This is a genomic window from Pseudomonas sp. Pseusp10, assembly GCF_059492225.1.
The window spans coordinates 2,076,110-2,189,773 of the sequence record NZ_CP168528.1 but is presented as its reverse complement, the minus strand read 5'-3'; the positions used below and the strand labels follow the sequence as shown (position 1 = coordinate 2,189,773).

The window sequence follows — 113,664 nt, the reverse complement described above, 5'->3', positions numbered from 1 at the left end:
TCGCCGTAGGAATGCCACTTGCGATAACTGGGTAGCGCGGCGATCAGGCGGTCACCTTCAACGTGCAGCAAATGCTCGGGCTGCCAGCCGGAATGAGGTCCGACGCTGCCGCTGTCTTCCAGTGCGCTCAAAAAAGCGTGACGCAGAAAAGGCTGAGTCTCGGGCACCAGGGCGTCCCAGGTCTGCGGGGCGATTTCTGACAGTCTTTGCAGGCGTTGCAACGGCATCACCATCCTCACTTTTCATGGTGTGAAAGCCTCGCGAGTATCGCCGATCGCTCTCCTTTGCACACGGTCAATTCGACGACAGTGCTCTAACTCAATAGTTCAAGACGACTCTGTATCGTCATCGACATGACATCACATCGCCACCGCTCTGTCATAAACCATCGCGATACTGGCGCCTGTTTTTAGAGCGCCGGGTTATACCCGGTCACTGTTTTCCGCCCCCTAAGTGGTCGGTTGTGCCCCGGATGGCTCTGTCATCCCCTCTCATCTTCGGAGATTGATATGCGTCTTGCTTCCACGAAAACTGCGGCGGCCTTGTGCGGTGGCCTGCTGTTGGCCATGAGTGTTCCGGCCAGTGCCGCAGTCGACGCCAAACTGCTCGACATGCTCAAGGCTAACGGCTCGATCACCAACGCGCAGTACAGCGAACTGCAAGCCGAGCTGGCCAGGGATCAGAAAGACCAGCAGATCGCCCGTCAGGCTCAGCAAGAGACTAACGAGCAAATCGCGGCCACTGCGAAGAAAACCGACGCACTGAGCACCTTCGACCAGAAACTGGCCTGGGCCGCCAAGACCCAGTTCAAGGGTGACGTACGTTTCCGTGAAGAAACCGTGCACAACGATGGCGTACCAAACAACAAGGACCAGGATCGTCAGCGTATTCGTGCCCGCCTGGGTGCCTACAGCGAAATCAACCCGCAGGTCGACACTGGTATCCGTATCGCTACCGGCAGCAACGACGACGCTCGCTCGACCAACCAGGACCTGAACAACTACTTCGACAAGAAGCAGATCTGGCTGGACCAGGGCTACATCGACTACCACCCTGACGCCATCAAGAACCTGCACCTGGTTGGCGGCAAGATGCCGCAACAATGGGTGAGCATGGGCGACATCATCTGGGATAGCGACATCAACCCGGAAGGTCTGGCCGTCACCTACAAATACCCGTTGAGCGGCAGCACCGAGCTGTTCGGTAGCGCCGGTCACTACACCCTCAAGGACAACGTCGACGGTGAAGGCGTGCAGTTCAAACACGACCTGCGCCTGTACGCTGGTCAGTTGGGTGGTCGCTTCGCCATTACCGACAGCATGAAAATGACGTTGGGCGGCAGTATCTACTCCTACGACAACGACAGCAGCAGTGCCTGCCCTACCTCCGGCACCGTTACCACGCCATGCGCCCTGGCCGTCAACGGCAACAGCCCGAACGAAACTTTCAAACTGTACGAAGGCTTTGGTCAGCTGGACTTCAGCAACCTGCCAGTTCCGCTGTCGATCTACGGTCAGTACGTCAACAACACCGATGCCAGCAACGACCAGGACACTGGCTGGTTGGCCGGTGTGAAGTCCAAGGTCTACGGCTTCAACCTGGACTACAACTACCGCGACGTGCAGCGTAACGCTGTGGTGGGTGCCTTCACCGACTCCGACTTCGCCAACGGCTTCACCGGTTCGCGCGGCAGCAAGCTGAAAGTGAGCTACGACCTGGACAAGAACTTCGCCCTGGGCGCGACCTACTTCATGGCGACCTCGGACCAGACCAACGCCAACATCAACAAGAAAGATTCGGACATCAACACCCTGCAACTGGATGCCGAAGCCAAGTTCTGATTCACCCCGCTACACGACCCGGGCAAGGAAGTCCGGGCCGCTTTTACAGCCTGGCGTTGATGTATCGGTCCCCATCATCCTCCGATACATTAACGCGAGACTGTTTTCACATCCCCGCCTGCACATACTCATTTGTGGCGAGGGGGCTTGCCCCCGTTCGACTACGAAGCGGTCCCGGAACCAGCCACCGAGCTCTGCAAGTAAAACTTCCCCGTAAAAAACGTGCGCATTGCACTTGATGGGCAATTTCCATCCGTTCATTGAAATCGAAGCCGAGGCTGACAAACAGCGGCCCCGCCGTGTCACGTTTAGCCGCTTTATCGTCGGAGTCCCCCCCTCGGAAAACCACTGGCGGTCATAGTCGTATTGCGCCCGGGTGGAGTTCTGCATTGCCCGATCCTGGATGCGGAGCAAGCCTTTGCCGGGCAAGTTGGCTTCACCCGCCATGCCTGCGGCATTGAACGGCATTTCCCAGCCCAGCAAACGCACTTGTGTACCAAAGCTGCGCGCAGCAGAGACCTCGCAACGGCGTAGCCCCCCCAATAGCGACACGGCGCGATATCGACGCGTCACCCGAGCAGGTACCATTCAACCGCTTGTTCGTGTCGTGTGATCCTGTCGGAAAAGGGCCAAGTTCGCATCTGGTAGCGCTCAACCAGCTGCGTCGGCAAGATCTCGCCCTGTTCGAAATACCGAGCGACGCTCCTGTCCACTGAGTGATGGCGGGGAAGCCAGCCAACCTTCCAGTATCCACTTACCGGACAGACTTGGCCGCTGTGGCAGTTCGGTGCCGATAAATGAGATTGGCTGAACGCAGGCGATCCCGGTAGCCCCTAACCCGTGGCCGGGTCGAGAAGCTTGGCTTTGGCCAGTTGGTTGATCAGCGCTTCGCTGGTTTTTTCAGGCGGGACATTGGCCAGGCGCTCTTCGAGCCATTGGAGCTTGCCGTCCCAGGCGGGCAACGTGGCGGGTGGCAGAGGAACAATCTCGTTGATCTCGGGGACTTTGGGATTGGCGTAGGAGTAGCCCGAGAGGATTTTCCAGATTTTATCGTAGCGATCGGCGCGTTCGAGGTCTTCCTGTTGGCCAAGGTAATCCAGCTCATTGGTTGGTTCCGGGCCACGAAATCCATCATCCAAAAAGCCTGCTGCTGTTTCATCACCGGCTGCTACGCCCAATTGGAAAGCTTCTAACGCTTCCTGATACTGGCCAACTTCAGACAAATACACCCCCAGACTTGTCGCTGCCTCTCCATTTCCTTGCTCGGCGGCGCAGCGGTACATTTGAAGTGCAACTTTTGGGGCAATATCGATAGGTTCGACTTTGTCCCCTACATAGAATTGGGCCAGCGCACTTCCCTGATCGGCGGCTTTACGGTAGTAGCGCAACGCCATTTCGTGATCTTTCTGCAGCCCGGCCGCGCCGTTCTGCAGGAAAATGCCGACAAAGTAATATCCCGTCGCGACTCCTGCGTTGATCAGTTGCTCACTCATGCGCAAATGCTCTTCACCACGGAGTTTGAAAGTACCGCGCATCGCACCGTTCTGCAGATTGATATTGGCCTTGTAGTGGCCGTTTTCACTGGCGATGCGATATAGACGTTCGATCTCGCCATCGACAGTCTTGTCCTGCTTGAGTTGGTTGTTCTTTTGCAACCAGCGCGCGTAATGGAACAGCACATCGGCCTCTGCGGGCGGCGCCGGAATTGCTTCCTGTTGGCAGGTGAACGCGAGATTAACGTTGATATTGGTGAGCGGGTTTACAACGTCCGCAGACAAAGGCTCGGCACTGTTGGCACCACAACCGGTCAAGGCGATGAGCATCCAACAGCCCCATAAATACTCAGGCCTCACCGAACAGCCTCCATTCGATATTTTCCTCCTCGACCGTCACTCGGTCGGCGAGCAGGAATCGGCTGTGACGATGTTTGACGTTCAGGGTCGGCATGATCTCGCCCTTCTCGAAGCGCCGGGGTTCGCCTTTTTCCAGGCGCGCCCCGGATTGACCGGCGATACTTTCCGCCAGCCAATAACCGGTATGCGTGCAGGCTTGGCCGCTGTTGCAGGTCGGTCTTTTGATGTAGTCGATCTGTATAAAGGCCGGGGAGCCCGGCATGGGCCGGCCGGTGGCGGGTTCGAGGACTTTGGCCTTGGCCAGTTGGTGAATCAGTGCTTCGCTGGGTTTTTCGGGCGGGACATTGGCCAAGCGTTCTTCGAGCCATTGGAGCTTGCCGTCCCAGGCGGGCAACGTGGCGGGTGGTAGAGGAACAATCTCGTTGATCTCGGGGACTTTGGGATTCGCGTAGGAGTAGCCCGAGAGGATTTTCCAGATTTTTTCGTAGCGATCGGCGCGCTCAAGGTCTTTCTGCTGGCCCAGGTAGTACAGCCGATCATCCGGTTCCGGACCATGGAAGCCTTTGCTCAAAAAAGAAGCCGAAGTACTGTCACCGGCAGTTACCCCAAGTTGGAATGCTTCGAGCGCTTCCTGATAACGCCCTTTCGTCGATAAATTAACCCCTAGCGCTCTTGCAGCTTTGCCGTTTCCCTGTTCAGCGGCGCAACGGCGCATTTGCCGAGCAACGTCCGGTGCAATGTCGATCGGCGCCAACTTGTCGGCGATATATGCCTGGCCTTGTGCATTACCCTGGTCGGCGGACTTGCGGTAGTAACGCAACGCCATTTCGTGATCCTGCTGCAATCCGGCCGAACCATGCTGCAGGAAAATGCCGACAAAGTAATATCCCGCCGCCACGCCCGCGTCGATCAATTGCTCGCTCATGCGCAAATGCTCTTCACCACGGAGTTTGAAGAAACCACGCATGGCACCGTTCTGCAGATTGATATTGGCCTTGTAGTGGCCGTTTTCACTGGCGATGCGATATAGACGTTCGATCTCTGCATCAACAGTCTTGTCCTGTTTGAGTTGGTTGTTCTTTTGCAACCAGCGCGCGTAGCGGAATAGCACATCGGCCTCGGCGGAGGCTGTGGGGATCTGCTCGTGTACGCAGTTGAAAGCCATATTGGCCTTGGCTTCAGTCAAAGGGTTCAAGGGCATTTTCTCGGTCGAAGTAGAAGTAGGATTACTGGTATCGCAGGCGACCAGCAGCATGCATGACAGCAGCAAGAGCCGGCGCATCAGTCGAGGTCCGACAGGTCGGATTCGCCGAAATAGAACTCGACGAGGGGGGCGTAGGGAGTCAATTGTTCCGATTGAAAATCTTTATTCCGATTGATGATTTCTTCCCACGCTTCGAACGCCTTTCCCGGGTCATCCTGCGCGCCCAATCCATTCGTATGCATCTCCCACAACCGCCGCCGCAACGCCTGCGTCACACTCGCCCACTCATGCGCAATATTCAGTTCGCTATCCACCTGCATACTGCGCGTGTTGATGTTGGCCGAGCCGTGGGTAGTGAAGACGTCATCAACAATCATCAGCTTGGAGTGGATGTACACCGGCATCCAGGGCTTACCGGCGGGCGAGTCGGGGGCGACCAGTGAGCACACATGGACTTTCAGGCCGGTTAATTCCGGGAGTTGGGTAAAAGTCTCCTTCTCGATTGCCTCGATTTGGCTCTGGAGTGAGGCTTTGCGCCAATCGTTGTCCAGAGTCTTGCGCCGCTGCGCTTCCTTGGCCTCGTCGCTGAGATCGGTTCCGCCCAATGCGTCGGTGAGTTTCGTTAGCGTGACCAAGGCATGCTGCTCCAGGCGTTCGCCCAGGCCGGACTCCAGCGCGGCGGCCTCAGCTTTTGCCTTTTCAATACGCCGTAACTTGGTGATTGCAGGCATGGTATGGCCGCGCCCGAGGCTTTCGAGCATGCGCTGGGTGTTCACGGTGCCGGAGCCTATGCCGGCTTTGCTTGCATTGGTGATCACAAACAGGTGCAACGGGCCGTGTATGGCGGGGTCGCGCCCGGCCTTGGTCTGGCCGGCGGCAACGGCCTTGATCAATTCGGCCAGGGGCGGCCAGCGGAAATACTGGTTTTCGATATAGATGAACTGGGTCGCGTTGTTCACCGCTTGCAGGTAGAGCGTCTCGATGTCGCGTTTGCCCTCCTGGGCCTGGGTGCGCAGGATCTGCGCGATCTGTCGGTTGGCGTCCGGGGAGCATTGCAGTTGCGGCCCTACCTCTTTGGCTCGGCGCAGGTCGAGCAAGTCCTCACCGGTTTCCTTGCGCCAGGCGCTGGCGAAGTTGTGATGCAGGTGTTCCAGGATCGGTCCGCTGACCTGGCTTGAAATGTCCTGACGAGGGGTATCGCCACGCGGGCCCTTGTTGGGGGCGGGTTTGGTGTCCTTGTCACGGTTCACCGCCAAATGGTCATTGGTGTCCCAGTACTCGTCGAGCATGTTGTGACCCATCACGAAACCGACGGCGCGGTCCGGCAGTTCATAATCGACGAGGACCGTTTTTTGATGATGGGTCGCTGTCGCCGTCAGGATGAATTGCGTAGTGGCGCTGACCTGCGGGTCGAGACTTCTGTATTTCGCCTGATGGGCTATTTCGGCCCGTTCAAACACGCTGAAACCACGACTGACGAATACCGGCACGTTGCGCGCCACCCGCATCGCAGGCGCCAGATGGTCACTGAACGCGCATCGGGCAAACCACTGGCGGTCGTAGGCATATTGATCATCCGTGGAGGGTTGCAGCTCCCGATCGTAGTATCGGAATGGGCCTTTACCGGGCAGGTTGGCTTCTCCGGCTTTGCCGGCGGTATTGAATGGCATTTCCCACCCCAGGATCCGCACCTTGACGCCTTCGCGTGCCATGGCCATCAGTAATTCACCGATACACGGCTCCTGGCCATTGCGGATGAAGTACATCGACGGCTGGAAACCCCAGCAGATGATGTCGACAGTTGCCTTAGCCTTTGAAATGGCCAGGTGCACGGCCCGGAACGTTTCTTCCCCATTGATCAATGGTTGATAAGTCGCCATGGCGGGAGGGTATTCGGTATTGCGCACATACCATGGCGGGGTACAGGTCACCTCTTGGGTGTGCTGGAGTGCGACCGGCGTGACGATCTCGTATTGGCTCATGGTGTTTTCCCTTCCTGATCACTGGCTCCTTCCATCACCGTGGCATACAGGCCTCGGTGATCCGTGTGCGATGTGGGTTGACTCACCTCGGCGTGGGCTTGCGAGGGATGGTTATGCAAGCCGCGATTGGCCAGTTGCGCCTGTTCGGCATTGCGGTAATCGGTAGGCACCGGGATCTGGTAGGCCGCACCGTTGGCCATGACCAACCGGTAGCCCCGTGTCACGACCTGATGATCGATTAGCAGTTGCCCGGAAGCGTCCAGCACACCTTGCTTGAGCTCGGCACCGTCGGCGTAAAGCGTGTAGGGCATGCCTGCCCAGACTTGGTGGTTGGCGTTGGGGGCTTGCGATACGTTGAATCGCAGCATTTGTTTGGACAGGCTTTGCGGGTAATCCGGATGTGTGGCCGTCATGCTCGCCGCACCGCTGTATTCGAAATGCGCTGCCTTGACCTTGTGGTCGCCCGCGGTGCCCGATTCGATGCCGCTCTGTTCCAGGCTGAGGTAACTGCCGCCGCCGTTGAGGACGATTTTCTTCTTTGCGGTGATGTGGATTTCGTCTTCGGTGCTGGTGATGTCCAGGCCATGGCGGGCGATCAGTTCCAGCTTGTCGTTTTGCGCTTGGACGCTTATTGGCCCCTGATTGGCGATCAGCTTGATCCCCAGCTTGCGCACGAACAGGCTCAGCCCCTGGCCGACGCCGATGAACAGGCGCCTGACCACGCTCAGGTGCGCTGCGCCGCCGGCGTTGAGCATCAGGTTGTCGTGCGCCGCCAGTTGCAGGTGCTGGCCGCTGGTCAGGGCGATGCCTTGCGGGGCGCTGAGCAGCAGGACCTGGGACTTGAGCTGCTCCAGGTCTTGCTTGAGCAAGTTCAGTTGCGCCGTTACGTCCGCCGGTTCGGCGTGGGCGGCCTGGGCGTCGACCGAGAGTTGTTGCAGCTGTTCGCCGGCCTGTTGCAGGCGGCCGACGGCGGCGTCCATGTCCAGCACCGGGCCCTGCGCCCTGGCCTGTGCATCCGCGCTGATGAACAGGCCTTTGCCGCCACGAATGGCACCATGACTATCGCTACGCAGCTCAAACCCTTCCCCACGCTTCTGCTTCCTGGCATCCACCAGATGCCCCAGACTCAGCTGGCTCTTGCCCCCATACTCGGTACTGAGCTTGACGTGCTCCTCCCCGCGCCGGTCCTCCATGCGCAATTTGTTGTTGGCCGGGGTGCGCAGGACGTTGCGGGTGTAGTCGCGCTTGCCCAGGGTCACGTGGTCGGGGTGCTGGTCGTCGTGCAGGGCGTGGGCGATGTAGGGTTTGTCCGGGTCGCCCTGTTCGAAGGCGATCGCCACTTCGGTGCCGGCGAGCAGCGGCAGGTGCAGGCCGTGGGTGTCGCCGGCGTAGGCGCGGGCCTGGCGCAGCCATTTGCTGGCCTGGCCGGGCGGCCAGGTGTCGCGGTCGAAGAGGAATTGGACCCGGTAGCGGCCTTCCAGGTCGATGTCGGCGTAGGGGTCGTTGGCCTTGGGGCTGGTGACCCGCGCCGGCAGGGTGCCGGCGATTTGCGGTTTGGGCGGCAGCGGCGGACGGAAGCACAGGCGTTCGGCGTAGGGCATGGCCTGGAAGTGGCATTCGAAGCTGCGGTCGCGGGCGGCGTGGGTGGTGACGCCGGTGAGCACCGCGCCGCGGGCGAAGGCCTGGGGCGCGCCGCCGCTGATGTTCAGCACCTGGCCGGGGGCCAGGGTGGCGCTGCTGCTGATGCCGCTGAGGTGGGTCTGCTGGTTGAGGTAGCGTTCGTGGCGCAGGCGCGCGTAGAAGTAGCCGCTTTCGCTGAGCAGGTCTTCGTCCTGGTGGTAGGCGTTGCCGAGCACGCTGTAGGGCTCGGCGTAGTGGTAGGCCTCGCCGTAGGTGTGGGGCGCGCCGTGGGTGGCCGGCTCGCCGCGGGTCTGGTCGACCTCGCCGTCGAGGTGGGCGCGGGCGTCGCGGGGGTGGTAGGCGCGGATGCTGACTTGCTGTTCCACCACCTGGTGGCGGGTTTGCAGGGCCCAGACGGCGTCCTCGCCGCTGCTGCTCAGGCCGGAGGGCGAGCGCATCGGCAAGGCGACGTCGAACTGGTAGCCGCGCTGGTCGTCGCAGAACTCGACGACGTCGATGTTCAGGCGCTCGTCGCTGGTGCAGCGGTACCAGATGCCGACCTCGGCCAGCAGCCGGGTGATGAAGGCCAGGTCGCTTTCGTTGTACTGCATCACCTGTTCGCGGCGCGGGTACTCGCGGTACAGGCGGAAGAAGAAGTCCTGGCCGAGAAAGCCGTGGCGGCTGCGCAGGATGCTTTCGACGATTTCCGGTACCGATTGCTGCAGGTAGAGGCGCGTTTGCTGGCCACGGGCGAGCCGTCCCAGGCGCGGTTGCAGGGTGATTTCGTAGCGCGCTTCGTCGACCGAGCCGGACAGGCGTTGGCAGCCGCTGATCACGCCGAAAAACGTGCGCAGCGGTTTGGCCGGCTTGGGCACTTCCCACGCCATCACGGGCACGGTGGACGGCGCGGCGTGCAGGCTGAACTGGGCGTATTGGCCGAGCAGTTGCGCGGCACCGAGGTCGAGGTGGCTGGCGGTGAATTCGATGCGGTAGGTGAATGGCTGGCTGAGGTGTTCTTCGCCTTCGAAGGCGAGGACGTCGAGGGCGGTGTCGAGGCCGTCGACTTGCAGTTTGTGGCGGCTGTGGTCGAAGAAGGGGCGCAGTGCGTTGGACAAGATTCAGACCTCCCTGGCCTATCGAAGCGGATGGGGAGGCTTTTCGTTAACCCCCCTCGTTCAAGCGCTCGACAGCTTTCAGGAAGGGAAAAAAGGTTGATATAGGATGTTTCCGGCGTGCGCGTAGGATGCGTCCGAGTGTCGACGCACCTAGGCTGTAGGACGGTTCGCTATCTTGTCGGCGCCCAGTGCCGCGGCTGCTTTTTGACAGGGCTAAATCGTTCGGATCGAAGGCTGCTCCAGAGCGCAAACCCTGCTTGTTTAAAAGCCCTCAAGGTTACTTCGTGAAAGCCACAGCGCCTTGCGTCGTTGCCTACAGGTACGCCAGAATCCGCCGGCTTGTGCGCCTTGGGGCCGCTCGGTAACTTGATTCGTGTCACTGATTGTCAGTGATCGGGTTTAGTAGCCCGTGGTTGTTAGTAAGGTGCATAGCGTTCCCTTCAGTCAGGTATTCATATGCCTGCATTTGATGGTGGCTGTGCGCAGGGCGCTTCGGCGCGCCGGTAAATGCTGACTCCCCGGTCTACTAACCTGCGTACAGCCGCCACCCCTCGTTTAGTAGCAAGGTGGTAGCGGCTCCATCTAGGAGTTTGCAAATATGTTCAAAGTGACACCGAATCCGCCGGACACTGATCCGACATCCCCATCCGACCGCATTCCCTCAGCCGCCAACATCATGGCCACCCCGCGCAAACTCAGCACGATGTTCATCGTCAACCCGGAACTCGACACCGAAACCCTGCTAGCCCATGCCTGCGAGTCACTGGCATCGGCCAACGTCATGACCTTGGATCTGGCGGATCGAACGGAAGGGACAAGTCGCAATACCCTGCTGGGCATCGCGCAAGTCATCCTGTTGGGGGAACTGGCGGTGAGCCAGGCGCTGGATCGGATTGATCCGCCTGAGTAGAAAAGCAAAAGGTCAATAGAGAGCAGCCTGCGGTTCCTACAGATTTCAAACCCTCTGTAGGAGCCGCAGGCTGCGATCTTTTCAGCTACTGCAAAAAATATCAGCGCTTGCGCAGCAACACGCTACCAATCGAATAACCGGCGCCGAACGAGCTGAGCACAGCCAGCGAACCGGCGGCCAGGTCGTCCTGGTTCTTGTGGAAGGCAATCACCGAACCGGCGGAACTGGTGTTGGCGTAGGTGTCGAGAATTACTGGCGCTTCCTGTTCGGTGGCGTCTCGCCCCAGCAGCTTCTTGACGATCAGGTGGTTCATGCTGAGGTTGGCCTGGTGCAGCCAGAAGCGCTTCACGTCGCTGACGTTGAGCTGGTTCTCTTGCAGATGCTGACTGATCAGCTCGGCCACCAACGGGCAGACTTCCTTGAACACCTTGCGGCCTTCCTGCACGAACAGTTTGTCCTTGGCGCCGATGCCCTCTTCCGCCGCGCGGTTGAGGAAGCCGAAGTTGTTGCGGATGTTGTTGGAGAACTTGGTCAGCAGCTTGGTGCTGACGATGTCGAACTGGTACTTGGATGTCGCCAGGTCGGCGCGCTCGATAATCACCGCGGTGGCGGCATCGCCGAAGATGAAGTGGCTGTCGCGGTCACGGAAGTTCAGGTGGCCGGTGCAGACTTCCGGGTTGACCATCAGGATTGCCCGGGCCTGGCCCAGTTGCACGCTGTTGGCGGCGGTCTGGATACCGAAGGTCGCCGAGGAGCAGGCCACGTTCATGTCGAAACCGAAACCCTGGATGCCCAGCGCTTCCTGGACTTCGATGGCAATGGCCGGGTAAGCACGTTGCAGGTTGGAGCAGGCGACGATCACGCCGTCGATGTCGGCGGCAGTCTTGCCGGCGCGCTGCAAGGCTTGTTCGGCAGCGCCAATGGCCATCTGGCACAGCACCGACCACTCGTCGTTGGAACGCTCCGGCAGGCGTGGGGCCATGCGTTGCGGGTCGAGGATGCCTTCCTTGTCCATGACAAAGCGGCTCTTGATGCCGGAGGCTTTCTCAATGAACGCGGCGCTGGACTCGGTCAACGCTTCCACTTCACCGCGCGCGATGGCGTCGGCGTTGTCGGCGTTGAATTGCGCCACGTAGGTATTGAAAGACTGCACCAGCTCTTCGTTGGAAATGCTGTTGGCCGGGGTGTACAGGCCGGTGCCGCTGATGACGACGTTATGCATGGTCGTGTCTCTAATCTGTTCAGGCAGAAAGCATTGGCACCGTCGTACCAACACGCAAAGGGTCTATTCCCATCAGGGGACGCAAACCTGGCATCGCTTTATTCCGGACCTGCTCGTAACCGTGAAGGCTCAAAACCGCGGGGCCGGCGTTTATAGGCGCGAAGTTTGCCATAAACATTGGGTTTTGGCGCCTTTTTGCTGGATGAACCCTACCTGCGGGCCATGCAAAACTGTGGGAGCGAGCTTGCTCGCGATTGCGGCCCGACAGACAACATAGATGTTGAATGTGATGCCCCCATCGCGAGCAAGCTCGCTCCCACAGGTATTGCACTGGCCTCGGGCCTACGGCTCGACTTGCGACCACTGCTTGTTCAGGCGCTTGTCGGAGATAGGCACCTTGGTTCCCAACTGTTGCGCAAACAGCGACACCCGGTATTCCTCCAGCCACCAGCGATACAACTCCAGCTGCGGATCGCGCTTGCCTTCCTGGGCGTGTTTACCGGCGCGGGTCTGGTATTGCGTCCACAGCCCGCTCAATTCGCCGCTCCAGACCCGGTCGCGCTGCACCTGGGCGCCGATTTTTTCGAAGCGCTGTTCAATCGCCTTGAGGTAACGCGGCAACTCCTTGAGCCATTGCATCGGCGTTTCCCGGACAAACCCCGGATACACCAGCTGGCTGAGCTGCTGCTTGATATCGTTCAGGGCCACGGCTTGCGCCAGATCAATCTTGCCCTTGAAGCGCTTTTGCAAGCCATGCCAAAGCTTGAGGATTTCCAGGGTCAGCTTCGCCACGCGTTCGGCGTGCTCGGTCCAGGCGCCACGCTTGCGCTCGGCCAGGGACGCCAGACCGGCGCCGTCACGGGGCAACGGGTCTTCGCCTTCGAGAATGCAGCTGTCGAGGCTGGCCAGCAGAATGTCTTCCACCAGCGCATCGACGCGTCCCATGTCGCGGTAAAGCAGGCCCAGTTCGGTCAGGCCCGGCAACTTGCCGCGCAGGAACTTTGCCGACTCGGCCAGTTGCTGCATCAGCAAGCGTTGCAGGGCACGGCGATGCTGGAACTCGGCCTCGGCCGGGGTCGAGAAACGCCCTTCCTTGACCGTACCGGCTTCTTCCACCAGCGCCGGATAGACCGTCATCGACAACCCGGCGATCTTCTGTTGGGTTTTCTCGGCCACTGCGGCAAACACTTTCGGCTCCACCGGTTGCTGGCTCTTCGCGGTTTGCGGCACCGCCAACGCCGCCTGGCTGGCCTCGGCGAAACGTGCAGTCAGTTCGGCCAGATCGCGACCTTCACCGAGGAACTTGCCTTGGGCATCGACGATTTCCAGGTTCATCCGCAGATGACTTTCGACCTGCTGCGCCGCCTCGGCCCAGGCTTCATCGCTGACCCGCGCTCCAGTCATGCGTAGCAACTCACGACCCAACGCCTGGGGCAGCGAACCCTCGGCAAAGATCATGCGCTGCAAGGCCGCCTTGACGAAGTCCGGCACTGGCACGAAGTTCTTGCGCAAGGCCTTTGGCAGGTTGCGCACCAGGGCAATGCACTTGGCTTCGATGACACCCGGCACCAGCCATTCCAGGCGTTCCGGTGGCAGCATCGGCAACAGCGGTGCCGGCACGCGCAGGGTCACGCCGTCCCTTGGATGGTTGGGTTCGAAGTGGTAGCTGAGGGCTAATTCCAGATCGCCGATGTGCAGCGTATCCGGGTAATGCTGGGCGGTGACTTCACTGGCTTCGCGGGCCAGCACGTCCTCTTCGCGCATGATCAGCAACTGCGGGTCTTTCTGGCTGTTGATCCGGTACCAGCTGTCAAAGGTCGCGGTCTGATGGATCTCCGCCGGCAGACGTGCGTCGTAGAAGGCGTACAGGGTTTCTTCATCGGCGAGAATGTCGCGACGGCGGGCCTTGGCTTCCAGTTCGTCAAGTTGTTCCAGCAACTGTTTGTTGGCCGTCAGGCATTTGGCCTTGGACTGAATTTCGCCGCGCACCAGCGCTTCGCGGATGAACAGTTCGCGGGACACCACCGGGTCGACCGGGCCGTAATGCACCGGCCGGCGCCCGACCACGATCAACCCGAACAGGGTGATCTGCTCGAACGCCACAACCTGGCCGCGCTTCTTTTCCCAATGGGGCTCGAAGTGGTTTTTCTTGATCAGGTGCCCGGCCAACGGCTCGATCCAGTCGGCGTCAATCTTGGCGACCATACGTGCATAGAGCTTGGTGGTTTCCACCAGCTCGGCGGTCATCAGCCATTGCGGGCGTTTCTTGCCGATGCCCGAAGACGGATGAATCCAGAAGCGCCGCTGACGGGCGCCGAGGTAATCACCCTCTTCGGTTTTCTGGCCGATCTGGCTCAGCAACCCCACCAGCACCGCTTTGTGCAGTTTCGGATAGTCCGCCGGCTCTTTATTGAGGCTCAACTGCATGTCGCGGCAGATCAGGCTCAACTGACGATGGGAGTCGCGCCATTCGCGCAGGCGCAGGTAATTCAGGAAATTCTTGCGGCACCAGTTGCGCAGCGGGTTGGCACCCAGCGCCTGACGCTGTTCTTCGAAACCGCGCCACAGGTTGACCAGTCCGGCGAAGTCCGAGTCGGCGTCCTTCCACTGGGCGTGGGCCTGATCCGCCGCTTGCTGACGTTCCGGCGGTCGCTCGCGCGGGTCCTGGATCGACATGGCGCTGGCGACGATCAGCACTTCCTGCAAGCTGCCGAGCTTCGCCGCTTCCAGCAGCATGCGGCCCATGCGCGGGTCCACCGGCAGCCGCGCCAATTGACGACCGAGCGGCGTCAACTGGCTGTTGCGATCCACCGCCGAGAGTTCCTGCAGCAGGTTGTAACCGTCGCTGATGGCCTTGCCATCCGGCGGCTCGATGAACGGGAACGCGCTGACCTCGCCAAGGCGCAGGTGCAGCATCTGCAAAATGACCGCCGCGAGGTTGGTACGCAGGATTTCCGGATCGGTAAATTCCGGGCGACCGAGGAAATCTTCTTCGCTGTACAGGCGCACACAAATGCCCGGTTCGACCCGTCCGCAACGGCCCTTGCGCTGGTTGGCGCTGGCCTGGGAAATCGCTTCGATGGGCAGGCGCTGGACCTTGGCGCGGTAGCTGTAGCGGCTGATGCGTGCCGTGCCGCTGTCGATCACGTAGCGGATGCCCGGCACGGTCAGCGAGGTTTCCGCGACGTTGGTCGCCAGTACCACGCGACGGCCCGGGTGCGACTGGAAAATCCGCTGTTGCTCGGCCGGCGACAACCGCGCGTACAACGGCAGGATTTCGGTGTGCTTGAGCTGAGCCTTGCGCAGCATATCGGCGGCATCGCGAATCTCGCGCTCGCCGGGCAGGAACACCAACACGTCACCGGGACTGCGGCGCTCGCTGCGCTCATACGCGGCGATTTCGTCGAGAGTGGCGAGGATCGCCTGATCCACGGTCAAGTCGTCCTCGACACGATTACCCTCTTCGTCCTGCTCAAGCGTCAGCGGGCGATACCAGGTGTCCACCGGGAAAGTACGGCCGGACACCTCGACAATCGGCGCATTGTCGAAGTGCTTGGAAAAGCGCTCCAGATCGATGGTTGCCGAAGTGATGATGACCTTCAGGTCCGGGCGGCGCGGCAACAGGGTTTTCAGGTAGCCGAGCAGGAAGTCGATGTTGAGGCTGCGTTCGTGGGCTTCGTCGACGATGATCGTGTCGTAGCGTTCCAGATAGCGGTCGTTCTGGGTTTCCGCCAGCAGGATGCCGTCGGTCATCAGCTTGATCAGGGTGTTGGAATCGCTTTGATCCTCGAAGCGCACCTGATAGCCGACCAATGCGCCCAGCGGCGTGCCGAGTTCTTCGGCAACCCGGCTGGCCACGCTGCGCGCAGCGATCCGGCGTGGCTGGGTGTGACCGATCAGGCCATGTTGGCCGCGACCGATTTCCAGGCAGATCTTTGGCAACTGGGTGGTTTTACCCGAACCGGTTTCGCCGGCAATGATCAGCACCTGGTGCTTTTCCAGCGCTTTCTTGATTTCGTCGCGCTTGGCGGCAATCGGCAAACTGTCGTCGTAACGAATCACCGGCAGGCTGGCCTTGCGCGCCAGCACCTGCTCACAGGACGCCTGCATCCGCGCCACCCACTGGGCCAGCCTGGCCTCGTCGGGTTTCTTGCGCAGCTCAAGCAACTGCCGCCGCAACCGGTGGCGGTCGGCGAGCATGGCGTGATCGAGGTTTTTCAGCAGTTTGTCGATGGAGGGCGATTCGTCGGTCATCGGGTACGCAATTCAGTCGTCTAGTGGCGCAAGGGGACGATTGTCGCAGATTTTACGACCGCTGCGCGGCCGATCGCGAGCAAGCTCGCTCCCACATGGGATCTATAGCGACCACAAAATCGGGGCACGCCACGGTCAAATGTGGGAGCGAGCTTGCTCGCGATCGATTGCGAAGCAATCGCAGAGAACTACTCGTTATCGAGGCCCTTGCGGCGGTATGGGAATACATCGATGACTTTGCCGGCCCGAATCGCCTCCTGCAGGCTTTTCCAGTAGTCAGCGTTGTACAGCTCACCATGCAGTTGATCGAACAACTTGCGCTGCCCCGAGTCGGCAAACAGGAACGGCGGAAACTCTTCCGGGAACACATCCAGCGGCCCAATCGAGTACCAGGGTTCGGAGGCCATTTCGTCTTCCGGCGTGCGCGGTTGCGGGATGTGGCGGAAGTTGGCTTCGGTGAGAAAGCAGATTTCGTCGTAGTCGTAGAACACCACCCGGCCGTGACGGGTGACGCCGAAGTTCTTCAGCAGCATGTCGCCGGGAAAGATGTTGGCCGCCGCCAGTTGCTTGATCGCCAGCCCGTAGTCTTCCAGGGCTTCGCGTACCTGCGCTTCGTTAGCATTTTCCAGGTACAGGTTAAGCGGGGTCATGCGCCGTTCAGTCCAACAGTGGCGGATCAGCACCGTGTCATCTTCCACCGACACCGTCGATGGTGCGACTTCCAGCAGTTCCTCCAGGCACGCCGGGTCGAACTTGCTCAGCGGGAAACGGAAGTCGGCGAATTCCTGGGTATCGGCCATGCGCCCGACCCGGTCGACGCTTTTCACCAAGCGGTACTTTTCGATCACCGTGGCGCGATCGACGTTTTTCGATGGCGAGAAACGGTCCTTGATGATTTTGAACACAGTGTTGAACCCCGGCAGGGTGAACACGCTCATGACCATGCCGCGTACGCCGGGGGCCATGATGAACTGGTCGTCGGTGTTGGCCAGGTGATTGATCAGCGCCCGGTAGAACTCCGACTTGCCGTGTTTGTAGAAGCCGATCGAGGTGTACAGCTCGGCAATGTGCTTGCCCGGCAGGATACGCCGCAGGAAGCCAATGAACTCCGCCGGCACCGGCACATCCACCATGAAATACGAGCGGGTGAAGGAGAAAATGATCGACACGTCCGCTTCATCGGTGATCAGCGCATCGATCTGGATACCACGCCCTTCAAGGTGCAACAACGGAATTGCCAGCGGCCATTGCTCATCGGCGGTGTAGATGCGACCCACCAGGTACGCGCCTTTATTGCGGTACAGCACCGAGGAAAACAGCTCGACGCTCAGCTCCGGGTCCTTGCACACCCAGTCCGGCAGGTTTTCGCGCAGTTGCGCTTCGAGGCGCTTCAGGTCACCGGACAGGTCGGCGTAATCCTCGCTGAAGCGGTAGTCGGCGAAGATGCTGGCAAGCATCGCCGACAATTGACCTTGCGGCTTGTAGGTGCGGGTTTGCGCGGCCCTTGCCCGGCGCAGGCTCGGCCGGGTGGTGTGGATGAACATGCAGCCGTCGCTGATCAGGTCATGGCTGAACAGCCCGCAGAAGATCGAGTTGTACCAGGTCTCGGACAATTCATCGTCGAAGCGCAGGTCGATCAGGCTGATGTAGGCACTTTTCACCAGTGGCCAGCAACTGACGTCCAGGGTGTCGGCGTCGAACGCGGTGCGCAGTCGCTCCACCGTTTCACCGACTTTTTCTTCGTACAGATTGATCCGCGCCGCCGACGCCGATTGCGTCTCTTGCCACCTGGCCTGTTCGAAGCGGGCCCGGGCGCCGTCGGTGATCTGGCGAAAATGCTCGCGGTAATCGTCAAAGCCATCGAGGATCAAGCGGGCGATGTCGGCGGCTGGCCATTGCTGCGGCATGGTGAGACCTCTGCGGGAATTCGGGAGCCCTGAGCTTAGCCAGTGAACCGGGGGCAGGAGAAGCGTAATTTTCCGGGCGAATTGGATGCCCGGTTTTCGGTTGCCATCAATCACACACTCAGCAACACTTTCGCCCCTCCATCAAGGAAGGACCGCGCTGTGAACCCCGTCGATATTTTCCGTTTACTGTCCCTGGCGGCCATTTGGGGAGCGAGTTTCCTGTTCATGCGCATCATCGCCCCGGTGATTGGCAGCATTCCTACCGCTTTTTTCCGTGTATCAATAGCCGCTGCCGGACTGCTGGTGATTCTTGGGCTGATGCGCATGAGTTGGGACTTCAAGGGCAAACTCAAAACCGTGATGCTGCTCGGAGTGATCAACTCCGGGATTCCGGCGACGCTCTATTCGGTGGCCGCGCAGGTGCTACCTGCCGGTTATTCGTCGATTTTCAATGCCACGACCCCCTTGATGGGCGTGCTGATCGGCGGCCTGTTTTTCCATGAAAGGCTCACTGGTGCCAAGCTCGGCGGCGTGTTCCTGGGGCTGTTTGGCGTGGGCGTGCTGACCCGTGCCGGTCCGGTGGCGTTCGATATCGAACTGCTGATGGGTGCCGTTGCCTGCCTGCTCGCAACCACTTGCTACGGCTTTGCCGGCTTTCTCGCCCGGCGCTGGCTCGACCAGGCCGGTGGCCTCGACAGCCGTTTGTCGGCACTGGGCAGCATGCTCGGCGCGACGTTGTTCCTGCTGCCGCTGTTCGGCTACAGCGTGATCAGCCAACCACCCGCGAACTGGGGCGGCTGGAGCGTGTGGCTGTCGTTGCTGGGCCTGGGGCTGGGATGCACGGCGTTTGCGTACATTATTTACTTCCGGCTCCTGAGCTCCATTGGCCCGGTGAAATCGATGACCACGACCTTCTTGATCCCGCTGTTCGGTGTGTTGTGGGGGGCGCTGTTTCTCGATGAGCCACTGTCGATGGCGCATGTCTATGGCGGGATGTTGATTGCGCTGGCGCTGTGGCTGGTGTTGAAGCCGGCTGCTGTGAAACCGGGTTTGGTGGCTGACCGGTAGGATTGTTGCGAGGCAGATGACGCCTTCGTCGGAACGCCGCCCGGACCAAGCCCGCTCCCACAGGGTTCGATGTCGCATACAAATTTTGTGTACAACATCAAATACTGTGGGAACGGGCTTACCTGCGAAGGCGGCTGATCAGACGCCAAAAATCACAAAGGCCCGGAGCAATGCTCCAGGCCTTCTCGGGTTTACGCAGACTTACGGAACACAAACACCAGTCCGACGATGATCAACAGCATGCCGAGCAGGCTCAACAGCGCCAGGCGGTTGCCAAAAATCAGGTAGTCCATCACCGCCGTTACCGCCGGCACCAGATAAAACAGGCTGGTGACGTTCACCAGATTGCCCCGGGCGATCAAGCGGTACAGCAACAGCGTCGCCAGCACCGACACTACCAGTCCCATCCATAGCACCGGCAGGAAGAAACCGCTGCTGTGTTCGAAGTGAAACGGCTGGAAGGGTACGAAAGCTCCGCACAACAACAGTCCTGCGAGGTACTGCACCGGCAGCGTGCCGAGGGGATTGTCGGTGATGCGTTTTTGCATGATCGAACCAAACGTCATGCTCGCCAACGCCAGTAAACCGAAAAGCATCCCGGCCAGCGACATCCCGGCCAGTCCGATGCCCTGATAGACCACCATGATCAACCCCGTCAGCCCTAGGGCCAGGCCGAACATCCGGCTCCAGGAGCGCTGACGCTCCATCAGCACCACGGTGAGGATCGGCTGCACGCCCATGATGGTCGCCATCACCCCGGGCGTGACTTTCAGGTCGAGGGCCAGCAGATAGAAAATCTGATAAGCCCCCAACAACACCACACCGGTGGCCATCGCATACAGCATCGGTTTGCCGCCCTTGGGCAACTTCAGCTTGAGCAACGGCACCAGCAACACCAGACCGCAAAGCGCGATGACGAAACGAAACATCAGGAAGGCAAAGGGCGACGCGTGGGCCAGCCCCCACTTGGAGAAAATCGCCCCGCTGCTCCACAGCAGAACGAACAGGCTCGTGGACGCCGCCGCGAACGCGGACTTTTTCGAAAGAACAAACATGAATACCACCTGTAGTCAGGCAAAAAGCCAACTCAGCAAGAGCTGAAGTTCAGTAGTTTTTTCAGGCGGGCATGGGACAGCAGATGAAAGCTGATCAGCCCGAAATGCCAACGCCTGGCGGTGATACGACTGCGCACACCGGCGTGCTACTGACAGGTGGGGGGTAATGACTGATCTGCCCGGGCTGCTGATTCCCGCACGGCACGACACCAGCGTTGACCGCTGAATCGACTACCGCGTTGATGTGGAATGCAGGCATTGGGCTGATCTTTGCTCGGGGGATAAAAAGTGAGTCCGAAACTCACTGTGCGCCGACTATAACCAGCGTACGACAGGGATTGCAACGATTTGGCAACGACAGTTGGCACAGAGTCCGCATTGTGCGGTAGTAGGAGCATTCAGGGATTGCGTGAAGAGCCATAAAAAAAACCGCTCACAATGAGTAATGCCAGTCAGTTAAGCAACTTCAGCCGCGACACCCTTTGTAGCAGCTGCCGAGCCCGCGAGGCTGCGTTCGGCTGCGAAGCAGTCGTAAAATCAGTCATTGCGGTACGTCAGGCAGGCTGCGTCAGCAGGACTCACGACTGCCATGCAGCCGAACGCAGCCTCGCGGGCTCGGCAGCTGCTACAGATCGCATTACCGCTTAACTGACTGGCATTACTCATTGTGAGCGGTTTTTTATTCTGTATCCGGTTTCAACCAAACAACCAATACCCCAACAACGTCAGCACCACCACCGCCAGTACCGGGCGTAGTACCCGATAGGCCTTGGGGTTGCGCCGCTTCCATTGCTTGACCAAGCCACTGAATTTATCGCTGGAGTTCTTGCTCCAGGCGTAGGCCCGGTTGATCCCGCCCACACGCTCGTCGTCCAGATTCTGAGGTGCCGTGGCGCGACCCAGCCAGGCGCTGATACTGCGATTGATGCGGGCCATGAAGCGATTGTTCAGTGGACGCTCGATATCGCAGAACAGGATGACGCGGGTCTTTTCCGTTTCGTTCTTGACCCAGTGCACGTAGGTTTCGTCGAACATCACGTCTTCACCATCGCGCCAGGCGTAAACCTGACCGTCGACAAAGATGCGGCAATCGTCGGAGTTCGGTGTCGACAGCCCCAGGTGATAACGCAGGGAACCGGCAAACGGATCGCGATGCGGGTTGAGGTGACTGCCGCCCGGCAGCAGCGCGAACATGGCGCCTTTGACGTTGGGAATGCGGCTGACTAGCTCCACGGTTCTCGGGCACAGGGCTTCGGCAGAAGGCAGCGGTTTGTCATACCACTTGAGATAGAAACGCTTCCAGCCCTTCTTGAAGAACGAGCCAAAACCGGCGTCGTTGTTCTTTGCCGCCGCACGGATATACCCCTCGTCGAACAAGTGCATCGCTTCGTCGCGAATCACTTCCCAGTTGTCCCTGAGCACATCCAGTTCCGGGAACTTGCTGCGATCCAGATACGGTTTCGAAGGCACACCGGAAAACAGGTACATCAAGGCGTTATAGGGGGCGAACAGTGCCGAATGGTTAACGAACTGACGCAAAACCGGCAGACGCGCCTTGCCGCGTAAATGCACATAGAGGGTGCTGCCGAGAAACAGCAGCAACAACGAGGCCTTCGCAGCAAACGATAAGGTCATCAACAACTCCTTTGAAGATAAGCGACACTGCGCCACGTCCATTGCCCGACATGGCTGCCAGCATGATAAACACTACCGACCCGGTTCAAAACCTGCACTTTTCAACATTCAATATTAACAAGCATGTAACAAAGAGTTTCCTAACATAGGGCGCCTGAACGCTGGCTGATGAAAATCCATCACCACCAGCCAGGATCCGCCAATGTTTAGCGTTTACTGCTGATTATCCTGTTCGGTAAACAGATCACTGAACAGCATGCTCGACAGGTAACGCTCACCGGAATCCGGCAGGATCACGACGATGGTCTTGCCCTGCATTTCCGGGGTCTCCGCCAGCCGAACGGCCACTGCCATGGCGGCGCCGCAGGAAATCCCGCACAAAATCCCTTCTTCCTGCATCAAGCGCAAGGCCATGACCTTGGACTCTTCGTCACTGACCAGTTCCACCCGATCGACGATCGACAAATCGAGGTTCTTCGGGACAAAACCGGCACCGATGCCCTGGATCTTGTGCGGGCTCGGCTTGATTTCTTCACCGGCCAGGGCCTGGGTGATCACCGGCGACACCGCCGGTTCCACCGCCACCGAGAGTATCGGCTTGCCCTGGGTATTCTTGATATACCGTGAAACTCCGGTGATGGTTCCACCGGTTCCGACGCCTGCCACCAGCACGTCGACTGCGCCGTCGGTATCGTTCCAGATTTCCGGGCCGGTGGTTTTTTCGTGGATGGCCGGGTTGGCCGGATTGTCGAATTGCGCCGGCATGAAGTACTTCGACGGGTCGCCGGCAACAATTTCACCGGCTTTCTCGATGGCGCCCTTCATGCCTTTGGCCGGCTCGGTCAACACCAGTTCGGCACCCAGTGCCTTGAGCACCTTGCGGCGTTCGATACTCATGGACGCCGGCATGGTCAGCATCAACTTGTAGCCACGGGCGGCGGCCACGAAGGCCAGGCCGATGCCGGTATTGCCGGAGGTGGGTTCGACGATGGTCATGCCCGGCTTGAGTTTGCCGCTGCTCTCGGCATCCCAGATCATGTTCGCGCCGATCCGGCACTTGACCGAGTAACCGGGGTTGCGCCCTTCGATCTTGGCCAGAATGGTCACTCCGCGCGGCGCAATGCGATTGATCTGCACCAGCGGCGTGTTGCCGATGGAGTGGGCGTTGTCAATGAAAATGCGGCTCATGGCTGGGTCCTTAACGACAGCATGGAAATAGGGCATCAAGGTAAGCCTCTTGCCCGCAGGCGTCCAGTCGGGTCGAACGTCCGCTTATCAGTGCAGTCAATGGCTTTGGATCGCCAGAGACTTGCCACCATGAAACGTCGATACAACTGGCCTCTGCTGCCCCTCATCGGCCTGGTTGTGCTGCTGATATCGCTACACATCGCCTTGCTCTATCTGGTGCGCAACTACCTCAATTTTTTGCGCGTGACGATGTACCGGCCAGTGTCTTCTGCCGCACGGGGCGAATTCGATTGCTGTTGCAGGAAATCCCAACCCAGGCAGGCCAAGGCCAACGATCGCGGCACCGCTTCGCGACCACTGCTGTATCGGGTGATGCTGCGGGTACTGACCCCCAGCGCTTCAGCCGCCTGATTAAGCGGTAACCCGGTGCGAGCACGCCAGTCGATAAAGATTCGGGTGTTCTCATCGGCTGCATTTTGCGCCAAGGCATCCAGGTAGAGTGTGTCTGCACCAATCTGGATATCCAGTTCAGGCCATTCGACACTCCAGCCATCGTCGCCCAATGCAGCATGAGCAAAAGCGTCTCCCTGCAAAGGTTGCAGGCCTGGATAGGCCAGCAGGTCGCGGCTCAAATCGAGCAGCAGTTGCTGGCCATCGATAAACGTCAGCGCCAATCGGTAATCCGGCAATGCTTGCACTGCCGATAGCCGTGGGCGTTTCATGGGTAGCATCGTTTCCACTCCTCCAGTAATTGAGTCTGGTGGGCCCTGACCCACTCCAGAGCTTCCTTGACGATCAGCGGCGGCGCCTTGCCCACCATCACTTCGACAGTTTCCAGGCTCAACATGACGTCCAGCCCGCCACCCGTCAGATGAACATGGGGTGGTGGATAATCCTTTTCGCGCAACTGAATGCGATACGTATCGCGAAATCGGTATTTAGTAGACATGCCCGGCAAGCTATCGCCAAAATGGCGATAGCTCAATACTGGCCAGCAGCCGAGACTGAGTCAAGATGTGACGCCCCATTCAGAGACTGAATAAGCCGTCTGCGTTCACAGTCGAGCGGGCACCGCGTTATAGTCGGGGCTGACTCTTTTATTACGCCCCCGCCCTGCCTCGCTCAGGTCGGCGTTACCGTTCGAGGATTAGCAGATGAAGTTCGAAGGCACCCAGGCCTATGTAGCCACCGATGACCTGAAGCTTGCGGTCAACGCCGCCATCACCCTGGAGCGGCCGTTGCTGGTCAAGGGCGAACCGGGCACCGGCAAGACCATGCTCGCCGAGCAACTGGCCGAATCCTTTGGCGCCAAGCTGATCACCTGGCACATCAAATCCACCACCAAGGCTCACCAGGGCCTCTATGAGTACGACGCGGTCAGCCGCCTGCGCGATTCGCAGCTCGGTACGGAAAAGGTCCACGACGTTCGCAACTACCTGAAAAAGGGCAAGCTCTGGGAAGCCTTCGAATCCGAAGAACGGGTCATCCTGCTGATCGACGAAATCGACAAGGCCGACATCGAATTCCCCAACGACCTGCTGCAAGAACTCGACAAGATGGAGTTCTACGTTTACGAGATCGACGAGACCATCAAGGCGAAAAAGCGCCCGATCATCATCATTACCTCCAACAACGAGAAAGAGCTGCCGGACGCGTTCCTGCGCCGCTGCTTCTTCCACTACATCGCTTTCCCGGATCGCGTGACGATGCAGCGGATCGTCGACGTGCACTACCCGGACATCAAGAAAGACCTGGTCAGCGAAGCGCTGGACGTGTTCTTCGACGTGCGCAAAGTGCCGGGTCTGAAGAAGAAGCCTTCGACCTCCGAGCTGGTGGACTGGCTGAAGCTGCTGATGGCCGACAACATCGGCGAAGCGGTGCTGCGCGAGCGCGATCCGACCAAGGCCATCCCGCCGCTGGCCGGCGCTTTGGTGAAAAACGAACAGGACGTGCAATTGCTTGAGCGTCTGGCGTTCATGAGTCGTCGCGGCACTCGATAAGGGTCAACGCCATGTTGCTCAACCTGTTCAATGAAATGCGCGCAGCCAAGGTGCCGGTCTCGGTGCGTGAGCTGCTGGACCTGATCAACGCGCTCAAACAGCGCGTGACCTTCGCCGACATGGACGAATTCTATTACCTGTCCCGGGCGATCCTGGTGAAGGACGAACGGCATTTCGACAAGTTCGACCGCGCGTTCGGTGCCTACTTCAATGGCCTGGAAAAACTCGACGATCACCTGCAGGCGTTGATTCCCGAAGACTGGTTGCGCAAGGAGTTCGAACGCTCGCTGACCGATGAAGAGCGGGCGGCGATCCAGTCCCTCGGCGGCCTGGACAAGCTGATCGAAGAGTTCAAGAAACGCCTCGAGGAACAGAAGGAACGCCACGCCGGTGGCAACAAGTGGATCGGCACCGGTGGCACCAGCCCGTTCGGCTCCGGCGGCTTCAACCCGGAAGGCATTCGGGTCGGCGACGCCGGCAAGCGCCAGGGCAAGGCAGCCAAGGTCTGGGACCAGCGCGAATACAAGAACCTCGACGATTCGGTCGAGCTGGGCACCCGCAATATCAAGGTCGCCCTGCGCCGCCTGCGCAAGTTCGCCCGTCAGGGCGCGGCGGAAGAGCTGGATATTGATGGCACCATCGATCACACCGCCAAGGATGCCGGCTTGCTGAACATCCAGATGCGGCCGGAGCGGCGCAACACCGTCAAGCTGTTGCTGCTGTTCGACATCGGCGGCTCGATGGACGCTCACGTGAAGATTTGCGAAGAGTTGTTCTCGGCCTGCAAGACCGAATTCAAGCATCTGGAGTACTTCTACTTCCACAACTTCATTTATGAATCGGTGTGGAAGAACAACATGCGCCGCACCTCCGAGCGCACCTCGACCATGGACCTGCTGCACAAGTACGGCGCCGACTACAAGGTGATCTTCATCGGCGACGCCGCCATGGCACCCTACGAAATCACTCAGCCGGGCGGCAGCGTCGAGCACTGGAACGAAGAAGCCGGCTACGTGTGGATGCAGCGGTTCAAGGAAAAGTACAAGAAGCTCATCTGGATCAATCCGTATCCGAAAGATACCTGGGGCTATACCTCATCGACCAACATTGTGCGGGATTTGATTGAGGACCAGATGTATCCGTTGACACTTCGCGGGTTGGAAGAAGGGATGCGGTTTTTGTCCAAGTAGAAGTTCGTCGGCTGTGAAGGCCTCTTCGCGAGCAAGCCCGCTCCCACATTTGATCTGTGTCTTGCACAAAACCAATGTGGGAGCGGGCTTGCTCGCGAAGCTTTTAGCGGTTGCTGAAACGCTGCAAATACTCGACTTGCTCGCGATGAGCAACATCCTGCACCACCGGCCGTAACCTCACCGATGCACCCGGCAAACACTGCGCCAACCGCGCCAGCGCCAACGGCGTCAACGCCCCCAGACGCGGATACCCACCAATGGTCTGCCGATCATTGAGCAGCACAATCGGCTGCCCGTCAGGCGGCACCTGCACCGCGCCCAACGGAATGCCTTCGGAAATCATCGGTTTGCCCTGGTACTGCAACGCCGTGCCCAACAGACGAATCCCCATCCGGTCGGCACGGCTGTCGAGGTTCCACGTGCTATTGAACGCGTCGAACAGGCTTTGCCCGCTGAACTCGCCGATCTGCGCACCGAGCACCAGATCCAGCACCGGGTCACCGGTGAAATCCGGTACCCATTCGCTCGGCAACTCCCGCAGCATTACCAGCGAGTTCCCTGAGTAGCTCAATAAGGCGCCCTTACCCAGCGCATGGCCCATTCCATCCAGGCCGCCGAGTTCCTCACGGACCACCGTCGCGCTACTGCCCAATACTTTCGGTGCATCAAACCCACCCGGCGCCGCCAGATAGGCCCGGGCGCCGAGCAACGGCCGGGTGAATTGCAAACGCTGACCTTTGTGCAGCCTGAAACTGCGCCACGGCGCCAGCGCCTCACCGTCCACCTGCGCGCCAAGATCCGCTCCGGCCAAGGCCAGCACGCACTCTTCCTCGGCAACGACGGTGAACCCGCCGAGAGTGATTTCGATAACCGGCTTATCCAGTTCGTTGCCCAACAGCCAGTTGGCCCAGGACATCGAACGCCAATCGGCCGCTCCGCCCTGGGTCACGCCCAGATGGCGCACGCCGAATCGACCGGCATCCTGCAACAGGCACAGAGCCGTACTCGCTTCAATCGTCAGACGGCTCATGCCTGGACCTCCAGTGGCGTATCGTCACCGCCCAGGTTAATGAACTCGGCATAACCGACCGCTTCGAACCGTACGGTGTCACCTGGCTGCATCAGGCTGTAACCGTCACGGTTGCGATCGAACAATTTGGCCGGCGTACGGCCGATCAGGTTCCAGCCGCCTGGCGACACCACCGGATAAGCCGCCGTCTGCCGCTCGGCGATGCCGACACTGCCGGCGGCGACTTTCTTGCGTGGCGTGTTCAGACGCGGTGCGGCAAGCACCTCGTCCACCAGCCCCATGAAGGCGAAGCCCGGCGCAAAGCCCAGGGCAAACACCTGATATTCACGCTCGCTGTGACGACGGATCACCTCCTCGACCGCCAATCCGCTGCGCTGCGACAACAGGCTCAGCTCTGGACCGACACTCAAGTCGTACCACACCGGCAGCACATGACAGGTGCCGCGAGTACGCGCATTGGGCGACAGATCGATCAGCGCCTGGGCAATCAATTCCCGCGCCTGGGCGGGACTCAATGCGTTCAAGTCGTAATGCACCATCAAAGTGGTGTAGGACGGCACCAGATCGATCAAATGCTCAGCGAACGCCGTGCGCAGACTCTCACTGGCCGCCAGCATCCACGGCATGTTGGTTTCGGCAATTTCATCGAACAGGCGCACCATCAGGCAATCGAGCGCCACCACTTCCACCCGCAGCTTCATGACCCACTCTGCCGGTTCAAGGCTTCACGGATGCGTTGCACGGCAGCGACCGAACTGGCGTTGTCGCCGTGCACGCAGAGGGTGTTGGCCTGCAAATGCAGTGCGCTACCGTCGCTGGCGGTGAGCTGATCGCCACGGGCAATGGTCAGTGCCTGCTCGATGATTTTTTCCGGGTCGTGATGCACCGCTCCCGGCAGTTGTCGCGATACCAGCCTGCCGGCGCTGTCGTAAGCACGATCGGCAAAGGCCTCGAACCACAGCGTCACGCCGTACTCATCGCCCATTTGTTGGGCAGCGCTGTTGTCGCGGGTTGCCATCAACATCAACGGCAGGCTGCGGTCATAGGACGCCACCGCTTGCAAAACGGCGCGCAACTGCGCCGGGTTGGCCATCATGTCGTTGTACATCGCGCCATGGGGTTTGACGTAGCTGACCCGGCCGCCCTGGGCCCGGCAGATGCCGTCGAGGGCGCCGATCTGGTAATGCAGGATGTCTTGCAGTTCCTGGGTGGCATACGCCATGGAGCGGCGGCCGAAGCCCACCAGATCCTGATAGGCCGGATGCGCGCCAATTTGCACACCGTGGCTGAGGGCCAGGTTGACGGTCTTGCGCATGATGCTCGGGTCGCCGGCGTGAAAACCGCAGGCGACGTTGGCGCAATCGATGAAGGGCATGATTTCTGCGTCCAGACCCATGGTCCAGCTGCCGAAACTCTCGCCGATGTCGCAGTTCAATAGCAGGCGGCTCACGCTGAACACTCCTGTAGGCTTTGTTCTTTTTAGCTGCGGGACATATCTGTAAGACATGCCCGCAGGTTATCAGTTACTGGGCGTCGAGTTGCTTGCCACGGGTTTCCGGCAAACTCAGGGCCGCGAGTATCACCACACCGTAGGAAACTGCCGCAAAGGCACCAATGCCCACACTCAGCGGTACGGTCTGGCTGAGCAGACCGATCAGCAGCGGGAACAACGCCGCCAGCGCCCGGCCGATGTTGTAGCAGAAACCCTGGCCCGAACCGCGAATGCGCGTGGGGAACAACTCGGTCAGAAACGCGCCCATGCCACTGAAAATCCCCGAGGCGAAGAAGCCCAACGGAAAGCCCAGCCACAGCATCACGCCGTTGCTGACCGGCATTTGCGTGTACAGCAACACAATGGTGAATGAGCCCACGGCGAACAGGATGAAGTTCTTTTTACGTCCGAGGATGTCAGTCAAATAGGCACTGATGACGTAACCGACGTAGGAACCGATGATCACCATCGCCAGATATCCGCCGGTGCCGAGTACGCTCAAACCACGTTCGTTTTTCAGGAACGTCGGTAGCCAGGACGTGATCGCGTAGTAGCCGCCCAGCGCACCGGTGGTCAGCAACGAAGCGCGAATCGTGGTGAAGAGCATGCCGGGGGCGAAGATCTCGTAGAACTTCGAAGGATTGCTCGGCGCCTCCTTGGCTTTGGCTTCACGATAGATTTCCGGGTCCTTGACCAGGCGGCGGACAAAAATCACGAAAATTGCCGGCACGATGCCGAGGATGAACAACGCACGCCAGGCGTCTTCCGGTGGCATGACCGAGAACAGCAGCGCGTACAGAATCGCGGTCAGCCCCCAACCCAACGCCCAACCCGATTGCACCATGCCCACAGCCTTGCCACGGTCCTGGGCACGAATGACTTCACCGATCAGCACGGCGCCGGCCGTCCACTCGCCGCCAAAACCGAAGCCCATCAGGGTCCGCGCAATCAGCAGTTGCTCGTAGCTCTGGGCAAAGCCGCAGAGGAAGGTGAAGAAGGCAAACCACAGCACCGTCAGTTGCAAGGTGCGCACACGGCCGATGCGATCGGAAAGAATTCCCGCCACCCAGCCACCGATGGCCGAAGCGATCAACGTGCTGGTGTGAATCAGCCCGGCCTGGCCGGTGGTGATACCCCACATGGCAATCAGGGTCGGCACCACGAAGCTGAGCATCTGGGTGTCCATGCCATCCAGGCCATAGCCGATCTTGCAGCTCCAGAAGGTGCGGCGCTCCTGCTGATTGATGTTGCGATACCAGTCGAAAGGTCCCGGGCGAGCCGTGACCTTCGCAATGACGGGGGTGTCGGGCGCACTCATGGCAATTCTCCGCGCTGATTTTATTGGTATTGTTCTGAGCCCCGACGACGCCTATCGTGGGAACCGGATGCGTCGATTCTTGGACCCGCACCCCTGCTGAGTCCAACTAATAAAACCCCGCCTTAGGCATAAGAAATCTTTATCCCATGAACCTGAAGTTTCTCGAGACCTTTGTCTGGGTCGCCCGACTCAAGAGTTTCCGCCTGACCGCAGACAAGCTCTTCACCACTCAGGCCTCGATTTCCAGCCGTATTGCAGTGCTTGAAGGCGAGCTCGGAGTGAAGCTGTTCCTGCGTGATTCACGCGGTGTGAGCCTGACGCCCGAAGGCTTGAAAGTGCTCGATTACGCCGAGCAGATGATGGACACCATGCAGGCGCTCAAGCAGTCGATCGAGACCCGTTCGAGCAAGGCCGGACGGGTGCGCATCGGCGTGATGGACACGGTGATCCATACCTGGCTCAGCCCGTTGGTGGCGCAGATGACCGATCACTACCCGCTGGTGGAAATCGAGCTGGTGGCCGATACCTCGCTCAACCTCTGCGATCAGCTGCAAAAAGGCTTCCTCGATGTGATCCTGCAAACCGACCTGCTGCGGCAGGAAAGCGTGCGCAGCCTGGAACTGGCCAGCCACCCAATTGGCTGGATCGTCGCCAGCAACTCGATCTACAACCGCAATTACACGAACGTCGCCGAACTGGCGCGTGAGCGAATCATTACCTACTCGAAAAACTCCCATCCTCATCAGGACGTGCTCAGCCTGATGCAGGCCAATGGCGTGCTCGCGCCACGGCTCAACTGCGTGAACTCGGTGTCGGCGATTACCCGATTGCTGCGTGACGGCTTCGGTATTGGTGCATTACCGCCAGTGCTGGTCAGCGAAGAATTGGCCCGCGGCGAATTGACCTTGCTGGCAATCGACCAACGCCCGCCCAACCTGCAAGTAGTGGTGTCATGGCGGGTCGGCGCAGAGTGGGTCGAAGAGATCGTGACCTTGTGTCAGAACGTGGTGGAGCACTATGCGCAGAAGGTGGGCGAGCACTACATGGTCTTGAGCAAACCCCAGGCCAGACTCTGAAGAGGAGTTCTCTACATCACAAGTAGGAAACAGTATCATTTGCATTATTATTTGGAAAATGTATTCTCTGCGCGCTTTCAGCTAAACCATTGTCCAGAAGGAGTCGGACTTGATGCGCGCTTACACGCAAAAACAGCAGCAATTGCTCTCGCACTGGAGCGAAGCCCTCGGCACTCAGGCCTTCCAGTCCCACCGCATCACCCTCGATCATTTGAGCAATGCCCTGGAGCCCGCCGCCCAGCGCTGCTTCCAACGCCTGATCCAGGCGCTGTTTCGCGAAGGTCTGATCAACCCCGACGCCTGCGAATACGACGACAACAGCCGTTGCTGGCTGCCGCTTGGCGACGGTGCGCACCTTTGCTTCGATCACCTGTCGGGCGGAAGGATGAACAGCTGGGATGTGCGCGGCAGCATCGTCCTGCACACCCCCGACAACCTGCCCCACAAGATCCAGTTGCCCAGCGAACTGCTCGCTCACCTCGGCACTCAGCTCAACCCGCCCGCCTCCCCGCAAGTCCTGGAACGCCTGGCCTGCGAGCTGGACGATAGCTACAGCAACGACACCCTGTGCCTGGCGTTCCACCATGGATGGACCGAGCGCCTGAGAGAGCAGATCGACACCAGACACGACAACAATCTGCTCGCCTGGCTCAAAGCCAGCCCCGACCACCAGAACCCGACGTCACTGCTCGAACAGTGGGGCACGCTCGGCCATCCCTGGCATCCGAACTACAAGACCAAACTGGGCCTGAGCGCCGCGCAGGTCATCGCTTTCTCGCCGGAATTCGAAGCGAGCTTTCCGATTGTGCTGTGCGCCCTGCACCGTCAGTACACTCACGTCGAGTCACTGTCCGGTACCGCCGATTACTGGGACTGGTGGCAGGGCCACTTCCCGCAGGCCGCTGAACAATTGCAGCGCCATTTGCAGCAACGGGGCCTGGAGGCAGCGGACTACCTCCCGCTGCCGTCGCACCCATGGCAAGCCAATGAAGAACTGCCCAATTCGTTCGCCGGCGAGATCGCCGACAACCTGCTGATCATCACCGACATCGTTGCCTTCACCGGCCACCCGACCATGTCCTTCCGCACGGTCGTACCCGAGGCCAGCCGCGTTGCGCCGATGGTCAAACTGCCGGTGGCCCTGCGACTGACCAGCGTGCAGCGCACCGTGTCGCCGCGCTCGGCCCGAATGGGACCGCGCATCAGCCAACTGATACTGCAGATTCTCGATCATGAACCGCAGATTCAGCGCCTGCTGAACATCGTGCCGGAGCGCATCGGCGTGCATTACGCGCCACAACCGGCCAATGACGAACGGTCCCGGCATGCCGCTGTGCTGTACCGCGACAACCCGCTGACCCTGCTGCAGGAAGGCGAACTGGCCGTGCCGGTCGGCAGCCTGTTCGCCGTCAACGAATTCGAACAACCGTTGCTGCGTGACTGGGTGCAACTGGCTCAGGGCCGTGACGACAGCGAGGCCATGCTGGCGTTCTTCGATGATTACCTGTCGATTGCCGTCCCGAGCCTGCTGGGCATCTACCTGATGTATGGCGTGGCGTTCGAAGCGCACCAGCAAAACAGCTTCATGGTGATGGGCGCTGACGGGCAGTTGAATCGGTTGTTGCTGCGTGACTTTGGCGACATTCGCATTGATCGCAAAACCCTGCACGCCAAGGGTCTGGATATCCAGTTGCACGACCCGAAAATGACCCTGTACGACGACGCCGGATTTGTCCGCGACAAACTCCTGCACACCACGTTCATGTGCCACCTCGGCGAGTTGACGTTGCTCTGCGCCCGCCACTGGAATGTGCCGGAAAATATCCTTTGGGAGCGCTTGGCTACGCACGTTGAGCAGTGCTTCGAAAGCGTACGCGAGCACGTCGAACCGGCGCGCTGGGAAAGCGAGCGTCAGGCGCTGCTGGAACAGGATTGGCCGGCCAAATCGTTCATGCGCATGCGCTTGCACGACAGCCACGCCGACATCGTCGGACGCTTGAGCAATCCGCTGCGAACCAACGCCGATGCTCGCTGATGGTCGTGCGTTGCGACTGCTGATCGTCATCCAGTTTGTCTCCATGGGTGCGATGGAAATGAGCGGTCCGTTCTGGCCCTTGCAGATCCAGCATCTGCTTGGGCCAGAGGGCGCCGGCTACACCGCGCTGCTGTCGGCGCTGGTCTATGCCGGCCCGATGCTGGCGGCCATGCTGCTGACGCCCGCATGGGGGCGGCTGGGTGATCGCACCGGGCACAAGCCGATGATCGTTCGGGCGTTGCTGGCTCTTGCGCTGTGCCAGGGGCTGGCGGCCATTACCCTCGACCCGTGGCTGCTGGTGGGCATTCGCGTGATGCAAGGCGCATTGGCCGGGTTTCTCGCCGCCGCGCAAGCCTATGCCCTGGCCTGCTGCGACAGCTCCCGGCGCGGTCACACCCTGGCCCGTCTGCAATCGGCAACCGCCGTCGGCTCGTTGATCGGCCCGGTACTGGGCGGCTGGCTGATGGACATCTCGGGGTTTGCCCTGCTCTGTTATGGCGCGACGGCGATTTGCCTGCTGTGCGCACTGGGGAGCTTTTTCCTGCCGGCCGACAAGGCGCGAGCCTCGACGAAGAAACCGGTTGCGCCGGTGGCCCTGCCTAAAGGCTGGCTCGGTGGAATCCTGTTGGTGATCGTGTTGATTCAAGCCGCGAAGATGATGCCGCAACCCTTCTACGCGCTGTATGTCGCCGACATTCTGCACGCGCCGGGCTGGCTGATCGGCGCTACTTACGCCGCGAGCGCCGCGACACTGGCCATTTGCGCACCGCTGTGGGGGCGTCTGTTCGACCGCTGGCAGCCGGCTTACACCTTGCGCGTCATTGAAGGCGTTGCCTGGCTCTGCGCCCTGACGCTAGCGGCCACGGCACTGGCCAACGAATGGCTGGGCTTTCTCGTCAGCCGTCTGGTCTGGGGCATCTGGCAAGGCGCGTTGCTCCCCGTCGCCTATGCACTGATCGCCAACACCGTGTCTTCGAGCCAACAGGGTTTTGCCCTCGGCCTGGGCAACAGCGCGGCCAAGGCTGGCGCCCTGCTCGGTGCCGTCCTCGGCGGGATCGGCATGGGGCTGGTCGGGCTGGCCCACAGTTTTTGGCTGGTGGCGTTGACCTACGCACTGGCCGCCATCGGGATCCGCTGGGTGCGTTCATTCACCTCCACACCTGCCCCCGCAGTTTTATCTACCCACACTTATCACGACTAAAAAAAAGACCCTCTCATGACCCGAACCAAACTTTCTTTGCTGATTCCGCTGCTCGGCTCCGTCAGCGCCCAGACCTGGGCCGAGGACACCGAACAGCAACCCGGCACGTTGACCATGCAAGCCACCGTCGTTTCCGCGACTCGCAGCGAAGCGACCATTGCCTCGATTCCAGGCTCGGTCCAGGTGATCGACGAACAACAGATCCGCCAACAGAGTGGCGCCGGGCGTCGGGTCTCCGACATTCTGGGGCAACTGGTTCCCGGCCTGGCGCCATCCAGCGGCGGGATGAGTAACTTCGGCCAGACCCTGCGCGGGCGCAACATGCTGGTGTTGATCGACGGCGTGTCGCAGAACGCCACCCGTGACAACTTCCGCCAGCTCAACAGCATCGCACCGGCCAGCATCGAACGCATCGAGGTGGTTTCCGGCGCCAGCAGCATTTATGGTGCCGGTGCTTCGGGCGGCATCATCAACATCATCACCAAGCGCAACCAGGGTCAGGACCTTGCCTACAGCAGCAAACTGGGCCTGACCAGCGGCAACAACCTCAACAGCAAGGGTTTCGCCTACGAGGCCTTTCAGAGTGCGACCGGGCGCAAGGATGCCCTGGACTGGTACGTGTCCGCCGACCTGACCCAGCGCAACGATCAGTTCGACGGCAACGGCAATCGCATCCCTCAGGACACCTCCCAGGGCAGCAACATGGACACCGAAACCTATGACTTGCAAGGTCGTTTCGGTTACGAACTGGATGCCGATAAGAAACTCAGCCTGTCGTTGCAGGACTACAAGGACCAGCAGGACACTGGCTACACAAAAGACCCGAAAAACCTGCAACAGGCCGTGGCGGTCAAAGGACTGAAACTCGACGACCAGCCCTACACGCATAATCAGGCGGCCAACCTCAACTACACCGACAACGACTTCTACGGCCAGGGCCTGCAGCTGGAAAGTTACTGGCGCCGGGCCGACGCCCTGTTCTTCCCGGACCTGTCACGGGGCAAGGCCGGGATCTCTGACAACAACAGCGTGCAGGATGTTTACGGCCTGCGTGCAGCCATCGACACGCCGTTGCCGGCCATCGGCAGCGCCACAGGCAACTTGGTCTGGGGCGCCGACTATGATCACGAACGCTCCCGCCAGCGCGGAGACCAATACACCCTCAAAGGGCTGACCTACACCAAGACTGGCACCACTTACGAGATGGGCCCGGATATCGAAACCACCACCAAGGCGCTGTTCGGGCAGATGTCCTGGGACATCGGTGACTGGACCTTGCGTGGCGGTGTGCGCCGCGAATGGATCGAAAGCGAGGTCTCCGACAGCATCGCTTACGGTCAGATCGTCCAGACCGGCGTACGCGCCATCCTGCCCGGTGACACCCTCAAATACGACGCCACGCTCTATAACCTGGGCGCGGTCTATCACCTGAGTGAAAACCAGGACGTCTTCGCCAATTACAGCCAGGGGTTTTCGCTGCCGGACATCCAGCGCTTCCTGCGTGACGTGAACAGCACCTTCGACATCCAGAGCCTCAACGCCCAGGCCATCAAGGTCGACAGCTACGAGCTGGGCTGGCGCGGTAACTGGGACCAGTGGCAGGCCGACGTCACCGTCTATGAAAATACCTCGGACGTGACCCAGTTCTACGATGCCAATGACCGTGTCTTGCGTCTGATCAACCAGAAGGAACGGGTTCGCGGCATCGAAAACAGCCTGACCTACCTCGCGACCGATCACTGGTCGGTGGGTGGCACCTATGCCTGGGCCAAAGGCGAGACCCGGCAGAACGGCAAATGGATCGATCTGCCGGCGACACGTATTTCACCGGCCAAAACCACGCTGTTCGTCGGCTACACCGAAGAAGACTACAACCTGCGCCTGCAAGGCATGCACCTGTCCAGCTACGACGCTGCCGCCAAGGACAACAACGGACGCGACATCGAAGGCTATACGCTGGTGGACCTGCTCGGCTCCGTGTACCTGCCAGTCGGTCGCCTGGAAGGCGGGGTGTACAACCTGACCAACCGCACGTACGTCAACCTGTTCGCCCAGGCCAACGCCAGAGTGCCATTCCCCAATGCCGAAGGCCGTACCTTGAGCATGACCTATTCGATTGATTGGTAACCAGGCAAGGAGCCGGCTTGCCGGCTCCTTGACGTTCGACGGTGTTACAAACCGCGTAAATCCCGCTCTTCGATCGGCCGGCTCTGGCGCAGACGCTTGCCACCCAGCACCACCCAGTCGATCAGACGGAACAGGCACTCGATCCCCAACGACAGCAGCAACGCGCCACTCATGCCCCAGACCATCGCTTCGGGTGTCAACAGGATCTGGTAGCTGTAGCCATTCCAGGTTTCCTTGCGGATGTCCGGATCGGCAGCCAGCACCACTTGCAGGAAGCGGATGTACCACGGCCCCTGCATCGCCTGGAATTGCTTGTCCAGCGCCAGTTGACGGGTCAGCAGGTTGCTCAGGCTGTCGGCGTCGCTGCGGAAGATCGGGTCCTCGCTGGCGCGGTAATGGGCCACCAGGGCCTGCACGTCACCCTTGAAGAACTGATTGGCGGTGTTCTGAAAGCCGCTCAACCCGGCTTGCGCCTCGATCAGATGGGCTTCGACACGCTTGGCGTAATCGTTGATGAAGCCCGGCACCTGGACACCGATCAACAGGCCCGCCGCAAACAACACCAGCCGTAGATAACTGAGCAACATGGAAAGCGGATCCTTATTCGGTCTTGCCCTGACTGACGCATTCGCCGCGTCGCCACAGGCTCCATTGACCCGGTTCGTAGCGGGTCCAGGTTTCGTTTTCGGTCAGGGGTTCGGTGGCGATGACGGTGACCACATCGTTGGGTGTGGTTTCGGCCTGAAAGTCGACGATCACGTCGACATCTTTCAAGCGCGCCGGGCCAAATGGTGCGCGACGGGTGATTTGCGCCAGTTTGGTCGAGCAATAGCAGAACAGCCAGTCGCCATCGCTGAGCAGGCAGTTGAATACACCTTTGCTGCGGTACTCAGCACAAGCGGCCACCAGATCCGGCAGCAACGCTTCGATCTCGACCGGCTCGGGGAACGCCGCACGCACACGGTTGAGCAAATCGCAGAACGCCGCCTCGCTGTCGGTATCACCCACAGGGCGATAGAAACTGGCCGCTGGCTGAAAATCCGCCAACTGCCCGTTGTGGGCGAAACACCAGTTACGCCCCCACAGCTCTCGGACGAACGGATGCGTGTTGGACAGGCAGACCTTGCCAACGTTGGCCTGGCGGATGTGCCCGATCACCACTTCGCTCTTGATCGGATAGCGCTGCACCAGGTTCGCGACTTCCGACTCGCAGCTTGCCGCCGGATCCTGGAACAGCCGCAATCCACGGCCTTCGTAGAAGGCAATGCCCCAGCCATCGCGGTGTGGGCCGGTGCGTCCGCCGCGCTGCATCAGCCCGGTGAAGCTGAACACGATATCGGTCGGGACATTGGCGCTCATGCCCAATAACTCACACATGCTCGGACTCTCGCTCAATCGCAGGGGCAAGGTTACAGACGGGGTTCGACTCGCATCCGCTGAGGATTGCTCGGCACGGGGGGACGGCCATAACGATCATCGCCGGCACCGCCGAACGGTTGATCATCCTCAGGCTCCTCGGCGCGGACGGCGGCTTTGGCGACGGCCTCACGCTCCTTGCGGGCGTTGGAGGCGCGCTCGATGGGGAAACGTATCGCCACCAGCACCAGATAGAGGCCGAACGCGATCATGCTGTACATGAGCAGATCGGAAATCGCCCGCCAGGCGTTGTTGCCGACCTTGAACAGCAGGTCGAGCGCGGTAATGGCGACGGCCGGTGCGACTTTATCCTTGACCGGGTCGATGATGGTCGGGCTGAACAGCAGCACGGCCATCGCCAGCCGCAGTGGCTCACGTAGCCAACGCCACATCCAGCGGGTCAAGCGCATCCACACCAACAGGCAGCCCAAAGCGGCGAAGGCGTAGAGGCCCCAAGCGATCAGATAGTCGTTCTCGGTCATGGTGTCCATGGCAAGGCAGGCAAAGAGGCGCTTATGATAACGGCTTTTCGCCCATCAGGCTGCATCAATGCCTGACTGTTGAGCGCTATCCATGTGGGAGCGGGCTTGCTCGCGAATGCGGCTTATCATTCAACAATGATATTGACTGACCCAACGCCTTCGCGAGCAAGCCCGCTCCCACAGGTTGCCAGGCCCCTATTCCGTACACTGCTCGAGAACCCTTCATGCCCCTATCCGCCAACACTTGCGACGCTCCGATTGCCCACAAGGCTGAAGGCTCCGACCCGTATGCCTGGCTGCAAGAGCGCGACACCGATGCAGTGCTCGACTACCTGAAAGCCGAAAACAACTATCAGCAAGCGCAAACAGCCGACCAGGCCGGATTGCGCGAAACCCTGTTCGAAGAGATCAAGGGGCGGATTCTCGAGACCGATTTGTCCCTGCCCTCGCCGTGGGGACCGTATCTGTATTACACCCGCACCCTGGCGGGTGACGAATACGCCCGGCACTACCGCTGCCCGCGTCCGGCCGATGACAGCCTGACCCTCGACGAAAGCCGCGAACAACTGCTGCTGGACCCGAACGAACTGGCCAACGGCGGTTTCTTTTCGCTCGGAGCATTCAGCATCAGCCCGGATCACCAGCGCCTGGCCTACAGCATCGACTCCAGCGGCGACGAGATTTACACGCTGTTCGTGAAGGAGTTGTCCGACGGCCGCGTCAGCGAGCTGGAATTCCAGGACTGTGACGGCAGCATGACCTGGGCCAACGACAGCCTGACGCTGTTCTTTGGCGAACTGGACGATACCCATCGTCCGCACAAGCTGTACCGCTATCGCCTGGACGGCACGGCAGCCGAAGAAGTGTTCCATGAGCCGGACGGTCGCTTCTTCATGCATTGCTATCGTTCAAGTTCCGAACAGCAACTGCTGCTGTCCGTGGGCAGCAAGACCACCAGCGAAGTCTGGGTCCTCGATGCTTCCCAGCCCCAGCAGGCGTTCACCTGCCTGGCGCCACGGGTTGAGGATCATGAGTACGACGTCGACCACGGCGTACTCGACGGTCAACCGACATGGTTCATTCGCAGCAACCGTGACGGCATCAATTTCGCCTTGTACACAGCCGTCGATACCGGCGCCGTGCCGACCGAAGCCGACTGGCAGAACCTGATCCCCCACAGCGACACGGTGATGATCGACGGCATCAGCCTGAACACCGGGGCCATGACCCTCAGCCTGCGGGTCGGCGGCTTGCCGGTCATTGAAGTTCACCCGCAAGGCCTGGCGCCCTATCGTGTGCAACTGCCGGATGCAGCCTACAGCCTGCACGTGCAAAACAGCCTGGAATTCGATAGCGCGAAGATCCGCCTGCGTTACGAGGCATTGAACCGTCCTGCGCAAATCCGTCAGCTTGAACTGGCGACCGGCGAGCAGAAAGTGCTCAAGCAAACCCCGGTGCTCGGTCCGTTCGACGCCGATGCCTACGTCAGCCAGCGCCTGTGGGCGACCGCACCGGACGGTACGCAAGTGCCTGTCAGCCTGGTGATCAAACGCGATGACCTCGGCAAACCCGTGCCGTTGTACCTCTACGGCTATGGCGCCTATGGCGAAAGCCTCGACCCGTGGTTTTCCCATGCGCGCCTGAGCTTGCTGGACCGCGGCATGGCGTTTGCCATTGCCCACGTGCGTGGCGGCGGCGAACTGGGGGAAGCCTGGTATCGCGCCGGCAAGCAGGAGCACAAGCACAACACCTTCAGCGACTTCATCGCCTGCGCCGAACACTTGATTACCCAGGGTTATACCAGCCCTTCGCAACTGGCGATCAGCGGTGGCAGTGCCGGTGGCTTGCTGATCGGCGCGGTGCTCAATCAACGGCCGGAACTGTTTGGCGCCGCCATCGCCGAAGTGCCGTTCGTCGACGTACTCAACACCATGCTCGACCCTGACCTGCCGTTGACCGTGACGGAATACGACGAGTGGGGCAACCCTGAGGAGCCGGATGTCTATGATCGGATCAAGGCCTACGCCCCCTACGAAAACGTCACCGCGCAAGCTTATCCGGCGACCCTGGTGATCGCCGGTTACAACGACAGCCGCGTGCAGTATTGGGAAGCAGCCAAGTGGGTGGCGAAATTGCGCGCGACCAAGACCGACAGCAACCCCCTGCTACTCAAGACTGAACTGGGAGCCGGGCATGGCGGGATGAGCGGTCGATATCAGGGATTGCGTGACGTAGCTCTCGAATATGCATTTTTGTTCAAGGTTTTGGGTATTGCCTGAGGAACCTGGCGCGGTGTGCCAGTCTTAATTGCGCACACCGACAGGCGATACAACCTGTACCCCTTGCGGGAGCGAGCTTGCTCGCGATGGCGTCAGCACAATCAACATTAGCGTTGCCTGTGAAGCCGCAATCGCGAACAAGCTCGCTCCCACAGGGGATTTGCGGTGAATTCAAATTCGAGTCAGCAACATTCACAAAAAAGACCGTGACGACATGTCTGAATCAACCTTTCTGAACAACGAAATTCGCGACTGGCTGATGGATTGCGGCCTATTCAATCAACTGCTGCCGGCAGACTTCGCCGCGGCTTCGGGCTACTTCAGTATCAGCACTATTGCCCAGGGCGAGGAGATCTTCCAGGAGGGCGATGCTGGCAGTTTCATGTGCATCATCCATGCCGGTCAGGTGGCCGTGCAGAAAACCACCGCTGACGGGCAACGAGTCACCATCGCCACCTTGCGCAGTGGCCGCTCGTTCGGCGAAATGGCCGTGCTCGATGGTGAACGGCGCTCGGCCAGTTGCGTGGCCGCAAGCAACTGCCAGTTGCTCAACCTGGGCAAGGACTCGCTGGAAAAGATGCTCAACGACGCACCGAAAATCGCCGCCAAGATCATCCGCGCCCTCGCCGTTTCCCTCTCCAAACGCCTGCGCATGGCCGACGGCCAACTGCTTTCGCAGCAGGTCTAGCCGCCCGGTGACTTGGGTTTCGGCGGATTGAACTCCAGCCCCGGCACGGGCTGGTCCTTGATCGGCGGGCTCGGCCTTTCAATCGGCACCAACGGCGGACCGCTACTGCCGGGGCCGACTTTAGGCAAAGGCACCGGGCTGATTTGCGGGTACGGCGTGGGCGTCGCGGTGCCGGGCGAACCGGGCATCGGTGCGGGGCTGACGGGAATCGATTGCAGCTGTTGGGCCTGCACTGCAGTTATCGAGAGCGCGGCCAGGGCAATGACCGTTAGAATGGTGCGCTTCATCAATGGCTCCGTTGGCCTTGTCGTCATAAACAGGCTACTCCCAACTGCGTCTGTTTGCCCTCCCGTGTTCTGCCAATTTTCCTCAAGTGAGCCCCATGAAACGTTTCGTTCTGCTGGACACCACCCCCATTCCTGAAAACGGCGGTGCCCTGTGCCTGTTCGAATACGGCGAGGATTTCGTCATCAAGATCCAGGGTGGCGATGGCGGACAATTGATGAACACGCGCATGCACGGCTCCGAAGATGCCCTGGCCGAAATTCCGTGTCGCAAAGTCGCCGGTCGGCCGAATTCGCGGGTACTCATCGGCGGCCTGGGCATGGGGTTCACCCTCGCTTCGGCACTCAAGCACCTGGGCAAGACCGCCGAAGTGGTGGTCGCCGAACTGGTCCCCGGTGTCGTTGAGTGGAACCGTGGACCGCTGGGCGAGAAGGCTGGCAATCCGCTGCTCGACCCGCGGACCGTGATTCGCATGGAAGACGTGGCCAAAGTCCTGCAGGCCGAACCCCAGGGCTTCGATGCCATCATGCTCGACGTCGACAACGGTCCCGAAGGCCTGACCCAGAAAGCCAACAGCTGGCTGTACTCCGCCGCCGGACTGAACGCCTGCGCCAGGGCCATGCGCCCCAAAGGTATACTGGCCGTCTGGTCGGCCAGCGCTGACCGGCAATTTTCCGACAAACTGAAGAAAGCCGGCTTCAAGGCCGAGGAAGTGCAGGTCTTCGCCCATGGCAACAAGGGCACCCGCCACACCATCTGGATTGCCGAGAAGCTCAAGGGCTGAGCTAAACTTTGCTTGATACCGTCATTAGTCATTCTACAAAGGTGAACCCATGAGTTCGTCCACCCCGACCAACACTTCGAAGCTGGATCGCATCCTCGCCGACAACCAGCGCGACAAGGAAATGGGCTACCGCGACAAGGCCCTGAAGATGTATCCGCACGTCTGTGGCCGCTGCGCCCGTGAATTCTCCGGCAAACGCCTGAGCGAACTGACCGTGCACCACCGCGACCACAACCACGACAACAACCCACAGGACGGCTCGAACTGGGAGCTGTTGTGCCTGTACTGCCACGATAACGAACACTCGCGTTATACCGACCAGCAGTATTTCGACGAAGGCTCGCTGAGCACGCCGAAAATCGCCAAGGCCACGCACAATCCGTTTGCGGCGTTGGCGGGGTTGATGAAGAAGGAAGACTGAAGATTTTCAGCGCCTGAACTGGCCCCATCGCGAGCAGGCTCGCTCCTACATTGATCCGCGTCCACCCCGGTCAACTGTGGGAGCGAGCCTGCTCGCGATAGCAATCGTTCAAACACCACCAATCTCAAACCAAACACCCCTGCCCCAATCCCCGTATAATCGCGCTTTTTTCCCGAAAGGCACCCCGCTCGTGGCAGACAAACGGTACAGCTGCATTGGTTTGTATAACCCCAAATCACCGGAGAACGTCGGTTCGGTGATGCGCGCCGCTGGCTGTTATGGCGTGGCGTCGGTGTTCTACACCGGCAAGCGCTATGAGCGCGCCGCCGATTTCGTCACCGATACCAAGCGCGTGCACTACGACATCCCGCTGATCGGCATCGACGACCTGAAGAAAATCCTGCCGCTCAATTGTGTGCCCGTCGCCGTGGAACTGGTTGAAGGTGCCCGACCGCTGCCGGAATACACCCACCCGGATCGCGCGCTCTACATCTTCGGCCCGGAAGACGGATCCCTGGATAAGGAGATTCGCGACTGGTGCGAAGACGTGGTCTACATTCCGACCACCGGTTGCATGAACCTGGCCGCCACGGTCAACGTCGTGCTCTACGACCGCATGTCCAAGGGGCTCAATACCCGCTCCGGGCCAAAATTTCGCTGAATCGCCGCACATCCGATTGAACGAGCTGCCCGCCCCGGCGGTCAGCTTGGCTATCGATCACTGAAGCCAGGAGACAGACCATGAGCGAACTCAAACGCGTCAAGCGTATCGATTCCACCCCGTTCCAGAGCCCTTCCGAGCAGAACGTGCAGGGTTGGGAACGCATCGGCTCCGTGGCCGGCGGCGTGGTGATGGTGGGCAAGGGCCTGCGTCGGGGCGGGATCTTTGGCCTGATCCAGGTGGCCATCGGCGGCGTGGCCCTGGCGCGCGGTATTACCGGCCACAGCTCGGCGAAAAGCCTGCTGGAGAAAAGCCGTCAGGACATGAACAGCGTGCGGGCGAAAATCCAGCGGGCGGGGGAAGAACTGAAAACGCTGAAGGCCAATGCCGAGGCGGCAACCAAAACCGCGACGGTTACGGGCAATGATTCGTTGAAGTCGCCGAAAGCCGGGGTTTGAATCGGGATTTGCGCTGAAGCCACCGGCCTCTTCGCGAGCAAGCCCGCTCCCACATTTGATTTGTGCCGTACACAAAACCAATGTGGGAGCGGGCTTGCTCGCGAATGGCGGTGTTACTGAAGCAACTCGGTACTGAGCACTTTTGAAGAACCACCGATCACGCTTTCACTGAGCTGAACAAACGCCTGGGTGTCGATATCCCCCAGCCGCATCGCCCCGCGCAACACGTCGTCCAGCGAACGCTTGTTATGGGTTTTCAGGCGAATCTCGCGGTCCAGCTCCTGCAGCAACACCACCGCCCTGGCCACCTGCGCCGGGCCGATCTGCTCACCGCGCAACGTGGTGACTTTCTGGCTGTTCCTGACCAGTTTGCCGTGCAGGTTCTCGTAACGTTCATCGCTCATGCCGCCGGCCCGGCGCACCAGTTCGATGGCGTAATACTCGGCAAAGCCTTCGCCGATCCAGTCACTGCGCTGCGTACCGTTGATCCGCCCGAACACCTGGGCCAACTCACGGACCAGGGCACTAGAGCCGCTTTCGCTGACCAACGGCAGGTGACTGTTGAGGTAGATCGACTCGTGCGCCGACCGACTGCCGCGCCACATTGGATCATTGGCCCCGACGATCAGCAGTTTGCCAGGGTGTCGCGGATACAGCGCCTGCACTTGCGGCCAGACGAAGGTCAGCAGCGTCAGCACATCCATCCGGCGCATACCCTGCCCTAGTGGCGAGGCGACGGTGACTTCGGTCTCGCCCAGACGAGTGCGGCGGCTGCCGAGCTGGCCGGCGAGCATCCAGCCTGTGGGCCGGTCGAACAGTCGGGAAGGGTTATCGATACGGAATTTGTTCTGGCCAATCCGTGGCCAGGCGGTTTCAACGCTTTTCCAGCCACCGGGCAGCTCGAATACAAGACGAGAAACCAGTTCGATGCCGTCCTGTTGATCGAGCTTGGCGGCGGGCACCAGATCGTCACCGCGCATCAACGCCCAGTTTGGCGTCATGCGCGTGTCGAAACTGCCGTTCTTGCGCCCATGGCTGATATTCACGCGGTAGGTCAGGCTGGCCTTGTCAGCAGCCGGACGCCAGACACCGCGCACCGCGTTGCCGGGGGTCAGTTGCCATTGGCCGTCGGCCTTGAAATCGCTGTAGTGGCTGCCGTCGCCGAGGTCGAAATCCAGGCTGCGTACCGCTGAACCCTGAGCCAGCGTCAGGCGCACTTCAGCCTGATCGCTCTGCGGCAACAGGCGCACGTGATAGTCCAGATCGACCTTGTTCGCGGCCCACACGGGCGAGTTCACGGCCAGTAATCCAACGACCCACGCCTGCCGCCATCCCACAGCCATACACACTCCTTCGTGAAACGTTTAACCGTTGGCAATCAGCCTGCGCGGAAAATCAGGTGATCTTCCCAATCCTCTTCCGGCACGCTGCCTTCGGCGAGCATGCGCCCGGACTGTGAGATCCTCTCGTGATGCACGGCATCGCGATCGCCGCACACCAGGTGATGCCACAACGGCAGATCCTTGCCTTCGCTGACCAGGCGATAGCCGCAGGTCGGCGGGAGCCATTTGAATTCGTCGGCCTTGCCCGGCGTAAGCTGGATGCAGTCCGGCACTGTGTCACGACGGTTAGGATAGTCCGTGCACTGGCAGGTTTTCAGGTCCAGCAATTTGCAGGCGATGCGCGTGTAATAGACGCTGTTGTCGTCTTCGTCCTCAAGCTTTTGCAGGCAGCACAATCCACAGCCGTCGCACAGCGACTCCCATTCCTCCTGATCGAGTTGATCGAGGGTTTTGCGTATCCAGAACGGTTCTACTTTGGCGGCCATGGTTCGAGCATCGACATCAGGTGATGAAAAGGCCGCCAGTCTAGTGCCCGAAGCCCTGCGGGCCAAGCATTGGCGACTGTCGGTAGAACGGGCTTGTCAGTTTTTGCGCTGCCAAGTAGCTTTGCCAATCGCAAGGAGCCCTACCCGCGTGCCATTAACGCTCAACCGCGTTGCACTACGGTGAACTGCCACGGCTCTAGAGAAGCCTCACGGCCCGGCTCAACTGCGCCCACAGGTTTCGGACGACCCTCACTTTCAAACGTAGCAAGGAATCTCTTGATGAGTGCCAACCCACGCGTTGCCGATTACGCCATTCACCCTCAATTCACCGATCGCTGGTCGCCCCGCGCCTTCACTGGCGAAACGATTCCAGAGGAAACCCTGCTGAGCTTCTTCGAAGCCGCACGCTGGGCACCCTCGGCCTACAACTCGCAGCCTTGGCGCTTTCTCTACGCACGTCGCGATACGCCGAATTGGGAGCGTTACCTGGGCCTGCTGAACGAATTCAACCGCAGTTGGGCGCAACACGCTTCGGCCCTGGTGATCGTGATTTCCAAAACCACCTTCGCCGTGCCTGGCGCCACCGAAGAAACCCCGGCCCTGTGGCACACCTTCGACACCGGCTCCGCCTGGGGCCACCTGGCCTTGCAAGCGAGCCTGAGCGGCTGGCACACCCACGGCATGGCCGGCTTCGACCAGGAACTGACCCGCAAGGAGCTGAACATTCCTGAAGGCTACGCCCTGCACGCCGCGGTAGCGGTGGGCAAGCTGGGAGACAAGGCGAGCCTGGCGGATTACCTGCAAGCCCGTGAAGAACCAAGCCCGCGTCGTCCGTTGAGCGAGTTGGCGGCTGAAGGCGACTTCACCCTCTAAGCCATACTGAAAATCCCTGTGGGAGCGAGCTTGCTCGCGATAGCGGCCAGTCAGTCAACATTGATGTTGAAACTAATGGCCTCATCGCGAGCAAGCTCGCTCCCACAGTTTTTGCTCCAGACAGAATCAGCGGTGAATCAATACCCGCGATCGAAATCCACTTCTCCGCGCAACGCCTCTCCCGCCTGATACGCCCGCAGGTTCTCGACAAACAGCTTCACCATCATCGACGGCGAAGTCGGTGCCGAGCTGTGGCCGGTCAGCAGCAGGCCCCAGGCCGTCCAGAATGGATGACGCTGGGGCAATGGCTCCTGACGGCACACGTCGATCACTGCGCCCGCCAGATGCCCTTCCTTCAAGGCGTCTACCAGATCCGCATCGACCACTGCCACACCGCGCCCGGCGTTGATGAACAACCCGGTCGGCTTGAATTGCTTGAACAGCGCCGCGTCGTAGATATCGTGGGTGTCCGGCGTGTTCGGCAGCAGATTGACCACGTAATCGACTTCACCGACCAGCCGCGGCAAATCCGCCAGTGAACCGACTTCGATAAACGGCGCCTGCTCCCGCGCGTTGCTGGCAATGCCATACAACTCGACGCCGAACGGTACGAGGAACTGCGCGACACTTTGACCGATATCGCCTGTACCGACGATCAACACCTTGCGCCCCGCCAGGCTCTGGCCATGGCGACTGTCCCACTTGCGCTCGACCTGGCTGACCAGTCGCGCCAGCACTTCACGTTCGTGACCGAGCATATACGTGAGCACGTACTCAGCCATGACCTGTCCGAAGATGCCGACGGCACGCGTCAGCCGATAGTGCCGCGGCAAGCCGTCGGCCAGCAGCGGCGTAATGCCGGCCCAGGTCGATTGCAGCCATTGCGGTTGATGCCCCTGGCGTAACAGGGTCGCCAGCAAATCAGGCTGGCCGAGCCACACCGGACAATCGGCGGCCTGGCTGGCCAGTTCGGCGGAATCACCGCTGGTCAGCACCTCCAGATCCGGTGCCGCCTCGCGCAACAGTTGGGCGTACACGGGGTGGTCGTGTTCAGCAATCAGAACGCGCATGCTTCAAACCTTTCAAAAACGGTGCAGACGGCCACCGACAGAGCGGTGCTCCGTCGATGCTGCCATCGCTAAAATCAATCAGTGTTTCATAACCACTCTGAACAGAGCCTGTCTGTCGCTCACACCGGATCGTTGCGACGCAACAATTCTTCCGGCAAGTGCTCGATGTACTCGTCTTCGGCAGGCGGCATTTGCAGGTGATAACCCTGTTTTTCGAGGTTTTCCAGTACGACCGTGATGTCCTCGCGCGACAGTTTGCGCTCAGGGCTCAGCACCAGGTCGAACGCGTGGATGGCCTTGCCGAAGGCTGCCATCAGGGGCTCCGGCACGCGCTCCAGAGCATCGCTCTTGAGCACATACAGGTACATTTCGTTTTTCTTCGAGCTGCGGTAGATGGAACAAATACGTTTCAAGGCTGTTCTCCGGCGGTGGCCAGGCTGTCGAGCAGCGCCTGGCCCATCAATTCGCGGCGCCAGCCACGCAATGAATCAGGCAATTGGTAGGGACCATTGGGGAAGCCGCTCTTGAGCAGCGCTTCCAGGGTTTTCTTGCGCAGCATCAGTTCCGGCGCAATGTTCAGGCGTTCGGCCTCGGTCTGACCGATGGCCCGCAGTTGCTTGAGCAATACGGCGGCATCCACCGGTAGCGGCTCCGGCACGGCGGGCGGCCATTGATCAGGCGACACACTGCCAGAGCGCTTGATCAGATCAAGCAGAAACTCGCCATCCTGACGCACGGTACGCGGGTGCATGTCTTCGATTTTCGCCAGGGCACCGAGGTTGTCCGGTTGCGTACGCGCCAGCGGCCACAGCGAATGTTCGCGGATGATCCGGTTGCGCGGCAGGTCACGGGCCCGGGCTTCCTGTTCGCGCCAGGCGCAGAGCTCACGCAAAACGGCGAGTTGGGCGCGAGACAGCTTCCAGGCCAGCTTGGCATCGCGATAGACCTCGTACGGATCGATCTCGCGGCGCAGGTTGGCCACCAGTTCGGCGCCGTCTTCCAGGACCCAGGCGTACTTCTCGTCAGACAGCTTTGGACGCAGCTTTACGAACACTTCAGCCAGGTGCACGGCATCTTCGGCGGCATAGCTGATCTGGGTTTCGGAAAGCGGACGTTGCAACCAGTCGGAACGGGTTTCACCCTTGGGCAGGTCAATCCCGAGTACTTCCTGCACCAGCCGCGAATAGCCCATGGAAAAACCGAGGTTCAGGTAAGCGGCAGCCAATTGCGTATCGAACAGTGGCGACGGCAGGCTGCCGGTCAGGCGTAGCAGGACTTCGAGGTCTTCGCTGCACGCGTGGACAACTTTGACCACCGCCGGGTTTTCCAGCAACGCGGCCAATGGTTGCCAGTTGTCGATGGTCAGCGGGTCGATCAGATAGGCGCGAACGCCATCACCGATCTGTAGCAGGCCGGCGATGGGGTAGAAGGTATCGACCCGCATGAATTCGGTGTCGAGGGCAACGAATGGCAATTGCTGCCACTCGGCACACAAGCGTCCGAGGCTATCGTTGTCGCGAATCCAGTGAATATCGATGGCCACACGGCTCTCCCTTGAAGAATGGCGCGCAGTATATATCGCCCCCGGCGATTTCCGCGCATCCACTGAACAAGAGCGTTAGCGAAAATTACTGCGTGACATACAGAATAGTCCGACAACGTCGGGCTAGCTGGTCTTACCCAGCACGTAGATGCGCATCCGCGCGCAACCCGGCAAAAAGTCCTGATGGCTGAGCAAACGGAAACCCGCCTGCCTGAACTCGCTCTCCACCTCGGTCTTGCTCGGTAACGGCCGGGCCGGAACGCCCTCGACGCCTGAATGCGCGCCCTTGAAAAGACCGTCGAGGCGCACCGCGACAATCACCGTATCGCGACTGACCCGGTAAAACTCGCTCAGCATCGCCAGACGATGTTCCGGGTTATGGAGGTGCTGAAACAGCTGCATGCAAAAAATGCAGTCAACCGCGTTCTCCGACAAGCCAATCGAGAACGCGGAGCTTTGAAAGGTCTTGACCCGTTTCAACAGGCTCTGCGGGTGATGTGTACGGGCATGATCGAGGATGTCTTGAGACGGATCCGTCGCGAGGATCACCCGATTTGCGTGCTCGGCCAGTACCGGCCAAAAACGCCCCACACCACAAGCCACATCAAGGATCAGGCCCGGCTCGCCGGCGACCTTGAGTGCCTTGCGCACCAAACGCTCCTCACGCCAGAGCGCCAGACGCCCGGCCAGACCCGGCGCTTGCGGCTGAAGGCAGACGCGCGCGTGCTCCTGGTCGTAGCGCCGGGCGATCTCAAGCTCGATGGCGGATGGAGGCTGAGCGGACATGTGCAATGGCTCTTGATAAAAGTTCTACAGGCCGCAAGTCGGCGGCCGCCGTGTGAAACAAAATCGGAGCACTCAATCTTTGGCCAACGCGCCGTCGACCACTGGACCACGACATCCGGCAAACATGTCCAGATCCTGGTTGTAGACCTTGCTGTTGACCTCCAGCAGCCCAAGCATCGAATGGAACAGGTTGTCCTGGCTCAGGGGCTTTTCACGACTCAGTTGCAGGCAGTGGGTATCTACTGCAAACGACTTCTTATAGCTGTCGGAGAACCAGGCAAACATGGCTACATGCTTTTGCTGCTCCGGTGCCAGCATGTAAGGCGTGCCGTGGAGGAACAAGTTGTATTCACCCAGGGACTCGCCGTGGTCCGACAGATACAGCATCGCGGTATCCACTTTGCCCTGGTTGCTGCGCAGCAGATCGATCAAGGTTGACAGCACATGGTCGGTATATACCAAGGTGTTGTCGTAGCCGTTGACGATACTTTCGCGGCTGCAATTGTTCAGGGCGTTACTCTCGCAAACCGGGGTGAAGCGTTCGAACTCTTTCGGATAACGCTTGAAGTACTCCGGACCGTGGCTGCCCATCTGGTGCAGTACCAACACCGTGTCCTTGTCCAGGGTATCGATGAAATGTTGCAGTCCTTGCAGCAGGATTTCGTCGCGGCATTCACTGTTGGCGCACAGCGCCGGATCTTTCAGATTGCTGACGTCCTGAATAGTGACGCGATCGCACGTACCTTTGCAGCCTGACTGGTTGTCACGCCAGATCACGTCGATACCCGCATGCTTGAGCACATCCAGCAGGCCTTCTTCGTTCTTTGCCTTGCTGGCGTTGTAGTCCTTGCGTCCCATATTGGAGAACATGCAAGGCACCGATACGGCTGTCTCAGTGCCGCAGGAGTGCACATCGGTGAAAGCGATCAGACCATCTTCCTTACTCAGTTTCGGAGTGGTGTCGCGGCTATAGCCAAGGATGCCGAAGTTCTCCGCCCGGGCACTTTCACCCACGACAAGAACCGTCAGGGATTTGCGCCCGTGAGTTTGCCAGGCCGGATTGCGCACGGCATCTTCACCGATTTTGACAAAGGGTTGCTGTGCCGTTGCTACTTTCTCGCGCAAGAAACCAACCGAGGCACCAATGTAGTTGCTTGGCACCACCATCAGGCGCAACTCGTGGTGATTGCGAAACAGCGAAGACAGGCCTTGATAGTTAACCAGTGCAACACCACCGATGACCGCTGCCGAGGCAAAAGTCACCAGAACTTTACTGAGTAGTTCACGGTGCCAACGGCGATAATCAATCGGTGTCTTCCACAACAGCCAAGACGGTAAAACGCCGAGCAGCACGATATAAACAAACAACTTGGGCGACAGTAAGTCGCGCACTTCCGTAGCATTGGTCTCAGCGAAGTTACGCAACATGCCGGTGTCGATCAGAACACCATACTGGCTCATGAAATACGCCACGCCCGCGCTGATCATGAACAGCAGGGTCAGGAGCGGCTTGAGCACCGGCCGGAATGCCAGCAGGGTCAGCACAATGTTGAACGCCGCGAAGATCATCGCCCCGAAGGCCACGCGCATGACGATGCCTTTGCCATCGGACGCGGTGATTTCGAACAGGTGCTGCCAGAGTACAAAATTGAAGCCAACTAACAAAAATGCGCTGGCAATCAGTGTCACCCATTCGGGGCGCACAGCTTTAATCTTAAGCATGAGATTCGGCGGGTCCTGAAAAAGTGTCTTCGGCAAATGTGAAAATTTCATTTACCGAGACAGCTCTGATTTTAGGTAGCCAACCATCAATTTTTTGTGAAAAAGAAGCCAACAATTAGTTGGCTTATAAAACCTGCCTGAAAGCCTGAAACCTCCAGACTATTTGAGAATGGTTCAGCCCGGGGCCGGCTTCGACTCAAGCCTGGTGCAAGTACCAACGCCAGTCCTGCTCTCCGACCTCACCCATGAACTGACGATATTCGGCGCGCTTCACCGCCAGGTAGACACCGAGGAACTCCCTGCCGAAGGCTTCCCTGGCCCAACTCGAACCTTCCAGCGATCGCAAGGTGGTCAGCCAGTCTGTCGGCAGCAATTTCGTGGCCTGGGCGTAGCCATTGCCTTCCACAGGCGCACCAGGGTCGAGTCGTTCGCGTATACCGCGATGAATACCGGCCAGAATCGCCGCAGCCGCCAGATAGGGGTTGGCATCTGCGCCACAAATCCGATGCTCGATGTGCCGGGAATACGCCGGCCCACCCGGTACGCGCAAACTCACGGTGCGGTTGTCCACGCCCCAGGTGGCCGCCAGTGGCGCATAACTGTTGGCCTGGAATCGACGGTAGGAGTTGGCGTTAGGGCAGAACAGCAACAGCGAATCGAGCAGGGTGCCAAGCATGCCTGCGACGGACTGTTTGAGCAGTGGCGTCCCATCCGGGGCTTCGCTGGCGAAGAGGTTGTTGCCGTCCTTGTCCGCCAGGCTGACGTGCATGTGCATTCCGGTGCCGGCCAGGTCATCGAAAGGTTTGGCCATGAAGCAGGCTGTCATGCCGTGCTTGTGTGCCACACCCTTGACCAAGCGCTTGTAGCGCACCGCTTCGTCCATCGCCTGTAATGCGTCGGTGCGGTGTTCGAGGGTGATTTCCACTTGCCCCGGCGCGTATTCGGAAATGGCCGTGCGCGCCGGAATCCCCTGGAGCTTGCAGGTGCTGTAGAGATCGGCCAGGAACGGCTCGATCTGTTCAAGCTCGCGCAAACCATAGACCTGCGTTGCGCGCGGACGCCCGCCATCGACATCCCGTGCCGGTTGAGGCCGGCCATTGCTGTCGCGTTGCTGATCCAGCAGGTAGAACTCCAGTTCCGCCGCCATGACCGGGTAATAGCCGTCAGCCTGTAAACCTTCGATGACTTTCGCCAGCAAATGGCGGGGATCGGCAATGGTGGCGGGCATTCCCTCTGTCGGGTGCATGCTGACCTGCACGGCCGCGGTCGGTATCAGACGCCACGGCATGCGCGTGAGGCTGCCGCTGATCGGGTAGGCCCGGCAGTCGATATCGCCGACATCCCAGACCAGCCCGGAGTTTTCCACATCATCGCCGTTGATGGTCAGCCCGAGGATGGTGCTCGGCAATGGTCGCCCGCTTTCATAAACCGCCAGCAACTCGTCACGATGCAGCAGCTTGCCGCGCGGCACACCGTTGTTGTCGAGGATGAACAGCTCGAACATTTCAATATCCGGGTTCTGCTCCAGAAAGGTCAGGGCTTCTTGCCTGGTGGCAAACGAGGTCGTGGCACAACTCATGGGAACTCTCTTTTTCCGTGTCAGGCGGGTACGCAAAAGCACCCGCACTTTAATCCCGGCATCAACCGGAACAGGTAGGGACTATCAGCGCAAAGAGCACGAATCCGGCGGGCGCGCATGGCGGCAATGCCACAGCGCCCAGAAGGCCAGTTCAGAAGGAAGTGCAGAGAGGTTTGGCGCGGTGGCGGGGGTGAATCGACGACCAAGGCTCGACGCTCGAGCGTCAGTGGATGCCTTGAAGTGGATTGCGACTGGCCAACCGTCCATAGAGAGAACCGCAGAAAACAGATGACCCGCAGCGTCACACGATGGGTTGAGTCGTTAAATCGGGATTTGAAGAACTTTGGATGTCGCCTGGCTAAACATTTGGCCGTTCAGTGGTGCCCCCCCTGTGGGAGCGAGCTTGCTCGCGATAGCGGAGTGTCGGTCAACAGACCCAGTGAAATTCATAGCCTCATCGCGAGCAAGCTCGCTCCCACAGGGGGTCTGCGTCGCAGTGACTTGTATTTAATTTCCAAATACTACGCCGGACTTTCTGATTTGCCGCCTCCATGCCTCACGCGTCTAATCGGAACCCTACTGTTCAAGGCCCGATCATGGAAAACACCCGAGCCACTTCCCGCCCTGCCCTCTGGTTCATGTTCAGCATTGTCCTGGTTGCCCTGAACCTGCGCCCATCCATGGCCGCTGTCGGACCTTTGCTCCCGGTGATTCGCGTCGACATCCCGCTAAGCTTCAGCCTGGCTTCACTGCTGACCATGTTGCCGGTCATGGCCATGGGACTGGCGATGTTTGTCGGCCTGCGCGTGAGCCAGCAACTCGGCGATCAGCGCACGGTGGTGTTCTCGTTGCTGATCATCGGCGTGTCCACGGTTTCGCGGTTGTTCCTTGATTCAGCAGCGGAGTTGATCCTCAGCGCGGTGCTGGCAGGTATCGGGATCGCCCTGATCCAGGCCCTGATGCCAGCGTTGATCAAATCCCGATTCAGCGACCACGTTGCCCTGAGCATGGGGCTCTACGTCACGTCGATCATGGGTGGTGCCGCCATTGCTGCGTCCTTTTCACCGCTGGTGATGCAGGGCACCGGCAGCTGGCGCATGGGTCTGGCGATCTGGGCCGTTCTCGCCGTGCTGGCATTGCTGTTCTGGGGCACCCAACGAGCGGGGATGCCGACACTGGATTCAAAGACATCCAGCAACGTTTCATTCTTCGCCAATTCCCGCGCATGGTTACTCGCGATCTTCTTTGGCCTGGGCACTGCGTCCTACACCTGTGTTCTGGCCTGGTTGGCGCCGTACTACGTGGAAAAGGGCTGGAGCGAACAGCACGCCGGGTTGCTGCTCGGATTTCTGACCGCCATGGAAGTGCTGTCAGGTCTGCTGACCCCCGTCATCGCCAATCGCAACCGCGATCGCCGCATCGTGCTGATGGTATTGCTGACGCTCATCATCGCCGGCTTCAGCGGACTGATTCTGAGCCCGCAGCATTTGAGCCTGATTTGGCCATGCCTGCTGGGGCTGGGCATTGGCGGCCTGTTCCCTATGAGCCTGATTGTATCGCTGGATCACCTGGACAATCCCTTGCGCGCCGGTGGCCTGACCGCGTTCGTTCAAGGCATCGGCTACCTGATTGCCGGCCTGTCGCCGCTGCTGGCCGGGATAATCCGCGACCAGCTCGGCAGCTTCGAATGGGCCTGGTGGTCGCTGACGGCAGTCATGGTGCTGATGATGTTGATGGTCTTGCGCTTCAACCCAAGGCATTACACCCGCCACATCCATTGATCCGGAGCCAGCCATGAAAACCACCGGTTTTGCCGCCGCTCACGCCAGCATGCTGCTTTGGGCCTTGTTGATCGCCGCGTCGTTTTCCGCAGCGGCGCAAGTCAGCCAGGCCATCGACCCGATCCTGCTGACCGGTTTGCGCCTGCTGTTTTGCGCCGTGGTGTTTCTGCCGCTGTTGCTGCTCAAAGGCGATGCCGTCATGACCGCCCGTGGGCTGCTCGGTCACGCGGTGCTCGGCCTGCTGCTCGCGCTGTACTTCGGTTCGCTGTTCGAAGCATTGCGCTACACCACGGCCGTCAACACCGGGACGATGTTCACACTGGTGCCGCTGATGACCCTGGGTTTCGAAGCCGTGCTGACACCTGACAGCCGCCTGAGACAACGGATTGTGCCGATGCTGCTCGCCGCAGCCGGGGCAGTGTTACTGATCATGAAAGGCACCGGCCCCGGCGAGTTGCCATCGCCGTATGCTTTGACGGTGTACGGCATCGGTTGCCTGGCGATGGCGCTCTACGCCCCCCTCAGCCAACGCCTGAAAACCAATAGCCTGAAGGGGCGCGGGCCGGTGCCCATGACGTTCTGGAACATGCTGTTCGGTGCATTGTTTCTACTGGTGCTCTGTGGATTCAGTGGCGGTTGGCGCTCGGCATCATTACTGACGCTCAACGATATATATTGGCTGATGTACCTGGCAGTATTCGCCACCCTGGCGACGTTTTGGCTGCTGCATCGGGCCATCGGCGTGATCGCGCCGTCGTCGGTGATTTCCTACATCTACCTGAGCACGCTGTTCATCACCCTGTTTCACTGGCTATGGGGGCATCAGGTGCCGTTGCCGCTGGAAATGACCGGCGCGGTGCTGGTGGGCCTCGGCATGTTCGCGCTGTTGATGTCCAGCCGCCGCGCCGTGTCGGCGATGGTCCAGGGCTGAAAGGCCCTTGGGTGAAAATTCCTGCGAGGCATTCTCCCTGCTCGATCATTCCGCTAGGATCATTCGCCCACACTTGCACACGGTCAGTGCAAGGGGCGCAGCGAGACGCAAAGGATGCTGAACAGTAATTCGCTTAGAAAACTCGACATGCAGGACCTGATGGTGTTCGTCGCCGTGTACGAGCAAAACAGCGTCACCGGCGTATCCGAGACGCTTTGCGTCAGCCAGTCCACGGTGAGTTACTGCCTGAAAAAACTGCGCACCTGTTTCGAGGACGAACTGTTCATCAATACCCGCACCGGTGGCATGCAGCCCACCTGCAAGGCCGGCACGATGTACCCTCACGTGCTGAAAATCCTGGAAAGCATCAACCTGTGTCACGCCGGCTCACCGACGTTCGACCCGGGCCTGCAACCCGTGACTTTCAACATCTGCGCACCGGAATACTTCGAACTGTTGATTCTGCCGCGCCTGTTGAAAACCTTTGACCTCGCCGATCTTCCGGTGATGGTCAATGTGTTCAAACTCGAAGCCGATATCCCTGCCCAAGCGCTGCGCGACGGCAGCCTCGACCTGGTGATGTGCTTCGGCCCGAACTTTCATCGCAGCCACGTCGATTTCAAATCGATGACGTTGCTCGAAGACGATCTGGTCTGCGTTTTCGACAAGCGCGCCACGCCGGCGGAACCACGCTTGAGTCTGCAAACCTACGTCGAACGTCGACACGTGTTCCCGACACCCTGGACGTCCGCCACCAACATGGTCGACGGCTGGCTCGCGCAACAGGCAAGACAGCGCCAGATTATCGCGCGCGCCAACAGCTACAGCGCAGCGCTGAAGCTGATTACCGGCACCGACTATGCCCTGACCCTGCCCCGCCGTATCCAGCAACTACTGGCCAGCACAGATACCTTCAATCACTGCGAAGCACCCGAAGGCTTGCCGGGGTTCACTCTCGATATGCAGTGGAGCCAAGGCGTTGATCAGGACAGCGCCAACACCTGGCTACGAGAACAAGTGATCCAGGCCTGCGCCGAGCAGGAAACGGCCTGATATTCAGTTGCCGATGGCGGTCTTGCTGTAGGAATCGCGATCGATATCGAGAATTTCCACGCACAGCTGAACCTCAATACCGCTCGGCCATTCGCACAACTCCCGAACCACCTCCAGCAGGCTTTCAGACAGCTGCTGCTTGATCTGTGCGGAACGACCACTCAACAGTGCCAGCTTCACATGCACGAACGCCCGCTCAGCCAGTGCCGTGCCAATCTTGAACGTCTCGACCTTGACCGCGCGGCTCTTGATGTCGAATTCGGCAGCAAACTGACCGGAAGCCACCAGCGTATTGTTCAACCGCATCAATGCCACATCGGCATTCAGATCAGTCAGGTTGGCGGTGTATTCCATGTGCAGGTGAGGCATGAGTCGGTTCCTGTCAGTGGGTGGAAAGATCGTACATATAACACAGCGCCGCCCTGTTCATTCGGGCAGCGGCAAAACGGCACGCTCACTCATGAACGCCTCCAGGCGCGAACGTAACCAGCGCTCGGCGGGGTCGGTATCGACATGACTGAGCCAGACCATGGACAAATCCAGGGTGGGCGTCTTGATCGGAAAGGGTTCCTTGAACAGCATTCCCGATGCAGCCATCGCCTCGGCGGTGTAGTCCGGCAGGCTGGCAATCAGGTCCGTACCGGCGAGCAGGGCCGGCAATGCACTGTATTGCGGTACCGAGAGCACCACCTGGCGCGTGCGGCCGATTTCCGCCAGCCACTCGTCGGCGTAGCCGCTGACGTTGGCGGTATGGGACACCAGCACGTGCGGTCGCGCGCAATATTCATCGAGGGTCAGCAGTGTGTCTGAGGCATCGGCGCGCAAAATGCTGGGCTGGATGTGTCGCAGCAACTTGCGCTTGGCATTGGCCGGCAAGCCACGAGTCTGGCTGATACCCACCGTGATATCGCCGGACGCCAGCAAGTCGGGAATCCGCCAGTAATCGACATGCTGCACCACAAACACCACGTTGGGCGCTTCCTGGCGCAAGGCTCGCAGCAATGGCGGCAACAGCCCGAACTCGACATCGTCGGACAACCCGATGCGGAACGTCATCGTGCTGCTGGCCGGGTCAAAATCATGGGTCAGGCTCAAGGCCACGGACAGGGAGTCCAGCGCCGGCGACAGGTGCTTGATGATTTCCTCTGCCCGCGCTGTCGGCTCCATGCGATGACCAACGCGTATGAACAGCGGATCATTGAACATTGCACGCAAGCGGTTGAGGGCAGAGCTGATGGTCGGCTGACCGAGAAACAGCTTCTCCGCCACCCGAGTGACATTACGCTCAAGCATCAGCGTTTCGAATACCACCATCAGGTTGATATCCGCTTTGCGAAGTTCGTTGCGATTCATCCACTGCCCCCGATCCCCAAATCTGCTGACAGTTTAGGTAGCTGGTGCGACTGCCGTCTATCCAACTCAGGTTCAATAGCCTGACGCGGTTCACGTTTAAGCAACCGGATTTCTTTGATCGAGGTCTGTTCGCGGGCCCCTTGATCAGATGTCGGCAGCGATAGGCCACTGAAAAAGCTTCAGAAACAAAAAAGCCCCGTAACTTTTCAGCTACGGGGCTTTTTCTATGTAATGGCGGAGAGATAGGGATTCGAACCCTAGGTACCGGTGAAGGTACAACGGATTTCGAATCCGTCCCATTCGGCCACTCTGGCATCTCTCCAACGGCGCGCATCATAACAACACTTTCGCTGGAAGCGAACCCCCCAGGCGAAATATTTCTGTGCTTTCAGATGCTTGCGTCGATTAAAGCGGTACGCCCAGACGATTGGCAACTTCTTCATAGGCTTCGATGACATCACCGAGGCCCTGACGGAAGCGGTCCTTGTCCATTTTCTTGCCGGTGGCCTTGTCCCACAGACGGCAGCCGTCCGGGCTGAATTCGTCGCCCAGCACGATGGAGCCATCGTGGAACACGCCGAATTCCAGCTTGAAGTCGACCAGCAGCAGGCCGGCGTCGTCGAACAGTTTGCTCAGCACTTCGTTGACCTTGAGCGACAGTTCTTTCATGCGAACCAGTTGCTCGGCGGTGCCCCAGCCAAATGCCACGACGTGGGATTCGTTGATGAACGGGTCGCCCTTGGCGTCGTCCTTCAGGAACAGCTCGAAGGTGTAAGGGTTGAGCTTCATGCCCTCTTCGACACCCAGGCGCTTGACCAGGCTGCCAGCGGCATAGTTACGCACGACGCACTCGACCGGAATCATGTCGAGCTTTTTCACCAGGCATTCGTTGTCGCCCAGCAGCTTGTCGAATTGGGTCGGCACGCCAGCAGCTTCGAGCTTCTGCATGATGAAGGCGTTGAACTTGTTGTTCACCATGCCTTTGCGGTCGAGCTGTTCGATACGCTTGCCATCGAACGCCGAGGTGTCGTTGCGAAACAGCAGGATCAAACGGTTAGCGTCGTCGGTCTTGTAAACCGATTTGGCTTTGCCGCGGTAGAGTTCTTCACGTTTTTCCATGATGGGCTCCGCTTGCTAAGTAGATGGGCTAGGCGATGTGACGCCAGTCGAGCCCTGAATCTTGATCGGCCAGTTGCAGCCAGTCCGGGTCGCACCCTAGGGTGTCGACAAAACATTGCCGGGCTAGCTGCGGCAGGTTGTTCTTGCTGCTCAGATGGGCCAGGACCAGGTGTTGCAGGTCTTTCCAGCCCAGCTCGGCCACCAGGAATGCCGCCTGATGGTTATTCAGATGTCCCAGCTCACCGCCCACCCGCTGCTTGAGAAAGTACGGGTAATGACCGCGAGCCAGCATGTCACGACAGTGATTGGACTCGATCATCAACGCATCGAGGTCCCGATAGCCGTCCAGCACCTTGTCACAATACGAACCCAGGTCGGTCAACAGGCCGAAGCGCCGCTCACCGTCACTGAAAACATATTGCGTCGGTTCTTGTGCGTCGTGGGCCACGGCAATGACACCGATGCTCAAGTCGCCGATTTGCAACTGCTCGCCGCCGGCCAGAAAGCCTGCGGGTTCAATCGGTTTGCGCATCCCGCGCAAGGTCCCGCGACTGAGGTAGACAGGCAGATTGTAGCGCCGAGACAGCAAACCCACGCCATGCACGTGGTCGGCATGTTCGTGGGTCACGAGTATCGCGCTCAGCTGCGCAGGGTTCACACCCAGGCGCAGCAGGCGTTTTTCGGTTTCCCGCAGGGAGAAACCACAATCCACCAATACGTACGTATCAGCGCTGGCTATCAGCGTGCCGTTCCCTTGACTGCCGCTGCCGAGAACGGCAAAACGCATAGGATCAGCCCAGGTTGTCCTGAATCTTGCTCAACACTTTACGCGCCACGTCTGCCGGCGCCACGGTGTTGATGTTTTTCTCGACGGTGACCTGGACGTTCTCGCCAACCTTGCTCAGGCGAACCTGATAACGCTCGGCGCGGGCGTCAAGCTCTTCCTTGCTCGGCGCACTGCCGAACAGGCTGCTGAAAAAGCCTGGCTTGTCGTCTTTCTTCTCGGCTTTTTCGGCCAGGTTGATGTAGTACAGGCCCAGGCTGCGGTTGATGTCTTCAACACGCCATTCGCCTTGTTCCAGCGCACGACCGACGCTCGTCCAGGCACGATCCAGGTCGGTACCGACGTTCAGCACAGGGTTGCCGCTACCGTCTTCGCTCAGGCTGACACGACTTGGCGCGTCGAAATCACGCGATGCCAGCATGGAGACCGAACCGCCCTTCTCCGAGATACGGCTCATGCTCGCGAGCATGTCGTCGACCAGCGCCGCGTCCAGGCCAGTGTTGACCGAACGGTTGGTGAAGGCCACGTCAGCGGTGCTGCCGGCAGGACGCTCGGCGCTGACCACATAGACTTCACTGGTGTTGCGCTGCACGCCCGGCTCAATGCGCACCCGCACGCGGGTTTCGCTGTCTGTGCTGACACCGGCCGCGCTCAGGCGCTTGGCCATGGCCGCGGACAGTTCGTCGGAATGCTGCCAGGTCGTGGTGAATTCGCCGGTTTGTGGACGCTGTTCATCCAGACGGAAACCGTTGTCCTGGAAGAACTGAACAGCCACAGGCCAGACTTCAGCCGGCGGGTTCTGCGCCAGAATGGAGCTGGAGCCGCCGCTCTTCTGCAGAGAGTAGGCACTGGCGTCGGCACCCGCGGTCAGCGGCTGCGGGCGAGGTACGACGTATTCGCCCTTGACGGTGTCATCGGCCACGTTGCGCGGGATCGGCAACAGCGGATCCAGACGCTTGGCGGTACGGACATCCTGCGGTATTTGCATCGGTGCAGTCTGTTGCGCTTCCAGGTAGTCGCTACCACGGTCACGGAAATAACCTTCCGGGCCCCAGATCCATCCGCAGCCACTGGTGCTGGAGATAATCAAGGCAAGTGCGGAAAGTCCGGCCATTCGCTTCATGCGTTGTACTTCCTCAATTAAACCAGGACGCCGCACTGGCGCAGGGCCGTGCGCAGCGTTTCGTGACAGGGTGCGCTCAGCCAGGTCAACGGCAGGCGAATGCCTTCGTGCATCAGGCCCATTTCAACCAAAGCCCACTTCACCGGAATCGGGTTGGCTTCGATGAACAGGTCCTTGTGCAGCGGCATCAGTTTTTCGTTGATTGCCCGTGCAGTCTCGGCATCCCCCTTGAGGGCGGCCTCACACAGATCGGCCATTTCACGCGGAGCGACGTTGGCGGTAACGGAGATGTTGCCCTTGCCGCCCATCAGGATCAGCTCGACAGCGGTCGGATCATCGCCGGAAAGGACGATGAAATCCTTGCTTACGCCATCGAGGATGGCTTTGGCGCGCTTGAGGTCGCCGGTCGCTTCCTTGATACCGATGATGTTCGGCACGGTGGACAGGCGGATCACGGTTTCGGCCTGCATGTCGCAGGAGGTGCGGCCGGGAACGTTATAGAGAATCTGCGGGATGTCGACCGCTTCGGCGATGTGCTTGAAGTGCAGGTACAGGCCTTCCTGGGTCGGCTTGTTGTAGTACGGCACGACCAGCAGGCAGGCATCGGCGCCGGCTTCCTTGGCATTGCGGGTCAATTCGACGGCTTCGCGGGTCGAATTGGCGCCGGTACCGGCGATCACCGGAATGCGACCATTGACCTGCTTGACTACCGCCTTGATGACGGCGATGTGTTCATCGACATCAAGGGTTGCCGACTCGCCGGTGGTACCGACGGCGACAATGGCATGGGTGCCGTTTTCAAGGTGGAAGTCCACGAGTTTGCTGAGGCTGTCCCAGTCAAGACGCCCCTGTGCATCCATGGGTGTGACCAGTGCCACCATACTGCCCGCAATCATGAAACCGCTCCTGCCGGAAAAAGAGAGCCGTAATGGTACTGGCGCCAAGATGCTTGCACAAGCGAAGTACTGTGCTGCCGCCATTCCCCTTGGCGCCGGTTTTCGCTACCCTTCAGACTTTGATCGGTACGGACAAGCTCGTCCGTCGGGTTTCAGCCTCCATTTTCGGCATCACAAGCCCTGATCCAGCGTTGCCGCCTCTCGCTCCCGCCCTGCCGGAGCACGTTGCAACCTGCCGCTTGGGGTTTTCTGAATTCGCATCCGCAGGCTGGCTCCCGGCAAAACGCCCTTTGGACGTATCGACCGCTCATCGCTTTAGGAATGCTGCATGTCCACCCCCACAGTTCGCGAACAATTCCTTGTTATCAGTGCCCTCGGCGCCAACCCCATGGAGCTGACCAACGTCCTGTGCCGCGCCAGCCATGAAAACCGCTGCGCCGTTGTCACCTCTCGCCTGACCCGGCATGGCGAATGCAGTGCGCTGGTGCTGGAAATTTCCGGTAGCTGGGATGCCCTGGCGCGCCTGGAAGGCAGCCTGCCAGTGCTGGCCAAGCGGCATGCGTTCACGGTGAACGTGGTGCGCAGCGCCGCCCTGGAAAACCGCCCCCAGGCCCTGCCGTACGTCGCTTATGTCAGCTCGGCCTACCGCTCGGACATCATCAACGAGCTGTGTCAGTTCTTCATGGACCACAATGTCGAACTGGAAAACCTGACCTGCGACACCTACCAGGCTCCGCAGACCGGCGGCACCATGCTCAATGCCACCTTTACCGTGACCTTGCCGCCCGGTGTGCAGATCAGCTGGCTGCGCGATCAGTTCCTGGATTTTGCCGACGCGCTGAACCTCGATGCCCTGATCGAACCCTGGCGCCCACAGAACCCAATGTAAGGAAGCTTTCATGGCCGTTGCCATCGACCAACCGGTTGCCGATTTCGAAGCCCCCGCCACCAGCGGGCAGACCGTCAGCCTCGCCGGCCTGAAAGGCAAGCAGGTGGTGATCTACTTCTACCCCAAGGACAGCACGCCGGGCTGCACGACCGAGGGGCAAGGCTTTCGTGATCAGTATGCTGCGTTCAAGGCCGCCAATACCGAAGTGTTCGGCGTGTCCCGCGACAGTCTGAAATCCCACGAGAACTTCAAGTGCAAGCAAGAATTCCCCTTTGAACTGATCAGCGACAAGGACGAAGCCATCTGCCAGCTGTTCGACGTGATCAAGCTGAAAAAGCTCTACGGCAAAGAATACATGGGCGTGGATCGCAGCACGTTCCTGATCGACGCCAATGGCGTGCTGCGTCAGGAATGGCGTGGTGTGAAGGTGCCGGGGCATGTTGATGCGGTTCTGGCGGCGGCTCAGGCCTTGAACAAAGTCTGAGTCATATAGCGCCTATCCGGACGCCTTCGCGAGCAAGCCCGCTCCCACATTTTTGACCGTGTTCGTCTGAACAACTCGGTCAACTGTGGGAGCGGGCTTGGTCCGGGCGGCGTTCCGACGAAGAGGCCCCTGATTTCAGCGAAAATTTGGCGCTGACAATCAAAGCAACGGCGCCACCACCGGCTCCTTGCGCGGCCAGGCGTCAAGCACAGCCTTGAACAGCGTCGCCAGGGGAATCGCAAAGAACACGCCCCAGAAGCCCCACAACCCGCCAAACAGCAGCACCGCACAGATGATCGCCACCGGGTGCAGGTTGACCGCCTCCGAGAACAGCAATGGCACCAGCACATTGCCATCCAGCGTCTGGATGATCCCGTAGACCGCCATCAAGTAAATGAACTGATCGCTCCAGCCCCACTGGAACAGTGCAATCAGAAACACGGGAACGGTCACCACCACGGCGCCGACATAAGGCACCACCACCGAAATCCCCACCAGCAATGCCAGCAGCGCCGCGTAGTTGAGTTCAAGAACAACAAAGGCGATGTAGGTCACGCCACCGCAAAGGAAGATTTCGATGACCTTGCCGCGAATGTAGTTGGCGATCTGCCGGTTCATTTCATGGGCGACCCGGGTGATCAACGCCCGTTCACGGGGCAGGTAACCGCGCACCCACTGGCCGATCATGGCCCGATCCTTGAGGAAGAAAAACACCAGGATCGGCACCAGCACCAGGTAGATCATGATGTTCACCAGCAATGGCAGGCTCGACAGCGAGAACGTCAGTGCCCACTGACCAAACTTGCCGATTTCGCCCCGCGCCACTTCGATGGCCTGAAGCACTTGCTCATCAGACACCAGATGCGGATAGCGCTCGGGCAGCAGCAGCAACAATGACTGCCACTTGGCGAGCATGCCAGGCAACTCGTTGAACAGCGTGATCAGTTGATGCCAGAGCAATGGCACGACTACCACGATGAACACCAGCAACAGCCCCATGAACAACGCAAAGACCAACCCCACCGCGACCCAGCCCGGCACCCGCAGGCGCTCGAGGGTCACCACCAGCCCCTGCATCAGGTACGCCAGCACCATCCCGGCGAGCACCGGCGCCAGCATACCGCCCAGAGTCAACACGGCGGTGAACGCCAGAAACAGCAGAACAGCCAGCACCACCGCTTCTTCATCGGAGAAATAGCGCTGAATCCAGTCGCGTAACACTTTGAACATCAATAATCCTTAGGAACAAACGCAGCCGATTTCAGGCTTTTTTCAACCAGTAGCGGTAAACACCCGCGTCATCTTCTTCACGAAGCAGGGTATGACCGGCCAATCGGGCAAAGGTGCGAAAGTCGCGCTGCGAACCCGCATCTGTGGCGATGACCTTGAGTACCGCACCACTGGCCAGCCGGTTGAGCTCCATCTTGGCCTTGAGCAACGGCAACGGACAATTCAGGCCACTGGCGTCCAGTTCAACGTCATGCTCTACAGCGTCGGTCATTGCATCACTCCGGGTCAGGTGGTTGAGTTGCCTAGAATATCTGGTCGCAACGCCGGTGTCCGGCTACAGTAAGGTCTTTGTCGACTAAGGCTTTGTGCATGACATTTTTGCGCCCTACCCTGCTGACGCTCGCTTGCCTGCTCGCCTCACCGGGCTTCGCCGACGACCTGCCGTCACTCGGCGACGCCAGTTCTGCCATTGTCTCGCCGCAACAGGAGTACCAGCTCGGCCGCGCCTGGCTGGCAATGTTGCGCAGTCAGGTTTCGCAGCTCAACGATCCACAACTCAAGGATTACGTGGAATCCAGCGTTTACCGACTGGTGGAGACCAGCCAGGTCACTGACCGGCGCCTGGAATTCATCCTGATCAACAGCCCGCAACTCAACGCCTTTGCGGCGCCGGGCGGGATTGTCGGGGTTAACGGTGGTTTATTCCTGAATGCCCAGACCGAAGGCGAATACGCCTCGGTACTGGCACACGAATTGGCTCACTTGTCGCAGCGCCACTTTGCCCGGGGCGTCGAAGCGCAAAAACGCATGCAAGTGCCGATGATGGCGGCATTGCTGGCCGGGATCGTGGTTGCAGCCGCCGGTGCCGGTGACGCCGGGATCGCGGCCATTGCCGGCACACAGGCAGCGGCCATTCAGGAACAGCGGCGTTTCTCCCGTCAGAACGAACAGGAAGCCGACCGTATCGGCATTCTCAATCTGGAAAAGGCCGGTTACGACCCCCGGTCGATGCCCACCATGTTCGAGCGACTGATGCGTCAGTACCGCTACGATGCCAAGCCACCGGAATTCCTGCTGACTCACCCGGTCACCGAATCGCGTATCGCCGACACCCGCAACCGCGCCGAACTGGCGCCACATGGCGGTATCGAAGACAGCATGCGTTATCAACTGATCCGCGCGCGCGTCCAACTGATCTATGAAGAAACCCCGGGGCTCGGTGCCAAGCGCTTCCGCGCCCTGCTCGACGAGAACCCGAAAAACGACGTAGCGCGCTATGGCCTGGCGATTGCCCAGATCAAGGGCGGCCAACTGAACGAAGCCCGGGAAAACCTCAAGCCGCTACTGGCCAAGTCACCCAACGAAATCATTTACAACCTGGCTCAGGTCGATCTGGACATCACCAACAATCGCCTGCCGGATGCACAGTCCCGGGTTGACCGGTTGATGACCCAGTACCCTGGCAACTATCCGCTGAATCAGGTGCGCGTCGACCTGCTACTCAAGCAGAACCGCGCTGGCGATGCGGAGAAAGCCCTGGAAGGCCTGCTCAAGTCGCGCCCGGATGATCCGGACGTGTGGTATCAGGTTGCCGAGACGCGCGGCCTGTCGGGCAATATCATCGGCCTGCATCAGGCTCGCGCCGAATATTTTGCGCTGGTCGGGGACTACAAACAGGCCATCCAGCAACTGGACTTCGCCAAACGCAAGGCAGGCAGCAACTTCCCGCTGTCTTCGCGGATCGACGCACGACAACGCGAGCTGATGGAACAGGAACGCATGATCAAGGACATGATGGGTTGACCCCCCCCCACCCCGGAGACAAAAATCCGGACAAAAAAAAACCGCCTCTTTCGAGGCGGTTTTTTTATTCAACCAACAACCGGGTTATTCAGCCAGTTTGAAGGTGATGAAGCTCGCTCGACCCTGACGCAGTACCCGCATCGATACCGAGCGGTTCTTTGGCAGCGCCTTGGCGATGTCCGCGAACTCCTTGGTGGAACCGATGGCCTGGTTGTTCAGGTGGGTGATCACATCACCCGGCTGCAAGCCAATCATGGCGGCAGGACCGTCCTGGACTTCCTTGATCACCACACCACCTTTGAGGTCGTAGGTTTTCTTCTGTTCGTCCGTCAGCTCGACCACGGAGACACCGAGGCGATTGCTACTGCGCTCGATGCTGGATTTCGGCTCGGCGCCCAGCTCTTTACCTTCTTCCGGAATGGCACCAACGGTCAGCTCGACATTCTTGCGCTTGCCGTCACGAATCACTTCCAGATTGGCTTTTGAACCAGCCTTCAAAGCGCCAACGAGGTGCGGCAGGTCGGCCGACATAACGATTGGCTGACCGTTCATGCTCAGGATCACGTCGCCCACTTGCAGGCCACCCTTGGCAGCCGGGCCATCATCCTGGATCTGGGCAACCAGCGCACCCGCCGGTTTTTCCAGACCGAACGACTCGGCCAGGTCCTTGCTCACTTCCTGAATCACGACACCCAGCCAGCCACGGCTGACCTTGCCACCGGATTTCAGCTGATTGGAAACATCCATGGCCACGTCGATCGGGATAGCAAACGACACACCCATGAAGCCACCGGAGCGGGTATAGATCTGCGAGTTGATCCCGACCACCTCACCGTTCAGGTTGAACAGCGGGCCGCCCGAGTTACCCGGGTTGATCGGCACGTCGGTCTGGATGAACGGCACATAGTTCTCGTTCGGCAGGCTGCGACCGACGGCACTGACGATGCCTTGGGTCACCGTATGGTCAAAGCCGAATGGCGAACCAATCGCGACAACCCATTGGCCGGCTTTCAGGTCCTGGGACTTACCAAGCTTCAGCACTGGCAGCCCCTTGGCTTCGATTTTCAGCAGCGCCACGTCGGAGCGTGGATCGGTACCGATCAGCTTGGCTTTCATTTCGCTGCGATCAGCCAGACGGACGAGGATTTCGTCAGCGTCGGCTATCACGTGGTTGTTGGTCAGGATATAGCCATCGGAAGAGATGATGAAACCCGAACCCAGGGAGGTTGCCTCACGCTGACGGTCGCGAGGCGAACGGGATTGTGGCGGCATGCCCCGTTCGAAGAATTCGCGCAGCATCGGCGGCAAACCTTCAAGGTCAGGCATTTGCTGGCTGACCTTGCGATCCGGCAGCTTTTGCGTGGTACTGATGTTCACGACCGCAGGCGAAGCCTGTTCGACCAGTTGCGTAAAGTCAGGCAGTTCGACCGCTTGGGCGGTGACCGCCTGACCGAGCACCAGCACGGTGGCAATAATGGAAAGGTAGGACTTCAAGCGTGGTATCGACATACGGCTCCCGTTACGACGAGCAGGGTTAAGCGATATGGAGCAAGGAACACCGGGAACAATACGCCGGTATTTTTGTTCCGGGAACAACAAACAAGGCCAGAGCCGAGGGGCTCTGACCTATAAGAAATTTACGGGCTTTTTGCAAATTGAAATGCTCACGAAACATTTCGAACTCAGCTCACTGCTTGGTTGCAGCGGCGTCGGTACGCATCGAAAGCGCTATCCGTTCAGCAGTACCGACCGGTATCTCGCCGACGACGGTCACCATCATGTCGCCCTGTGCCGTGGTCAAGCGCCGGGAAACCGCAACGGTCGGCCCCAACTGAGTACGGGTGTCGGTGACTGTTGCGCCGTTCAAAGGCTCCAGGAACACCGAAAACCGCGCCAGACCATCATCATACAGCAGGCTGTTGACCTGGGTTTTGGTTTCCGGATCCTTGCGTGCTGTACTGCTGGTCAGCTCGAAACCGGGTGGTAGCCAGTCCGAATGCCAGACTTGTGCAGCTTTGACTGCGGAAGCCTTGTCGCTTTCGAGGTTGACTGCCTTGCAATCATTACTGGCCTGCAAGTCGTTTTCGGAAGGAACGTCAGCGGTATCCAGTTGCGTAAATTGGAAGCGCTCCAACAATCGTCCCTTGTCGTCCAATAGCAAAGACTTCAGGGGCAGGCCGGTCTCTTTATCCAGATGCAGTTCAAAACCGTAGCGGTGTTGGTCGCGGGGGGTCAGCGACACGATTACCGCCGAACGCCCGGCGACACGCGACTTACCGACGACAGCAAGGTCATACCAATTCTTCAGCTTTTGTGGGTCGAGGGCACGAGCTGCGGAGTTTGGCGAATCCCCCAGCCCTGCAATCAGGGTGCCGCTGACGCATTGAGTATGTCCATCAATGCGTACGACTTCCTGCGCTGAGCCGTCGAGCTGGATCAAACGCTCGCGGACCTTTCCATCCTGGACGCGGTGCCAGATGTTATGGGTAGAAAAACTACCGTTACGCTCGTAGACGAAAGTACCCTGAAAGCTTTGCTGTTGCTCTGCCTGGCCCAGGCGGGTCAACCAGTCCTGGGCATCATCGGCTTGGGCTGGAACGATGAACCAGCCGCTGAGCAGAAGCGAAAGTAGAGGTATGGCGCGCATGATCCTCCTTAACGGTTTTCCAGACTTGCGGCACGAGCGTACGGCAGAGCGCTCTCAGTACCTTTCAGTGCAGCCTGTTGTGCATGTTGGCGCAAGTAACCTGGCAGACGCTGATCGTGCCAGCCTGGCTGACCTTGCAAAACGCCGTTGGCCATTGGGCCAGTCGCTTGCGAACTCTCATTGTAGCCTGCCAGGACAGCAGGGCCTTTTACTTGAGGAACGGCCAGCGCGGGTTGACTGGATTGCTGGGCCAGTTCGACACCGGCGATCTCATCCTGGTTGTACAGACGCACACCGGCCAGCACCGCCAGGGTCACGGAAGCTGCGACCGCCAGACGACCCAGGCTGCGCCATGGACCACGGGAAGGTTTTGCCGGTACGGCTTCGTCAGCCAGGGCAGCAGAAACAGCCGCAGCGATGTCCAGACGCGGAAGCAGCAGATCCTTGTGCATCACTGCCCGGGCGATCTGATAACGAGCCCATGTTTCACGGGTTTCAACATCGTCACAGGCATTCAATACCCGACGCAATTCCAATTCGTCCGCTTCGTTATCCATCACTGCGGACAGCGATTCCTGCAGGGCTTCACGACTCATGGCGTTCCTCTCTTGGCTGTCGCCGCTGTCTTTAGTTTTCCTGCAACAACGGCTGCAGGGCTTTGTCGATGGCCTCCCGGGCGCGGAAAATCCGGGAGCGCACGGTGCCTACCGGACATTGCATGACACTCGCAATGTCCTCGTAACTCAGACCATCAAACTCACGTAAAGTTAAAGCCGTACGCAAATCTTCCGGCAGTTGCTGAATGGTTCGATGGACGGTGCCTTCGATCTCATCCCGCAGCAAAGCCCGTTCTGGCGACTCGAGATCCTTGAGGCCATGATCGCCATCGTAGAACTCTGCATCCTCGGAACTGACATCGCTATCCGGCGGCCGACGGCCGCGTGAAACCAGATAGTTTTTCGCCGTGTTGATGGCGATGCGGTAAAGCCACGTATAAAACGCGCTGTCTCCGCGAAAATTTCCAAGTGCACGGTACGCCTTGATAAAGGCTTCTTGTGCCACATCCTGGGCTTCATGGGTGTCGTGCACGAAACGCACGATCAACCCGAGAATTTTGTGCTGGTATTTCAGCACTAGCAGATCGAAAGCACGCTTGTCGCCGCGTTGAACGCGCTCGACCAGTTGCTGATCCTCTTCCTGGGTTAGCATGAACACTCCTCGATGAGCTCGGAGGAGGCTTGCAGAACTAAACGACTAGACTTGCAGACATAGACTCGGGCTTTTCGCAAAAGTTCTCCCCCTCCAGGCAAGTTTCCTGCGGGCTCTGATTTGGCACGCACGAAAAGCGCAGCGCGAGTTGACCCGGCTGCGCGAATAATCTTGTCATCGGTTTCCTGGGCAAGGATCGAACTGCAATCCCGCACTGAAGCCGACACTGTCCCTTGTTTCAGACAACCGTCTATTGATCTTGGCACTTTGGCAAAAGTTCCAAATATTTATAGCTGTGCCGACCCGACATTGTGCAACCGTGTAGGGAAAAAGACTGTTAAATCGGCGATACAGTCATTCTCGCGCGCAACGGGCAGAAAAACATCCGACGAAGCGTCCGATATTTTGCGTCACAGTAGTTTCACAATGCCATGCTGGCTCGGGTATTGTGCCGCTCCCCCCCTCTATATACTAGTGGGCTGTGCGGCTGCCTTGACTCGCCTGTCCAGCTGCACCACCCCCGACCCGGGTCGCTTTGAGCGGAATCCTGAAATGAGCCAACAGTTTCAACACGATGTTCTGGTAATTGGCAGCGGTGCTGCCGGCTTGAGCCTTGCGCTGACCTTGCCCGGTCATTTGCGCATTGCCGTTCTGAGCAAGGGCAACCTCGCCAATGGCTCGACTTTCTGGGCCCAGGGCGGCGTTGCGGCCGTGCTGGATGACACCGACACCGTTGAATCCCATGTCGATGACACGCTCAATGCCGGCGGCGGCCTGTGTCATGAGGACGCCGTGCGCTTTACCGTCGAGCACAGCAAGGAAGCGATTCAATGGCTGATCGACCAGGGCGTGCCCTTTACCCGCGATGAACAGTCGAATAACGAAGATGGCGGGTTCGAGTTCCACCTGACCCGCGAAGGCGGTCACAGCCATCGACGCATCATCCACGCCGCCGATGCCACCGGCGCCGCCATTTTCACAACCCTGCTCGACCAGGCCAGGAAACGACCAAACATCGAACTGCTGGAACAGCGGGTCGCCGTTGACCTGATCACGGAGAAACGCCTGGGACTCGAAGGTGATCGCTGCCTTGGCGCCTATGTACTCAATCGCGGCACCGGCGAAGTCGACACCTATGGCGCGCGCTTTGTGATCCTCGCCTCAGGTGGCGCGGCCAAGGTTTACCTGTACACCAGCAACCCTGACGGCGCCTGCGGCGACGGTATCGCCATGGCCTGGCGCTCGGGCTGCCGGGTGGCGAACCTGGAATTCAACCAGTTCCACCCCACTTGCCTGTATCACCCGCAAGCCAAGAGTTTCCTTGTCACCGAAGCCCTGCGGGGCGAGGGTGCACACCTGAAGCTACCCAACGGCGAGCGCTTCATGCAGCGCTTCGATCCACGGGCCGAGTTGGCGCCACGGGACATCGTCGCCCGGGCCATCGACCATGAAATGAAGCGCTTGGGCATCGATTGCGTCTATCTGGACATCAGCCACAAGCCCGAAGCCTTCATCAAGACGCACTTCCCGACGGTGTACGAACGCTGCCTGGAATTTTCCATCGATATCACCAAACAACCGATTCCGGTGGTACCGGCGGCGCACTACACCTGCGGCGGCGTGATGGTCGACCAGCAGGGCCGTACCGATGTGCCGGGGCTGTACGCCATTGGCGAAACCAGTTTTACCGGCCTGCACGGCGCCAACCGCATGGCCAGCAACTCACTGCTGGAATGTTTCGTTTATGCCCGCTCAGCGGCCGCGGACATACTCGAACAACTGCCCCGGGTGCCGATGCCAGCCCCCCTTCCCGCCTGGGATGCGAGCCAGGTCACCGATTCCGATGAAGACGTGATCATTGCGCACAACTGGGATGAGCTGCGGCGATTCATGTGGGACTACGTCGGCATCGTGCGCACCAACAAGCGCCTGCAACGGGCACAACACCGCGTGCAACTGTTGCTGGATGAAATCGACGAGTTCTACAGCAACTACAAAGTCAGCAGGGATTTGATCGAGCTGCGCAACCTGGCCCAAGTGGCCGAGCTGATGATTCTGTCAGCCATGGAGCGCAAGGAAAGCCGTGGCCTGCATTACACCCTCGACTATCCGGACATGTTGCCGGTCGCGCTGGACACTATTCTGGTGCCGCCCACCTACGCCGGCTGAATTTGAGCCGGACCCGCAGGCGTCGGTGCACATCCGCCGCCTGCGCATCCCGGGGCACGCAAATGGCCCTGACCCGGCGTTCGCCACGCAGACGAAAACGCAATACCACAATCAACGGCAGCGCCAGGCTGTCCGGTCTTAATTGCACGGGCTGCCAACCCTTGGCCCGACTCCACAACTGCCAGCCATCGGCATCGCGCCGCAAGCCGCAAAATGCCTGCGGGTGCGTCAGCAGGATTTGCCGGGGCAACAGCCAGACTCCGTGAGCCACGCACAGCACGATGCCGAGCGAGCTGGCCCAGAGCGGAATTGACAGTAAAAACAACGAACCCAACGCGAACAGCTGGGCCAAAAGATACGCCGCCAGCAACTGCCGTGAGGCATGCCAGCGGCATTCGAACCCGTTACTTGGGCTGGACACGATCCAGGATCATGCGAACCATGCGTTGCAGTTCAGGATCTTCGGATTCACTGCGTTCCATGAACCAGCCGAACATGTCCTGATCTTCGCATTCGAGCAACCTGACGTAGCAGGCGCGATCAACCTCGTTGAGGTGCGGGTAAACCTCTTTCACAAACGGCACCAGCAACACGTCAAGCTCGAGCATGCCGCGGCGGCTGTGCCAGTAGAGGCGGTTCAGTTCAACATCTTCGACCATGGAGCGCTCCTCAAATAGGCCGCAAGTATACAGGCCCGCGCCCGGTCGAACAGTCGGCTTTGGTCGGGCACCGGTGATCCTTTGTGAACTACCCATTTCCAAGGCGTCCCCTTATGATGTCCGCCAGACTCTTTACCCTGCGATGACCCATGGCCGATTCTGCTTTTTTCTGCACCCTTTCTCATGAAGGTGTTCTCGCGGTCCGCGGCGCGGACGCCAGCAAATTCCTGCAAGGCCAACTGACCTGCAATCTCGACTACCTGAGCGATTCCCGGGCCAGCCTCGGTGCGCGCTGCACCCAAAAAGGCCGGATGCAATCGAGTTTCCGCATCCTGCTCGAAGGGGACGGCGTAGTCCTGGCCATGGCCACCGAATTACTCGAACCACAACTGGCGGACCTGAAAAAGTACGCGGTGTTTTCCAAGTCGAAACTGACCGACGAAAGTGCCGCCTGGGTCCGCTTCGGCGTTGACCATGGCGACACCGTACTGGCCAGCCTCGGCCTGGACCTGCCGGCAGAAACCGACAGCGTCGTGCGCAACGATGGGTTGATTGCCATCCGTGTCTCGCCTGAGCGCGCCGAGTTGTGGGTCGCCGCAGGTCTTGCCGATGCGGTCAAGAGCAAGCTATCGGCGGTGCTGAGCGAAGGTGATCTGAATCAATGGCTGCTGGGTCAGGTCCGCGCCGGGATCGGCCAGGTCATGCCGGGCACCCGCGAGTTGTTCATCCCACAGATGCTCAACCTGCAAGCGATCGGTGGCGTGAGTTTCAAGAAAGGTTGCTACACCGGGCAGGAAATCGTCGCGCGGATGCAGTACCTGGGCAAACTCAAGCGCCGCTTGTATCGCCTGCAACTGGCTGCCAGCGAACTGCCTGAACCGGGTATACCGCTGTTTTCCCCAACCCACGGCAGCTCCATCGGCGAAGTGGTGCTGGCTGCCAGCGCCGGACAGAACATTGAACTCCTGGCTGTGTTGCAAGCCGAAGCAGCAGACAGTGGAGACATCCACCTGGGCGCGCTCGAAGGGCCGTCCTTGCAGCTGCTCGACCTGCCTTATGAACTGGACCGCGATCGCGAAATCCAGCAGTAACGGCAGCACTTCTAGAGAGACTAAATGAGCGAGCTGGCGGAAAAGGTCCAACAGGATTTGGTTGAGGCCATCAATAACGATGACCTGGTTCTGCCAACGTTACCGGAAGTGGCCCTGCAAATTCGCAAGGCCGCAGAAAACCCGGAAGTCAGCGTCAGTACCCTGAGCAAAGTGATCGGTCGTGATACCGCGCTGTCGGCACGCCTGATCAAAGTGGTCAATAGCCCACTGTTGCGCGCGACCCAGGAAGTGACCGATCTGCATACCGCGATCACCCGCCTGGGCATCAACTACAGCTGTAATCTGGCGATCGGCCTGGTCATGGAGCAGATTTTCCATGCCCGCTCCGACGTGGTGGAACAGAAGATGCGCGATGTCTGGCGTAAAAGCCTGGAAATCGCCGGCGTCAGCTACGCCTTGTGCCGCCGCTACACCCGACTCAAGCCCGACCAGGCGGCCCTTGGCGGGCTGGTGCATCAGATCGGCGTGCTGCCGATCCTGACCTACGCCGAAGATCACTATGAGCTGCTGTCCGACCCGGTCAGCCTCAACCATGTGATCGACCGGATTCATCCGCTGATCGGCGAAAAACTGCTCAGGGTCTGGGAGTTTCCCGACATGCTGGTGCAAGTGCCGCAGCTATACCTGAACTTTCAACGCCAGTCTGCGCAGGTCGATTATGTGGATCTGGTGCAGGTGGCCAGTCTGTATTGCCACAAAGACACTGACCATCTGATCTCGAGCATCGATCCCTTCAGCGTACCTGCTTTCGTCAAGCTCGGGATCGATCCGGACAACACGGCGATGTGTGCCGATCTGGAAGAAACACGCTCGATGTTTTACTGATCAAAGACCGCGTTGCCCCCATCGTCGGAACGCCGCCCGGAGCAAGCTCGCTCCCACAGGGATTTGTGGTGTTGCATAGATCCAATGTGGGAGCGAGCTCGCTCGCGATGGGGCCAGAACAAGCCCCATCACTCTCCGGCAACAAAGCTCACCCGCACCTTCAACCCCGCCTGCTCGCCATCGTGCAGGCTGATCTGGGCCAGATGCGCGCGGCAGATCTCACCGACAATCGCCAAACCCAACCCCGAACCGGCCACTTGCTGATTGCGTCGGTAAAAACGCTCGAATACCCGGCCGCGCTCCTCCAGAGGAATGCCGGGACCATCATCTTCGACTTCCAGCACCGCTGGCGCCGAGACGCGCAAAATCACGTTGCCACCCGGTGGCGTGTGGGCCAGTGCGTTATCCACCAGATTGCTCAGCAGCTCGTTCAATAGCGTCGGCTCGCCCCGCAGCCAGACGGGTTCATCCGCCTCCAGCGCCAGCGCGATACCGCGCTTGTGCGCCAACGGCGCCATGGCCATGCCCAGCTCCCGGGCCAATTGACTCAGGTCCAGCAACTGCGCGCCGCCCTCGGCAATCGCCCTGGCACCATTTTCGACCCGCGCCAGGGAAAGCAACTGATTGGCCAGGTGGGTCAAGCGATCAGTACCCTGGGCCGCGGTCTCCAAAGTGCTGCGCCAGGTATCGGGCTCGGCTGAGCGCATGCCCAGTTCCAGTCGCGCCTTGAGCGCCGCCAGAGGCGTACGCAGTTCATGGGCCGCATCGGCGATGAATTGCGCCTGTTTCTCGAACTGCCCGCGCAGGCGCTCGGTAAAGTGATTGAGTGCACGCACCAACGGCCATAATTCGCGTTGTACTTCCACCAGAGGCAAGGGGCGCAGATCGTCCGGCTGGCGCTCTTCCACCGCCGTGCGCAAGCGCTCCAGCGGGCGCAATGCGGCACTCACCGCAAACCACACCAGCATCAATGCCCCGACTGCCAGCATACCCAGGCGTAACAAAGTATCCGCCGCCAGACTGCGGGCCATGCTCACTCGCGCTTCATCGGTTTCTGCTACGCGGATTTCCGCCATGCCGTTCATGTTCGGCTCGCTCACGGGTTTGAGCAGGCTCACCACGCGCACGTTCTGCCCGCGATACTGGGCGTTGTAGAAACGTGCCAGCGCCGGATAGTCATCGGTGCGCGGCGTTCCCGGCGGTGGCGCCGGCAGGTTTTCGTAACCGGAAATCAGCTTCTGATTGATGTCGTTGACCAGATAGAAAATCCGCCCGGCGCTGTCGTAGGCAAACGTATCGAGGGCCACGTAGGGCACGTCGGCACTCAGGGTGCCGTCGCGCTGGGAGATGCCGGCAGCGATGGTCCGCGCCGAGGCCAGCAAGGTGCGGTCATAGGCCGTGTCGGCGGCTTCGCGACCGTTCCAGTAGGCGCTCAAGCCGCTGGCCAGCATCAACACCACCAGCAATAAAGCCAGGTTCCACAGCAACCGCCAACGCAGGCTGCTGGGCTTATGCATCGCGGCTTTCCAGCAAGTAACCGAGGCCGCGGAAGGTCACGATGGCGACCGGCTGGCCGTCGAGTTTCTTGCGCAGGCGGTGCACGTAGATTTCGATCGCATCGGGACTGGCCTCTTCATCGAGACCGAACACTTGGGAGGCCAGTTGCTCCTTGCTCATCACCCGGCCGGGACGCGCAATCAGGGCTTCGAGTACAGCCTGTTCGCGGGAGGTCAGGGTCAGCAGCTCTTCGCCGAGGGTGAAACGCCGGGTTTCCAGGTCATAGGCCAGCACACCGCAGCGCTGAATACGCTCACCGCCCAGCACACTGCGGCGCAGCAAGGCTTTGACCCGGGCTTCCAGCTCGGTCAGTTCGAATGGCTTGGCCAGGTAATCGTCGGCGCCAAGGTTCAGGCCGTGGACGCGATCTTTGACATCGCTGCGCGCGGTCAGCATCAAAACCGGCAGGTTCTTGCCCCGCGCCCGCAAACGCGCCAGCACTTCGAAACCATCCATGCGCGGCAAGCCGACGTCGAGGATCGCCATGGCGTATTCCTCGCTGCCCAGCGCCAGGTCGGCCGCCACGCCATCGTGCAGCACGTCCACGGTCAGCCCGGTGCTCTTGAGCGCCTGGGCGACACTTTCGGCGAGCTGCAGATGGTCTTCGACGAGCAGGACACGCATGGATCTTTACCTCATTCCGGGATGGTCGACGCCATTCTCTGGCGCGAAGTTTACAGCCGCAACCGCCGCTGTGAAGCCCGAAAACCGTGAAAGTCAGCTGAAAGGTTAGCGAAAGGTTAGCCCGTTACAGTCCGGCCACGGACAGTTTCGACTGCCGTCGCTGCCGCCACACAGCGATACGAAAAACGCCTCGAAGCGTTTTCGACAAATAAGAACAATAAACGGAGTAAGTCATCCATGCAGTCCCTGCAGACCCAGGCTATCGCGCCTGCCCGCCTCTCCCGTTTCAGCCACACTGCGCTTGCCAGCGCTGCCGCCCTTGCCGGCTTTTCACCATTGAGCCAGGCCGCATTCTTCGAAGACAGCTCGGCCACTTTCGAAACCCGCAACATGTACTTCAATCGCGATTTTCGCGACGGCACCAGCGCCCAACAGTCCAAGCGTGACGAGTGGGCCCAGGGCTTCATGCTCAATCTGAAATCAGGCTACACCGACGGCACCGTGGGGTTCGGTGTCGATGCCCTGGGCATGATGGGGGTCAAGCTCGATTCGAGCCCGGATCGTACCGGTACCGGCCTGCTGCCGACCGACGATGGACGGGCCGTCGACGAATACTCCAAGCTCGGCCTGACCGGCAAAGTGAAGATCTCCGCCAGCGAGCTGAAAATCGGCACCCTGTTCCCGGAACTGCCGATTCTCAAGGCCAACGACGGGCGCATCCTGCCACAGACCTTCGAAGGCGGCATGCTGACCTCCAAAGAGATCAAGAACCTGACCTTCACCGGCGGGCGCCTCGACAAGGCCAAGGATCGCGACAGCACCGACTTCGAGGACATTGCCCTCAACAACAAGAACAGCCGTTTCGCTGGCACTGTGGCCGGCAAGCACTTTGACTTTGGTGGCCTGGACTACAAGTTCACCGACAAGATCACCGGCAGCTACCACTTCGCGCAACTCGATGAAGTCTACAACCAGCACTTTCTCGGGTTGATCGCCTCGCAGCCATTCGGTCCCGGTACCTTTGGCACTGACCTGCGGCTTGCCATCAGTGATGACCAGGGCGAGGCCCGTGGCGGCAAGATCGATAACAAATCCCTCAACGGTCTGGTGAGTTACGCCTTGAGCGGGCACAAGTTCAGCGCGGGCTACCAGCACATGTCCGGCGACAGCGCATTCCCGTATGTGGATGGCAGCGACCCGTACCTGGTGAACTTCGTCCAGATCAACGACTTTGCCGGCGCCGAGGAGCGCTCCTGGCAAGCGCGTTATGACTTCGACTTCGTCACCCTCGGCGTCCCCGGCCTGAGCTTCATGAGCCGTTACGTGAGCGGTGACAACATCAAGCTCAAGAACGGTGACGAAGGCAAAGAGTGGGAACGCAACTCCGAGATTAAATATGTTGTACAAAGCGGCGCACTCAAGGATGTCGCCGTGCGCTTGCGCAACGCCACCTACCGCTCCAACTACTCTGCTCGCGATGCCGATGAAGTGCGTCTGCTGGTGAGCTATAGCGTTGCCCTTTGGTAATTCAGTACGTCGATAACAACAACTCCCAAGGAGACTTGAATGAACCTGTCAATGCGTAAACTAGCCCTCGCCGCCAGCGTCCTGCTGTTCACCGGCCAAGTGCTTGCCGAACCCAAACGCCCGGAATGCATCGCCCCAGCCTCACCCGGCGGTGGTTTCGACCTGACCTGCAAACTGGCGCAAAGCGCGCTGGTCAACGAAAAACTGCTGACCAAACCGATGCGCGTGACCTACATGCCCGGCGGTGTCGGCGCGGTGGCGTACAACGCGGTGGTTGCCCAGCGTCCGGCGGATGCAGGCACCCTGGTGGCATGGTCAAGCGGTTCGCTGCTGAACCTGGCCCAAGGCAAATTCGGTCGCTTCGATGAAAGCAACGTGCGCTGGCTGGCCGCCGTCGGCACCAGCTATGGCGCCATCGCGGTAAAAAGCGATTCGCCTTACAAGACTCTGGACGATCTGGTCCAGGCACTGAAGAAAGATCCGAGCAAAGTGGTGATCGGTTCCGGCGGCACCGTCGGCAGCCAAGACTGGATGCAAACCGCGCTGATCGCCAAGGCCGCCGGGATCAACCCGCGCGACCTGCGTTACGTTGCCCTTGAAGGTGGCGGTGAGATTGCCACCGCCCTGCTCGGCGGACACATCCAGGTCGGCAGCACCGACATCTCCGACTCCATGCCACACATCCAGAGCGGCGACATGCGGTTGCTGGCCGTGTTTGCCGAGAAGCGTCTGGACGAGCCGGAAATGAAAGACATCCCGACCGCCAAAGAGCAAGGCTACGACATTGTCTGGCCGGTGGTGCGCGGCTTCTACCTCGGGCCAAAGGTCAGTGACGAAGACTACGCCTGGTGGAAAGACGCCTTCGACAAACTGCTGGCCTCGCCTGAATTCGCCAAGCTGCGCGATCAGCGTGAACTGTTCCCGTTCGCCATGACCGGCCCGGAACTGGACACCTACGTGAAGAAGCAAGTCGCGGACTACAAAGTGCTGGCCAAAGAGTTCGGCCTGATCCAGTGATCGCCTCTGTCTAGCGGCTGCGGCTCCGTTTTGCGGGGCCGCGGCACAGGAGTTTTCCATGCTCTTACAACGCATTTTTGCTTCGGTGCTGTTACTGGTCTGTCTCGGCCTGGCACTGATGGCGTGGCCGTACCAAGCGGCTTTTTCCTACGAACCGGTGGGGCCTCGGGCCTTTCCACTGCTGATGCTTGGCCTGATGGGCTCAGCGCTGTTGTACATGGCGTTCCGTCCGGCACCGATCAAGCACAGTGCTGACGAGCCGCCGCTGGATCGCGAAACCCTGACCAAGATCGGCATCTGCGTGGTGCTGTTGCTGGTGTTCGCCGGCACCTTCGAACCGCTGGGTTTCATCGTCGCCAGCATCCTGATCGGCGTGCCCATGGCCCGTCTGTATGGCGGTCGCTGGGTGCCAAGCATCGTGATCATCAGCCTGATGGCCGTCGGCCTCTACCTGCTGTTCGACAAGTTGATGGACGTGCCGCTGCCTTTGGGTGTGCTCGACGTTCTGGAGAACTGATATGGATACTCTTGGCTATTTGGGTCAGGGCTTCGGCGTCGCGCTGAGCCCGTACAACCTGGTGACCGCACTGTGCGGCACCCTGATCGGTACCGTGGTCGGCCTGTTGCCGGGCCTGGGGCCGATCAACGGCGTGGCACTGTTGATCCCGATCGCATTCGCCCTCGGCCTGCCACCGGAGTCGGCACTGATCCTGCTGGCGGCGGTGTATCTGGGTTGCGAATACGGCGGCCGGATCAGCTCGATCCTGCTGAACATCCCGGGCGAAGCGTCCACCGTGATGACCACCCTCGATGGTTACCCGATGGCACGCAAAGGCCTGGCCGGTGTAGCGCTGTCGCTGTCGGCATGGAGCTCGTTCATCGGTGCCTTTATCGCGACCTGCGGCATGGTGCTGTTCGCCCCGTTGCTGGCGAAATGGGCGATTGCCTTCGGCCCGGCGGAATATTTCGTGTTGATGGTGTTTGCGATTGTCTGCCTCGGCGGCATGGCCGGTGACCGTCCGCTGAAGACGTTCATCGCGGCGCTGATCGGTCTGTTCCTGTCGACCGTCGGCATCGACGCCAACAGCGGTGTGTATCGCTTCACCGGGGACAACATCCACCTGACCGACGGCATCCAGTTCGTCGTACTGGTGCTGGGCCTGTTCTCCATCAGCGAAATCCTGCTGCTGCTGGAAAAAACCCACCACGGCCAGGAAGCGGTGAAAGCCACCGGGCGCATGATGTTCAACTTCAAGGAAGCGGCGTCGGTGTTCGTGGTGAACATCCGTTGCGGCGTACTGGGTTTCATCATGGGCGTGTTGCCGGGTGCCGGTGCGACCCTGGCCAGTGCCGTGGCCTACATGACCGAAAAACGCATGGCTGGCGCCAAGGGTACTTTTGGCCAGGGCGACATGCGCGGCCTCGCCGCCCCGGAAACCGCCATCGGTGGCGCAGCTTGCGGTGCGCTGGTGCCGATGCTGACCCTCGGCGTTCCAGGTTCCGGCACCACGGCGGTGATGATCGGCGCGCTGTCGTTGTACAACATCACTCCGGGCCCGCTGCTGTTCCAACAGCAACCGGACATCGTCTGGGGCCTGATCGCTTCGTTGTTCATCGCCAACGTGATGCTGGTGATCCTCAACATCCCGATGATCCGCATCTTTACCCGCATCCTCGCCGTGCCGAACTGGGCACTGGTGCCGGTGATCGCGATCATTACCGGGATTGGTGTCTACGCGGTGCACGCTACAACGTTCGACCTGTTCCTGATGATCGGCATCGGCATCTTCGGTTATATCCTGCGCAAGCTGGACTTCCCGCTGTCGCCGGTATTGCTGGGCTTCATCCTCGGCGGCCTGATGGAACAGAACCTGCGTCGCGCCCTGTCGATCTCCAACGGTGCACTGGAAATCCTCTGGTCGAGCCCGATCACCTTCGGTTGCTGGATCCTGACGGCGATCATGCTGCTGATGCCGCTTATCCGCATCTGGCGCAAACGTTCGGCCGCGCAACGCGCTATCGCCGATGTCTGACAGGTCCCCCTTCAAACTCTGGTGGGGAACCCCGCTGGTCGGCCTGCTTGGCGGTTACCTCGCCAGCCAGGTCGGCTGGCCTTTGCCGTGGATGGTCGGCTCGTTGCTGGCGATCATCCTCGTGCGCTGCCTGACACCCTGGCAATTGGCCGAAATCCCTGGCGGCCGCAAGTGCGGCCAGTGGATCGTCGGCATCGGTATCGGCCTGCACTTCACCCCGCTGGTGATGGAGCAGGTGCTGAGTCATTTCGGTCTGATCTTCTTCGGTGCGTTGGTCACCAGCCTGTCTGCCGTGGTCGGCGTGTGGCTGATGCGCCGTACCGGTGAAGATCGCGCCACGGCGTTCTTTTCCAGCATGCCCGGCGGTTCCGGGGAGATGGTCAACCTCGGCGCCCGCAATGGTGCGGTGCTCAGCCGTGTGGCGGCGGGGCAGAGTTTGCGGGTGTTGGTCGTGGTGCTCTGCGTACCGGCGGCGTTCAAGTATTTGTTGGGCGATGGTGCCCCGGTTTTACATGCCAACGCTGTGGACTGGCGCTGGCTGGCCCTGCTGTTCCCCGCTGGCGCTTTGGCGGCCTGGATCTGGGAACGCCTGCGGCAACCCAACCCCTGGCTGTTCGGGCCATTGCTGGTCAGTGCGACCGTCAGCATCGGCTGGGATCTGCACATCGGCTTGCCCAATGGCGGTAGCCAGATTGGCCAATGGTTGATCGGCAGCGGTCTGGGCTGTCACTTCAACCGACAGTTTTTCCGGCGTGCGCCATCGTTCATGGGCCGCACCCTGATCGGCACGGTGCTGACCATGCTGATTGCGACCGTAGCAGCCCTGGGTTTGAGTGCGCTGACCCACCTGGATCTGCGCTCACTGACATTGGGCATGATGCCCGGCGGCATTGCCGAGATGAGCCTGACGGCGGAAACCCTGCAACTGTCGGTGCCGCTGGTGACGGCAATGCAGGTGATGCGGTTGTTGTTTGTGCTGTTTCTGGCGGAGCCGTTGTTCAAGTACTGGGACCGTAATCCCGAGCCAGACTAATAGACCGAGTGCCCCCCATCGCGAGCAAGCTCGCTCCCACAAGGATCACGCGAACCTTGTGAGAGCGAGCTTGCTCGCGATGGGGCCAGTCAGGTCAACCAATCAAACCGGCGGCAACCGCCACTCGATCGGCGTCTCGCCATTCTGCTCAAGAAACTTGTTGGTGCGGCTGAAGTGCCCGCACCCGAGAAAGCCGCGATAGGCCGATAGCGGTGACGGGTGCACCGAAGTCAGCACCAGGTGCTTGGTGGCATCGATCAGTTTCTGCTTACTCTGGGCATGGGCGCCCCACAGCATGAACACCAGGTGCGGTTGCTGCTGGCTGACCACTTCAATGACCCGATCGGTGAAAAACTGCCAGCCCTTGTCCTTGTGCGCATTGGCATTGGCGCGCTCTACAGTCATGGTGGTGTTGAGCATCAACACGCCCTGATCGGCCCAGCTCTGCAAGTAGCCATGGTTGGGGATGTCGATGTTCAGGTCGCGTTTGAGTTCTTTGTAAATGTTCACCAATGACGGTGGCGCCGGCACACCGGGTTGCACCGAAAAACACAAACCATGGGCCTGGCCCGGGCCGTGATAAGGATCCTGACCGAGGATCACCACTTTGACCTTGTTCAGCGGCGTGGAATTGAGCGCGTTGAAAATCATCGGCCCCGGCGGATAGATTTCCTTGCCGGCCGCCCGCTCCTGTTGCAGGAAGTTTCGCAACTCTGTCATGTAGGGCTGGTCGAATTCGGCACGCAGTGCCTCCTTCCAGCTCGGTTCGAGTTTGATACGGTCGTCAGCAGTCATGGTCATACCCGGCAAAAACAATGGGGCGAACCCTAGGAAAGCGCACCACGCTTGTCAATTGATCTGACGCAGATCCGGCACTTTCCTACACTGCGATCATACTTAACCTTCAAATTCCCGATCGAGGTCACGATGAATCTGCACTTCGAAGAACTCACCGGCACCGACGGCGCCCGCATCGGCATCGCCAGCCTGGATGCCGAAAAATCCCTGAACGCCCTGTCCCTGCCGATGATCAACGCCCTGCGCGACCGCATGGCGGCCTGGGCCAAGGACCCGCAGATCGTCTGCGTGCTGTTGCGCGGTAATGGCCCCAAAGCTTTTTGTGCCGGGGGTGAAGTGCGCAGCCTGGTCGACGCCTGCCGCGCGCAAGCCGGGGAAGTGCCGCCACTGGCCGCGCACTTTTTTGCGGCGGAATATCGCCTGGACTTCCACCTGCACACCTACCCCAAACCGTTGATCTGCTGGGGCCATGGCTATGTGCTGGGCGGCGGCCTGGGGTTGTTGCAAGGGGCGAGCATTCGCATCGTCACACCGAGCAGCCGGTTGGCAATGCCCGAGATCAGCATTGGCCTGTACCCGGACGTTGGCGCCAGTTGGTTTCTGTCGCGCCTGCCAGGCAGGCTCGGGTTGTTCCTGGGCCTGACCGGTGCGCACATGAACGGCCGCGATGCCATCGACCTGGACCTGGCGGATCGTTTCCTGCGCGATGAGCAGCAGCCGGAATTGATTGAAGGCCTGTTGCAATTGAACTGGCAGGAACAGACACCCATGCAGCTCAACAGCCTGCTCAAGGCCTTACAGCAGGAAGCCGTGGCGCAGATGCCCGAAGCCCAGTGGTTGCCGCGCCGTCAGCAGATCGATGAGCTGCTGGATGTCAGTGACGTGCGTTGCGCCTGGAAGGCCATCAGCGCCTTGCGCGATCACAGCGATCTGTTGCTGAGCCGCGCGGCCAGGACCATGAGCGAAGGCGCGCCGCTGACCGCTCATCTGGTGTGGGAGCAGATCGTCCGTGCCCGGCACCTGTCGCTGGCCGAAGTCTTTCAGATGGAATACACCCTGAGCCTCAACTGCTGTCGTCATCCGGAATTCAGCGAAGGCGTACGTGCCCGGTTGATCGACAAGGATCAGAAGCCGCACTGGCACTGGCCGGACATCAACAACGTACCGGACGCGGTGGTAGAGGCGCACTTTCACAAGGCGTGGGAAGGCCGGCATCCGTTGGCGGATTTGTCCGAGTATTAAAGTCCGGACATAAAAAATGTGGGAGCGGGCTTGCTCCGGGCGGCGTTCCGACGAAGGCGGAGTGTCAGGCACATTGATTTTGACTGACACTCCCTCATCGCGAGCAAGCTCGCTCCCACATTAGAGCTGTGTTCTATATAAAACTAGCGGTGATTACCCCGCCAGTTGTGATCGTCGCGTTCGCCACGATGGTTGCGCCAGTCATGGCCGCGAGAGTCATTGTTCCAGTCCCCGCGGTTACGGCCGTCCCAGCCATGGTTCTGATGCATCCGGTAATCACCCCGATATGGCTGGTAGTAACGCGGAGCGGGCTGGTAATAGCGCGGTTGATACATCCGCGGCTGGTAGTAATAGCGCGGTGTCGGCTGGTAATACCGCGCTGGCGGCATGTAATACCGAGGCGACGGTGTGTAGTAACCATTGGAATAGTAGGAACTCCCCCCGGCGTAATGGGTTGGCGCAGGCGAGGTATAGACTTCGGAACTGTAATAACTGCCTCCTTCGTCGTAATAAGGCACGCACCCACCAAGGGATAATCCCAATACAGCAAGCAGAAGAATTCGCCGCAGCTTATTTTGACAGAGCATGGCGGCCTCCTGGACCGCGGGTGAGCCACACCAGCGACGCTGGCAAGCGACAGTCAAATGTTCGGTGACTGTCGAAAGATCAGACATCGATTTCGGAATCTGGTGCGCCCTTGAAACAAGTGGAAACATCTGGCCGATGAAAGGTTTTTCATCCATTCACGCCCTGATTAACGGTGGCCACCGTGAAATCCACCGCCATGATATCCACCTCCGTTATACCAACCGCCGCGATAGCCGTGGCCACCGTAGTAACCGTGCGCACCATGGTAATAGGAGCGATAGCCACCGTAATAACGTGGGCCGTAATAGCCGCCGTAGTAATAAGGCGAGTAGTAACCTGGGTAGTAATAAGATGTCCCGTAGACGTCGGCAGGACTGTCGTAGTAATAGCAGCCAGACAATCCAAAACCGAGCACTGCACCAAACAACAAACGACGCAACATGACGGCCTCCGTAAAGACCAGTGACAGCAGTCGGAACAGACCGGCTGACATCTGTTTTGACTGGTAAATCTCTGCCAAGTGCAACGTCGCACCCACCTTCGGATCAGCGGCGGATACGTTCCAATGCGGTGCGCTTGCGCACCATCACAAGGCAGCCCGCCTTTCCAGTCAAACCCGTCGTCCTTCCTGTCCCCCACGCTAGAGCGTTCGGACCGACTTGGCACGCCTCTCGCTTTAGCAAAACCGTGCAGGAGTCACCACAGGTTCGCGGCACCACAATTTGCAATGGCTGACTAGGGTTCCGGCTCGCAATCGCGAGTGACTGGTCCGAGAGTTGGCGACCTCCAGTTGAGGTTACACGGCGGGACAAAAGCCCGGGAGACAAGCCACCGTTCGCGGTGCCGCTGCCGTCCTGTCCGTCCTTGATCAACTGGAGAACCACCATGTCCCAGCTTCGTTTACCCGCCCTGCTCGCCGCTGCGTTCGCGGCCCTCGTGAGCTTCTCGTCCCAGGCCGCCCAGAAAGACCACTTCAGCGTGTGCTGGACCATCTACGCCGGCTGGATGCCGTGGGAATACGCCGGCAGCCAGGGCATCGTCGATAAATGGGCGAAAAAGTACGGCATCAAGATCGACGTGGTGCAGCTCAACGATTACGTCGAATCGATCAACCAGTACACCGCCGGCCAGTTCGACGGTTGCACCATGACCAACATGGACGCGCTGACCATTCCGGCCGCCGGCGGCGTCGACAGCACTGCGCTGATCGTCAGCGATTTCTCCAACGGCAACGACGGCATCGTGCTCAAGGGCGAAGGCAAGAAAGTCGCCGACCTCAAGGGCATGGACGTCAACCTGGTAGAACTTTCGGTCTCCCACTACCTGCTGGCCCGGGCTCTGGATTCGGTGGATCTCACCGAGAAAGACCTAAAAGTGGTCAACACCTCCGACGCCGATATCTCGGCGGCCTTCAACACCGAACAGGTCAGCGCCGTCACCACCTGGAACCCGATGCTCTCGGACATCAAGGCCAAGCCCGGGGTGAGCGAAGTGTTCAATTCCAGCCAGATCCCCGGCGAAATCATGGACATGATGGTGGTCAACTCCCAGACCCTCAAAGACAACCCGGCCCTCGGCAAGGCGCTGACCGGCGCCTGGTTTGAAGTGGTCGAGTTGATGAACGCCAGGAACGCTGCGGGCAAAGCCGCACTGGAACACATGGCCAAAGCCTCGGGCACCGACCTGCCGGGTTTCCAGGCACAACTGGACACCACCAAACTGTTCGCCACGCCCAAGGAGGCCCTGGCGTTCAGCACCAGCAAGCAACTGCCGGACACCATGCGCAAAGTCGCCGAGTTTTCCTTCCAGCACGGCTTGCTGGGTGAAGGCGCCAAGGACACCAGCGCAGTCGGCATGGCCTTCGCCAACGGCGTGACCAGCGGCGACAAGGGCAACCTCAAGCTGCGCTTCGACCCGAGTTACGTGCAGATGGCCGCCGACGCCAAGCTGTAAAAAGAGGACTTGGCCATGCGCCTGATCAACCTTCACCCGGACCGCCCGAGTCGCCTGCTGTTGGTGATCCTGCCGTTCGCCCTGGTGCTGTTTGCCTACTTCACGGGCTCGGCCGAGCGACTGGCGGACAACCCTAATGACAAGCTGCTGCCCAGCGCCGTGCAGATGACCGATGCGGTGAAACGCCTGGCGTTCGTGGCCGACACCCGCACCGGCGAATACCTGCTCTGGCAGGACACGGCGTCCAGCCTGCAACGTCTGGCCATCGGCCTGGGCATCAGCGCCTTGGCCGGGCTGTGCCTGGGCATCGCCGCCGGTACCCTGCCACTGTTCGGTGCGCCGTTGTCACCGTTGCTGACGGTGCTGTCGATGGTGCCACCGCTGGCGATCCTGCCGATCCTGTTCATCGTCTTCGGCCTGGGGGAATTGTCGAAAGTGATGCTGATCGTCATCGGCATCACCCCGGCCCTGGCCCGGGACCTGGAACAGCGCGCCCGGGAAATTCCCGTGGAGCTGCTGATCAAGGCCCAGACCCTCGGTGCCTCGACCTGGACCCTGATGTTGCGGGTGGTGCTGCCACAACTGCTGCCACGGATGTTGATCTCGCTGCGCTTGATGCTCGGCTCGGCGTGGCTGTTCCTGATTGCCGCCGAGGCCATCGCCTCTACCGACGGCCTCGGCTACCGGATTTTCCTGGTGCGCCGCTACCTGGCTATGGACGTGATCCTGCCGTACGTGGTGTGGATCACCCTGCTTGCCTGGCTGATGGATTGGGGGCTCAAGTACCTGACGCGTCGGGCGTTCCCTTGGTACGAGGGGGCCGCCAAATGAGCTTCATCAGCGTTAAAAACGTCTGGCAGCAATACGCCGATCAGGTGGTGCTCGAAGGCCTGAACCTGAACGTCAACGAGGGTGAGTTCTGCACACTCGTCGGCGCTTCCGGTTGCGGTAAATCGACCTTCCTGCGCCTGCTGCTCGGCCAGGAACGCGCCAGTCGCGGCGAGATCCTGCTCGACGGTCAGCCCTTGGCCAGTGAGCCGGACGCCAGTCGTGGCGTGGTGTTCCAGCGCTACTCGGTGTTCCCGCACTTGAGCGTGCTGGACAACGTCGCCCTGGGCCTCGAACTGCCACGCTCATCCTTGCTCGGACGCCTGTTCGGCAGCGCTAGAAAAGAGGCCCGCGAACAGGCATCGGTGCTGCTGCACAAAGTCGGTCTCGGTCACTCGCTGGACAAGTACCCGGCGCAGCTTTCCGGCGGCATGCAGCAACGACTGGCCATCGCTCAGGCACTGATCATGAAGCCCCGCGTGCTGTTGCTCGACGAACCGTTCGGTGCCCTCGATCCGGGCATCCGCAAAGACATGCACGCCTTGCTGCTGGAGCTGTGGCGCGAGACCCGATTGACGGTGTTCATGGTCACCCATGACCTGTCCGAAGGCTTCAGCCTTGGCACGCGCCTGCTGGTGTTCGACAAGGTTCGCCTCGACCCGCACGCACCCGGTGCCTATGGCGCACGCATCACCTACGACATCCCGTTGAACAGCGACCGCCGCGCCGACCGTGCCGTCGTCGACGCCTTGCCGGTGCATCTGGCGGGCTCACTTCGAACTGCTTGAGAGGAATTTTCCAGTGACTGATTCGACCCAACTGTTCCCGCCCTTCGCCGAAGAAATGCTCCCCGGCGGCGGCCATCGCTCTTTTGTGCTCAAGCGCGGCCAACTGCTGCGCCTGACCGACCTGCGCGGCGGCGCCAACGTCAGCCTGACGTTGCTCAATGCCAATGAAAAAACCGAACGCCTGAACCTGCCCGACAGCCTCAAATGCCAACACACTGCCAAGCTCACCGCCGGCCATTGCCTGTACTCGGACATGGGCCGCGTGCTGGCCGCCATCACCGCCGACACTTGCGGCTGGAGCGACAGTCTGGGTGGCGTGCTCTGCGCTGAAGAAGTCGCAGAAAAGTACGGCGCAGGCCGCTACCAGGAACTGCGCAACGGCTTCTTCCGCAACGGTACCGACAATCTGTTGGTGGAGCTGGGCAAGTGGGGGCTGGGTCTGTCCGACCTGCTGATGACCCTCAACCTGTTCAGCCGCGTGAACGTCGACGACGCCGGGCGCTTCCACTTTGTCGAGGGCAACTCCAAGGCCGGCGACTACATCGAGTTGTACGCGCCGATGGACACCCTGGTGGTGCTCACCGCTCTGCAACACCCGATGGACCCGACGCCGGAATACGCGCCGAAACCGCTGAAGCTCAGCTGGATGAACGCCGACGCCAGCGTCGCCGAACACTGCCGCACCTCGCGCCCGGAAAACGAGCGCGGCTTCATCAACACCGACCGTCTGTTCGCCTGAGGATCGCTGCCATGTCACTTGCAATCGCCACCGCTCCACAGTCGCCTGAAACTGCGGTCTACCGCGCCACCATCCCCGCCGGCGAACCCTGGCTGATGGAGGTCAAGGCCGGCCAGACCCTGCGCATCCTCGATCTGGAAGGCAATCAGGCGGTCGATACGCTGTTCTACAGCGTCGCCAATCCAAAAGAACGCTACGACGTACAGCGCACCTTGCGCCGGCAGAACAGCGTGTACCTGAGCACCGGCAGCGTGCTGTATTCCAACCTCGGCAAGCCGATGCTGACCATCGTCGCCGACACCTGCGGGCGTCACGACACCCTCGGCGGCGCCTGTGCGCAAGAGAGCAACACCGTGCGCTACGCCCTGGAAAAACGCTACATGCACAGCTGCCGCGACAACTACCTGCGCGCCTGTGTTCACGATGGCCGCCTGGGCAAGGGCGACATCGGGCCAAACATCAACTTTTTCATGAACGTGCCGGTCACGGCTGACGGCGGCCTGACCTTCGAAGACGGCATCTCGGCACCGGGCAAGTACGTGGATCTGCGTGCGGAGATGGACGTGATCGTGCTGATCTCCAACTGCCCGCAATTGAACAACCCGTGCAACGCCTACAACCCCACTCCTGCGGAGCTGCTGGTATGGAACTGAAATTCCCGAGACTGCGCCGCTGGTTATTTGCCTTGTGCCAGGCCCGTTCAGGGCAGTGCATCAAACAGTAAAAACCACCACCGCTCCCTGTAGGAGCGAGCTTGCTCGCGAAAAACCCAAGAGCGCCGCTGGGCATCGGGTGTCACGCGTAATCGTTCACGACCATCGCGAGCAAGCTCGCTCCTACAAGGGGCCAAGGGTGTTTTGGAACGAACTGATTCTGCCACCGGGGACGACCCCGGCGACTATCGAAAAACTGCGGGACGGCCCGCATCCCAGTCGAGGCTGATGCGCTATCGCCTCCGGGGGTTATGCCATGTTCGAAAAAGTTCTGATTGCCAACCGTGGCGCCATTGCCTGCCGCATCCTGCGGACCTTGCGCGAACTCCAAGTGCAGGGTGTTGCCGTCTACTCCGAGGCCGATGCCGCCAGCCTGCACATCCTGCAAGCCGACGAGGCCCACAGCCTCGGTGAGGGCGCGGCCGCCGGCACTTACCTGGCGGTCGAAAAGATCCTCGCCATCGCCAAAACCAGCGGCGCCACCGCGATCCATCCCGGCTACGGCTTTCTCTCGGAAAACGCCGCGTTCGCCGAAGCCTGCGAGGCCGCCGACATCGCCTTCATCGGCCCGACGCCAGAACAACTGCAGGTGTTCGGCCTCAAGCACACCGCGCGCGCCCTGGCCAAACAACACGGCGTGCCGATGCTCGAAGGCACCGAACTGCTCGACAGCCTCGATGCCGCGCTGCAGGCCGGTGAACAGGTCGGCTACCCGGTGATGCTCAAAAGCACCGCCGGCGGTGGCGGCATCGGCATGCGCGTGTGCCGCAGCGCGGCCGAGTTGAGCGAATCCTTCGAAGCGGTCAAACGCCTCGGGCAGAACAACTTCAGCGACGCCGGTGTGTTCATCGAGAAGTACATTCAGCGCGCCCGTCACCTGGAAGTGCAGGTGTTTGGCGACGGTCGCGGCGAGGTGATCGCCCTCGGCGTGCGCGATTGCTCAGTGCAGCGACGCAACCAGAAAGTCCTCGAAGAAACCCCGGCGCCGAACCTGCCCGACGGCATGGCCGATGAGCTTTGCGCGGCGGCGGTCAAACTGGCCAAAGCGGTGAATTACCGCAGCGCTGGCACCGTGGAGTTCGTCTTCGACAGCGATGCCCGACGTTTCTACTTTCTGGAAGTGAACACCCGCTTGCAGGTGGAACACGGCGTCACCGAACAGGTGTGGGGCGTCGACCTGGTGCGCTGGATGGTGCAACTGGCGGCCGGTGATCTGCCGCCGCTGAGCGATCTGGCAAAGGGTTTGAAACCTGAGGGTCATGCGATTCAGGCGCGGTTGTATGCCGAGGATCCGGGGCGCGATTTTCAACCCAGTCCGGGCTTGCTTACCGCCGTGGACTTCCCGGTGACCAATGGCATTCAACTGCGTATCGACACCTGGGTCGAGGCTGGGTGCGAGATCCCGCCCTACTTCGACCCGATGATTGCCAAGGTCATCAGTTGGGCTCCGACTCGCGAAGAGGCCACTGCGGATCTGCATCAGGCACTAGGTGCCAGCCTGCTCTACGGCGTGGAAACCAACCGCGACTACCTGCGGCAGATTCTGCTTGATGCGCCCTTCGCCAGTGGCCAACCGTGGACCCGTTGTCTGGAAGGCCTGGTCTATCAGGCCAACACGTTCGAGGTGCTCAGCGCTGGCACCCAGACCAGCGTTCAGGACTATCCCGGCCGCCTCGGTTACTGGGCGGTCGGCGTGCCGCCTTCGGGGCCGATGGACAGTCGCGCGTTGCGTTTGGGCAATCGTTTACTGGGCAATGACGAAGGCGCGGCGGCACTGGAGATCACCATGAGCGGGCCGTTGCTGCGCTTCAACTGCGAGGCGGTGGTGGCGGTGACCGGGGCGCATATTCCACTGACGCTGAACGGTGAAACCGTTGCGATGAATACGACGCTGCTGGTTCCGGCCGGTGCTACGTTGAGCCTCGGCACAATTGCCGGTGCAGGGGCCCGCAGTTATCTGTGCCTGCGGGGTGGCCTGCAAGTGCCAGACTATCTGGGCAGCAAAAGCACCTTCACCCTCGGTCAGTTTGGCGGCCACGGCGGTCGCGCCTTGCGTGCCGGCGACGTGTTGCATGTACCAGCCTTGAGCGATCGCAGCGCCGGTCAGCCATTGGCTGAAAATCAGCTCAACGAGTTGCCCGGCGTACGGCAAATCCGCGTGATCTACGGTCCGCACGGCGCCCCGGAATACTTCACCGAACACTACATCGGCACATTCTTCGCCACGCAGTGGGAAGTGCATTTCAACTCCAGCCGCACGGGCGTCCGGTTGATCGGACCAAAACCGGAATGGGTGCGTGCCGATGGTGGCGAGGCGGGTTTGCATCCATCGAACATTCACGACAATCCGTATGCGATTGGTGCGGTGGATTTCACCGGGGACATGCCGGTGATCCTCGGCCCGGATGGCCCGAGCCTTGGCGGGTTCGTGTGCCCGGTGACCGTGATCGAGGCAGATCTTTGGCAACTGGGGCAGCTCAAGGCTGGGGACAAGGTGCAGTTCCTCCCGGTCGATCTGAAGACCGCCCGCAACCTCGCCTTGAAATGGAGTTCCTGTGGGAGCGAGCTTGCTCGCGATTGCGGTGTTTCAGTCACAGAGATGTCGGATGTGATGCCGTCATCGCGAGCAAGCTCGCTCCTACAGGGGATTGTGTCGCCTGTGGTGTTGGATATCGGGCAGGACGATACGCGGCTGGTCGCAAGACTGTCCGGCGATACTCACCTGCTGCTGGAAATCGGCGCCCCCGAACTGGACCTCGTCCTGCGTTTTCGCGCCCACGCCCTGATGCAGGCACTGGAAAGCAAAGACCTGCACGGCGTGATCGACCTGACGCCGGGTATCCGTTCGCTACAAGTGCACTACCAGCCCGAGCAACTGCCACTGTCCGACCTGCTCGGCATCGTTGCCGGCGAATGGGACGCCGTGTGCGCCGCCAAAGACCTGCAAGTGCCCTCGCGCATCGTGCATCTGCCGCTGTCCTGGGACGACCCTGCGTGCCAGTTGGCCATCGAGAAATACATGACCACGGTGCGCAAGGACGCGCCGTGGTGCCCGAGCAACCTGGAGTTCATCCGTCGCATCAACGACCTGCCGAACCTCGATGAAGTACAACGTACAGTGTTCGACGCCAGTTACCTGGTGATGGGCCTGGGCGACGTCTATCTCGGCGCACCGGTCGCCACCCCGCTCGACCCGCGTCATCGACTGGTGACTACCAAATACAACCCGGCGCGCACCTGGACCGCGGAAAACTCGGTGGGCATTGGTGGCGCCTACATGTGCGTCTACGGCATGGAAGGCCCCGGCGGTTATCAGTTTGTCGGGCGCACGTTGCAGATGTGGAACCGCTACCGCGAGGTCGCAGCGTTCGATGGCAAACCGTGGTTGTTGCGGTTTTTCGACCAGATCCGTTTCTACCCGGTCAGCGCCAATGAACTGCTGCGCATCCGCCGGGATTTCCCCCTTGGGCGCTTCGACCTGAACATCGAGCACAGTCAGTTGAATCTGACGGATTACCAGGCGTTTCTGGCGCAGGAAGCCGAGACCATTGCCGCGTTTCGCGATCAGCAAAAAGCCGCGTTCAACGCCGAGCGTGAACGCTGGATCGCCAGTGGCCAGGCGCATTTCGACAGTGAAGAACTGGCCCCGAAGGCCACCGAAGAGGCGCCGCTGGCCAGCAGTCAACAAAGCGTCGACAGCCACATCGCCGGCAACCTCTGGCAGGTTCAGGTCGAGACCGGCAGCCGCGTCGAGGCCGGTGACGTGCTGGTGATCCTGGAGTCGATGAAGATGGAAATCCCCCTGCTCGCCCCGATGGCCGGTGTGGTGCACGAGATTCGCGTGCAACCGGGTTCGGCAGTACGTGCCGGACAGCGCGTCGTGGTGCTGGAACTCGACTGAACCCATTTTAAAAAGGACTCGCGCCATGAACATCAATCTGCAACTCGACGCCCTGCGCAACACTTATCGCGACGGCCGCACCACACCACGACAATTGCTGCTGCAACTGCGGGACAAAGCCGCGGCACTGAACCCGGACTATCACCTGTTCATCCACTTGCTCAGCGCCGAAGAACTGGAACCTTACCTCGCCGCCCTCGACGGCCGCGACCTCGACAGCCTGCCGCTGTATGGCGTGCCGTTCGCGATCAAGGACAACATCGACCTGGCGGGCATTCCGACCACCGCGGCGTGCCCGGCATTTGCCTACGTGCCGGAGCGTTCAGCGACCATCGTCGAACAACTGCTGGCCCTCGGTGCGATTCCGTTGGGCAAGACCAATCTCGACCAGTTCGCCACCGGGCTCAACGGCAGCCGTTCACCGTACGGCGCGTGCCCCAACAGCGTGTTGCCGGAGTATCCGTCGGGCGGCTCCAGCGCCGGTTCTTCGCTGGCGGTGGCGCTCGGGGTCGCGAGTTTTTCCCTGGGCACAGACACTGCCGGCTCCGGGCGCGTGCCGGCGGCGTTGAACAACCTGGTCGGCATGAAAGCCACCAAAGGCCTGATCTCGACGGCCGGCGTGGTACCGGCCTGTCGTACGCTGGATTGCGTCACCACCTTCACCGCCACAGCGCGCGAGGCCAGTCAGTTGCTGACGCTCACCGCACGCCTGGACCCACGGGACGAATACAGCCGCAGCAACCCGTTGTGGAACGACGGTTCGGCGTTCGGTACACCGCGCCCGTTCCGTTTCGGCGTACCCCGTGCACAGGACCTGCAATTCTACGATTGCCCTGAAGGCCCGCTGTTGTTCGGTGATGCCATCGACCGCCTCAAGGCCTTGGGCGGCGAAGCGGTGGAGCTGGATCTATCGCCGTTCCTGGAGGCCGCACGTTTTCTCTATGAAGGTCCGTGGGTAGCCGAACGCTACAGCGTGACCGGTGAGTTGATGGCGCAAAACCCCGAGGCTGTGTTGCCTGTGATTCGCGCCGTATTGGCCAAAGCCCCCGCCGTCGACGGCGTGCAAACCTTCCGCGCCCAATACCGGTTGCAAACGCTCAAGGCCCGGTGCGACACAGCGCTGGAAGGCCTTGATTGCGTCGTCACACCGACCATCGGCCGCCCGGTTACGCGGGCGGAACTCGAGGCTGAACCGGTGCTGCGCAATTCGGAACTGGGCTACTACACCAACTTCATGAACCTGCTCGATTACGCCGCCGTCGCCGTGCCCAGCGCGTTCATGGACAACGGCCTGCCATGGGGCGTGACGCTGTTTGGGCGGGCCTTTACCGATCAGTATCTGTTGAGCGTGGCGGATGCCTTGCAACGTCAGCAAGGCTTGGCCGCACCTGCACCGGTGACAGTTGCCCGCCATGATCGGGTGCGGCTGGTGGTCTGCGGCGCGCATCTGAACGGGTTGGCGTTGAACTGGCAGCTCAAGCAGCGCGGTGCCCGGTTGGTGGAAACGACATTCAGCTCACCGGATTATCAACTCTATGCCCTGGCCGGCGGCCCGCCGTTTCGTCCAGGCATGGTCCGCGTGAAGGATGGCGGCGTGGCGATTGCAGTGGAAGTCTGGGAGTTGCCCAGTCGTGAACTGGGTTCGTTCCTGACCGGGATTCCGGCGCCGCTGGGGTTGGGCAAGGTGCAACTGGCGGACGGGCGCTGGGAGAGCGGGTTTATCTGCGAGGCGTATGGGCTGGAGGGCGCGGTGAATATCAGTCATTTGGGCGGGTGGCGGATGTATCTGAAAACACTGGGCTAAACACCAGACTCATAACCCTGTGGGAGCGAGCTTGCTCGCGATAGCGGTGTGACATTCAGCCTTGATGTGGCAGACACGCCGCCATCGCGAGCAAGCTCGCTCCCACAAGGTCCGTGCAAGATTTACGACCATTCGCGGCAAACATAGAGCAGTTATTTCCCGGCAGTGCCATTAGAATGCCTGCCATCGGACCACTGCCAACGGAACTGTCATGCCGCTTCGCTCGCCGCTGTACTCTCAACGTTCGTTGGTACTCACGCTGGTCGCATTGCTGGGCGCAGGCTTTCTCGCTACCTCCTTTCTCAGTTACTACGCCTCCCGGGCATCGATACGCGACAACATCGTCAACACCGAACTGCCGCTGACATCGGACACGGTCTATTCGGAAATCCAGAAAGACCTTGTCAGGCCGATCCTGATTTCCTCGATGATGGCCCGCGACACCTTCATGCGCGACTGGGTGGTCAACGGTGAAAAAGATTCCGACCAGATGACCCGTTACCTCAACGAGGTCATGACTCACTACGGCGCCTACACCGCGTTCTTCGTCTCCAACACCAGCCTGACCTACTACCACGCCAAGGGTGTGCTCAAACAGGTCAAGGCCACCGAACCCCGCGACGCCTGGTACTTTCGCGTGCGGGACATGAAGGAACCGTACGAGATCAACGTCGACCCCGACCTCGCCAACAAGGACGACCTGACCTTCTTCATCAACTACAAGGTCTACGACTACAACGACCGATTCATCGGTGCGGCCGGGGTTGGCCTGACCGTCGACGCCGTGATCAAGCTGATCGACAAGTACCAACAGCGTTATCAGCGCAGTGTGTATTTCGTAGACAACTTCGGGCGCCTGGTGCTCACCGGCGCCGAAGGGGGTCCGCAGGGTGCACGCATCGGGCAGAAACTCGGCGACCTCGACAGCATGAAAGACCTGGTCAGTCGACTGCCCCAACCCCACAGCGGCAGCTACGAATACTCCGTGCAGGGTCAGGGACATTTCCTCAACGTGCGGTTTATCCCGGAGCTGAACTGGTACCTGTTCGTCGACAAACGCGAAGACAGCGCCCTCGGTGAAATCCGCCAGTCGCTGTACCTCAACCTGCTGATCTGCCTGTTGGTCACACTGACCGTACTGGCCCTGCTCAACCGGGTGATCAAGCGCTATCAGGACAAGATCCAGGCCCAGGCCATCCTCGACAGCCTGACCGAACTGCCCAACCGTCGCGGCTTCGACCTGCTGGCCGCACAGGCCATGCATGAAGCCCGGCGCGAGCCCAAACCGCTGACCGCTTTGCTGCTGGACCTCGACCACTTCAAAGCGTTGAACGACACCTACGGCCACCTGGCCGGCGATCAGGTACTGATCGGTTTCGCCCGGGATCTGGAAAGTTGCCTGCGGCACTCCGACATTGTCTGCCGCTGGGGCGGTGAAGAGTTCATCGTGCTGCTCAAGGACACCGACGGTAAGACCGGCCTGATGATTGCCGAGAAAATTCGACAGCACGTGGAACAGCAGCGCTATGCCTACAACGACAAAGCCTTGCAACTGACCGTGAGCATCGGCCTCACCACCCTGCAGCCCGATGACACCTTGCACAGCCTGCTGTCACGGGCGGATCATGCGATGTACCGGGCCAAGCAAACCGGCCGTAACCGAACCTGCGTGGAAAAATCTCACTCCAGTTATGAACCAGTCTGACCTCTGCCCCGCCTGCGGCGCCCCCAACGACTGCACCCTGGCCGACCCGCGAACCGCCGACCGGGCCTGCTGGTGCTACGGTGTCAGCATCGACCCGGGCGTACTCCAGGCACTGCCGGTGGAACTGCGCAACGCCTCGTGCCTGTGCCCGCGCTGCGCCGAAGTCGAGGCGCAGTTGCAAGCAGCGTCCGAGTCGATCAAGTAAGATGCGCGCCCCTTGCTTCCCTGATCCTTAGTCATGCGTGTCGACCGATTCCTCAGCAACCTGCCGTGCTTCAACCGAAAGCAGGTACGCCTGTTACTGGTGGAAAAACGCGTCAGGGTTGACGGAAAAGTCGTCAGTGACCCGCACAGTGAAGTCCGCGAATTCAGCCGCATCGAAGTCGACAACGACGTGCTGCAAGTCGGTAAACCATTGCGCCACTTCATGCTGCACAAGCCCGCCGGATGTGTCAGCGCCACTCGGGACCCACAGCACCCGACCGTGCTCGATTTGATCCATGAACCGGACAAGGACGAACTGCACATCGCCGGACGCCTGGACTTCAATACCACCGGTCTGATGCTAATCACCAATGACGGCAGCTGGTCGCGACGCCTGACCCAACCACAGACCAAACTGCCGAAGGTCTATTACGTCGAAACCGAGCAGGACATCGGCCCCGAATACGCCATCAAGTTCAGGCAAGGGCTGTACTTCGCCTTCGAAGACCTCATCACGCTACCCGCCGGGCTGGAGTTGCTCGGGCCAAAATCTGCACGCCTGAGCATCGTCGAGGGCCGCTATCACCAGGTGAAGCGCATGTTCGGCCACTTCAACAACAAGGTGATGCGCCTGCACCGCGAGCGTATGGGACCGTTGGTGCTCGACGACAGGTTGAAACCGGGCGAATACCGCCCACTGAGCGATGAAGAGATCGGCTTGATCTAAGCGCACGACCGCTCAGCAGAAAGTTGTCGAACAATTTACCAGCGGCACTTGCGCAATGATGTGACCCCTGCTTGAATCAGGGCGTCGGCCGAAATGTGACCGATGAGTCACCCCATACTTCTAAGAAACTTTTTGCCGGTAGGAACCCTTGGGTTCCGGCCTCATCCGGCAGACTGCCCGCCAATAACAATACCCGTCGACCGGACTGCAATGGATCGACATGGGCCTCTCAAATTCCAGGCGTATGCCTACCTGTCACAAAGCTCGTGCAATCTCTTTTGCGCGCATACCCGCTTGCCAGGAGTCTTATGACATGAGGCCAGAAATCGCTGTGCTGGATATACAGGGTCAGTATCGGGTTTACACGGAGTTCTATCGCGCAGACGCCGCAGAGAAGACCATTATTCTGGTCAACGGCTCGATGGCCACGACTGCGTCGTTTGCACAAACCGTGAAAAACCTCCATCCGCAGTTCAACGTCGTCTGCTACGACCAGCCCTACGCGGGCCGGTCAAAAGCCCACAACCTGCATGAGAAAATGCTCACCAAGGAAATCGAAGGGCAGATCCTGCTTGAGCTGATCGACCACTTCGCCGCCGAACACGTGCTGTCGTTTTCCTGGGGCGGTGCCGCGACCATGATGGCGTTGTCGCAACGGCCACGGCGCATCGAAAAAGCCGTGATCAGTTCGTTCTCCCCGGTGATCAACGCGCACATGCTCGACTACCTCGAACGCGGCGTCGAACACCTCGGCAACCTGGACCGCGACCGGGTCGGGCACCTGGTGAACGACACCATCGGCAAACACCTGCCGTCGTTGTTCAAGCGCTTCAACTATCGCCACGTCAGCTCCCTGGCCGAACATGAGTACGGGCAGATGCACTTCCACATCAACGACGTGCTGCACAGCGATCGCCAGTGCTACCTGCACGCGGCGAAGAAAATCGATGTGCCGGTGCTGTTCATGAACGGCGAATGGGACGAGTACACCGCCGCCGAAGACGCCCGGTTGTTCGCCAGCCACGTGCAACACAGCACCTTCAGCACCCTCCAGGCCACCGGCCACTTTCTCGACATGGAACACAAAGCCGCCTGCCGAGACAGCCGCAACGCACTGATGGGGTTCCTGAAGCCGGCAGAGCACGAAAGCCGACCGCGTTACCACCACGTCCAGGACCACCATGCATTGGCTAGCTGAAGTAGCGTCATCGCGAGCAAGCCCCGCCCTGCTGCGTTAAACGTATTCTGCAGGCGCGAGGCTTGCCCGCGATCGACCGTCATGTGGTCCATGCTTTTTTGTCACATCTGCGTTAAACCCGCCCCACGTAAAGAAAAACTTCAAATCGCCGGCCGTATCTGGTACAAAGTCAGCGCTCTGAGCGGGTGTCGTATAATGGCATTACTCCAGCTTCCCAAGCTGATAACGAGGGTTCGATTCCCTTCACCCGCTCCAATCGAATTTTGATCTCACGTCAGGAGGGTTTTGACGGGGGATGCAGAGAAAGAAAAAACCGGCCTTGATGGCCGGTTTTTTTGTGTCTGGGGTTGGTGAAATCCGGCTCATGACTTCCGCTGATCGACAAGCAAGCACGCCCGCCACTGTAGCGACCACTCTGTGTCCGTTAGCGTTTTACTCTAAAAACAATGAATAAGTATCAAATTTCTTCAAGCATTAGCATTTTTCACACCTGCGCAAATTATCGTTTTCGCATAGGATCGACGTTCTGTTAACGTTTTTCCTGCCCCAGTAAAGGATTTCGTCAATGCAAGTCGGTTTCAAGACCCTCGCAAGCCGTTACGACATTGCCTTGGCGCAGCCTTTACGTGTCGAGTCGATAATCGGCACTTCACGTGTCAGCCGCGAAAGTGACGGCCAAGTGGAGAACCGGTATCCGCCAAAATACCGGCCCGCAGACGACTTTGCAGGACATTTCGAATTCGGCCTCAAGTACGAAGAAATTCATCTCGAGTTCTTTGCTCGCCTGTTCGCAGCCATAGGCCCGCAGCCTGTCGAAGACTGGTGTCGACGGGAGCCTTTCGGCCAGTACGCCCGTCGCACGGGGTTCCTCTACGAATGGCTGACAGGTGAACGTCTGGATGTGCCTGACGTGACCAATGGCGCCTATGCTGATGCACTTTCGCCAAAACATTACCTGACTCGTTGCGAGTCGTTGCGAACGCGGCGTTGGCGAATAAATAACAACCTTCCAGGTACCGCTCAGTTCTGTCCCTTGGTTCGTCGTACGGCGTCGGTGCAGGAAGCTCTGCAGTTCAATCTGCGCGAAGCATTGAATGAGTTGGATCAGGCCTTTGGCGCCGACATCCTGTTGCGTACGGCCAGTTGGTTGACGTTCAAGGAATCGCGCGCGAGCTTTCTCATCGAAAAGGAAGCCGACCAGGCTGATCGCATCCAGAGGTTTGCCCATGTCATTGCTCAGCACTGCGGACATATCGAAGATCCGTTGAGCAATGAGAGTCTGCATTCGCTGCAAGCCGGCATTCTCGGGCGTGATGCCATCGGGCTGGGTTTGCGGCGCTCTCCTGTGTTTGTGGGGCAGGCGACGATGCGCGAGGACATCGTGCATTACATTGCCCCCCACTCTGCGGATCTTGCGCAGCTGTTGGCAGGACTCAACGAGTTTGAGATCGCAACACGTGGTGTGGAGTCTCTGGCGCGAGCCGCGGTGCTGGCATTTGGCTTCGTCTATATCCATCCCATGCGCGATGGCAATGGCCGGATTCATCGTTTCCTGATCAATGACACCTTGATTCGGGACAAGGCAGTGCCCGACGGCGTGATACTGCCGGTGTCAGCCACCATCACCAGTTCGATCGACTTCAGGGCCGGCTACGACCGTACCCTCGAAGTGTTCTCGCGACCGTTCATGCGTCGTTACGCGACGGCCTATCGATTCGGTGAACTCGTGACCTACGAGGACGGCACTCCCAGCAACTTTATCTTCGATGAATACGAGGACGCACGCTTTGCCTGGCGGTATCCCGATCTGACCGAGCACGTCCTGTACACCGCTCGCGTTGTCGAGCATACGATTCGAAAGGAAATGGCGGAAGAAGCCAGAGTACTGGTGATCTTTCAGCGAGCGCAGGAGCAGCTGAAAGAGGTGCTGGAAATGCCGGACCAGGATGCCAACCGCATCATCCGCTCCCTAAAGGAGAACGGCTGGACGGTGTCCGGAAAGCTAATGAAAGCGTACCCGCAGCTTGAAAATGAGCGAATGGCGGAGCGCGTTGTGGAGGCCGTGCGCTCTGCGTTTGAGGGGAGCCCGTGACTGGCCTGTCAACGTCGACCCATTTGGCTCCAATGGCTCATTTTTTGGGAGACCGAACGAGGCCATTTTTCAGAAAAAGCAACGTCCTACATTAGTCTGGGAATTGTCCGTACACTTGCGCATTGCTGTGCCTTTGTCATGAGACCTATAGTCCGAGCACGCCCAAATGGCGTATCGGGTTTGGCGACTCGATGCCTTGGTACAGAAGCCTCCGAGTAGTTCTCGGAGCGCTTTTGAACGCACTTGGCTGCCTGCTTTTTTGGTGGCTGTGCGTGGGAGATCCTAGGATCTGCCGGTTTACCATGGCCCGGTTCGCCAACCCGCGTACAGCTACCACCCTATTGTTTGGCGACGATTGAGTGGTAGGTCATCTACTCTCCATGGAAACCACTCATGAACGAATTTATGGCTTTAACCAGCAACGCCGACGATCTACCCTCCTTTTACGTCAACACCAAACAACCGTTGCATTCACTGCTCAGCAGCGCCCGTTACCGAATCGGTGCCGTGACGCAGGTTCTCGAAAACCTCGCGATGCGAGGTGAAATCAGCACTGACTCCGTGATCCTCAGCGACTTCGCATTATTGTGCTGCATCCCCTTGCGCGATGGCTGCGATGTACTGGATGTCATCGCTCGACGCATGGATGCAGAACCGTCCTGACGTAATCTGTGGGAGCGAGCTTGCTCGCGATAGCGGACTGGCAGACAACATAGAAGTTGAATGTAAAAACCGTCATCGCGAGCAAGCTCGCTCCCACAATGACTGCGCTTACAAATCCACAACGTACAACCCGTTTCCCCTCATCGCCCGCCCCGCTAGCATTTCCCTCACCTTCAATCACCCTCTTCACTGCACGGCCATCAGCGAACTCGCGTCATCATTTTTCGAAAGAACGCATACGGAACACTTCCGATGCTGCCAATGAATGATTTCAACAGAGCAACTCGAAAATGACCCAAAACATCTACGACGACCCTCAATTTTTCCACGGCTACAGCCAGATGCCCCGTTCGATTGGCGGTCTTGATGTCGCGCCGGAATGGCCTGCGCTGAAGGCGATGTTGCCGCCCATGCAGGGTCTGAAGGTAGTGGACCTCGGTTGCGGCTACGGCTGGTTTTGCCGTTGGGCCAGTGAGCAAGGCGTCGGCAGCGTACTCGGGCTCGATGTTTCGGAAAAAATGCTGGAGCAGGCGCGCAAAACCACCTCCGCATCAAACATCCGTTATGAGCGCGCCGACCTGGAAGCCCTGGATCTGCCGGGCGGCGGTTTCGATCTGGCCTACAGCTCCTTGGCGCTGCATTACATCAAGGACTTGCCGGGGTTGTTCGCCAATGTCCATTCGGCGCTAAAACCCGGCGCGCATTTCGTGTTTTCCATCGAACATCCGATCTTCATGGCACCGCGTAACCCGGGCTGGATCATTGATGCCGAGGGCCGCAAGAGTTGGCCGGTGGACGCTTATCAGAATGAAGGTGAGCGCGTGACCAGCTGGCTGGCCGAGGGTGTGATCAAGCAGCATCGCACCATTGGCACGTTGCTCAACATGCTGATTGCGGTGGGTTTCAGCATCCGCCATGTCAATGAATGGGGTCCGAGCAATGCCGAGGTGGCGGCGCAACCGGCGCTTGCCGAAGAGCGGGAGCGGCCGATGATGATGTTGGTCGGCGTTCAACGCTGAGCCACGCTCATATCTTTTGCGTATAGATCACCGCAAGCGAGTAAAGAAACCGTAGAGCTGCGTTGAGCCCGGCAACAGTTCCCTTATTCTCCCGGCTCACCCTTCGCCCCGAGATCAACATGCACAATTCAGAGTTGGGAATCATGATCATTTCAATGATCGGGTTGTTCGGCTTTGCCTCGTTTGCCTTTGAGTACTTGAGTGCCCGGCGCTCAAAAAAGAACAAGCCACAGTGATTTTTCCAAACCGTAAAAAGGGGCAGATGACGCTCATCAACTGTCCCTGTTTTGCATCAGCGGGTCGCAACGATAAACAGTCGCGGAAACGGCAGCAGCACCGACCCATCGGTCAAGGCCGGATACGCCCGCTCGATAGCAGTCTGATATTGCTTCAGATACTGCGCCCGTTCCGCCTCGTCCAGCGGATCGAGAAACGGCCGCAAACCACTGCCCTTGAACCACTCCACCACGCCAGACGCGCCACCCGCCAGCGGATGGTGGTAAGTGGTGCGCCACACATCGACGCGGGTGCAACAGGCTTTCAATATCGAATAGTAGCCACTGGCATCGGCCATTTCCGTCCGTTGCCCAGCGGCGCCCGCCAGTTTGCTGACCCATGGGCCATCAGCGGCGACTTCACGCATCAAACGGTGCGAGTGTTCATTCAGGTTGTCAGGCATCTGGACGGCCAGGCTGCCACCCGCCGAGAGTTTGCTAACCAATGAAGGCAACAACGTCGCGTGATCAGGCACCCACTGCAACACCGCGTTAGCAAAAATCACGTCGAACGGGCCGTTGTCATTCCAGGTGTCGATGTCGGCAACATCGAACTGCACCTGAGGCAGGCGTTTGCGTGCGGCATCGATCATGTCGGTCGAACTGTCCAGCCCACGCACCGTTGCGTTGGCAAAACGCTCCACCAGCAACTCGGTGGAGTTACCGGGCCCACAACCGATATCGATGGCCGAACGCACGTCCCCGGCGGGGATGGCCGCCAGCAGGTCACGGGCGGGACGGGTGCGTTCATCTTCAAAAGCGACGTACTGTTTGGCGGACCAACTCATTGCGTTCTCCTGTCGGTGTGTTGTCGTGATCTGGCCAGACAACCGGTTCACTACGATACATCGGCCAATAGGTTCCGCTCTATTCCACCTTTGGCGCGAAAAATCTGTGGGAGCGAGCTTGCTCGCGATGGCGATTGCACAGTCAACATCGTCGTCGACTGACATGGCGCTATCGCGAGCAAGCTCGCTCCCACAGTTCTTTCACCTTAACTGATCGGCCTAGGCTCTATTGACCAGTTTATTTCGTCACTAGACAGCAATCTCAATCGTAGTACCCGACAGTCTTCTTCAAATGATCCGAGTACTCGTAAATGTCATCGACGGAATTGATTGCATGCCGGGTTTCATTCTTCTCTTCGTCAAATATGCCGATGTATTTCTGCGATCGGTTAAAGTGCAGTCGGCAGATCGGTTTGCGGTTGTTGTCATCGAGCAGGATGCCGAAGTAACTCTGTGTGTCACGCTGAACAATCCGCTTGGCATCAACAACCGACCGGACCACGGCACGGACGATGTGATATCCCTCCAGCTCTTCCAATGTCGTCAGTACCTTGTCCTCTAACTCGTCTCGAATATCTGATTGCTCAGTGTCACCCGTAGCGACCGGTAAAGAGGCGAGCGCAGGCTGGATGACGCCACTCATTGCCGACTTGAGCCTGTCATTGATTTGCTCGTTGAGAAACTGCACTACAGCCTTTCTCGTCAGTTCATGGAACTGCTCGCGGACCTTCTGAGTAATCACCCCGTCGTAAACCCGAGAAGCAAATACTTTCACGAAGTCGTCATCAGGCTTGCTGACCTGAGAAGCAATCACCTTCTTGATTTGGCTGACGTACTTCAACTCACCTGCGGCGCTGATGATCGACTCCACATCGAATGCAGATTTGGTGAGTTTCACCAACTCTGGGACGGAATACTCGTCGATATCCAGCAGGTCGAGTTCAAGGAATGGCTTCTCGTCCATCTTGTTCGGCGCATCCAGATCAGTGAAAAACTTATAGACCTGACCGTTAGTGAGAATGGAAATTCGAGCACTGGTGACATGGAAATAGCGAAACAGTTGAGAGGCATGATTGATGTGCAGTGGCTCGCCTATTTTCTTGCACTCGATGAGGATCTGAACCTCGCCAGCCTTCATGATTGCGTAGTCAATTTTCTCCCCTTTCTTCGTTCCAATATCGCAAACGAATTCAGGTGTCACTTCCGTTGGATCGAAAACATCGTAGCCCAATACCGTGCTGATAAAGGGCATGACAAAAGCATTCTTGGTCGCTTCTTCCGTTTGAATGGCAGCGCTCTGCAAACGAACTTTGGCAGCGAGACTTGCTAACTTTTCGAAGAATTCCATGAGTAGCCTCTTTTCCGGTTTCGATCCGTGTGAATACATGCTGGCAAATTGACTGCCATTGATACTAGACACAAACCGGCACAAAGGAAGAATCCCACCAAGAATTAAGATCTTGCCCACCGCCATGCTTCATTGGGTTGCAACCCCAGCCGAATTTTCATCTCGCCACCCATGTCTGAACTTCAGGTTCTTCAAAGAAAAACGGCGCGTGACCAAAGTCCCGCGCCGTTTGTGTTCAATCCTTGTGTTCAACTTTTAGCCCGCAACGCTTTGGCCATTTGCAGATGATTTTGCAATTTAGGCAGGGTTTCTTCGGCGAACGCCTTGATCTGCGGTACGTCGGTGGTCTGTGCTTGCTGCTGCAGCTGATCGATGGCTTCCTGCGTGGTCTTCACCTGACTGGCTGCATAGGCCTCGTCGAAGGTCGCCCCATCCAAGGCTTGTGGCATCAGGGCCTTGGCCTTTTCGACAACCTCTTCGCGTGGGGCTACCGGCAAGTCCAGTTGCCTGGCGATTTTCGCCAGATGCTGGTTCGCGGTGGTGCGGTCGTTGATGACGACGATGGTGTAATCCTTGACCTCTCTGGATTCGGACTTCTGGTGCGCCAGTCGGCTGGCTTCGATATCCGCCATGCCTTTGGCCGAGGCCTCGTCGATGAATTCGGCGAGCGACTGGGCAAAGGCACTGCTGGCAAACAGCCCAAGTAGCGTGGCAAAACTGGCATTGCGTATTCGGGTGGCCATCCGATTCATGGTCGCGCCCTCCTTGAAAAGTTCAAACGGGAGCTTTCGCCCCCGCTTCTCAATCAAAACCACCGGCATCCTTTAGCGGGATTTCTGACCGCCCTTGCGGCCCATCTCGGGTTTCGCCGGGTCTTTATCGACGGTCGTGGTGGTGGTTTTCCCGCCCTTGCGACCGGCTTCAGTGGCCTTCGTTCGATCGTTGGCGAAGTTTCCCGAGTTCGAGTTTCTTGAATTAGGCATGATTCTCTTCCTCTTGGTGATAGTCGCGGCGAGCTGTAGCCCCCATAGAATCTGAAGTTGCGCATCCCAAAAGGTTTAGAAAATTGCGTGGGTACCACGACGAACGGTACTCGTTACATTCAAACGCGATGCAAGTGATGCTCGCGTTTGGCGCAATACATCGCCTCGTCGGCATGCCTGAACAATTGCTTCTCTTCAGTGCCGTGATCGGGGTATCGGGCGACGCCGATACTCGGCTGGATGTTCAGGCTGTGCCCGTCCAAACGCAGGGGCTGGACCAGGACCTGACGGATTTTCTCGACCACGATGTCGGTATCGTCCGCAGCGCGAATGCTGTGCAGCAACACCACGAACTCATCGCCGCCGATGCGTGCCACGGTGTCGGTTTCCCGCACGCAGCCCTTGAGCCGGTTGGCCACTGCTTGCAGCAGCATGTCGCCGACCGTGTGGCCATGGGTGTCGTTGATTTGCTTGAAGCGGTCGAGGTCGACGTACAACAGCGCCATGCGCCCACCGTCCTCCCGGGCCACTTGCAGTGATGCCTTGAGCCGGTCGCGCAGCAGTTCACGGTTGGGTAACTGGGTCAGTTGGTCGTACTGGGCCATGTATTGCAGGCGTGCATGCAGTTGCTTGCGCTCGATGGCGGTCGCGACCTGGGCACAGACATACTGCAGCAGTTCCTTGTCTTGCTCGGTGTAGCGCTCGCCGCCCGGAATGCTTTTGACGATCAACGCGCCGATGGTGCCGTTTTGCGAGTTCAGCGGCACACCCAGCCAACACGGTGCGTTCTGCCCGGCCACCAGCACGTCGAAGCCGGCAGGAGGTGTGCACAGGTCCGGGGTCAACAGGATCGGCTGCCCCGTGCGGATCACCTCGGTGCACAGGCGCCCGGTCATGGTTCCGGGTTGTTCGGGCCGTGGCTCGTGGTCATCGACGTGATAAGGGAAATTCAACTGCGCGCAGTGTTCGTCGTACAGCGCCACGGAAAAATTCAGTGCCGGTAGCCATTCGCCGATGATCATGTGGATGCGTTTGAACAATGCCAGCAGATCCTCTGCCGCATGGGCCGCCTCGGAAATCGCATACAACGCCGCCTGCCGGGATTCGGCCTGTTTGCGTTCGGTGATGTCACGGGCCACCGCGATGCGCAACTGATCGTCCTCGGACCAGCGTGCCGACCAGAGGATGTGCACCACGCTGCCATCCTTGCGCAGGTAGCGGTTTTCGAAGTTAAGCTTGGGCTCGCCGCCCATGATTTCCCGGGCGGCGTCGAGGGTGCGCTGGCGATCGCCCGGGTGCACCATGTCGATCATCGGCTGGCCGATCATCTCATCGGCGCTGTAGCCGAAAATGCGCTCGCACGCCGCACTGACAAAGACGAAGCGGCCCTGTTTATCCACCGCACAGACGGCGTCCAGCAACAGATCGATATAGCTCGCCAGTGGCGCGGAATTTCGGTTTTCCATGGTTCAGCGTGGGTGTCCCGATAATGCAGCGCTTATCAATCATCCCTGCCCTGTCAGCCTTGCATCCTTGTGATCACATTCAAGCCTTGTTCGGCATCAGCCCCGGCAACGCATGCACCAGCGCATTGATGGCGAAACCGATGAACATCACCCCGCACAACCGGGTGATTGCCAGTTCATGACGCTGGTACAAGCTGCGCACCCGCCGCGCACCGACAACGCCGATGAGAATAGCGTAGGCGAGTAACCCGCCGACGAAACTCAGGGCGATCAGCGCCGGCAGCATTGACCAGTTGAGCAGTTCCGCGCGGCTCGACAACAGCGCCGTGAACGTCGCCACCGCTACCGGATAGGCCTTGGGATTGGTCAGGCCAAACAGAATGCCGTGCCAGAACGGCTGCCGCGCCGGCCCCTGCGGCGCATCACCATTGCTGCGCCGGGCGCGCACCGCACGCCAGCCGAGCCAGAACAGGTACAGGCCACTCAGTACGCCGAGCACGTCGAACGCGGTACTGCCGATCTCCCGCGCACCGACAATCGCGATCAGCGCCGTGCTGCACCAGACCACATCGCCGAGCAAATGCCCGCACAGAAACCCCGCCCCGGCCCGTCGCCCATGGGCTGCGCCAATGCCAAACACCGCCAGCACACCCGGCCCCGGAGTGATGCCGTAGATAAAACCCGAGGCAAGCACGGCCATTAGCAACGATGGGGTCATGGGGAGTCCTTTTGAACGGCTTGGCGAATGGCCGCCAGTCTATATCAGGTCCCGCAACATCGACTTACAGATCTTCGAAGAACTTCATCCCCGCATACGGCCGCTGCCGGCAGGCCATCAGGCGCGATGCCAGATCACCCACGTGGGCTTCCAGCTTGTGGCCATCCGGGTCGAGGAAGTAGAACGATGCGCCCTCGCTACGGTTGTCGCGCCACTCCTGCACCCGGGCGGATCGCAGGCGCTCGACGAAACGCGGAAAATCCGATGCATCGAGGCTGAAAGCGTAATGGGTGTAATCGGCGGCGGGCTCAGGATGGCGTAGCGGGTCGAGGGAGAGGCACAACCACAAACCCGGCAGCGACAGGTAGGCGCCGGTATCCCAAGTGGCTTCGAGGCGCAGTTGCAGGAGGCACTGGTAGAACGCCACGCTGCGGTTCAGGTCGGTGACGGCGAGGGTCAGGTGGTTGAGGCCTGTGAGCATGGGGTTAAAGACCTTTGAGGTTTTCAGGTGCGACGCAGGTTTTACCTAGGGGGCTGGTAACGATCTGCACACGGCAGATGGAAGGATTCAGCACCACCGCAAGACCATTTGTTACGACAGACGAACGGGGCGGCCTCCCCCCTGCATGACACTGTAGTATGTTGTATTACAAACCACTACATCGAGACCGCCATGGCCACCATGTCTTTGCGCCTGCCAGACGAAATCGCCAATACCCTCGCCAATCTTTCCAAGGCCACTGGCCGAAGCAAGTCGTTCCTCGCAGTAGATGCCTTGCGCGAGTATCTCGCGAGGGAAGCATGGCAAATCGAAGAAATTCAGAAAGCGCTGAAAGAAGCCGATGCCGGTGACTTCGCCTCGTCAGACGAGGTAAGTGCGATTGCTGATAAGTGGGTAAGCAATGCGCGTTGAGTGGCTGCGTACTGCACTCAAGAACCTTGATGAAGAAGCCGCTTACATTGCGATAGAGAATCCAAAGGCAGCAGCAGATTTCGTACAAGCCATTCTCGCCAGTGTCGATCACCTTGCGCGTTTTCCGGCGACAGGCCGGGAAGGTCGATTGCCCGGTACTCGTGAATGGATTTTGCCCGACCGCCCCTATCTGATTCCGTATCGAGTTCGCCAAGGTCGTCTGCAAGTGCTTAGGGTCTTCCACACTCGACGCCTTCCCCCCATCCATTGGTGATTACAGCGAATCATCCCCCCCGAAAATAAAACCCGTCTACCCCTGCACCAATCCGCTCATTCAGCCAGTTCAACGCCTGATCCCCGCCCCGCCGCTTGTGCCAGACCAGTACAAAGGTAAACGACGGGATGTGAAAGGGCGGCGGGACGACAATCAGCGACTGCTCATCGATATCGCGCAAGCCACGCGAGGCGACGGTGAGGATCAGGTCGGTGCCGCTGATGCATTCCGGGGCCACGCGCCAGTGCGGCAGGCTGATTGCAACGCGGCGGCGTTCACGCATTGCAGTCAACGCGCGCTCGATTTCCGGAGTGCCACTGCCGCGCATTTCCAGCAGCACATGGGGTCGAGCCAGGTAGGTGGGCAGGTCGAGCACACCGTCGGCGGGCAGGCTATTGCGATCCACCAGGCAGGCATAGTGCTCTTCGAACAGCGGGATGCTGCGCAATTCGTTAGGCATTTCAGGGAACACACCAATGGCGACGTCAATATCACCGTTGAGCACGCCGTCGAGCATGCTTTCGCGGCTGCCATGGCTGATTTGCAAGTCGATGCCCGGCGCTTCGCGGCGCAACGTCCGGATCAGTTCCGGCAGGACAATGGCGGCTCCATAGTCGGACATCGCCAGACGGAAGGTACGCTGGGTGGTCGCTGGATCGAAGGCATTGGGCACCAGCAGCGCTTGCACCTGGGCCAGGGCTTCGGCCAGCGGAGCTACGAGTTCCAGCGCCCGCGGAGTCGGTACAAGGCCGGCTCCGGCGCGCACCAGCAGCGGATCGCCGAGCAGGTCACGCAATCGCGCCAGCGCATGACTGACCGCAGGCTGACTCAAGTGCAGACGCTCGGCCGCCCGGGTCACGTGTTGCTCGCTGAGCAAGGCGTCGAGGATCACCAGCAAGTTGAGGTCGATGCGTCGTAGATCATTCATCTGCTGCATGTTCTGGATAACAAAACGGAATTTAAATCTGCGCGACGAATACCCTAGAGTCCAGCAAAACCTGTTGGAGATCGATCATGAGTACGTTGCATTGGGCCGGCCTGGTGGTGCTGGCGATGATTGCCGGAGCGGTGGTGCCGTTTCAGAGCGCCATCAACGTCAACCTCGGACGCGGGTTGGGTCATCCGTTGTGGGCGACGCTCGCATCTTTGCTGGTGAGCGTTGTGGTGTTGTTGCCGATCATCGTTGCGCTGCGATTGCCGTTGCCTTCACTGGCATTCATCAGCAAGGCGCCGCTTTGGATGTGGGCCGGTGGCGCTTTTGGGGTGTGCTTTATTTCCTTGGCATTGGTGCTACTGCCCAAGCTTGGTGCCGCGGGGTTCATGGCATTGGCGCTGGCGGGGCAAGTGGTGGCGTCGTTGTTGCTGGATCACTTCGGCTGGTTTGGGTTGGTGGAGCGGCAGCTCACCCTGCCCAAGGTGTTTGGGGTGGCGCTGTTGATGGCCGGGGTGGTGTTGATTCAATTTTTTGATGCACCGGCCAAGGGGTTGGCGACGGTGGGTTGAGGGGACAACCGACGGTACGATGGTGCTTTTCAGTCAGTCATCGCGAGCAAGCTCGCTCCCACAGGAGGTACGCAGTCCTTGTGGGAGCGGGCTTGCTCGCGAAAGCGGTCTGTCTGGCAATGTAGATTTCAGGCCTTGTCGAGGGTCCGCAACTTCTGCGGCAACCCCCACAGCAACAGCGCCACCGCGATCAACGCACAGACACCAATGACATACAGCGCCGGCGTGGTGCTGCCGGTCAGGTCCTTGATCCGGCCGACCATCACCGGGCTGACGATGCCGCCGAACTGGCCCAGGGTGTTGATCACCGCAATCCCGCCCGCCGCACCCGCGCCGGCACCGGCCAGAAGTTTCGGCGGCAGGGTCCAGAAGCTCGGGATGGAGGCGATGATCCCGGCACCGAGCAGGCCCAATGCAACAATCAGGAAGGTCGTGTGGTTGGCGAAGATCCCCGCACAGAAGAACCCGACCGCACCGACCGCCACCAGACCGGCGACAAACTTGCGCCGCTCGCCAGAAGCATCGGACAGGCGTCCGATCACCACCATGCTGATGGCGCCGCAAATATAGGGAATAGCGGTCAGCAGACCGATCATCACCGGACTTTCAGTGCCGGCGCTGCGGATCAGTTGCGGTGCCCAGAAATTCAAGCCGTAGGACGCCACCTGAATCAGGAAATAGATCAGACCCAAGGTCAGGAAACCCGGAATCTTAAGTGCGGCGAGCAGCGAACCACCGCTCTTGTGCGGCTCATGCTGAGCGATGCGGCTGGCCAGCAGGGTCTTCTCCGAAGACGTCAGCCAATGGGCATCTTCGATGCGATCCTTGAGCAGGGTCAGCACCAGCAAACCGAGACCGATGCACGGCACGCCGCCGAGCAGGAACAGCCAGTGCCAGCCACGCATTTGCAGCACCCCGTCGAGGTGTTGCAGCACCAGGCCGGAGAACGGCGCCCCCACCAGGCCGGCGAACGCCGACGACAGGAACAGCATCGAGGTGATGCGCCCGCGATAGTGCTGCGGGAACCACAGGGTCAGGTAGTACAGCACGCCCGGGGCAAACCCCGCCTCCATCGCACCGATCACGAAGCGCAGCACGTAGAACTGCCATTCGCTGTTGACGAACACCATGGCCGCCGTGGCCAGGCCCCAGGACATCATGATCCGGGCAATCCAGCGCCGGGCGCCGACCTTGTACAGCATCATGTTGCTGGGCACTTCGAAAATCACATAACCGACCACGAACAACCCGGCGCCGAGGCCATAAGCGGTGTCACTCAGGCTCAAGTCGGCCTGCAGCTGAAACTTGGCGAAGCTGATGTTGATGCGGTCGAAAAAGGCGAACAGGTAGCAGACCATGATCAGCGGCATCAGACGCC

At 59.8% G+C, this 113,664-nt stretch carries 105 protein-coding genes, 2 tRNA genes and 1 riboswitch (2 of these 108 only partly in view); of the genes, 49 read left to right on the top strand and 58 right to left on the bottom strand.

Going from position 1 to position 113,664, the window contains the following annotated elements; genetic code table 11:
- Window positions 1–227, bottom strand: the start of a protein-coding gene (locus ACEN8Z_RS09815) for a GNAT family N-acetyltransferase (protein ID WP_007993827.1). 898 nt of this gene lie to the left of the window's left edge; the window shows 227 of its 1,125 coding nt (coding positions 1–227); the start codon lies at window positions 225–227; the stop codon falls past the left edge of the window.
- A 282-nt stretch (window positions 228–509) separates the two neighbouring features.
- On the opposite strand from ACEN8Z_RS09815, the gene ACEN8Z_RS09810 reads away from it, so the two are divergent.
- Window positions 510–1,841 carry a putative porin gene (locus tag ACEN8Z_RS09810; RefSeq protein WP_495597501.1) on the top strand — a complete coding sequence of 444 codons (1,332 nt, stop codon included), beginning with the start codon at window positions 510–512 and terminating at the stop codon, window positions 1,839–1,841.
- 833 nt (window positions 1,842–2,674) lie between these two features.
- Here ACEN8Z_RS09810 and ACEN8Z_RS09805 read toward each other — a convergent pair.
- The 4 genes from ACEN8Z_RS09805 to ACEN8Z_RS09790 are packed head-to-tail and all read right to left on the bottom strand — an operon-like array spanning window position 2,675 to window position 9,615.
- Window positions 2,675–3,664, bottom strand: a complete 990-nt coding sequence (locus ACEN8Z_RS09805; RefSeq protein WP_495597500.1) for an SEL1-like repeat protein — start codon at window positions 3,662–3,664, stop codon at window positions 2,675–2,677.
- A 19-nt stretch (window positions 3,665–3,683) separates the two neighbouring features.
- Window positions 3,684–4,976, bottom strand: coding sequence for an SEL1-like repeat protein (locus ACEN8Z_RS09800; protein WP_495597499.1), 1,293 nt, complete (start codon window positions 4,974–4,976; stop codon window positions 3,684–3,686).
- Window positions 4,976–6,880 (bottom strand): phospholipase D-like domain-containing protein, encoded by a 1,905-nt coding sequence (locus ACEN8Z_RS09795; RefSeq protein ID WP_495597498.1) that lies wholly within the window; start codon window positions 6,878–6,880, stop codon window positions 4,976–4,978. The genes ACEN8Z_RS09800 and ACEN8Z_RS09795 overlap by 1 nt, the downstream gene beginning before the upstream one ends.
- Complete coding sequence (locus tag ACEN8Z_RS09790) at window positions 6,877–9,615, bottom strand: type VI secretion system Vgr family protein (protein ID WP_495597497.1); 2,739 nt, start codon at window positions 9,613–9,615, stop codon at window positions 6,877–6,879. Before ACEN8Z_RS09790 ends, ACEN8Z_RS09795 begins: the two co-directional genes overlap by 4 nt.
- A gap of 598 nt (window positions 9,616–10,213) precedes the next feature.
- Between ACEN8Z_RS09790 and ACEN8Z_RS09785 the strand changes: the two genes are divergently transcribed.
- Window positions 10,214–10,525 carry a DUF6124 family protein gene (locus tag ACEN8Z_RS09785; protein ID WP_495597496.1) on the top strand — a complete coding sequence of 104 codons (312 nt, stop codon included), beginning with the start codon at window positions 10,214–10,216 and terminating at the stop codon, window positions 10,523–10,525.
- Between the two features lie 100 nt (window positions 10,526–10,625).
- Here ACEN8Z_RS09785 and ACEN8Z_RS09780 read toward each other — a convergent pair whose 3' ends face one another.
- The 3 genes from ACEN8Z_RS09780 to aceK form a co-directional block, all read right to left on the bottom strand.
- On the bottom strand, window positions 10,626–11,747 hold the full coding sequence (locus ACEN8Z_RS09780; protein WP_495597495.1) for a beta-ketoacyl-ACP synthase III: 1,122 nt from the start codon (window positions 11,745–11,747) through the stop codon (window positions 10,626–10,628).
- Window positions 11,748–12,089: 342 nt separating this feature from the next.
- A complete protein-coding gene (hrpA, locus tag ACEN8Z_RS09775) occupies window positions 12,090–16,001 on the bottom strand; it encodes an ATP-dependent RNA helicase HrpA (protein WP_495597494.1) in 3,912 nt (1,303 codons plus the stop codon).
- 188 nt (window positions 16,002–16,189) lie between these two features.
- Window positions 16,190–17,908, bottom strand: coding sequence for a bifunctional isocitrate dehydrogenase kinase/phosphatase (gene aceK / locus ACEN8Z_RS09770; RefSeq protein WP_495597493.1), 1,719 nt, complete (start codon window positions 17,906–17,908; stop codon window positions 16,190–16,192).
- A gap of 159 nt (window positions 17,909–18,067) precedes the next feature.
- Between aceK and ACEN8Z_RS09765 the strand changes: the two genes are divergently transcribed.
- Window positions 18,068–18,976 carry a DMT family transporter gene (locus ACEN8Z_RS09765; protein ID WP_495597492.1) on the top strand — a complete coding sequence of 303 codons (909 nt, stop codon included), beginning with the start codon at window positions 18,068–18,070 and terminating at the stop codon, window positions 18,974–18,976.
- Window positions 18,977–19,167: 191 nt separating this feature from the next.
- On the opposite strand, the gene ACEN8Z_RS09760 is transcribed toward ACEN8Z_RS09765, so the two are convergent.
- The 5 genes from ACEN8Z_RS09760 to ACEN8Z_RS09740 form a co-directional block, all read right to left on the bottom strand.
- Entirely contained in the window at window positions 19,168–20,031 is an 864-nt protein-coding gene (locus ACEN8Z_RS09760; RefSeq protein ID WP_495597491.1) for a DMT family transporter, read from the bottom strand.
- Window positions 20,032–20,727: 696 nt separating this feature from the next.
- Window positions 20,728–21,666: an aspartyl/asparaginyl beta-hydroxylase domain-containing protein gene (locus ACEN8Z_RS09755; protein ID WP_007993815.1), complete on the bottom strand. Its 939-nt coding sequence runs from the start codon at window positions 21,664–21,666 to the stop codon at window positions 20,728–20,730.
- Window positions 21,667–21,879: 213 nt separating this feature from the next.
- Window positions 21,880–22,854, bottom strand: a complete 975-nt coding sequence (cysK, locus tag ACEN8Z_RS09750; protein WP_495597490.1) for a cysteine synthase A — start codon at window positions 22,852–22,854, stop codon at window positions 21,880–21,882.
- Window positions 22,855–23,078: 224 nt separating this feature from the next.
- Entirely contained in the window at window positions 23,079–23,585 is a 507-nt protein-coding gene (locus ACEN8Z_RS09745) for a DUF2442 domain-containing protein (RefSeq protein ID WP_007993811.1), read from the bottom strand.
- Entirely contained in the window at window positions 23,573–23,803 is a 231-nt protein-coding gene (locus ACEN8Z_RS09740; RefSeq protein WP_495597489.1) for a DUF4160 domain-containing protein, read from the bottom strand. The genes ACEN8Z_RS09745 and ACEN8Z_RS09740 overlap by 13 nt, the downstream gene beginning before the upstream one ends.
- Before the next feature lie 205 nt (window positions 23,804–24,008).
- Between ACEN8Z_RS09740 and ACEN8Z_RS09735 the strand changes: the two genes are divergently transcribed.
- Window positions 24,009–24,854: an AAA family ATPase gene (locus ACEN8Z_RS09735; RefSeq protein WP_007984829.1), complete on the top strand. Its 846-nt coding sequence runs from the start codon at window positions 24,009–24,011 to the stop codon at window positions 24,852–24,854.
- An 11-nt stretch (window positions 24,855–24,865) separates the two neighbouring features.
- Window positions 24,866–26,044, top strand: coding sequence for a vWA domain-containing protein (locus tag ACEN8Z_RS09730; RefSeq protein WP_007984827.1), 1,179 nt, complete (start codon window positions 24,866–24,868; stop codon window positions 26,042–26,044).
- Window positions 26,045–26,147: 103 nt separating this feature from the next.
- On the opposite strand, the gene ACEN8Z_RS09725 is transcribed toward ACEN8Z_RS09730, so the two are convergent.
- The 4 genes from ACEN8Z_RS09725 to ACEN8Z_RS09710 form a co-directional block, all read right to left on the bottom strand.
- The gene (locus ACEN8Z_RS09725; protein ID WP_495597488.1) at window positions 26,148–27,074 is read right to left on the bottom strand and encodes a 5-oxoprolinase subunit C family protein; all 927 of its coding nucleotides are present in this window, start codon (window positions 27,072–27,074) and stop codon (window positions 26,148–26,150) included.
- Complete coding sequence (gene pxpB / locus ACEN8Z_RS09720; protein ID WP_495597487.1) at window positions 27,071–27,775, bottom strand: 5-oxoprolinase subunit PxpB; 705 nt, start codon at window positions 27,773–27,775, stop codon at window positions 27,071–27,073. Before pxpB ends, ACEN8Z_RS09725 begins: the two co-directional genes overlap by 4 nt.
- Window positions 27,772–28,524: a 5-oxoprolinase subunit PxpA gene (locus ACEN8Z_RS09715; protein ID WP_495597486.1), complete on the bottom strand. Its 753-nt coding sequence runs from the start codon at window positions 28,522–28,524 to the stop codon at window positions 27,772–27,774. Before ACEN8Z_RS09715 ends, pxpB begins: the two co-directional genes overlap by 4 nt.
- Window positions 28,525–28,597: 73 nt before the next feature.
- On the bottom strand, window positions 28,598–29,884 hold the full coding sequence (locus ACEN8Z_RS09710) for an MFS transporter (RefSeq protein WP_495597485.1): 1,287 nt from the start codon (window positions 29,882–29,884) through the stop codon (window positions 28,598–28,600).
- Between the two features lie 146 nt (window positions 29,885–30,030).
- Here ACEN8Z_RS09710 and ACEN8Z_RS09705 point away from each other — a divergent pair, with 146 nt between their 5' ends.
- From ACEN8Z_RS09705 to ACEN8Z_RS09690, 4 genes are all read left to right on the top strand, one after another.
- Entirely contained in the window at window positions 30,031–30,960 is a 930-nt protein-coding gene (locus ACEN8Z_RS09705; RefSeq protein WP_007993803.1) for a LysR family transcriptional regulator, read from the top strand.
- A gap of 112 nt (window positions 30,961–31,072) precedes the next feature.
- On the top strand, window positions 31,073–32,995 hold the full coding sequence (locus ACEN8Z_RS09700; protein WP_495597484.1) for an IucA/IucC family protein: 1,923 nt from the start codon (window positions 31,073–31,075) through the stop codon (window positions 32,993–32,995).
- Window positions 32,985–34,196, top strand: a complete 1,212-nt coding sequence (locus ACEN8Z_RS09695) for an MFS transporter (protein ID WP_007993799.1) — start codon at window positions 32,985–32,987, stop codon at window positions 34,194–34,196. Before ACEN8Z_RS09700 ends, ACEN8Z_RS09695 begins: the two co-directional genes overlap by 11 nt.
- A 15-nt stretch (window positions 34,197–34,211) precedes the next feature.
- Window positions 34,212–36,323, top strand: a complete 2,112-nt coding sequence (locus ACEN8Z_RS09690) for a TonB-dependent receptor (protein ID WP_495597483.1) — start codon at window positions 34,212–34,214, stop codon at window positions 36,321–36,323.
- A gap of 44 nt (window positions 36,324–36,367) precedes the next feature.
- Here ACEN8Z_RS09690 and ACEN8Z_RS09685 read toward each other — a convergent pair whose 3' ends face one another.
- Genes ACEN8Z_RS09685 through ACEN8Z_RS09675 form a run of 3 tightly spaced genes read right to left on the bottom strand, consistent with a single transcriptional unit; the run spans window position 36,368 to window position 38,230 of the window.
- Window positions 36,368–36,910, bottom strand: coding sequence for a DUF2937 family protein (locus ACEN8Z_RS09685; protein WP_495597482.1), 543 nt, complete (start codon window positions 36,908–36,910; stop codon window positions 36,368–36,370).
- Between the two features lie 13 nt (window positions 36,911–36,923).
- A complete protein-coding gene (locus ACEN8Z_RS09680) occupies window positions 36,924–37,700 on the bottom strand; it encodes a class II glutamine amidotransferase (protein ID WP_007984810.1) in 777 nt (258 codons plus the stop codon).
- 32 nt (window positions 37,701–37,732) lie between these two features.
- A complete protein-coding gene (locus ACEN8Z_RS09675) occupies window positions 37,733–38,230 on the bottom strand; it encodes an MFS transporter (protein WP_495597481.1) in 498 nt (165 codons plus the stop codon).
- A gap of 215 nt (window positions 38,231–38,445) precedes the next feature.
- On the opposite strand from ACEN8Z_RS09675, the gene ACEN8Z_RS09670 reads away from it, so the two are divergent.
- Window positions 38,446–40,500 (top strand): S9 family peptidase, encoded by a 2,055-nt coding sequence (locus ACEN8Z_RS09670; protein WP_495597480.1) that lies wholly within the window; start codon window positions 38,446–38,448, stop codon window positions 40,498–40,500.
- A 214-nt stretch (window positions 40,501–40,714) separates the two neighbouring features.
- Entirely contained in the window at window positions 40,715–41,188 is a 474-nt protein-coding gene (locus ACEN8Z_RS09665) for a cyclic nucleotide-binding domain-containing protein (RefSeq protein ID WP_495597479.1), read from the top strand.
- Here ACEN8Z_RS09665 and ACEN8Z_RS09660 read toward each other — a convergent pair.
- Window positions 41,185–41,475, bottom strand: a complete 291-nt coding sequence (locus tag ACEN8Z_RS09660) for a hypothetical protein (RefSeq protein WP_495597478.1) — start codon at window positions 41,473–41,475, stop codon at window positions 41,185–41,187. The two genes, ACEN8Z_RS09665 and ACEN8Z_RS09660, sit on opposite strands and share 4 nt — an antisense overlap.
- Window positions 41,476–41,570: 95 nt before the next feature.
- On the opposite strand from ACEN8Z_RS09660, the gene ACEN8Z_RS09655 reads away from it, so the two are divergent.
- The 4 genes from ACEN8Z_RS09655 (at window position 41,571) to ACEN8Z_RS09640 (ending at window position 43,797) form a co-directional block, all read left to right on the top strand.
- Window positions 41,571–42,257 (top strand): spermidine synthase, encoded by a 687-nt coding sequence (locus ACEN8Z_RS09655; RefSeq protein ID WP_007993785.1) that lies wholly within the window; start codon window positions 41,571–41,573, stop codon window positions 42,255–42,257.
- 49 nt (window positions 42,258–42,306) lie between these two features.
- Window positions 42,307–42,678: a YajD family HNH nuclease gene (locus ACEN8Z_RS09650; RefSeq protein ID WP_007898702.1), complete on the top strand. Its 372-nt coding sequence runs from the start codon at window positions 42,307–42,309 to the stop codon at window positions 42,676–42,678.
- A 190-nt stretch (window positions 42,679–42,868) separates the two neighbouring features.
- Entirely contained in the window at window positions 42,869–43,339 is a 471-nt protein-coding gene (locus tag ACEN8Z_RS09645) for an RNA methyltransferase (RefSeq protein ID WP_007993783.1), read from the top strand.
- A gap of 80 nt (window positions 43,340–43,419) precedes the next feature.
- A complete protein-coding gene (locus ACEN8Z_RS09640; protein ID WP_495597477.1) occupies window positions 43,420–43,797 on the top strand; it encodes a YgaP family membrane protein in 378 nt (125 codons plus the stop codon).
- 113 nt (window positions 43,798–43,910) lie between these two features.
- Here the strand turns inward: ACEN8Z_RS09640 and ACEN8Z_RS09635 are convergent, their stop codons facing one another.
- Both ACEN8Z_RS09635 and ACEN8Z_RS09630 read right to left on the bottom strand, forming a co-directional pair.
- Window positions 43,911–45,140, bottom strand: a complete 1,230-nt coding sequence (locus ACEN8Z_RS09635) for a hypothetical protein (protein WP_495597476.1) — start codon at window positions 45,138–45,140, stop codon at window positions 43,911–43,913.
- A 35-nt stretch (window positions 45,141–45,175) separates the two neighbouring features.
- Window positions 45,176–45,625 carry a YcgN family cysteine cluster protein gene (locus tag ACEN8Z_RS09630; protein WP_495597475.1) on the bottom strand — a complete coding sequence of 150 codons (450 nt, stop codon included), beginning with the start codon at window positions 45,623–45,625 and terminating at the stop codon, window positions 45,176–45,178.
- A 279-nt stretch (window positions 45,626–45,904) separates the two neighbouring features.
- On the opposite strand from ACEN8Z_RS09630, the gene ACEN8Z_RS09625 reads away from it, so the two are divergent.
- The gene (locus ACEN8Z_RS09625) at window positions 45,905–46,498 is read left to right on the top strand and encodes a nitroreductase family protein (RefSeq protein ID WP_007984791.1); all 594 of its coding nucleotides are present in this window, start codon (window positions 45,905–45,907) and stop codon (window positions 46,496–46,498) included.
- Window positions 46,499–46,635: 137 nt separating this feature from the next.
- Here the strand turns inward: ACEN8Z_RS09625 and ACEN8Z_RS09620 are convergent, their stop codons facing one another.
- The 6 genes from ACEN8Z_RS09620 to ACEN8Z_RS09595 all read right to left on the bottom strand — a co-directional run bounded on the left by ACEN8Z_RS09620 (window position 46,636) and on the right by ACEN8Z_RS09595 (window position 53,198).
- Window positions 46,636–47,568 (bottom strand): D-2-hydroxyacid dehydrogenase, encoded by a 933-nt coding sequence (locus ACEN8Z_RS09620; RefSeq protein ID WP_495597474.1) that lies wholly within the window; start codon window positions 47,566–47,568, stop codon window positions 46,636–46,638.
- A 119-nt stretch (window positions 47,569–47,687) separates the two neighbouring features.
- Window positions 47,688–47,981 (bottom strand): YcgL domain-containing protein, encoded by a 294-nt coding sequence (locus ACEN8Z_RS09615; protein ID WP_108227756.1) that lies wholly within the window; start codon window positions 47,979–47,981, stop codon window positions 47,688–47,690.
- Window positions 47,978–49,111 carry a ribonuclease D gene (gene rnd, locus ACEN8Z_RS09610; protein ID WP_495597473.1) on the bottom strand — a complete coding sequence of 378 codons (1,134 nt, stop codon included), beginning with the start codon at window positions 49,109–49,111 and terminating at the stop codon, window positions 47,978–47,980. Before rnd ends, ACEN8Z_RS09615 begins: the two co-directional genes overlap by 4 nt.
- 123 nt (window positions 49,112–49,234) lie before the next feature.
- Window positions 49,235–49,897: a class I SAM-dependent methyltransferase gene (locus tag ACEN8Z_RS09605; protein ID WP_007996189.1), complete on the bottom strand. Its 663-nt coding sequence runs from the start codon at window positions 49,895–49,897 to the stop codon at window positions 49,235–49,237.
- Between the two features lie 72 nt (window positions 49,898–49,969).
- Complete coding sequence (locus ACEN8Z_RS09600) at window positions 49,970–51,619, bottom strand: phosphoethanolamine transferase (RefSeq protein ID WP_033052206.1); 1,650 nt, start codon at window positions 51,617–51,619, stop codon at window positions 49,970–49,972.
- Between the two features lie 196 nt (window positions 51,620–51,815).
- Complete coding sequence (locus ACEN8Z_RS09595; protein ID WP_495597472.1) at window positions 51,816–53,198, bottom strand: glutamine synthetase family protein; 1,383 nt, start codon at window positions 53,196–53,198, stop codon at window positions 51,816–51,818.
- Between the two features lie 596 nt (window positions 53,199–53,794).
- Between ACEN8Z_RS09595 and ACEN8Z_RS09590 the strand changes: the two genes are divergently transcribed.
- The 3 genes from ACEN8Z_RS09590 to ACEN8Z_RS09580 all read left to right on the top strand — a co-directional run bounded on the left by ACEN8Z_RS09590 (window position 53,795) and on the right by ACEN8Z_RS09580 (window position 56,963).
- Window positions 53,795–54,979 (top strand): cyanate transporter, encoded by a 1,185-nt coding sequence (locus tag ACEN8Z_RS09590; protein ID WP_495597471.1) that lies wholly within the window; start codon window positions 53,795–53,797, stop codon window positions 54,977–54,979.
- Between the two features lie 13 nt (window positions 54,980–54,992).
- On the top strand, window positions 54,993–55,910 hold the full coding sequence (locus ACEN8Z_RS09585; protein WP_495597470.1) for a DMT family transporter: 918 nt from the start codon (window positions 54,993–54,995) through the stop codon (window positions 55,908–55,910).
- A 114-nt stretch (window positions 55,911–56,024) separates the two neighbouring features.
- Window positions 56,025–56,963, top strand: a complete 939-nt coding sequence (locus ACEN8Z_RS09580) for a LysR family transcriptional regulator (protein WP_495597469.1) — start codon at window positions 56,025–56,027, stop codon at window positions 56,961–56,963.
- Window positions 56,964–56,966: 3 nt separating this feature from the next.
- Here the strand turns inward: ACEN8Z_RS09580 and ACEN8Z_RS09575 are convergent, their stop codons facing one another.
- From ACEN8Z_RS09575 to dapA, 7 genes are all read right to left on the bottom strand, one after another.
- Window positions 56,967–57,332, bottom strand: a complete 366-nt coding sequence (locus ACEN8Z_RS09575) for a 5-carboxymethyl-2-hydroxymuconate Delta-isomerase (RefSeq protein ID WP_495597468.1) — start codon at window positions 57,330–57,332, stop codon at window positions 56,967–56,969.
- Window positions 57,333–57,389: 57 nt separating this feature from the next.
- Window positions 57,390–58,316 carry a LysR substrate-binding domain-containing protein gene (locus ACEN8Z_RS09570; protein ID WP_007996200.1) on the bottom strand — a complete coding sequence of 309 codons (927 nt, stop codon included), beginning with the start codon at window positions 58,314–58,316 and terminating at the stop codon, window positions 57,390–57,392.
- Window positions 58,317–58,548: 232 nt separating this feature from the next.
- Window positions 58,549–58,638: transfer RNA gene (locus tag ACEN8Z_RS09565), tRNA-Ser, on the bottom strand.
- 83 nt (window positions 58,639–58,721) lie between these two features.
- On the bottom strand, window positions 58,722–59,435 hold the full coding sequence (gene purC / locus ACEN8Z_RS09560) for a phosphoribosylaminoimidazolesuccinocarboxamide synthase (protein WP_007944067.1): 714 nt from the start codon (window positions 59,433–59,435) through the stop codon (window positions 58,722–58,724).
- Window positions 59,436–59,463: 28 nt separating this feature from the next.
- Window positions 59,464–60,222 (bottom strand): MBL fold metallo-hydrolase, encoded by a 759-nt coding sequence (locus tag ACEN8Z_RS09555; protein ID WP_007984759.1) that lies wholly within the window; start codon window positions 60,220–60,222, stop codon window positions 59,464–59,466.
- 4 nt (window positions 60,223–60,226) lie between these two features.
- Window positions 60,227–61,342 (bottom strand): NlpB/DapX family lipoprotein, encoded by a 1,116-nt coding sequence (gene bamC / locus ACEN8Z_RS09550; RefSeq protein ID WP_495597467.1) that lies wholly within the window; start codon window positions 61,340–61,342, stop codon window positions 60,227–60,229.
- Between the two features lie 17 nt (window positions 61,343–61,359).
- Window positions 61,360–62,238: a 4-hydroxy-tetrahydrodipicolinate synthase gene (gene dapA, locus ACEN8Z_RS09545; protein WP_007996203.1), complete on the bottom strand. Its 879-nt coding sequence runs from the start codon at window positions 62,236–62,238 to the stop codon at window positions 61,360–61,362.
- A 328-nt stretch (window positions 62,239–62,566) separates the two neighbouring features.
- Here dapA and ACEN8Z_RS09540 point away from each other — a divergent pair, with 328 nt between their 5' ends.
- Window positions 62,567–63,127, top strand: a complete 561-nt coding sequence (locus tag ACEN8Z_RS09540) for a glycine cleavage system transcriptional repressor (RefSeq protein ID WP_007984753.1) — start codon at window positions 62,567–62,569, stop codon at window positions 63,125–63,127.
- A 10-nt stretch (window positions 63,128–63,137) separates the two neighbouring features.
- The gene (locus tag ACEN8Z_RS09535; RefSeq protein WP_495597466.1) at window positions 63,138–63,611 is read left to right on the top strand and encodes a peroxiredoxin; all 474 of its coding nucleotides are present in this window, start codon (window positions 63,138–63,140) and stop codon (window positions 63,609–63,611) included.
- A 159-nt stretch (window positions 63,612–63,770) separates the two neighbouring features.
- On the opposite strand, the gene ACEN8Z_RS09530 is transcribed toward ACEN8Z_RS09535, so the two are convergent.
- Window positions 63,771–64,841, bottom strand: a complete 1,071-nt coding sequence (locus ACEN8Z_RS09530) for an AI-2E family transporter (RefSeq protein WP_495597465.1) — start codon at window positions 64,839–64,841, stop codon at window positions 63,771–63,773.
- Window positions 64,842–64,872: 31 nt separating this feature from the next.
- Window positions 64,873–65,112, bottom strand: coding sequence for a sulfurtransferase TusA family protein (locus tag ACEN8Z_RS09525; protein WP_007996208.1), 240 nt, complete (start codon window positions 65,110–65,112; stop codon window positions 64,873–64,875).
- 98 nt (window positions 65,113–65,210) lie between these two features.
- Between ACEN8Z_RS09525 and ACEN8Z_RS09520 the strand changes: the two genes are divergently transcribed.
- Window positions 65,211–66,644: a M48 family metalloprotease gene (locus ACEN8Z_RS09520; protein ID WP_495597464.1), complete on the top strand. Its 1,434-nt coding sequence runs from the start codon at window positions 65,211–65,213 to the stop codon at window positions 66,642–66,644.
- 84 nt (window positions 66,645–66,728) lie between these two features.
- Here ACEN8Z_RS09520 and ACEN8Z_RS09515 read toward each other — a convergent pair whose 3' ends face one another.
- The 4 genes from ACEN8Z_RS09515 to rpoE form a co-directional block, all read right to left on the bottom strand.
- A complete protein-coding gene (locus tag ACEN8Z_RS09515; protein ID WP_495597463.1) occupies window positions 66,729–68,153 on the bottom strand; it encodes a DegQ family serine endoprotease in 1,425 nt (474 codons plus the stop codon).
- A gap of 178 nt (window positions 68,154–68,331) precedes the next feature.
- Window positions 68,332–69,291 (bottom strand): MucB/RseB C-terminal domain-containing protein, encoded by a 960-nt coding sequence (locus tag ACEN8Z_RS09510; RefSeq protein ID WP_108227775.1) that lies wholly within the window; start codon window positions 69,289–69,291, stop codon window positions 68,332–68,334.
- Between the two features lie 8 nt (window positions 69,292–69,299).
- Window positions 69,300–69,887, bottom strand: coding sequence for a sigma-E factor negative regulatory protein (locus tag ACEN8Z_RS09505; RefSeq protein ID WP_007996213.1), 588 nt, complete (start codon window positions 69,885–69,887; stop codon window positions 69,300–69,302).
- 31 nt (window positions 69,888–69,918) lie between these two features.
- Window positions 69,919–70,500, bottom strand: a complete 582-nt coding sequence (gene rpoE / locus ACEN8Z_RS09500; RefSeq protein ID WP_003172477.1) for an RNA polymerase sigma factor RpoE/AlgU — start codon at window positions 70,498–70,500, stop codon at window positions 69,919–69,921.
- A 552-nt stretch (window positions 70,501–71,052) separates the two neighbouring features.
- On the opposite strand from rpoE, the gene nadB reads away from it, so the two are divergent.
- Window positions 71,053–72,669, top strand: coding sequence for an L-aspartate oxidase (gene nadB / locus ACEN8Z_RS09495; protein ID WP_495597462.1), 1,617 nt, complete (start codon window positions 71,053–71,055; stop codon window positions 72,667–72,669).
- Here the strand turns inward: nadB and ACEN8Z_RS09490 are convergent.
- Together ACEN8Z_RS09490 and ACEN8Z_RS09485 are read right to left on the bottom strand one after the other, a co-directional pair.
- Window positions 72,638–73,090 (bottom strand): protein YgfX, encoded by a 453-nt coding sequence (locus ACEN8Z_RS09490; RefSeq protein ID WP_495597461.1) that lies wholly within the window; start codon window positions 73,088–73,090, stop codon window positions 72,638–72,640. The two genes, nadB and ACEN8Z_RS09490, sit on opposite strands and share 32 nt — an antisense overlap.
- Window positions 73,074–73,328 (bottom strand): FAD assembly factor SdhE, encoded by a 255-nt coding sequence (locus tag ACEN8Z_RS09485; protein WP_003184348.1) that lies wholly within the window; start codon window positions 73,326–73,328, stop codon window positions 73,074–73,076. Before ACEN8Z_RS09485 ends, ACEN8Z_RS09490 begins: the two co-directional genes overlap by 17 nt.
- 149 nt (window positions 73,329–73,477) lie before the next feature.
- On the opposite strand from ACEN8Z_RS09485, the gene ygfZ reads away from it, so the two are divergent.
- Both ygfZ and ACEN8Z_RS09475 read left to right on the top strand, forming a co-directional pair.
- Window positions 73,478–74,419, top strand: coding sequence for a CAF17-like 4Fe-4S cluster assembly/insertion protein YgfZ (ygfZ, locus tag ACEN8Z_RS09480; RefSeq protein ID WP_495597460.1), 942 nt, complete (start codon window positions 73,478–73,480; stop codon window positions 74,417–74,419).
- 24 nt (window positions 74,420–74,443) lie between these two features.
- Complete coding sequence (locus ACEN8Z_RS09475; protein ID WP_495597459.1) at window positions 74,444–75,265, top strand: HDOD domain-containing protein; 822 nt, start codon at window positions 74,444–74,446, stop codon at window positions 75,263–75,265.
- Window positions 75,266–75,393: 128 nt separating this feature from the next.
- Here the strand turns inward: ACEN8Z_RS09475 and ACEN8Z_RS09470 are convergent, their stop codons facing one another.
- On the bottom strand, window positions 75,394–76,782 hold the full coding sequence (locus ACEN8Z_RS09470) for a sensor histidine kinase (RefSeq protein WP_495597458.1): 1,389 nt from the start codon (window positions 76,780–76,782) through the stop codon (window positions 75,394–75,396).
- On the bottom strand, window positions 76,775–77,446 hold the full coding sequence (locus ACEN8Z_RS09465; RefSeq protein WP_007979804.1) for a response regulator: 672 nt from the start codon (window positions 77,444–77,446) through the stop codon (window positions 76,775–76,777). Before ACEN8Z_RS09465 ends, ACEN8Z_RS09470 begins: the two co-directional genes overlap by 8 nt.
- 237 nt (window positions 77,447–77,683) lie before the next feature.
- On the opposite strand from ACEN8Z_RS09465, the gene ACEN8Z_RS09460 reads away from it, so the two are divergent.
- Genes ACEN8Z_RS09460 through ACEN8Z_RS09440 form a run of 5 tightly spaced genes read left to right on the top strand, consistent with a single transcriptional unit; the run spans window position 77,684 to window position 83,056 of the window.
- Window positions 77,684–78,973, top strand: a complete 1,290-nt coding sequence (locus ACEN8Z_RS09460) for an OprD family porin (protein WP_495597457.1) — start codon at window positions 77,684–77,686, stop codon at window positions 78,971–78,973.
- Between the two features lie 39 nt (window positions 78,974–79,012).
- Entirely contained in the window at window positions 79,013–79,990 is a 978-nt protein-coding gene (locus ACEN8Z_RS09455) for a Bug family tripartite tricarboxylate transporter substrate binding protein (RefSeq protein WP_495034320.1), read from the top strand.
- A gap of 58 nt (window positions 79,991–80,048) precedes the next feature.
- Window positions 80,049–80,507 (top strand): tripartite tricarboxylate transporter TctB family protein, encoded by a 459-nt coding sequence (locus ACEN8Z_RS09450; RefSeq protein ID WP_007996224.1) that lies wholly within the window; start codon window positions 80,049–80,051, stop codon window positions 80,505–80,507.
- A 1-nt stretch (window position 80,508) separates the two neighbouring features.
- A complete protein-coding gene (locus tag ACEN8Z_RS09445; RefSeq protein WP_007996225.1) occupies window positions 80,509–82,023 on the top strand; it encodes a tripartite tricarboxylate transporter permease in 1,515 nt (504 codons plus the stop codon).
- Window positions 82,016–83,056 (top strand): AbrB family transcriptional regulator, encoded by a 1,041-nt coding sequence (locus ACEN8Z_RS09440; protein WP_495597456.1) that lies wholly within the window; start codon window positions 82,016–82,018, stop codon window positions 83,054–83,056. Before ACEN8Z_RS09445 ends, ACEN8Z_RS09440 begins: the two co-directional genes overlap by 8 nt.
- Before the next feature lie 102 nt (window positions 83,057–83,158).
- Here the strand turns inward: ACEN8Z_RS09440 and ung are convergent, their stop codons facing one another.
- Window positions 83,159–83,851, bottom strand: a complete 693-nt coding sequence (ung, locus tag ACEN8Z_RS09435) for a uracil-DNA glycosylase (RefSeq protein ID WP_007996228.1) — start codon at window positions 83,849–83,851, stop codon at window positions 83,159–83,161.
- 132 nt (window positions 83,852–83,983) lie between these two features.
- Here ung and dspII point away from each other — a divergent pair, with 132 nt between their 5' ends.
- A complete protein-coding gene (gene dspII / locus ACEN8Z_RS09430; protein ID WP_495597455.1) occupies window positions 83,984–85,096 on the top strand; it encodes an enoyl-CoA hydratase/isomerase DspII in 1,113 nt (370 codons plus the stop codon).
- Between the two features lie 143 nt (window positions 85,097–85,239).
- Here the strand turns inward: dspII and ACEN8Z_RS09425 are convergent, their stop codons facing one another.
- On the bottom strand, window positions 85,240–85,683 hold the full coding sequence (locus ACEN8Z_RS09425) for a hypothetical protein (RefSeq protein WP_495597454.1): 444 nt from the start codon (window positions 85,681–85,683) through the stop codon (window positions 85,240–85,242).
- A 167-nt stretch (window positions 85,684–85,850) separates the two neighbouring features.
- Window positions 85,851–86,126 (bottom strand): hypothetical protein, encoded by a 276-nt coding sequence (locus tag ACEN8Z_RS09420; protein ID WP_495597453.1) that lies wholly within the window; start codon window positions 86,124–86,126, stop codon window positions 85,851–85,853.
- Window positions 86,127–86,408: 282 nt separating this feature from the next.
- Window positions 86,409–86,509, top strand: a riboswitch (guanidine-I (ykkC/yxkD leader).
- A 60-nt stretch (window positions 86,510–86,569) separates the two neighbouring features.
- Between ACEN8Z_RS09420 and ACEN8Z_RS09415 the strand changes: the two genes are divergently transcribed.
- The 15 genes from ACEN8Z_RS09415 to ACEN8Z_RS09345 all read left to right on the top strand — a co-directional run bounded on the left by ACEN8Z_RS09415 (window position 86,570) and on the right by ACEN8Z_RS09345 (window position 104,018).
- A complete protein-coding gene (locus tag ACEN8Z_RS09415; RefSeq protein ID WP_495597452.1) occupies window positions 86,570–87,637 on the top strand; it encodes a putative urea ABC transporter substrate-binding protein in 1,068 nt (355 codons plus the stop codon).
- A 15-nt stretch (window positions 87,638–87,652) separates the two neighbouring features.
- Window positions 87,653–88,468, top strand: a complete 816-nt coding sequence (locus tag ACEN8Z_RS09410; RefSeq protein WP_495597451.1) for an ABC transporter permease — start codon at window positions 87,653–87,655, stop codon at window positions 88,466–88,468.
- Window positions 88,465–89,253, top strand: a complete 789-nt coding sequence (locus tag ACEN8Z_RS09405; RefSeq protein WP_495597450.1) for an ABC transporter ATP-binding protein — start codon at window positions 88,465–88,467, stop codon at window positions 89,251–89,253. The genes ACEN8Z_RS09410 and ACEN8Z_RS09405 overlap by 4 nt, the downstream gene beginning before the upstream one ends.
- Window positions 89,254–89,266: 13 nt before the next feature.
- On the top strand, window positions 89,267–89,992 hold the full coding sequence (locus tag ACEN8Z_RS09400) for an urea amidolyase associated protein UAAP1 (RefSeq protein WP_007984706.1): 726 nt from the start codon (window positions 89,267–89,269) through the stop codon (window positions 89,990–89,992).
- An 11-nt stretch (window positions 89,993–90,003) separates the two neighbouring features.
- Complete coding sequence (locus ACEN8Z_RS09395; protein ID WP_007996701.1) at window positions 90,004–90,645, top strand: urea amidolyase associated protein UAAP2; 642 nt, start codon at window positions 90,004–90,006, stop codon at window positions 90,643–90,645.
- A gap of 316 nt (window positions 90,646–90,961) precedes the next feature.
- A complete protein-coding gene (gene uca, locus ACEN8Z_RS09390) occupies window positions 90,962–94,606 on the top strand; it encodes an urea carboxylase (protein WP_495597449.1) in 3,645 nt (1,214 codons plus the stop codon).
- A 25-nt stretch (window positions 94,607–94,631) separates the two neighbouring features.
- Entirely contained in the window at window positions 94,632–96,410 is a 1,779-nt protein-coding gene (gene atzF / locus ACEN8Z_RS09385) for an allophanate hydrolase (RefSeq protein WP_495597448.1), read from the top strand.
- 211 nt (window positions 96,411–96,621) lie between these two features.
- Window positions 96,622–98,115: a sensor domain-containing diguanylate cyclase gene (locus tag ACEN8Z_RS09380; RefSeq protein WP_495597447.1), complete on the top strand. Its 1,494-nt coding sequence runs from the start codon at window positions 96,622–96,624 to the stop codon at window positions 98,113–98,115.
- Window positions 98,102–98,320: a cysteine-rich CWC family protein gene (locus ACEN8Z_RS09375; RefSeq protein WP_495597446.1), complete on the top strand. Its 219-nt coding sequence runs from the start codon at window positions 98,102–98,104 to the stop codon at window positions 98,318–98,320. The genes ACEN8Z_RS09380 and ACEN8Z_RS09375 overlap by 14 nt, the downstream gene beginning before the upstream one ends.
- Before the next feature lie 33 nt (window positions 98,321–98,353).
- A complete protein-coding gene (locus ACEN8Z_RS09370) occupies window positions 98,354–99,046 on the top strand; it encodes a pseudouridine synthase (protein WP_495597445.1) in 693 nt (230 codons plus the stop codon).
- Window positions 99,047–99,359: 313 nt separating this feature from the next.
- Window positions 99,360–100,244, top strand: coding sequence for an alpha/beta fold hydrolase (locus ACEN8Z_RS09365; protein WP_495597444.1), 885 nt, complete (start codon window positions 99,360–99,362; stop codon window positions 100,242–100,244).
- 181 nt (window positions 100,245–100,425) lie between these two features.
- A tRNA-Gly gene (locus ACEN8Z_RS09360) sits at window positions 100,426–100,499 on the top strand.
- Between the two features lie 310 nt (window positions 100,500–100,809).
- Window positions 100,810–102,336 (top strand): Fic family protein, encoded by a 1,527-nt coding sequence (locus ACEN8Z_RS09355; protein WP_495597443.1) that lies wholly within the window; start codon window positions 100,810–100,812, stop codon window positions 102,334–102,336.
- Between the two features lie 393 nt (window positions 102,337–102,729).
- Complete coding sequence (locus ACEN8Z_RS09350) at window positions 102,730–102,999, top strand: short-chain dehydrogenase (RefSeq protein WP_108227800.1); 270 nt, start codon at window positions 102,730–102,732, stop codon at window positions 102,997–102,999.
- Window positions 103,000–103,289: 290 nt separating this feature from the next.
- Window positions 103,290–104,018, top strand: coding sequence for a class I SAM-dependent methyltransferase (locus ACEN8Z_RS09345; RefSeq protein ID WP_495597442.1), 729 nt, complete (start codon window positions 103,290–103,292; stop codon window positions 104,016–104,018).
- Between the two features lie 292 nt (window positions 104,019–104,310).
- On the opposite strand, the gene tam is transcribed toward ACEN8Z_RS09345, so the two are convergent.
- From tam to fos, 7 genes are all read right to left on the bottom strand, one after another.
- Complete coding sequence (gene tam / locus ACEN8Z_RS09340) at window positions 104,311–105,081, bottom strand: trans-aconitate 2-methyltransferase (protein ID WP_495597441.1); 771 nt, start codon at window positions 105,079–105,081, stop codon at window positions 104,311–104,313.
- A gap of 262 nt (window positions 105,082–105,343) precedes the next feature.
- Window positions 105,344–106,429, bottom strand: a complete 1,086-nt coding sequence (locus ACEN8Z_RS09335; RefSeq protein ID WP_495597440.1) for a type I restriction endonuclease — start codon at window positions 106,427–106,429, stop codon at window positions 105,344–105,346.
- 248 nt (window positions 106,430–106,677) lie between these two features.
- On the bottom strand, window positions 106,678–107,181 hold the full coding sequence (locus ACEN8Z_RS09330; protein WP_495597439.1) for a DUF4142 domain-containing protein: 504 nt from the start codon (window positions 107,179–107,181) through the stop codon (window positions 106,678–106,680).
- Window positions 107,182–107,253: 72 nt separating this feature from the next.
- Window positions 107,254–107,412, bottom strand: coding sequence for a KGG domain-containing protein (locus tag ACEN8Z_RS09325; RefSeq protein WP_495597438.1), 159 nt, complete (start codon window positions 107,410–107,412; stop codon window positions 107,254–107,256).
- Window positions 107,413–107,531: 119 nt separating this feature from the next.
- Complete coding sequence (locus ACEN8Z_RS09320) at window positions 107,532–108,878, bottom strand: sensor domain-containing protein (RefSeq protein WP_495597437.1); 1,347 nt, start codon at window positions 108,876–108,878, stop codon at window positions 107,532–107,534.
- Between the two features lie 79 nt (window positions 108,879–108,957).
- Entirely contained in the window at window positions 108,958–109,596 is a 639-nt protein-coding gene (locus ACEN8Z_RS09315) for a LysE family translocator (RefSeq protein WP_495597436.1), read from the bottom strand.
- 64 nt (window positions 109,597–109,660) lie between these two features.
- Complete coding sequence (gene fos / locus ACEN8Z_RS09310; RefSeq protein WP_495597435.1) at window positions 109,661–110,077, bottom strand: fosfomycin resistance glutathione transferase; 417 nt, start codon at window positions 110,075–110,077, stop codon at window positions 109,661–109,663.
- Window positions 110,078–110,269: 192 nt separating this feature from the next.
- On the opposite strand from fos, the gene relB reads away from it, so the two are divergent.
- A complete protein-coding gene (gene relB, locus ACEN8Z_RS09305) occupies window positions 110,270–110,509 on the top strand; it encodes a type II toxin-antitoxin system RelB family antitoxin (protein WP_495597434.1) in 240 nt (79 codons plus the stop codon).
- Complete coding sequence (locus ACEN8Z_RS09300; protein WP_102699025.1) at window positions 110,499–110,783, top strand: type II toxin-antitoxin system RelE/ParE family toxin; 285 nt, start codon at window positions 110,499–110,501, stop codon at window positions 110,781–110,783. The genes relB and ACEN8Z_RS09300 overlap by 11 nt, the downstream gene beginning before the upstream one ends.
- Window positions 110,784–110,793: 10 nt before the next feature.
- Here ACEN8Z_RS09300 and ACEN8Z_RS09295 read toward each other — a convergent pair whose 3' ends face one another.
- Complete coding sequence (locus ACEN8Z_RS09295; RefSeq protein ID WP_495597433.1) at window positions 110,794–111,720, bottom strand: LysR family transcriptional regulator; 927 nt, start codon at window positions 111,718–111,720, stop codon at window positions 110,794–110,796.
- A gap of 77 nt (window positions 111,721–111,797) precedes the next feature.
- Between ACEN8Z_RS09295 and ACEN8Z_RS09290 the strand changes: the two genes are divergently transcribed.
- The gene (locus ACEN8Z_RS09290; protein ID WP_495597432.1) at window positions 111,798–112,286 is read left to right on the top strand and encodes a DMT family transporter; all 489 of its coding nucleotides are present in this window, start codon (window positions 111,798–111,800) and stop codon (window positions 112,284–112,286) included.
- Window positions 112,287–112,414: 128 nt separating this feature from the next.
- Here the strand turns inward: ACEN8Z_RS09290 and ACEN8Z_RS09285 are convergent, their stop codons facing one another.
- Window positions 112,415–113,664: the 3' portion of an MFS transporter gene (locus tag ACEN8Z_RS09285; RefSeq protein WP_495597431.1), read on the bottom strand. The gene runs 82 nt beyond the window's last position; the window shows 1,250 of its 1,332 coding nt (coding positions 83–1,332); its start codon lies off the right edge, out of view; the stop codon is at window positions 112,415–112,417.

Excerpts from the sequence above, each read along its gene's own strand:
- ACEN8Z_RS09810 (WP_495597501.1), top strand. The coding sequence starts at position 510 with ATGCGTCTTGCTTCCACGAAAACTGCGGCGGCCTTGTGCGGTGGCCTG.
- ACEN8Z_RS09805 (WP_495597500.1), bottom strand. The coding sequence starts at position 3,664 with ATGCTCATCGCCTTGACCGGTTGTGGTGCCAACAGTGCCGAGCCTTTG.
- ACEN8Z_RS09800 (WP_495597499.1), bottom strand. The coding sequence starts at position 4,976 with ATGCGCCGGCTCTTGCTGCTGTCATGCATGCTGCTGGTCGCCTGCGAT.
- ACEN8Z_RS09795 (WP_495597498.1), bottom strand. The coding sequence starts at position 6,880 with ATGAGCCAATACGAGATCGTCACGCCGGTCGCACTCCAGCACACCCAA.
- ACEN8Z_RS09785 (WP_495597496.1), top strand. The coding sequence starts at position 10,214 with ATGTTCAAAGTGACACCGAATCCGCCGGACACTGATCCGACATCCCCA.
- ACEN8Z_RS09780 (WP_495597495.1), bottom strand. The coding sequence starts at position 11,747 with ATGCATAACGTCGTCATCAGCGGCACCGGCCTGTACACCCCGGCCAAC.
- hrpA (WP_495597494.1), bottom strand. The coding sequence starts at position 16,001 with ATGACCGACGAATCGCCCTCCATCGACAAACTGCTGAAAAACCTCGAT.
- aceK (WP_495597493.1), bottom strand. The coding sequence starts at position 17,908 with ATGCCGCAGCAATGGCCAGCCGCCGACATCGCCCGCTTGATCCTCGAT.
- ACEN8Z_RS09760 (WP_495597491.1), bottom strand. The coding sequence starts at position 20,031 with ATGTTTGTTCTTTCGAAAAAGTCCGCGTTCGCGGCGGCGTCCACGAGC.
- ACEN8Z_RS09755 (WP_007993815.1), bottom strand. The coding sequence starts at position 21,666 with ATGACCTTATCGTTTGCTGCGAAGGCCTCGTTGTTGCTGCTGTTTCTC.
- cysK (WP_495597490.1), bottom strand. The coding sequence starts at position 22,854 with ATGAGCCGCATTTTCATTGACAACGCCCACTCCATCGGCAACACGCCG.
- ACEN8Z_RS09745 (WP_007993811.1), bottom strand. The coding sequence starts at position 23,585 with ATGCTACCCATGAAACGCCCACGGCTATCGGCAGTGCAAGCATTGCCG.
- ACEN8Z_RS09740 (WP_495597489.1), bottom strand. The coding sequence starts at position 23,803 with ATGTCTACTAAATACCGATTTCGCGATACGTATCGCATTCAGTTGCGC.
- ACEN8Z_RS09735 (WP_007984829.1), top strand. The coding sequence starts at position 24,009 with ATGAAGTTCGAAGGCACCCAGGCCTATGTAGCCACCGATGACCTGAAG.
- ACEN8Z_RS09730 (WP_007984827.1), top strand. The coding sequence starts at position 24,866 with ATGTTGCTCAACCTGTTCAATGAAATGCGCGCAGCCAAGGTGCCGGTC.
- ACEN8Z_RS09725 (WP_495597488.1), bottom strand. The coding sequence starts at position 27,074 with ATGAGCCGTCTGACGATTGAAGCGAGTACGGCTCTGTGCCTGTTGCAG.
- pxpB (WP_495597487.1), bottom strand. The coding sequence starts at position 27,775 with ATGAAGCTGCGGGTGGAAGTGGTGGCGCTCGATTGCCTGATGGTGCGC.
- ACEN8Z_RS09710 (WP_495597485.1), bottom strand. The coding sequence starts at position 29,884 with ATGAGTGCGCCCGACACCCCCGTCATTGCGAAGGTCACGGCTCGCCCG.
- ACEN8Z_RS09705 (WP_007993803.1), top strand. The coding sequence starts at position 30,031 with ATGAACCTGAAGTTTCTCGAGACCTTTGTCTGGGTCGCCCGACTCAAG.
- ACEN8Z_RS09700 (WP_495597484.1), top strand. The coding sequence starts at position 31,073 with ATGCGCGCTTACACGCAAAAACAGCAGCAATTGCTCTCGCACTGGAGC.
- ACEN8Z_RS09695 (WP_007993799.1), top strand. The coding sequence starts at position 32,985 with ATGCTCGCTGATGGTCGTGCGTTGCGACTGCTGATCGTCATCCAGTTT.
- ACEN8Z_RS09690 (WP_495597483.1), top strand. The coding sequence starts at position 34,212 with ATGACCCGAACCAAACTTTCTTTGCTGATTCCGCTGCTCGGCTCCGTC.
- ACEN8Z_RS09685 (WP_495597482.1), bottom strand. The coding sequence starts at position 36,910 with ATGTTGCTCAGTTATCTACGGCTGGTGTTGTTTGCGGCGGGCCTGTTG.
- ACEN8Z_RS09680 (WP_007984810.1), bottom strand. The coding sequence starts at position 37,700 with ATGTGTGAGTTATTGGGCATGAGCGCCAATGTCCCGACCGATATCGTG.
- ACEN8Z_RS09675 (WP_495597481.1), bottom strand. The coding sequence starts at position 38,230 with ATGGACACCATGACCGAGAACGACTATCTGATCGCTTGGGGCCTCTAC.
- ACEN8Z_RS09670 (WP_495597480.1), top strand. The coding sequence starts at position 38,446 with ATGCCCCTATCCGCCAACACTTGCGACGCTCCGATTGCCCACAAGGCT.
- ACEN8Z_RS09665 (WP_495597479.1), top strand. The coding sequence starts at position 40,715 with ATGTCTGAATCAACCTTTCTGAACAACGAAATTCGCGACTGGCTGATG.
- ACEN8Z_RS09660 (WP_495597478.1), bottom strand. The coding sequence starts at position 41,475 with ATGAAGCGCACCATTCTAACGGTCATTGCCCTGGCCGCGCTCTCGATA.
- ACEN8Z_RS09655 (WP_007993785.1), top strand. The coding sequence starts at position 41,571 with ATGAAACGTTTCGTTCTGCTGGACACCACCCCCATTCCTGAAAACGGC.
- ACEN8Z_RS09650 (WP_007898702.1), top strand. The coding sequence starts at position 42,307 with ATGAGTTCGTCCACCCCGACCAACACTTCGAAGCTGGATCGCATCCTC.
- ACEN8Z_RS09640 (WP_495597477.1), top strand. The coding sequence starts at position 43,420 with ATGAGCGAACTCAAACGCGTCAAGCGTATCGATTCCACCCCGTTCCAG.
- ACEN8Z_RS09635 (WP_495597476.1), bottom strand. The coding sequence starts at position 45,140 with ATGGCTGTGGGATGGCGGCAGGCGTGGGTCGTTGGATTACTGGCCGTG.
- ACEN8Z_RS09630 (WP_495597475.1), bottom strand. The coding sequence starts at position 45,625 with ATGGCCGCCAAAGTAGAACCGTTCTGGATACGCAAAACCCTCGATCAA.
- ACEN8Z_RS09625 (WP_007984791.1), top strand. The coding sequence starts at position 45,905 with ATGAGTGCCAACCCACGCGTTGCCGATTACGCCATTCACCCTCAATTC.
- ACEN8Z_RS09620 (WP_495597474.1), bottom strand. The coding sequence starts at position 47,568 with ATGCGCGTTCTGATTGCTGAACACGACCACCCCGTGTACGCCCAACTG.
- ACEN8Z_RS09605 (WP_007996189.1), bottom strand. The coding sequence starts at position 49,897 with ATGTCCGCTCAGCCTCCATCCGCCATCGAGCTTGAGATCGCCCGGCGC.
- ACEN8Z_RS09600 (WP_033052206.1), bottom strand. The coding sequence starts at position 51,619 with ATGCTTAAGATTAAAGCTGTGCGCCCCGAATGGGTGACACTGATTGCC.
- ACEN8Z_RS09595 (WP_495597472.1), bottom strand. The coding sequence starts at position 53,198 with ATGAGTTGTGCCACGACCTCGTTTGCCACCAGGCAAGAAGCCCTGACC.
- ACEN8Z_RS09590 (WP_495597471.1), top strand. The coding sequence starts at position 53,795 with ATGGAAAACACCCGAGCCACTTCCCGCCCTGCCCTCTGGTTCATGTTC.
- ACEN8Z_RS09585 (WP_495597470.1), top strand. The coding sequence starts at position 54,993 with ATGAAAACCACCGGTTTTGCCGCCGCTCACGCCAGCATGCTGCTTTGG.
- ACEN8Z_RS09580 (WP_495597469.1), top strand. The coding sequence starts at position 56,025 with ATGCTGAACAGTAATTCGCTTAGAAAACTCGACATGCAGGACCTGATG.
- ACEN8Z_RS09575 (WP_495597468.1), bottom strand. The coding sequence starts at position 57,332 with ATGCCTCACCTGCACATGGAATACACCGCCAACCTGACTGATCTGAAT.
- ACEN8Z_RS09570 (WP_007996200.1), bottom strand. The coding sequence starts at position 58,316 with ATGAATCGCAACGAACTTCGCAAAGCGGATATCAACCTGATGGTGGTA.
- purC (WP_007944067.1), bottom strand. The coding sequence starts at position 59,435 with ATGGAAAAACGTGAAGAACTCTACCGCGGCAAAGCCAAATCGGTTTAC.
- ACEN8Z_RS09555 (WP_007984759.1), bottom strand. The coding sequence starts at position 60,222 with ATGCGTTTTGCCGTTCTCGGCAGCGGCAGTCAAGGGAACGGCACGCTG.
- bamC (WP_495597467.1), bottom strand. The coding sequence starts at position 61,342 with ATGAAGCGAATGGCCGGACTTTCCGCACTTGCCTTGATTATCTCCAGC.
- dapA (WP_007996203.1), bottom strand. The coding sequence starts at position 62,238 with ATGATTGCGGGCAGTATGGTGGCACTGGTCACACCCATGGATGCACAG.
- ACEN8Z_RS09540 (WP_007984753.1), top strand. The coding sequence starts at position 62,567 with ATGTCCACCCCCACAGTTCGCGAACAATTCCTTGTTATCAGTGCCCTC.
- ACEN8Z_RS09535 (WP_495597466.1), top strand. The coding sequence starts at position 63,138 with ATGGCCGTTGCCATCGACCAACCGGTTGCCGATTTCGAAGCCCCCGCC.
- ACEN8Z_RS09530 (WP_495597465.1), bottom strand. The coding sequence starts at position 64,841 with ATGTTCAAAGTGTTACGCGACTGGATTCAGCGCTATTTCTCCGATGAA.
- ACEN8Z_RS09525 (WP_007996208.1), bottom strand. The coding sequence starts at position 65,112 with ATGACCGACGCTGTAGAGCATGACGTTGAACTGGACGCCAGTGGCCTG.
- ACEN8Z_RS09520 (WP_495597464.1), top strand. The coding sequence starts at position 65,211 with ATGACATTTTTGCGCCCTACCCTGCTGACGCTCGCTTGCCTGCTCGCC.
- ACEN8Z_RS09515 (WP_495597463.1), bottom strand. The coding sequence starts at position 68,153 with ATGTCGATACCACGCTTGAAGTCCTACCTTTCCATTATTGCCACCGTG.
- ACEN8Z_RS09510 (WP_108227775.1), bottom strand. The coding sequence starts at position 69,291 with ATGCGCGCCATACCTCTACTTTCGCTTCTGCTCAGCGGCTGGTTCATC.
- ACEN8Z_RS09505 (WP_007996213.1), bottom strand. The coding sequence starts at position 69,887 with ATGAGTCGTGAAGCCCTGCAGGAATCGCTGTCCGCAGTGATGGATAAC.
- rpoE (WP_003172477.1), bottom strand. The coding sequence starts at position 70,500 with ATGCTAACCCAGGAAGAGGATCAGCAACTGGTCGAGCGCGTTCAACGC.
- nadB (WP_495597462.1), top strand. The coding sequence starts at position 71,053 with ATGAGCCAACAGTTTCAACACGATGTTCTGGTAATTGGCAGCGGTGCT.
- ACEN8Z_RS09485 (WP_003184348.1), bottom strand. The coding sequence starts at position 73,328 with ATGGTCGAAGATGTTGAACTGAACCGCCTCTACTGGCACAGCCGCCGC.
- ygfZ (WP_495597460.1), top strand. The coding sequence starts at position 73,478 with ATGGCCGATTCTGCTTTTTTCTGCACCCTTTCTCATGAAGGTGTTCTC.
- ACEN8Z_RS09475 (WP_495597459.1), top strand. The coding sequence starts at position 74,444 with ATGAGCGAGCTGGCGGAAAAGGTCCAACAGGATTTGGTTGAGGCCATC.
- ACEN8Z_RS09470 (WP_495597458.1), bottom strand. The coding sequence starts at position 76,782 with ATGCATAAGCCCAGCAGCCTGCGTTGGCGGTTGCTGTGGAACCTGGCT.
- ACEN8Z_RS09465 (WP_007979804.1), bottom strand. The coding sequence starts at position 77,446 with ATGCGTGTCCTGCTCGTCGAAGACCATCTGCAGCTCGCCGAAAGTGTC.
- ACEN8Z_RS09460 (WP_495597457.1), top strand. The coding sequence starts at position 77,684 with ATGCAGTCCCTGCAGACCCAGGCTATCGCGCCTGCCCGCCTCTCCCGT.
- ACEN8Z_RS09455 (WP_495034320.1), top strand. The coding sequence starts at position 79,013 with ATGAACCTGTCAATGCGTAAACTAGCCCTCGCCGCCAGCGTCCTGCTG.
- ACEN8Z_RS09450 (WP_007996224.1), top strand. The coding sequence starts at position 80,049 with ATGCTCTTACAACGCATTTTTGCTTCGGTGCTGTTACTGGTCTGTCTC.
- ACEN8Z_RS09445 (WP_007996225.1), top strand. The coding sequence starts at position 80,509 with ATGGATACTCTTGGCTATTTGGGTCAGGGCTTCGGCGTCGCGCTGAGC.
- ACEN8Z_RS09440 (WP_495597456.1), top strand. The coding sequence starts at position 82,016 with ATGTCTGACAGGTCCCCCTTCAAACTCTGGTGGGGAACCCCGCTGGTC.
- ung (WP_007996228.1), bottom strand. The coding sequence starts at position 83,851 with ATGACTGCTGACGACCGTATCAAACTCGAACCGAGCTGGAAGGAGGCA.
- dspII (WP_495597455.1), top strand. The coding sequence starts at position 83,984 with ATGAATCTGCACTTCGAAGAACTCACCGGCACCGACGGCGCCCGCATC.
- ACEN8Z_RS09425 (WP_495597454.1), bottom strand. The coding sequence starts at position 85,683 with ATGCTCTGTCAAAATAAGCTGCGGCGAATTCTTCTGCTTGCTGTATTG.
- ACEN8Z_RS09420 (WP_495597453.1), bottom strand. The coding sequence starts at position 86,126 with ATGTTGCGTCGTTTGTTGTTTGGTGCAGTGCTCGGTTTTGGATTGTCT.
- ACEN8Z_RS09415 (WP_495597452.1), top strand. The coding sequence starts at position 86,570 with ATGTCCCAGCTTCGTTTACCCGCCCTGCTCGCCGCTGCGTTCGCGGCC.
- ACEN8Z_RS09410 (WP_495597451.1), top strand. The coding sequence starts at position 87,653 with ATGCGCCTGATCAACCTTCACCCGGACCGCCCGAGTCGCCTGCTGTTG.
- ACEN8Z_RS09405 (WP_495597450.1), top strand. The coding sequence starts at position 88,465 with ATGAGCTTCATCAGCGTTAAAAACGTCTGGCAGCAATACGCCGATCAG.
- ACEN8Z_RS09395 (WP_007996701.1), top strand. The coding sequence starts at position 90,004 with ATGTCACTTGCAATCGCCACCGCTCCACAGTCGCCTGAAACTGCGGTC.
- uca (WP_495597449.1), top strand. The coding sequence starts at position 90,962 with ATGTTCGAAAAAGTTCTGATTGCCAACCGTGGCGCCATTGCCTGCCGC.
- atzF (WP_495597448.1), top strand. The coding sequence starts at position 94,632 with ATGAACATCAATCTGCAACTCGACGCCCTGCGCAACACTTATCGCGAC.
- ACEN8Z_RS09380 (WP_495597447.1), top strand. The coding sequence starts at position 96,622 with ATGCCGCTTCGCTCGCCGCTGTACTCTCAACGTTCGTTGGTACTCACG.
- ACEN8Z_RS09375 (WP_495597446.1), top strand. The coding sequence starts at position 98,102 with ATGAACCAGTCTGACCTCTGCCCCGCCTGCGGCGCCCCCAACGACTGC.
- ACEN8Z_RS09370 (WP_495597445.1), top strand. The coding sequence starts at position 98,354 with ATGCGTGTCGACCGATTCCTCAGCAACCTGCCGTGCTTCAACCGAAAG.
- ACEN8Z_RS09365 (WP_495597444.1), top strand. The coding sequence starts at position 99,360 with ATGAGGCCAGAAATCGCTGTGCTGGATATACAGGGTCAGTATCGGGTT.
- ACEN8Z_RS09355 (WP_495597443.1), top strand. The coding sequence starts at position 100,810 with ATGCAAGTCGGTTTCAAGACCCTCGCAAGCCGTTACGACATTGCCTTG.
- ACEN8Z_RS09350 (WP_108227800.1), top strand. The coding sequence starts at position 102,730 with ATGAACGAATTTATGGCTTTAACCAGCAACGCCGACGATCTACCCTCC.
- ACEN8Z_RS09345 (WP_495597442.1), top strand. The coding sequence starts at position 103,290 with ATGACCCAAAACATCTACGACGACCCTCAATTTTTCCACGGCTACAGC.
- tam (WP_495597441.1), bottom strand. The coding sequence starts at position 105,081 with ATGAGTTGGTCCGCCAAACAGTACGTCGCTTTTGAAGATGAACGCACC.
- ACEN8Z_RS09335 (WP_495597440.1), bottom strand. The coding sequence starts at position 106,429 with ATGGAATTCTTCGAAAAGTTAGCAAGTCTCGCTGCCAAAGTTCGTTTG.
- ACEN8Z_RS09330 (WP_495597439.1), bottom strand. The coding sequence starts at position 107,181 with ATGAATCGGATGGCCACCCGAATACGCAATGCCAGTTTTGCCACGCTA.
- ACEN8Z_RS09325 (WP_495597438.1), bottom strand. The coding sequence starts at position 107,412 with ATGCCTAATTCAAGAAACTCGAACTCGGGAAACTTCGCCAACGATCGA.
- ACEN8Z_RS09320 (WP_495597437.1), bottom strand. The coding sequence starts at position 108,878 with ATGGAAAACCGAAATTCCGCGCCACTGGCGAGCTATATCGATCTGTTG.
- ACEN8Z_RS09315 (WP_495597436.1), bottom strand. The coding sequence starts at position 109,596 with ATGACCCCATCGTTGCTAATGGCCGTGCTTGCCTCGGGTTTTATCTAC.
- fos (WP_495597435.1), bottom strand. The coding sequence starts at position 110,077 with ATGCTCACAGGCCTCAACCACCTGACCCTCGCCGTCACCGACCTGAAC.
- relB (WP_495597434.1), top strand. The coding sequence starts at position 110,270 with ATGGCCACCATGTCTTTGCGCCTGCCAGACGAAATCGCCAATACCCTC.
- ACEN8Z_RS09300 (WP_102699025.1), top strand. The coding sequence starts at position 110,499 with ATGCGCGTTGAGTGGCTGCGTACTGCACTCAAGAACCTTGATGAAGAA.
- ACEN8Z_RS09295 (WP_495597433.1), bottom strand. The coding sequence starts at position 111,720 with ATGCAGCAGATGAATGATCTACGACGCATCGACCTCAACTTGCTGGTG.
- ACEN8Z_RS09290 (WP_495597432.1), top strand. The coding sequence starts at position 111,798 with ATGAGTACGTTGCATTGGGCCGGCCTGGTGGTGCTGGCGATGATTGCC.